This is a genomic window from Halodesulfurarchaeum sp. HSR-GB, assembly GCF_031432215.1.
Lineage (GTDB): Archaea > Halobacteriota > Halobacteria > Halobacteriales > Halobacteriaceae > Halodesulfurarchaeum.
Window position 1 is genome coordinate 107,533 of the sequence record NZ_JAVKGN010000001.1, and the last position, 112,672, is coordinate 220,204.

At 64.9% G+C, this 112,672-nt stretch carries 114 protein-coding genes and 3 tRNA genes (2 of these 117 running past the window's edge); 56 read left to right on the forward strand and 61 right to left on the reverse strand.

Annotated features, from left to right (window positions below):
• Positions 1-723, forward strand: partial view of an NADP-dependent malic enzyme gene (locus tag RH831_RS00640; protein WP_310552367.1) — the final stretch only. It extends 1,554 nt beyond the left edge of the window; 723 of the gene's 2,277 nt are visible here — the last part of the coding sequence; the start codon falls outside the window, past its left edge; the stop codon is at positions 721-723.
• Positions 724-742: 19 nt separating this feature from the next.
• On the opposite strand, the gene RH831_RS00645 is transcribed toward RH831_RS00640, so the two are convergent.
• The gene (locus tag RH831_RS00645) at positions 743-1,357 is read right to left on the reverse strand and encodes a ribonuclease H (RefSeq protein WP_310552368.1); all 615 of its coding nucleotides are present in this window, start codon (positions 1,355-1,357) and stop codon (positions 743-745) included.
• Positions 1,358-1,429: 72 nt separating this feature from the next.
• Here RH831_RS00645 and RH831_RS00650 point away from each other — a divergent pair, with 72 nt between their 5' ends.
• The 3 genes from RH831_RS00650 to RH831_RS00660 are packed head-to-tail and all read left to right on the forward strand — an operon-like array spanning position 1,430 to position 3,404.
• Complete coding sequence (locus tag RH831_RS00650; RefSeq protein ID WP_310552369.1) at positions 1,430-1,939, forward strand: CBS domain-containing protein; 510 nt, start codon at positions 1,430-1,432, stop codon at positions 1,937-1,939.
• Positions 1,940-1,964: 25 nt separating this feature from the next.
• Positions 1,965-2,894, forward strand: coding sequence for a DMT family transporter (locus RH831_RS00655; protein WP_310552370.1), 930 nt, complete (start codon positions 1,965-1,967; stop codon positions 2,892-2,894).
• 24 nt (positions 2,895-2,918) lie between these two features.
• Positions 2,919-3,404 carry a GNAT family N-acetyltransferase gene (locus tag RH831_RS00660; protein WP_310552371.1) on the forward strand — a complete coding sequence of 162 codons (486 nt, stop codon included), beginning with the start codon at positions 2,919-2,921 and terminating at the stop codon, positions 3,402-3,404.
• Here the strand turns inward: RH831_RS00660 and RH831_RS00665 are convergent, their stop codons facing one another.
• A complete protein-coding gene (locus RH831_RS00665) occupies positions 3,405-4,376 on the reverse strand; it encodes an aldo/keto reductase (protein WP_310552372.1) in 972 nt (323 codons plus the stop codon). It abuts the gene before it with no gap.
• 41 nt (positions 4,377-4,417) lie between these two features.
• The gene (locus tag RH831_RS00670) at positions 4,418-4,651 is read right to left on the reverse strand and encodes a hypothetical protein (RefSeq protein ID WP_310552373.1); all 234 of its coding nucleotides are present in this window, start codon (positions 4,649-4,651) and stop codon (positions 4,418-4,420) included.
• Between the two features lie 218 nt (positions 4,652-4,869).
• Between RH831_RS00670 and RH831_RS00675 the strand changes: the two genes are divergently transcribed.
• Positions 4,870-5,298, forward strand: coding sequence for an RDD family protein (locus RH831_RS00675; RefSeq protein WP_310552374.1), 429 nt, complete (start codon positions 4,870-4,872; stop codon positions 5,296-5,298).
• Positions 5,299-5,303: 5 nt separating this feature from the next.
• On the opposite strand, the gene RH831_RS00680 is transcribed toward RH831_RS00675, so the two are convergent.
• Together RH831_RS00680 and RH831_RS00685 are read right to left on the reverse strand one after the other, a co-directional pair.
• Entirely contained in the window at positions 5,304-6,386 is a 1,083-nt protein-coding gene (locus tag RH831_RS00680; RefSeq protein ID WP_310552375.1) for a HAMP domain-containing sensor histidine kinase, read from the reverse strand.
• 144 nt (positions 6,387-6,530) lie between these two features.
• A tRNA-Met gene (locus tag RH831_RS00685) sits at positions 6,531-6,671 on the reverse strand.
• Between the two features lie 93 nt (positions 6,672-6,764).
• Between RH831_RS00685 and RH831_RS00690 the strand changes: the two genes are divergently transcribed.
• Positions 6,765-7,637 carry a hypothetical protein gene (locus RH831_RS00690; RefSeq protein WP_310552376.1) on the forward strand — a complete coding sequence of 291 codons (873 nt, stop codon included), beginning with the start codon at positions 6,765-6,767 and terminating at the stop codon, positions 7,635-7,637.
• Here RH831_RS00690 and RH831_RS00695 read toward each other — a convergent pair whose 3' ends face one another.
• The 6 genes from RH831_RS00695 to trpD all read right to left on the reverse strand — a co-directional run bounded on the left by RH831_RS00695 (position 7,638) and on the right by trpD (position 16,301).
• Complete coding sequence (locus RH831_RS00695) at positions 7,638-7,991, reverse strand: DUF5830 family protein (RefSeq protein WP_310552377.1); 354 nt, start codon at positions 7,989-7,991, stop codon at positions 7,638-7,640.
• Between the two features lie 37 nt (positions 7,992-8,028).
• Entirely contained in the window at positions 8,029-12,222 is a 4,194-nt protein-coding gene (locus RH831_RS00700; RefSeq protein ID WP_310552378.1) for an LAGLIDADG family homing endonuclease, read from the reverse strand.
• Positions 12,223-12,515: 293 nt separating this feature from the next.
• Complete coding sequence (gene trpG / locus RH831_RS00705) at positions 12,516-13,112, reverse strand: anthranilate synthase component II (RefSeq protein WP_310552379.1); 597 nt, start codon at positions 13,110-13,112, stop codon at positions 12,516-12,518.
• Positions 13,109-14,668 carry an anthranilate synthase component I gene (gene trpE / locus RH831_RS00710; protein WP_396275451.1) on the reverse strand — a complete coding sequence of 520 codons (1,560 nt, stop codon included), beginning with the start codon at positions 14,666-14,668 and terminating at the stop codon, positions 13,109-13,111. The genes trpG and trpE overlap by 4 nt, the downstream gene beginning before the upstream one ends.
• Positions 14,669-14,673: 5 nt before the next feature.
• Complete coding sequence (locus RH831_RS00715; protein WP_310552381.1) at positions 14,674-15,297, reverse strand: phosphoribosylanthranilate isomerase; 624 nt, start codon at positions 15,295-15,297, stop codon at positions 14,674-14,676.
• Positions 15,297-16,301, reverse strand: coding sequence for an anthranilate phosphoribosyltransferase (gene trpD / locus RH831_RS00720; RefSeq protein WP_310552382.1), 1,005 nt, complete (start codon positions 16,299-16,301; stop codon positions 15,297-15,299). Before trpD ends, RH831_RS00715 begins: the two co-directional genes overlap by 1 nt.
• Positions 16,302-16,438: 137 nt before the next feature.
• Here trpD and RH831_RS00725 point away from each other — a divergent pair.
• Positions 16,439-16,513 (forward strand) — tRNA-Val (locus RH831_RS00725).
• A gap of 438 nt (positions 16,514-16,951) precedes the next feature.
• Here RH831_RS00725 and RH831_RS00730 read toward each other — a convergent pair.
• The 3 genes from RH831_RS00730 to RH831_RS00740 form a co-directional block, all read right to left on the reverse strand.
• Complete coding sequence (locus RH831_RS00730; protein WP_310552383.1) at positions 16,952-17,395, reverse strand: chemotaxis protein CheW; 444 nt, start codon at positions 17,393-17,395, stop codon at positions 16,952-16,954.
• A complete protein-coding gene (locus RH831_RS00735) occupies positions 17,396-18,769 on the reverse strand; it encodes a methyl-accepting chemotaxis protein (RefSeq protein WP_310552384.1) in 1,374 nt (457 codons plus the stop codon).
• Between the two features lie 87 nt (positions 18,770-18,856).
• A complete protein-coding gene (locus tag RH831_RS00740; protein ID WP_310552385.1) occupies positions 18,857-21,451 on the reverse strand; it encodes a bacterio-opsin activator domain-containing protein in 2,595 nt (864 codons plus the stop codon).
• Between the two features lie 227 nt (positions 21,452-21,678).
• Here RH831_RS00740 and RH831_RS00745 point away from each other — a divergent pair, with 227 nt between their 5' ends.
• Positions 21,679-23,577, forward strand: coding sequence for a PAS domain S-box protein (locus RH831_RS00745; protein ID WP_310552386.1), 1,899 nt, complete (start codon positions 21,679-21,681; stop codon positions 23,575-23,577).
• Here the strand turns inward: RH831_RS00745 and RH831_RS00750 are convergent, their stop codons facing one another.
• The 3 genes from RH831_RS00750 to RH831_RS00760 all read right to left on the reverse strand — a co-directional run bounded on the left by RH831_RS00750 (position 23,578) and on the right by RH831_RS00760 (position 24,881).
• Positions 23,578-24,018, reverse strand: a complete 441-nt coding sequence (locus RH831_RS00750) for a hypothetical protein (protein WP_310552387.1) — start codon at positions 24,016-24,018, stop codon at positions 23,578-23,580.
• Positions 24,011-24,304 carry a winged helix-turn-helix domain-containing protein gene (locus RH831_RS00755; protein WP_310552388.1) on the reverse strand — a complete coding sequence of 98 codons (294 nt, stop codon included), beginning with the start codon at positions 24,302-24,304 and terminating at the stop codon, positions 24,011-24,013. The genes RH831_RS00750 and RH831_RS00755 overlap by 8 nt, the downstream gene beginning before the upstream one ends.
• A gap of 73 nt (positions 24,305-24,377) precedes the next feature.
• Positions 24,378-24,881: a hypothetical protein gene (locus tag RH831_RS00760; protein WP_310552389.1), complete on the reverse strand. Its 504-nt coding sequence runs from the start codon at positions 24,879-24,881 to the stop codon at positions 24,378-24,380.
• Positions 24,882-25,097: 216 nt separating this feature from the next.
• Here RH831_RS00760 and RH831_RS00765 point away from each other — a divergent pair, with 216 nt between their 5' ends.
• Complete coding sequence (locus RH831_RS00765; protein WP_310552390.1) at positions 25,098-25,394, forward strand: zinc ribbon domain-containing protein; 297 nt, start codon at positions 25,098-25,100, stop codon at positions 25,392-25,394.
• A gap of 53 nt (positions 25,395-25,447) precedes the next feature.
• Here the strand turns inward: RH831_RS00765 and RH831_RS00770 are convergent, their stop codons facing one another.
• Positions 25,448-25,909: a hypothetical protein gene (locus RH831_RS00770; protein WP_310552391.1), complete on the reverse strand. Its 462-nt coding sequence runs from the start codon at positions 25,907-25,909 to the stop codon at positions 25,448-25,450.
• 195 nt (positions 25,910-26,104) lie between these two features.
• On the opposite strand from RH831_RS00770, the gene trkA reads away from it, so the two are divergent.
• Positions 26,105-27,439, forward strand: a complete 1,335-nt coding sequence (gene trkA / locus RH831_RS00775; protein WP_310552392.1) for a Trk system potassium transporter TrkA — start codon at positions 26,105-26,107, stop codon at positions 27,437-27,439.
• A gap of 124 nt (positions 27,440-27,563) precedes the next feature.
• Positions 27,564-29,084: a TrkH family potassium uptake protein gene (locus RH831_RS00780; protein WP_396275452.1), complete on the forward strand. Its 1,521-nt coding sequence runs from the start codon at positions 27,564-27,566 to the stop codon at positions 29,082-29,084.
• On the opposite strand, the gene RH831_RS00785 is transcribed toward RH831_RS00780, so the two are convergent.
• Positions 29,085-29,480, reverse strand: coding sequence for a hypothetical protein (locus RH831_RS00785; RefSeq protein ID WP_310552394.1), 396 nt, complete (start codon positions 29,478-29,480; stop codon positions 29,085-29,087).
• An 89-nt stretch (positions 29,481-29,569) separates the two neighbouring features.
• Between RH831_RS00785 and RH831_RS00790 the strand changes: the two genes are divergently transcribed.
• From RH831_RS00790 to RH831_RS00815, 6 genes are all read left to right on the forward strand, one after another.
• Positions 29,570-30,211, forward strand: coding sequence for an adenylate kinase (locus RH831_RS00790; protein WP_310552395.1), 642 nt, complete (start codon positions 29,570-29,572; stop codon positions 30,209-30,211).
• A 35-nt stretch (positions 30,212-30,246) separates the two neighbouring features.
• Positions 30,247-31,137: a DUF106 domain-containing protein gene (locus RH831_RS00795; protein ID WP_310552396.1), complete on the forward strand. Its 891-nt coding sequence runs from the start codon at positions 30,247-30,249 to the stop codon at positions 31,135-31,137.
• A gap of 52 nt (positions 31,138-31,189) precedes the next feature.
• On the forward strand, positions 31,190-31,768 hold the full coding sequence (gene cmk, locus RH831_RS00800) for a (d)CMP kinase (protein WP_310552397.1): 579 nt from the start codon (positions 31,190-31,192) through the stop codon (positions 31,766-31,768).
• On the forward strand, positions 31,758-32,645 hold the full coding sequence (locus RH831_RS00805; RefSeq protein ID WP_310552398.1) for an RNA-guided pseudouridylation complex pseudouridine synthase subunit Cbf5: 888 nt from the start codon (positions 31,758-31,760) through the stop codon (positions 32,643-32,645). Before cmk ends, RH831_RS00805 begins: the two co-directional genes overlap by 11 nt.
• Before the next feature lie 47 nt (positions 32,646-32,692).
• Positions 32,693-32,765, forward strand: a tRNA-Pro gene (locus RH831_RS00810).
• A 287-nt stretch (positions 32,766-33,052) separates the two neighbouring features.
• A complete protein-coding gene (locus RH831_RS00815) occupies positions 33,053-34,261 on the forward strand; it encodes an anion permease (protein WP_310552399.1) in 1,209 nt (402 codons plus the stop codon).
• Here the strand turns inward: RH831_RS00815 and RH831_RS00820 are convergent, their stop codons facing one another.
• Entirely contained in the window at positions 34,262-34,591 is a 330-nt protein-coding gene (locus RH831_RS00820) for a hypothetical protein (RefSeq protein WP_310552400.1), read from the reverse strand. It lies immediately after the preceding gene.
• Positions 34,592-34,873: 282 nt separating this feature from the next.
• Between RH831_RS00820 and RH831_RS00825 the strand changes: the two genes are divergently transcribed.
• The 3 genes from RH831_RS00825 to cobT all read left to right on the forward strand — a co-directional run bounded on the left by RH831_RS00825 (position 34,874) and on the right by cobT (position 39,031).
• A complete protein-coding gene (locus RH831_RS00825) occupies positions 34,874-36,295 on the forward strand; it encodes a PAS domain-containing protein (RefSeq protein WP_310552401.1) in 1,422 nt (473 codons plus the stop codon).
• 115 nt (positions 36,296-36,410) lie between these two features.
• Complete coding sequence (locus RH831_RS00830; protein WP_310552402.1) at positions 36,411-37,940, forward strand: globin-coupled sensor protein; 1,530 nt, start codon at positions 36,411-36,413, stop codon at positions 37,938-37,940.
• Positions 37,941-37,999: 59 nt separating this feature from the next.
• Positions 38,000-39,031 (forward strand): nicotinate-nucleotide--dimethylbenzimidazole phosphoribosyltransferase, encoded by a 1,032-nt coding sequence (gene cobT, locus RH831_RS00835; RefSeq protein WP_310552403.1) that lies wholly within the window; start codon positions 38,000-38,002, stop codon positions 39,029-39,031.
• 2 nt (positions 39,032-39,033) lie between these two features.
• Here the strand turns inward: cobT and RH831_RS00840 are convergent, their stop codons facing one another.
• From RH831_RS00840 to RH831_RS00855, 4 genes are all read right to left on the reverse strand, one after another.
• Complete coding sequence (locus RH831_RS00840; protein WP_071932668.1) at positions 39,034-39,792, reverse strand: SDR family NAD(P)-dependent oxidoreductase; 759 nt, start codon at positions 39,790-39,792, stop codon at positions 39,034-39,036.
• An 86-nt stretch (positions 39,793-39,878) separates the two neighbouring features.
• Positions 39,879-41,708, reverse strand: coding sequence for a formate/nitrite transporter family protein (locus tag RH831_RS00845; protein WP_071932667.1), 1,830 nt, complete (start codon positions 41,706-41,708; stop codon positions 39,879-39,881).
• 50 nt (positions 41,709-41,758) lie between these two features.
• On the reverse strand, positions 41,759-42,049 hold the full coding sequence (locus tag RH831_RS00850; protein ID WP_070364398.1) for a phage repressor protein: 291 nt from the start codon (positions 42,047-42,049) through the stop codon (positions 41,759-41,761).
• A gap of 200 nt (positions 42,050-42,249) precedes the next feature.
• Positions 42,250-42,540, reverse strand: a complete 291-nt coding sequence (locus tag RH831_RS00855) for a GYD domain-containing protein (RefSeq protein WP_070364397.1) — start codon at positions 42,538-42,540, stop codon at positions 42,250-42,252.
• Between the two features lie 127 nt (positions 42,541-42,667).
• Here RH831_RS00855 and RH831_RS00860 point away from each other — a divergent pair, with 127 nt between their 5' ends.
• The 5 genes from RH831_RS00860 to RH831_RS00880 all read left to right on the forward strand — a co-directional run bounded on the left by RH831_RS00860 (position 42,668) and on the right by RH831_RS00880 (position 45,865).
• Positions 42,668-43,504, forward strand: a complete 837-nt coding sequence (locus RH831_RS00860) for an HTR-like protein (RefSeq protein WP_310552404.1) — start codon at positions 42,668-42,670, stop codon at positions 43,502-43,504.
• Between the two features lie 121 nt (positions 43,505-43,625).
• On the forward strand, positions 43,626-44,318 hold the full coding sequence (locus tag RH831_RS00865) for a hypothetical protein (RefSeq protein WP_310552405.1): 693 nt from the start codon (positions 43,626-43,628) through the stop codon (positions 44,316-44,318).
• On the forward strand, positions 44,315-44,800 hold the full coding sequence (locus tag RH831_RS00870; protein ID WP_310552406.1) for a hypothetical protein: 486 nt from the start codon (positions 44,315-44,317) through the stop codon (positions 44,798-44,800). The genes RH831_RS00865 and RH831_RS00870 overlap by 4 nt, the downstream gene beginning before the upstream one ends.
• A 35-nt stretch (positions 44,801-44,835) precedes the next feature.
• Positions 44,836-45,156 carry a transcription factor S gene (locus RH831_RS00875; protein ID WP_310552407.1) on the forward strand — a complete coding sequence of 107 codons (321 nt, stop codon included), beginning with the start codon at positions 44,836-44,838 and terminating at the stop codon, positions 45,154-45,156.
• A 43-nt stretch (positions 45,157-45,199) separates the two neighbouring features.
• Positions 45,200-45,865: an HAD family hydrolase gene (locus tag RH831_RS00880; protein WP_310552408.1), complete on the forward strand. Its 666-nt coding sequence runs from the start codon at positions 45,200-45,202 to the stop codon at positions 45,863-45,865.
• Here RH831_RS00880 and RH831_RS00885 read toward each other — a convergent pair whose 3' ends face one another.
• Positions 45,866-46,969 (reverse strand): FAD-dependent oxidoreductase, encoded by a 1,104-nt coding sequence (locus tag RH831_RS00885; protein ID WP_310552409.1) that lies wholly within the window; start codon positions 46,967-46,969, stop codon positions 45,866-45,868. It abuts the gene before it with no gap.
• A gap of 96 nt (positions 46,970-47,065) precedes the next feature.
• On the opposite strand from RH831_RS00885, the gene RH831_RS00890 reads away from it, so the two are divergent.
• Complete coding sequence (locus RH831_RS00890; RefSeq protein WP_070364391.1) at positions 47,066-47,350, forward strand: translation initiation factor eIF-1A; 285 nt, start codon at positions 47,066-47,068, stop codon at positions 47,348-47,350.
• 66 nt (positions 47,351-47,416) lie between these two features.
• Complete coding sequence (locus tag RH831_RS00895) at positions 47,417-47,806, forward strand: pyridoxamine 5'-phosphate oxidase family protein (RefSeq protein WP_310552410.1); 390 nt, start codon at positions 47,417-47,419, stop codon at positions 47,804-47,806.
• On the opposite strand, the gene RH831_RS00900 is transcribed toward RH831_RS00895, so the two are convergent.
• From RH831_RS00900 to RH831_RS00915, 4 genes are all read right to left on the reverse strand, one after another.
• Positions 47,803-49,230 (reverse strand): MATE family efflux transporter, encoded by a 1,428-nt coding sequence (locus RH831_RS00900; RefSeq protein WP_310554124.1) that lies wholly within the window; start codon positions 49,228-49,230, stop codon positions 47,803-47,805. The two genes, RH831_RS00895 and RH831_RS00900, sit on opposite strands and share 4 nt — an antisense overlap.
• A gap of 87 nt (positions 49,231-49,317) precedes the next feature.
• Positions 49,318-50,658 carry an FAD-dependent oxidoreductase gene (locus RH831_RS00905; protein ID WP_310552411.1) on the reverse strand — a complete coding sequence of 447 codons (1,341 nt, stop codon included), beginning with the start codon at positions 50,656-50,658 and terminating at the stop codon, positions 49,318-49,320.
• Between the two features lie 51 nt (positions 50,659-50,709).
• Positions 50,710-51,453 (reverse strand): universal stress protein, encoded by a 744-nt coding sequence (locus tag RH831_RS00910; RefSeq protein WP_310552412.1) that lies wholly within the window; start codon positions 51,451-51,453, stop codon positions 50,710-50,712.
• Positions 51,453-52,862 carry an APC family permease gene (locus RH831_RS00915; RefSeq protein WP_310552413.1) on the reverse strand — a complete coding sequence of 470 codons (1,410 nt, stop codon included), beginning with the start codon at positions 52,860-52,862 and terminating at the stop codon, positions 51,453-51,455. Before RH831_RS00915 ends, RH831_RS00910 begins: the two co-directional genes overlap by 1 nt.
• 98 nt (positions 52,863-52,960) lie before the next feature.
• On the opposite strand from RH831_RS00915, the gene RH831_RS00920 reads away from it, so the two are divergent.
• Together RH831_RS00920 and RH831_RS00925 are read left to right on the forward strand one after the other, a co-directional pair.
• Positions 52,961-53,134, forward strand: coding sequence for a hypothetical protein (locus RH831_RS00920; RefSeq protein ID WP_158514128.1), 174 nt, complete (start codon positions 52,961-52,963; stop codon positions 53,132-53,134).
• A gap of 41 nt (positions 53,135-53,175) precedes the next feature.
• Complete coding sequence (locus tag RH831_RS00925) at positions 53,176-53,790, forward strand: bifunctional 2-polyprenyl-6-hydroxyphenol methylase/3-demethylubiquinol 3-O-methyltransferase UbiG (protein WP_071932661.1); 615 nt, start codon at positions 53,176-53,178, stop codon at positions 53,788-53,790.
• Positions 53,791-53,794: 4 nt separating this feature from the next.
• On the opposite strand, the gene RH831_RS00930 is transcribed toward RH831_RS00925, so the two are convergent.
• From RH831_RS00930 to RH831_RS00970, 9 genes are all read right to left on the reverse strand, one after another.
• Positions 53,795-55,135: a hemolysin family protein gene (locus RH831_RS00930; protein ID WP_310552414.1), complete on the reverse strand. Its 1,341-nt coding sequence runs from the start codon at positions 55,133-55,135 to the stop codon at positions 53,795-53,797.
• Positions 55,136-55,219: 84 nt separating this feature from the next.
• A complete protein-coding gene (locus RH831_RS00935; RefSeq protein ID WP_310552415.1) occupies positions 55,220-55,945 on the reverse strand; it encodes a ZIP family metal transporter in 726 nt (241 codons plus the stop codon).
• 74 nt (positions 55,946-56,019) lie between these two features.
• A complete protein-coding gene (locus tag RH831_RS00940) occupies positions 56,020-56,859 on the reverse strand; it encodes an ion transporter (protein ID WP_310552416.1) in 840 nt (279 codons plus the stop codon).
• 118 nt (positions 56,860-56,977) lie between these two features.
• Positions 56,978-57,505, reverse strand: a complete 528-nt coding sequence (locus RH831_RS00945; protein ID WP_310552417.1) for a molecular chaperone TorD family protein — start codon at positions 57,503-57,505, stop codon at positions 56,978-56,980.
• The gene (nrfD, locus tag RH831_RS00950; RefSeq protein WP_310552418.1) at positions 57,505-58,854 is read right to left on the reverse strand and encodes an NrfD/PsrC family molybdoenzyme membrane anchor subunit; all 1,350 of its coding nucleotides are present in this window, start codon (positions 58,852-58,854) and stop codon (positions 57,505-57,507) included. Before nrfD ends, RH831_RS00945 begins: the two co-directional genes overlap by 1 nt.
• Positions 58,854-59,609 carry a sulfate reduction electron transfer complex DsrMKJOP subunit DsrO gene (gene dsrO, locus RH831_RS00955; RefSeq protein ID WP_310552419.1) on the reverse strand — a complete coding sequence of 252 codons (756 nt, stop codon included), beginning with the start codon at positions 59,607-59,609 and terminating at the stop codon, positions 58,854-58,856. Before dsrO ends, nrfD begins: the two co-directional genes overlap by 1 nt.
• A complete protein-coding gene (locus RH831_RS00960) occupies positions 59,609-62,107 on the reverse strand; it encodes a molybdopterin-dependent oxidoreductase (protein ID WP_310552420.1) in 2,499 nt (832 codons plus the stop codon). Before RH831_RS00960 ends, dsrO begins: the two co-directional genes overlap by 1 nt.
• A complete protein-coding gene (locus RH831_RS00965; protein ID WP_310552421.1) occupies positions 62,100-62,351 on the reverse strand; it encodes a 4Fe-4S ferredoxin N-terminal domain-containing protein in 252 nt (83 codons plus the stop codon). Before RH831_RS00965 ends, RH831_RS00960 begins: the two co-directional genes overlap by 8 nt.
• A 141-nt stretch (positions 62,352-62,492) precedes the next feature.
• Complete coding sequence (locus RH831_RS00970) at positions 62,493-63,107, reverse strand: helix-turn-helix domain-containing protein (RefSeq protein WP_310552422.1); 615 nt, start codon at positions 63,105-63,107, stop codon at positions 62,493-62,495.
• Positions 63,108-63,290: 183 nt separating this feature from the next.
• Here RH831_RS00970 and RH831_RS00975 point away from each other — a divergent pair, with 183 nt between their 5' ends.
• On the forward strand, positions 63,291-64,019 hold the full coding sequence (locus RH831_RS00975) for a hypothetical protein (RefSeq protein ID WP_310552423.1): 729 nt from the start codon (positions 63,291-63,293) through the stop codon (positions 64,017-64,019).
• A gap of 79 nt (positions 64,020-64,098) precedes the next feature.
• Here RH831_RS00975 and RH831_RS00980 read toward each other — a convergent pair whose 3' ends face one another.
• On the reverse strand, positions 64,099-64,338 hold the full coding sequence (locus RH831_RS00980; RefSeq protein WP_310552424.1) for a hypothetical protein: 240 nt from the start codon (positions 64,336-64,338) through the stop codon (positions 64,099-64,101).
• A gap of 349 nt (positions 64,339-64,687) precedes the next feature.
• Between RH831_RS00980 and RH831_RS00985 the strand changes: the two genes are divergently transcribed.
• Positions 64,688-65,662 (forward strand): deoxyhypusine synthase, encoded by a 975-nt coding sequence (locus tag RH831_RS00985; protein WP_310552425.1) that lies wholly within the window; start codon positions 64,688-64,690, stop codon positions 65,660-65,662.
• 5 nt (positions 65,663-65,667) lie between these two features.
• Here RH831_RS00985 and RH831_RS00990 read toward each other — a convergent pair whose 3' ends face one another.
• The 8 genes from RH831_RS00990 to RH831_RS01025 form a co-directional block, all read right to left on the reverse strand.
• Positions 65,668-65,793, reverse strand: coding sequence for an HVO_2523 family zinc finger protein (locus RH831_RS00990; RefSeq protein ID WP_310552426.1), 126 nt, complete (start codon positions 65,791-65,793; stop codon positions 65,668-65,670).
• A 52-nt stretch (positions 65,794-65,845) separates the two neighbouring features.
• Positions 65,846-66,172: a carboxymuconolactone decarboxylase family protein gene (locus RH831_RS00995; RefSeq protein WP_310552427.1), complete on the reverse strand. Its 327-nt coding sequence runs from the start codon at positions 66,170-66,172 to the stop codon at positions 65,846-65,848.
• 98 nt (positions 66,173-66,270) lie between these two features.
• Complete coding sequence (locus RH831_RS01000; RefSeq protein ID WP_310552428.1) at positions 66,271-67,038, reverse strand: Nif3-like dinuclear metal center hexameric protein; 768 nt, start codon at positions 67,036-67,038, stop codon at positions 66,271-66,273.
• A 20-nt stretch (positions 67,039-67,058) separates the two neighbouring features.
• The gene (gene speB, locus RH831_RS01005) at positions 67,059-67,877 is read right to left on the reverse strand and encodes an agmatinase (protein ID WP_310552429.1); all 819 of its coding nucleotides are present in this window, start codon (positions 67,875-67,877) and stop codon (positions 67,059-67,061) included.
• Positions 67,878-68,255 (reverse strand): translation initiation factor IF-5A, encoded by a 378-nt coding sequence (locus tag RH831_RS01010; protein WP_310552430.1) that lies wholly within the window; start codon positions 68,253-68,255, stop codon positions 67,878-67,880.
• A gap of 45 nt (positions 68,256-68,300) precedes the next feature.
• A complete protein-coding gene (locus tag RH831_RS01015) occupies positions 68,301-69,368 on the reverse strand; it encodes an aminotransferase class I/II-fold pyridoxal phosphate-dependent enzyme (protein ID WP_310552431.1) in 1,068 nt (355 codons plus the stop codon).
• A 24-nt stretch (positions 69,369-69,392) separates the two neighbouring features.
• A complete protein-coding gene (locus RH831_RS01020) occupies positions 69,393-71,030 on the reverse strand; it encodes an ABC1 kinase family protein (protein WP_396275453.1) in 1,638 nt (545 codons plus the stop codon).
• A gap of 53 nt (positions 71,031-71,083) precedes the next feature.
• Positions 71,084-71,434, reverse strand: a complete 351-nt coding sequence (locus RH831_RS01025) for an Hsp20/alpha crystallin family protein (protein ID WP_310552432.1) — start codon at positions 71,432-71,434, stop codon at positions 71,084-71,086.
• 100 nt (positions 71,435-71,534) lie between these two features.
• Here RH831_RS01025 and RH831_RS01030 point away from each other — a divergent pair, with 100 nt between their 5' ends.
• Positions 71,535-72,764, forward strand: coding sequence for a molybdopterin molybdotransferase MoeA (locus RH831_RS01030; RefSeq protein WP_310552433.1), 1,230 nt, complete (start codon positions 71,535-71,537; stop codon positions 72,762-72,764).
• Here RH831_RS01030 and RH831_RS01035 read toward each other — a convergent pair.
• From RH831_RS01035 to RH831_RS01045, 3 genes are all read right to left on the reverse strand, one after another.
• Positions 72,713-73,363, reverse strand: coding sequence for an HAD family hydrolase (locus RH831_RS01035; protein ID WP_310552434.1), 651 nt, complete (start codon positions 73,361-73,363; stop codon positions 72,713-72,715). The genes RH831_RS01030 and RH831_RS01035 overlap by 52 nt on opposite strands.
• 43 nt (positions 73,364-73,406) lie before the next feature.
• Entirely contained in the window at positions 73,407-73,682 is a 276-nt protein-coding gene (locus tag RH831_RS01040) for a 4a-hydroxytetrahydrobiopterin dehydratase (protein WP_310552435.1), read from the reverse strand.
• A 67-nt stretch (positions 73,683-73,749) separates the two neighbouring features.
• Positions 73,750-74,163, reverse strand: coding sequence for a DUF5778 family protein (locus RH831_RS01045; protein ID WP_310552436.1), 414 nt, complete (start codon positions 74,161-74,163; stop codon positions 73,750-73,752).
• Between the two features lie 85 nt (positions 74,164-74,248).
• On the opposite strand from RH831_RS01045, the gene uppS reads away from it, so the two are divergent.
• From uppS to RH831_RS01065, 4 genes are all read left to right on the forward strand, one after another.
• Positions 74,249-75,151 carry a polyprenyl diphosphate synthase gene (uppS, locus tag RH831_RS01050; RefSeq protein WP_310552437.1) on the forward strand — a complete coding sequence of 301 codons (903 nt, stop codon included), beginning with the start codon at positions 74,249-74,251 and terminating at the stop codon, positions 75,149-75,151.
• Positions 75,152-75,189: 38 nt separating this feature from the next.
• A complete protein-coding gene (locus RH831_RS01055) occupies positions 75,190-75,822 on the forward strand; it encodes a DUF6517 family protein (RefSeq protein WP_310552438.1) in 633 nt (210 codons plus the stop codon).
• A gap of 46 nt (positions 75,823-75,868) precedes the next feature.
• Entirely contained in the window at positions 75,869-76,819 is a 951-nt protein-coding gene (locus RH831_RS01060; RefSeq protein WP_310552439.1) for a glutathione S-transferase family protein, read from the forward strand.
• 78 nt (positions 76,820-76,897) lie between these two features.
• Positions 76,898-77,941 carry an orc1/cdc6 family replication initiation protein gene (locus RH831_RS01065; protein ID WP_310552440.1) on the forward strand — a complete coding sequence of 348 codons (1,044 nt, stop codon included), beginning with the start codon at positions 76,898-76,900 and terminating at the stop codon, positions 77,939-77,941.
• On the opposite strand, the gene RH831_RS01070 is transcribed toward RH831_RS01065, so the two are convergent.
• The gene (locus RH831_RS01070) at positions 77,938-78,810 is read right to left on the reverse strand and encodes a type II CAAX endopeptidase family protein (protein WP_310552441.1); all 873 of its coding nucleotides are present in this window, start codon (positions 78,808-78,810) and stop codon (positions 77,938-77,940) included. The two genes, RH831_RS01065 and RH831_RS01070, sit on opposite strands and share 4 nt — an antisense overlap.
• A gap of 192 nt (positions 78,811-79,002) precedes the next feature.
• Between RH831_RS01070 and RH831_RS01075 the strand changes: the two genes are divergently transcribed.
• The 4 genes from RH831_RS01075 to RH831_RS01090 are packed head-to-tail and all read left to right on the forward strand — an operon-like array spanning position 79,003 to position 83,185.
• Positions 79,003-79,680, forward strand: coding sequence for a hypothetical protein (locus RH831_RS01075; protein WP_310552442.1), 678 nt, complete (start codon positions 79,003-79,005; stop codon positions 79,678-79,680).
• Positions 79,680-79,937, forward strand: a complete 258-nt coding sequence (locus RH831_RS01080) for a hypothetical protein (RefSeq protein ID WP_310552443.1) — start codon at positions 79,680-79,682, stop codon at positions 79,935-79,937. Before RH831_RS01075 ends, RH831_RS01080 begins: the two co-directional genes overlap by 1 nt.
• Positions 79,938-82,067, forward strand: a complete 2,130-nt coding sequence (locus tag RH831_RS01085; RefSeq protein WP_310552444.1) for a type B DNA-directed DNA polymerase — start codon at positions 79,938-79,940, stop codon at positions 82,065-82,067.
• A 41-nt stretch (positions 82,068-82,108) separates the two neighbouring features.
• Complete coding sequence (locus tag RH831_RS01090) at positions 82,109-83,185, forward strand: tubulin/FtsZ family protein (RefSeq protein WP_310552445.1); 1,077 nt, start codon at positions 82,109-82,111, stop codon at positions 83,183-83,185.
• Between the two features lies 1 nt (position 83,186).
• Here the strand turns inward: RH831_RS01090 and RH831_RS01095 are convergent, their stop codons facing one another.
• The gene (locus RH831_RS01095; protein ID WP_310552446.1) at positions 83,187-83,795 is read right to left on the reverse strand and encodes an undecaprenyl diphosphate synthase family protein; all 609 of its coding nucleotides are present in this window, start codon (positions 83,793-83,795) and stop codon (positions 83,187-83,189) included.
• 95 nt (positions 83,796-83,890) lie between these two features.
• On the opposite strand from RH831_RS01095, the gene RH831_RS01100 reads away from it, so the two are divergent.
• Positions 83,891-85,186, forward strand: a complete 1,296-nt coding sequence (locus RH831_RS01100) for a DUF92 domain-containing protein (RefSeq protein ID WP_310552447.1) — start codon at positions 83,891-83,893, stop codon at positions 85,184-85,186.
• Here the strand turns inward: RH831_RS01100 and dnaG are convergent.
• A complete protein-coding gene (gene dnaG, locus RH831_RS01105) occupies positions 85,183-86,421 on the reverse strand; it encodes a DNA primase DnaG (RefSeq protein ID WP_310552448.1) in 1,239 nt (412 codons plus the stop codon). The two genes, RH831_RS01100 and dnaG, sit on opposite strands and share 4 nt — an antisense overlap.
• Before the next feature lie 153 nt (positions 86,422-86,574).
• On the opposite strand from dnaG, the gene RH831_RS01110 reads away from it, so the two are divergent.
• The 4 genes from RH831_RS01110 to RH831_RS01125 all read left to right on the forward strand — a co-directional run bounded on the left by RH831_RS01110 (position 86,575) and on the right by RH831_RS01125 (position 91,141).
• Positions 86,575-86,802 carry a DUF3311 domain-containing protein gene (locus RH831_RS01110; protein WP_310552449.1) on the forward strand — a complete coding sequence of 76 codons (228 nt, stop codon included), beginning with the start codon at positions 86,575-86,577 and terminating at the stop codon, positions 86,800-86,802.
• Positions 86,799-88,307, forward strand: coding sequence for a sodium:solute symporter family protein (locus tag RH831_RS01115; protein ID WP_310552450.1), 1,509 nt, complete (start codon positions 86,799-86,801; stop codon positions 88,305-88,307). Before RH831_RS01110 ends, RH831_RS01115 begins: the two co-directional genes overlap by 4 nt.
• Complete coding sequence (locus tag RH831_RS01120) at positions 88,304-89,245, forward strand: DUF6293 family protein (protein WP_310552451.1); 942 nt, start codon at positions 88,304-88,306, stop codon at positions 89,243-89,245. Before RH831_RS01115 ends, RH831_RS01120 begins: the two co-directional genes overlap by 4 nt.
• 117 nt (positions 89,246-89,362) lie before the next feature.
• Complete coding sequence (locus RH831_RS01125) at positions 89,363-91,141, forward strand: PAS domain-containing sensor histidine kinase (RefSeq protein ID WP_310552452.1); 1,779 nt, start codon at positions 89,363-89,365, stop codon at positions 91,139-91,141.
• A 3-nt stretch (positions 91,142-91,144) separates the two neighbouring features.
• Here the strand turns inward: RH831_RS01125 and RH831_RS01130 are convergent, their stop codons facing one another.
• The 5 genes from RH831_RS01130 to RH831_RS01150 all read right to left on the reverse strand — a co-directional run bounded on the left by RH831_RS01130 (position 91,145) and on the right by RH831_RS01150 (position 97,116).
• Complete coding sequence (locus RH831_RS01130; RefSeq protein ID WP_310552453.1) at positions 91,145-92,785, reverse strand: ATP-binding protein; 1,641 nt, start codon at positions 92,783-92,785, stop codon at positions 91,145-91,147.
• Between the two features lie 141 nt (positions 92,786-92,926).
• Positions 92,927-94,831, reverse strand: coding sequence for a hypothetical protein (locus tag RH831_RS01135; RefSeq protein WP_310552454.1), 1,905 nt, complete (start codon positions 94,829-94,831; stop codon positions 92,927-92,929).
• 6 nt (positions 94,832-94,837) lie between these two features.
• A complete protein-coding gene (locus RH831_RS01140) occupies positions 94,838-95,884 on the reverse strand; it encodes a MoxR family ATPase (protein ID WP_310552455.1) in 1,047 nt (348 codons plus the stop codon).
• Entirely contained in the window at positions 95,884-96,330 is a 447-nt protein-coding gene (locus RH831_RS01145; protein ID WP_310552456.1) for a hypothetical protein, read from the reverse strand. The genes RH831_RS01140 and RH831_RS01145 overlap by 1 nt, the downstream gene beginning before the upstream one ends.
• A 120-nt stretch (positions 96,331-96,450) precedes the next feature.
• Positions 96,451-97,116, reverse strand: a complete 666-nt coding sequence (locus RH831_RS01150) for a DUF1405 domain-containing protein (RefSeq protein ID WP_310552457.1) — start codon at positions 97,114-97,116, stop codon at positions 96,451-96,453.
• A 132-nt stretch (positions 97,117-97,248) separates the two neighbouring features.
• On the opposite strand from RH831_RS01150, the gene RH831_RS01155 reads away from it, so the two are divergent.
• From RH831_RS01155 to RH831_RS01185, 7 genes are all read left to right on the forward strand, one after another.
• The gene (locus tag RH831_RS01155) at positions 97,249-98,466 is read left to right on the forward strand and encodes a 2-isopropylmalate synthase (protein WP_310554126.1); all 1,218 of its coding nucleotides are present in this window, start codon (positions 97,249-97,251) and stop codon (positions 98,464-98,466) included.
• Between the two features lie 223 nt (positions 98,467-98,689).
• On the forward strand, positions 98,690-100,465 hold the full coding sequence (ilvB, locus tag RH831_RS01160) for a biosynthetic-type acetolactate synthase large subunit (RefSeq protein WP_310552458.1): 1,776 nt from the start codon (positions 98,690-98,692) through the stop codon (positions 100,463-100,465).
• Between the two features lie 11 nt (positions 100,466-100,476).
• The gene (gene ilvN, locus RH831_RS01165; protein WP_396275454.1) at positions 100,477-101,052 is read left to right on the forward strand and encodes an acetolactate synthase small subunit; all 576 of its coding nucleotides are present in this window, start codon (positions 100,477-100,479) and stop codon (positions 101,050-101,052) included.
• The gene (ilvC, locus tag RH831_RS01170) at positions 101,049-102,056 is read left to right on the forward strand and encodes a ketol-acid reductoisomerase (RefSeq protein WP_310552460.1); all 1,008 of its coding nucleotides are present in this window, start codon (positions 101,049-101,051) and stop codon (positions 102,054-102,056) included. The genes ilvN and ilvC overlap by 4 nt, the downstream gene beginning before the upstream one ends.
• A complete protein-coding gene (gene leuC / locus RH831_RS01175; protein WP_310552461.1) occupies positions 102,049-103,455 on the forward strand; it encodes a 3-isopropylmalate dehydratase large subunit in 1,407 nt (468 codons plus the stop codon). Before ilvC ends, leuC begins: the two co-directional genes overlap by 8 nt.
• On the forward strand, positions 103,452-104,078 hold the full coding sequence (locus RH831_RS01180) for a 3-isopropylmalate dehydratase small subunit (protein WP_310552462.1): 627 nt from the start codon (positions 103,452-103,454) through the stop codon (positions 104,076-104,078). Before leuC ends, RH831_RS01180 begins: the two co-directional genes overlap by 4 nt.
• Positions 104,075-105,043, forward strand: coding sequence for an isocitrate/isopropylmalate family dehydrogenase (locus RH831_RS01185; RefSeq protein WP_310552463.1), 969 nt, complete (start codon positions 104,075-104,077; stop codon positions 105,041-105,043). Before RH831_RS01180 ends, RH831_RS01185 begins: the two co-directional genes overlap by 4 nt.
• 1 nt (position 105,044) lies before the next feature.
• Here the strand turns inward: RH831_RS01185 and RH831_RS01190 are convergent, their stop codons facing one another.
• Complete coding sequence (locus tag RH831_RS01190) at positions 105,045-105,920, reverse strand: homoserine kinase (protein ID WP_310552464.1); 876 nt, start codon at positions 105,918-105,920, stop codon at positions 105,045-105,047.
• Positions 105,921-105,967: 47 nt separating this feature from the next.
• Complete coding sequence (locus tag RH831_RS01195) at positions 105,968-106,357, reverse strand: IS1 family transposase (RefSeq protein WP_310552465.1); 390 nt, start codon at positions 106,355-106,357, stop codon at positions 105,968-105,970.
• A gap of 133 nt (positions 106,358-106,490) precedes the next feature.
• Here RH831_RS01195 and RH831_RS01200 point away from each other — a divergent pair, with 133 nt between their 5' ends.
• On the forward strand, positions 106,491-108,374 hold the full coding sequence (locus tag RH831_RS01200; RefSeq protein ID WP_310552466.1) for a C69 family dipeptidase: 1,884 nt from the start codon (positions 106,491-106,493) through the stop codon (positions 108,372-108,374).
• A gap of 21 nt (positions 108,375-108,395) precedes the next feature.
• Here RH831_RS01200 and RH831_RS01205 read toward each other — a convergent pair whose 3' ends face one another.
• A complete protein-coding gene (locus tag RH831_RS01205) occupies positions 108,396-108,989 on the reverse strand; it encodes a metal-dependent hydrolase (protein ID WP_310552467.1) in 594 nt (197 codons plus the stop codon).
• Positions 108,990-109,181: 192 nt separating this feature from the next.
• On the opposite strand from RH831_RS01205, the gene RH831_RS01210 reads away from it, so the two are divergent.
• The 3 genes in view from RH831_RS01210 to RH831_RS01220 are tightly spaced (at most 5 nt apart) and all read left to right on the forward strand, a layout consistent with a single transcriptional unit that may run on beyond the window.
• On the forward strand, positions 109,182-111,041 hold the full coding sequence (locus tag RH831_RS01210; RefSeq protein WP_310552468.1) for an NEW3 domain-containing protein: 1,860 nt from the start codon (positions 109,182-109,184) through the stop codon (positions 111,039-111,041).
• 5 nt (positions 111,042-111,046) lie between these two features.
• A complete protein-coding gene (locus RH831_RS01215; RefSeq protein ID WP_396275455.1) occupies positions 111,047-111,937 on the forward strand; it encodes an ATP-binding cassette domain-containing protein in 891 nt (296 codons plus the stop codon).
• On the forward strand, positions 111,934-112,672 hold the 5' portion of the coding sequence (locus RH831_RS01220; protein WP_310552471.1) for an ABC transporter permease subunit. 50 nt of this gene lie beyond the right edge of the window; 739 of the gene's 789 nt are visible here — the first part of the coding sequence; its start codon is at positions 111,934-111,936; the stop codon falls past the right edge of the window. Before RH831_RS01215 ends, RH831_RS01220 begins: the two co-directional genes overlap by 4 nt.

Below are 112,672 nucleotides of genomic sequence, written 5' to 3' on the forward strand. Positions count from 1 at the left end.
ACCCGCAACGAGGCCCAGGAACTCGTCAGACGGGACCCGAACTACCTGGCGAGCGTGCTCGTCGAGCGTGGCGAGGTCGATGCCATGCTCACCGGGCTGACCTACCACTATCCCTCCGCGCTCCGGCCGCCTCTCCAGGTGATCGGGACGGCCCCGGAGGCGGATTTCGCGGCCGGGGTCTACATGCTCACCTTCCAGAACCGGGTGGTGTTCGTGGCCGACGCCACGGTCAACCGCGACCCCTCGGCCGCGTGTCTGGAGGAGGTGGCCGAACACACCGCCGCCCTGGCCCGGGAGTTTAACGTCGAACCACGGGTGGCGCTGCTCTCCTATTCCGACTTCGGCAGCGTGGACGACGCGGCCACCCAGGTGCCCCGCGACGCCGCGACGCGACTGCGCGAGCGGGCCGATATCGACTTCCCGGTCGACGGTGAGATGCAGGCCGACACGGCCCTCGTCGAGGACATGCTGTCGGGAACCTACGACTTTTCGGACCTCGAAAAACCGGCGAACGTCCTGGTCTTTCCGACCCTCGAAGCGGGAAACATCGGCTACAAACTCCTCCAGCGACTGGGCGAGGCCGAGGCCATTGGTCCGATGCTCGTCGGGATGGACAAGCCGGTGCACGTCCTCCAGCGCGGGGACTCAGTCGATGACATCGTGAACCTCGCGGCCGTGGCGGTGGTCGACGCCCAGAACGGCCCCTCGACGAAGGGACGCTGACTCCCTACCGAATCGCTGACTAGTCCCCGGCGTGTCGATCCGCTCGCGAGGGAGGGGGAACCTGGTCGGTCGACTGCCGTGTGGGCCGACCGCTGGCAGTATTCCGGTTGACGTGTGCATACTCTTCTGGCGCGTTCGCCAGCGGGTGGGCCGGGTTCTGCCCGCTCGCGACGGCGGCGGCCCGGACCGTCTCGAAGCCGGCGATTCGGGCCCGAATCCCCCGCCAGTGGTGGGCCGTTCCCGGCGGGTGACTCAGGCCGGCCACGGTTCGAAATTCGCGGTCCCGGCCGGCCAACACGGCGGCGTTGACGTTGCTCGCCAGGTCGTCGTGATCGACGAGGACGCCGACGGCAGCCGATTCCGGGGCCCGGGCTGCAAGCGCGTCGAGCCCGAGGTGGAGCGCCCGATACTCAGCGACGTTGTTGTCGGGAGCCCCGTCGGGGATGGCGAGCCTGGCGACCCGCTTGCCGCTCGCGGTCTCGATGATCACGCCCAGTCCGGCACCGGTCGACTCGAAGGAGCCGTCGGTCGCCACGTAGTAATCGCGGCGGTGGGTGTGTGGCGGGTGGGCGATGTGCGGCGTGGGTGACTCGTCGAAAAGGTCACGCAGTCGTGGCCGGCCCATGGAGGCCATATGCCCGCTTGTGGGCCCGATTACATAAACCGCTCGCCAAAACTGATAGTCCCCGGCCACGATGACAGGTATATGCAGGCTCGCGAGTTGATGACGGCCGACGTCGAGACCGTCCAGCACGATGACTCCGTCGGCGAAGTACTCAAGAAGATGTCCCAGCGACCGTTCAACGGCTTCCCCGTCGTGGACGACGACGGTCGGCTGGTCGGAATCGTGACCCAGCGGGACCTCGTGGACATCTTCGAGCCAAGCGATCGCACGTTCTGGATTCCGGTGGGGCTGCCGCCCTTCCTGGAGCCAGTTGATTACGCCATCGAGGCTTCCTTCGGCGATCTGGACCTGGAGATCGATCTGGCCCGTCACGCCGGGGACCCGATCAGCACGGTGATGACCGAGGACGTCGTCACCGTCGGCCCGGCGGAGGACATCGAGACGGTCATCGAGATCCTGGCCCGGCCGGAGCCGAACGTCAATCGGGTCCCCGTGGTACAGGACGGCTTCGTCGAGGGCATCATCACCCGACAGGACGTGCTCTCGTACCTCCACCGGACGGGCGGGCTCGGCGGGGAGTCGGAACCCTGAAAGTATCGAGTGTGTAGTACCGAACGTGTCGAAAACGAGGCAGGCCCTCGCGTGGCTTCTCCTGTCGGCCATCTGGGGCACGGCGTTCATGGCGATCAAGGCCGGACTCGGCCCCTTTGGGGACACGCCGGTCCTCTTTGCCGCGTTTCGCTATGACCTCGCGGGCATCCTCATGCTGGGCTACGCGATCGTGGCCACCGACCAGTGGCGGCCCGAATCGCGGGCCGGCTGGATCGTGGTACTGGTCGGCGGGGCCTTCATGATCGCCGGGTACCACGCCTTCCTCTTCGTCGGCGAGTTGAACACCACGAGTGCGGTGGCCGCCGTCGTCGTGAGCCTGAGCCCGATCTTGACCACCGGGTTCGCTCGCGTGTTGCTCCCCGGACGAGCGCTCTCGCGGCTGGGCACGGTCGGCCTGTTCCTCGGGCTCCTGGGTGTCGTCGTCATCGCCCAGCCCGATCCAGCCGCACTGCTGGGGAGTGGCATCGGCGAGTTCCTGGTGTTTCTGGCTGCCGTGAGTTTCGCGCTGGGGAGTGTCCTCGCGACGGCCGTGGACGCTGCCCTCCCGATCGAGACGATGGAGGCCTGGTCGATGGTTCTGGGGGCGATCATGCTCCACGGGATCAGCGCCGGTCTGGGCGAACGCCTCGACGCAGTCGTCTGGTCCGGCGAGGCCTTGCTCGCGCTCGGTTATCTCTCCGTGGTCGCCAGTGCGATCGGGTTTCTCATCTACTTCGACCTGCTGGATCGGCTGGGGCCCGTCGAGATCAACCTCGTCTCGTATCTGGCCCCGATCTGGGCGGCCCTCACCGGGTGGCTGGTTCTCGACGAGTCGGTGTCTGCCGCCACCGCGGTCGGGTTTGCGATCATCGTGGCGGGGTTCTGGCTGATCAAACGGGAGGCGATCGGCCGTGCGCTGGGCGATCGACTGCCGGCGCTCGGACGCGACCGCTAAGGGGCTCCCCGTTCAACGACCGCTATGGACATTCGAGACGCCACGACGTCGGACATCGAATCGATCCGCGCGGTGGCCGAGGCCGCCTGGCGAGCCGACTACCCGGACACGCTTTCCGAGGACACCATCGAGTCGGGCGTCGCCCACTGGTACGGCGATCCAGTCGTCGAGATGGAACTCTCGAATCCCGGCACCGAGTTGCTGGTCGCCCTGCAGGACGGTGAGGCCGTCGGATTCGTTCACGGCCACCGGGCCGGCGAGACGGGGACGATTCTCCGATTACACGTCGATCCCGCCCACCGCGAGGCGGGCGTGGAAACGGCACTCTTCGACGCGATCGAGGAGGCGTTTGCGGCGGACGGAGCGAAAACGCTTCGAGGAACAGCCCTGAAGGCGAACGATCACGTGACCGAGTTGTACCGATCCCGGGGCTTCGAGCAGGTCGATACCGAGCGGACCACGATCGACTCGAATCAGTACCCGGAAGCGGTCTTCGAGCGACCGGCGTAGCTACTTGGCGTTCGCGATCCGTTCGACCTGCCGGGCGGACAGGCTGATCTCGGTCGCTGCGAGGTCCTCTTCGAGTTGATCGATGGAGGTCGCGCCGGCGATTGGCGCGACTACCTGTTCGTGGGCCAGCAGCCAGGCGAGGCTCACCTGAGCCGGGGAGGCCTCGACCTCGGCCGCGACTGCCTCGACTTCCTCCAGGACGTCGAAGTTCTCCGAAGTGAGATAGGAGTCGACGAACTGCTCGTCAGTTGCCCCCCGAGAGCCGGGCGGTGGTGTTTCGCCACGGGTGTACTTCCCGCTGAGGAAGCCCCCGGCCAGCGGGGACCAGGGGATGATTCCGAGGTCGTAATCCCGGCACATGTCCAGATAGGTCCCTTCGATCTCCCGGTTGACCGCGTTGTACCGCGGCTGGACCACTTTGAAGGGCTCGTAGCCCTCCCGCCGGGCGATCTCGTTTGCCTTGACGACCTTCCAGGCGTTTGGCTCCAGTGTGGAGGCTCCAAGGTAGTTCACGGCCCCTCGCCGGACGAAATCGTTCAGCGTTCGCATGAACTCCGGGGCGGGCGTGGTGTCGTCCCAGCGGTGGATGTAGAGCACGTCGACGTAGTCGGTGCCAAGCCGGTCTCGGATCCGGTCGATCTGTCGCCGGAGGTGCTTGCGACCCAGCCCCCGACCGTTCGGATCGTTGCCACGAGTGGGCCAGTAGATCTTCGAGGCCACGACGAAGTCTTCGCGATCGCGTTCCGCGAGCCAGTCCCCGATATAGGCCTCGGCCCGGCCGTCGCCGTACATGTCAGCGGTGTCGATGAACCGACCGCCGGCCGCCTCGTAGGCGTCAAGCAGTCGGTGGGCCTGATCGCGATCGATCTCGATCGCCCCCGTGTCGTCCTCGCGGCCGAACCGCCAGGTTCCAAACGCGATCTCGGAGACCCGCGTACCGGTCCGTCCGAGCGGGACTGTCCCCAGTTCCATGCACTCGAAGACGGCCCCGACCGAGATAAAAAGTCCCGTTCTCAGTCGGCGTTGTACCGGTGGCCGGCGATCAGTGCCAGCAGATGAACCGCAATCAACACGGCGACGGTCAACTGCATACTCGACGTGTCGAGACCCCGCAGAATGAGCGGCACGTAGATGAAGGGAAGCGCAACGGCGGCCCAGAATCCCACGGCCTCGAGTGGACGCAGGAGCGGGCCGTGCCCGGGTGGCGATGCACCGGTCGGATCGTGGGTGTGGGAGGGACTGGACATGGGGACCACCGCTACCAAATTGTAGCGGCCAGAGGCCCATATAGCCGCCAGAACGTTTCCCCCAGTTCAGTTCTCTTCACCCCGGATCGCGGCCTTTTAGATCGTTTAATCGATCCATTTCCAGCCCCGAGACGATTTATCGAGGGCGCTCGGAGCCGAACGGGAGACCGGAAACCCGGCCCAGATGTTTAAGTACGAAAGCAGGGCCAACCAGGCCCATGGTGCGATCGAACCCACGACTCGAAACGAGAAACGACACCCTAATTGCCCGGCTGCTCGCCTTCGCCGTCGACGCTGTGCTCCTCACTATCGCTCTGGCGGTCCTGGGTGGGCTTACCGTCACCGTCGCTCCCAGGTTCGTAGGGGTGCTCGGACTCCTGGTCTGGCCGCTTGCGTTGGCTTACTTCGTCGTCTTCGAGGGGATCAGCGGACAGACACCCGGCAAGCGACTGTTCGGGATCACCGTCGTCCAGCGGGACGGGCGGCCCGCTGGCGTATCAGCGGCCGTCCTCAGAAACCTGTTGCGGGTCGTCGACGCGCTGCCGACCGCGTATCTACTGGGTGGGGTTCTCATCTATCGCTCGGATGACGGGCAGCGACTCGGGGACGTGATCGGGAACACCGTAGTGGTGAAAACAGGGAGTTAAGCGGCTCAATCGGGGAACTCGACGCCTTCGAACTCAAAGCGGGCCCCACCCGCCCGGCTGTCGGTGACGGCCACGTCCCAGTCGTGTGCCACACAGATCTCCTGGACGATGTTGAGTCCCAGACCGGTCCCGCTCTCGGCGGTCGTGTAGCCGGGCTCGAAGGCCGTTTCCCGGTCCGACTCGGGAATTCCGGGGCCGTCGTCCGCGACGTAGAACCCACCCGCGAAGTCCCCGACCCTCACGGTAACTGCCGTGCCGCCGTGTTCGATTGCGTTTCGAAAGAGGTTCTCGAAGAGGTGTCGGAGCTGATCCGGTTCGGCCAGAACCTCGGTCTCGGCCGCGATCTCCAGATCGGCAGCTTCGGTTTCGACTACGCCCCAGGACTCCCGGGCGATGGCCGCCACCGCAACCGGTTCCAGTGCCGCCGTGGACTGGGTGCTGTGTGCGAGCGCGAGCAATTCCTGGACCATCGTCTCGATGCGTTCGAGGGCCACGACGAGCGGGGCGGCGTGTTCCCCGGCCATGTCGGCATACCCCTTGGCGACGGTCAGCGGATTGCGGATATCGTGTGAGACGAGTGAGATGACACCGACGAGTCGATCCCGGCGGACCGCCAGCCGGTCGGCCCGGTCCCGGACTTTGAGATACTGGTAGGCATACACGAAGTTGAGTACCGCGCCGATCGCCATCGCGTTCAACAGGAGATACAGCGGCTCGGCCGGCAGGGGCTGTTCCAGACTGAGGAGGAGCCGCATGTAGGTCGCGATGACGACGAACACGCCCATCCCGAGGAGGACGGACAACCCGAGGACGGCGATCTGCCAGGAGGAAAACGCGTGCTGGCGGGACTGAAATCCGAACCAGATGAGCCCAACACCGACGGCCATGGGGAGCAACAACTCGAGAACCCGGATACTCGGATAGGCGTTCCCGTAGACGAAAAAGACAAGCTCCGAGAGAGCCGTCAGGCCGATGCCGGAGCCGACGAGCAGCCAGCCACCCACCGGGGAGGCCGTGTCGACGAGGTGGCCGACCGCTGTCCGAATCGACGAAAGCGACGAGCCCAGCAGATCGGTTTGCAAAGACACGCCACCCGGTTATTTTCAACCGTGTATAAATCCTCGTCCCGAGCTATCAATCGAGAAAACAGCGACCGGTGCAGGGTGAATCGGTGTGGGGAGATCTGGTCGGTCGGACGGGTACCTGACAGGACAGTAACTTCGAGTCGAAAGTGCCCGGGGAGGGGTTCGAACCCTCGACCTCCGCATGTCCCAGGTCCAAGGCTCGGTCGACCTGAGATGCGAGCCACCGATGGCCGCACCGAATCTCGAAACCCTATGAGTGCGGCGCTATGACCACTAAGCCACCCGGGCTCACGCCCGGCTTAGTCACTGGTCCCCTAAAACCTTTGTATCTCCGATGGGGCGACCCGCCGAGTTTATCACGGCGGGGGAAGACCTGCCAACATGAACGTACCGTCGGCCGTCGCGGAGGCCCTGGGGGACGAGACGGTGTCGGCGACCGTCTCGCTCAAGGGCGAAGACGCGTTGTACGTCACCCCGACCCGGACGATTCACTACGGGGCAGAGGGCTTTCTCAGCGACGAATCGATCGAATCCTATCCACACGATGCAGAACGGGTGACCGCCGAGGAAGGGCGGCGAAAGTCCACGATCACGTTCGATTATGGGACCGACGGGACACGGTCGCTCACCGTCCCGGAGAAGTACGTCTCCGATTCGCTTCACCCGATTCTCGCGGGCGTGTTCCGTGCCAGGGGCGTCATCGAACCCGGGGAGACAGTCAGTGCGACCTACCGTTTCGGCGAACTGACACTCGTGGTGACGAGCCGTCGGCTGGTCAAACACGTGGGCGCGGCGGTCTGGGACGAGGAGTACGTGGCAGTCACCTACGAGTCGGTCCAGGGCCTCGAAACCGAGAAGGGCAGTGTGGCTTCCCAACTCGTGATCTCGACACCGGACCGAACCGAGCGAATCAAAACCCCGAACGAGGGGTTCCGACGAGTGGACGAGACGGTCCGGGACGCCATCTACCAGTTCTACGAGGTGGAAGACCAGGCGGCCTTCGAGGCGGCTGTTCGGCCGGCGGAGGAAGACGAGGAGCCAGACACGAACGAGGAATCGACGACTGCTGGCAAACCGGAGCCAGCGGAGTCGGCCGCGTTCGTTTCGGCGGTCGATACCGAGTCGATCCGCGAGGAACTCGACGAACTGGAAGCGGCCCTCGACGACCAGGAGACACTCCTCGAAGAACAACTCGCGGCGATCGAGGACCAACGTTCGCGGCTCGAAACGCTGCGATCACAGATCGAGGACTGATCACTCCCGCCCGGTGACTTTTCGGATACAGGAGGAGCCGAAGGGGCCATGTTCGCCCGCCTCCAGATTCAGAAAGTATCCGGTAGCGATCGAAGCGCCACAGCGACGGCAGGTGAACTCCCCCTCTTTCGTGACTACCTCGGCCTCGAAGCTGACGTAGTTCGATCCGGCGGGGTAGACGACCCCCGAGTCCCGTTCGATGATCCCCTCGTTTTCGGCTCGTTCCAGGATCTCGCGAGTCGTTCGCGGGTCGGTCGTGATGGTCTCCAGGCGATCGATGACCTCGGCGACGGAGAGTTCGACGTCCTCGAAGCGGTCGAGAAGTTCGACACCGAGTTCGACGCGGTCGGTCACAGCGAAACTCCACACGAATCGGGATTAAACCTTGTCCCTAGCTGCACTCACTCCAGCCACACGCCTGGCAGGTCTTACAGCCCTCGGAGTAGTACAGGTCCATCGAGCCACACTCGGGACATTCGGGGCTCTCCCCGGCGTCGATGAGCGACTGCGTGGATCCCTCCGGCTCGGTATTTGTGGCGACCGCGCCGCCACCGTCAGTTTCGGTGCCGCTGTCTTCAATGCCGTCGAGGGTCTCCTGCTGGGGATAGGGTTTGTCGACCTCGTCCTCCAGATATCGGTACATCGCCGTGCCGATGGCATCGGGGATCGAGTTGATCTGTTCGCCCTTGTCCCAGGCGACCTTGGGGCTGCGGGTTCCCTTGAGTTCGTCGACGATCTCGTAGGGGTCCACGCCGGAGCGCAGCGCCGTCGAGATGACCTTCGCGAGGGCCTCGGTGAACGAGTTCGTGAAGCCGCCGGAGTGGCCGATGTTCGCGAACAGCTCGAAGGGGCGCCCGTCGCCGTCCTCGTTGATCGTCACGTAGAGCTTGCCGTAGCCCGTGTCGATCCGCTGGCTCACGCCCTGCAACGCGGCGGGCCGGGCCCGTTTCTCCGCGTAGTCCGGGCCCTCGATGGAGTCGAGTTCGCTTCCCAGGAGCTCGGCGACGTCCTCGCGGCCGAGGAAGGACTCGAACCCGCCGAAGACGTCCTCGATCTGCTCGATGATGGTCTCGGCGACCTCGGCCTCGTCCATGTCCGCGAACTCGGTGTTGTCCGCGCGGGTCGTGAGTACCTGCTTCGAGCGAGTGCCGTCTCGATAGACGGTCACCCCCTTTCCACCGTGGTCGTAGATGTACCGGAGGACTTCGTCCATATCCTCGACGGTCGCCTCCCGCGGGAAGTTCACGGTCTTCGAGATCGAGGAGTCCACGCCCTCCTGAAGGGCGGTCTGGATCGAGGCGTGTTCCTTGCCGGTGAGATCACTGGAGGTGACAAAGAGTTCCGCGATGGCATCAGGCACCGTCGAGAGTCCCTCGACGCCGTCGAACTCGTTTGCGGCCATCTGCTCGGTGGCCTCAGCTTTCACGTCCTCGACGTCGATGTCGTTTGCCTCCAGGGTCCGGAGGAAGTAGTCGTCGAACTCGACGAGCATCTCCTCGCCCTGCACGTCATCAGAGACGTTCTTGTAGTAGGCGACGTTGAAGATGGGCTCGCAGCCGCCGGTGGTGTTGCCCACCATCGAGGTCGTCCCGGTCGGCGCGATCGTCGTCGTGTTGTGGTTGCGGATCGGATAGCCCTCGGCCCACTCCTCGGGATCCTCGCCGGTGTGGTGTTCGAACCACTCGGCATAGCGGGTCGGATCGGCGTATTTGGAGTTGTCCCACTCCGCGAAGCTGCCCCGTTCGAGGGCCAGCTCGTGGGAGACCTGCTTGGACTCGTGGTTGATGTGGGTCATGAGCTGGCGGGCGACCTCGTTTGCCGGTTCGGAGCCATAGCGCATGCCGAGCTGGACGAACAGCTGGGCGATACCCATGATCCCCAGCCCGATCTTGCGCATCGCGCGCACCTTCTCGGTGATCTCCTCGACCGGGAAATCGGACATCGTGACCACGTCCTCGAGGAACCGGGTCCCGATTCGGATGCGGCGGTCGAACTCCGCCCAGTCGATGGCCCCCTCGAGGAAGGCTTCGATGGCCGCCTCCCGGCTGTCGTAGGCGTCCTCGTTGGCGGCCGACCAGGCCCGCCAGTCAGAACTGTCAGTTGCAGCGATAGTCGAGAGGTTCACGTGACCGAGGTTACAGGCCTCGTACTCCTCCAACGGCTGCTCGCCACAGTTGTGGCAGACGAGGCCGTTCGCGACGAAGGAGTGGGTGTCCGGCTCGGTCAGGTCGTACACCGGTTCGTGGCCGTCCGCTTCGACCGCCGACACCGTCGCCTCGAAGGCGTCGCTGTACGGGCTGGTCGTGTATTCGGCCAACCGATCGTCGAGCGCGTCATTTTTGTCCTCCCGGAGGAAGCCGATTTCCTCACGGAAGGTGACCAGCGAATCTTTCGAGATGACGAGGTCGTGGTCCGCCTGGCGTTCGTAGGTCTTCGTACCACCCTTCCCGTCGGGCATCTCCTGCCTGCCTGCCTCGTGGCGGTCCTCGTATATCTTGCTGAAGATCCCGAAGTTCAACAGGAGTTGCTGGACCTCCTGGAGAAGGTCAGTGTCGGTGCTGGTGAGACGGACCGAGACGCCTTTCTCCACGTTCCCCTGAACGCTCCCATCCGCGGTGAACAGGGCTCTGAGGAATCCCCGGGCCATCACTTCACTGCCTCGCATGACCGCCTCGGGAACCTGGAGCTTTTCGTCGGTGAGTCCAGCCTGTTCGGCGTACTCGTAGAGGCGTGCCGAACGGACCCGTTGTTCGATGGCCTGGGCGCCGCGATACCCGTCTCCCCGGGAAATCTCGCTGACGCCGATCTCGTAATCCGCGTTGCCGCGCGGATCACGGACCACGTCGTTGACGTCTGCGGCGAACTGCTCGGAGATTTCGGCGTCCTCGTCGTAGAAGTTGAGAACGGCACGTTCCTCGCCGTTCTTGAGGTGCCCGTCTCCGACGAGCCAGCCCAGCACTCGGCCCTCCTCGGCGGAGCCGTGGTTCCCGAACTGGCCTTTTCGGTCCTGCACGTGGACCGTGTCGCCTGGCTCAAGGTTCTTTGCCTCTACCCACCCCTCGTCGGTCATCATCCGATGGTCAGCAGTGAGGCGGAGTTCGTACCCTTCCTCGGTGGAGAGTTCGTAGACGTCCTTTACGCCAGTCTTGAACACGCTGCTGGCTTCCTTGGTCGCATCGTCGTCGCTGAGCCGACTGTCGACGACGACGTCGCGTGCGACTCCCTGCTCGTAGAGTTCTTCGGCCGGGACGAGGCCGTCCTCGGTGCTGATCAGCGTCTCACCGGTCACACAAGGGTTGGTCGCGAGCATCCGGTGATCGGGATGCTCGTCGACGTCGAAGGAGTGCTCCTTGTTCGCTCGCTCAAGATAGATGACTCCCGGCTCGCCGTTTTCGTGAGCCCCCTCGACGATCCGCTCCCAGAGGACTGCTGCGGGCAGGGAAAGCTCCTCGCCGACCTCGACGTACTCCCCGAGATCGTAGCGGGAGTACATCTCCTTTGTCTCCGCCGTCGCGATGTGGGGTTCTTCCGTGCGTGGGTTCGTGAGCGTGTACTCCTCGTCGTTAGCCAGCGCCTCCATGAAGCCGTCCGTGACGCCCACGGAGATGTTGAAATTCGAGAGATGGCCCTCGACGGCGTTCCGGAGGTGCTCGGGGACCCGTCCCTCCTCGTCGATCAGGTCCCGGGCTTCCTCCAGGGCCTCGGAGAAGTCGGTGTAAGTCGGGTCGTCCGGATCGTTGAGCTTCAGCGTGTGGGCCAGCGAGACGTCCTTGTTCTTCGAGTGGATGAACTCGATGACGTCCGGGTGGGAGATGCGCATGACCGCCATCTGAGCCCCGCGACGGGTGCCCCCCTGGGCGATGGTCTCGGTCATCTGGTCGAAGGTCCGCATGAACGTGATCGGCCCGGAGGCGATGCCGCCGGTCGAGCCGACCGCGTCGCCATACGGCCGTAATTGCCAGAATGCATACCCCATGCCGCCCCCGCTCTGGAACGTTAAAGCGGCCTCTTTGGCCGTTTCGTGGATATCTGCGAGGTCGTCGTCTGGCGAGTTGACAAAACAAGCCGAGAGCTGCTGGAGTTCGTTGCCCGCGTTCATCAGCGTGGGCGAGTTGGGCATGAAGGAGAGTGTGCCCATCAGCTCCTCGTACTGGGCGGCCAAATCCTCGACGTGGGCCCGAATCTCGTCGGGGACCTCGGGCACGACGGTCTCGTAGGCGAACTTGTTGACGTTCTCGGGAGTCAACTCGATCTCGACGTCGTCCTCGACGGTGGTCCCCTCGCCAAAGACCTCAGCGGCGAGTTCGTCCCGACGCGGGTGGTCCGGCTTGACCTGGTCCGGCCGCACCGTTACCGTCAGGTCGCGGTTCGCTGCCTCGTAGGGTACCTCCGCGAGCGCGATGTTCCGCGCGACCCGAGTGAAGAGGTCCTCCTGGGTCTCGACGAGGTCCCCGTCGGCGTTCTTCTTCAGGTAGCGTGCCGGGAGGATGTTGTGATAGGCGTTGGCCGTGAGTCGTGTTTCGAGCGTGTCGCCGGTGACCCGTTTGACGGGGAGTTCGTACTCCCCTGTCCCCTCCGTACTCATCTCGATACCTCCACAGTCAGTCGTGTGCGTGAATGTCCAATGTACATGTGTGCCGGGAGATGCGGGTAGCGAACGAAGCCGCTCGTCCGGTAAACCCGCGTCGGTTCGACCCGCCAGCGGGTGTGTCTTCCCATGCCACACCTGGCGGGTACGGAGCCACTACTTCGGTAACGGGGGCACCAGTATAAGCCTACTCCCGCCGGACCGAAAGTGAAACCAGCGGCGAAATCGACCGAGATCGAAACGGCCCCACACTCCCGATTTCTGGGGCGTGAGCGAAAATTCGTGGGTTTCTATGCGGCAAGCAGGAAGTGCTCGATCAGGTCGTGACCGACCGGCGTCAGCACGCTCTCGGGGTGAAATTGCACGGCGACGATGGGATGTTCCCGGTGTCGAATCGCCATCGGAATCGACTCGCCGTCCTGTTCGGTCCGGGCCGAAACCTCGAAGACCGCAGGCACGTCCAGTGCGATCAGCGAGTGGTAGCGACCGCCCTGGAACTCGGGTTCGATTCCCTCGAAGATGCCCCGACCGTCGTGGGCGACCGGATCTGCCTTGCCGTGGACCGGTTCGGGGGCAGTGCCGACCTCGCCCCCGTACACCGAGACCGCCGCCTCCATCCCGAGACAGACACCGAGTGTGGGCACCTGCGGAGCGACCTCGCGGAGGACCGGGGCCGAGACACCCACGTCGCGGTCGTTTGCCGGGTGACCAGGCCCGGGACTGATCAGGATCGCGTCCGGATCGACCGCCCGCACGGCCGCGAGATCGACGGTGTTTTTCAGGACCGTGATCTCGGGGGTTGTTCCGTCCGGCAGCGTGACCTTCGAGACGTACTCCACCAGGTTGTAGGTAAACGAATCGTAGTTGTCGATCACGAGCACCTTCATCGGGGCACCTCCAGCCCGTTCTCGATGTCCCGGACCGCCGTCAGCGCCCCGTCCATCTTCGCCTCGGTCTCTTCGTACTCGCTCGTGGGATCCGAATCGGCCACGACGCCCGCACCGGCCCGAACCCGGAGGCGGTCAGGATCCCCCGACTCGATGGTCGCCGTCCTGATCACGATCGCCATGTCCATGTCCCCCTGCCAGGAGACATAGCCCACGCCGCCACCGTACACCCCCCGTGGCGAGGCTTCGAGGTCGTGGATGAGCTCCATCGCCCGGCTCTTGGGGGCCCCCGAGAGCGTGCCGGCTGGAAAGCAGGCCCGAATCGCGTCGAAAGCGTCCTGGTCCTCCCGGAGACGGCCGGTTACCGTCGATTCGATGTGCTGGACGTGGCTGTACTTCAGCACGCGCATGAACTCCGTCACGTCCACGCTCCCGGGTCGGGAGACTCGTCTGACGTCGTTTCTGGCCAGGTCGACGAGCATCGTGTGTTCGGCCCGCTCCTTGTCGTCGGCCAGCATCTCGCCGGCGAGTCGACGATCCTCCGCGGGACTGGACCCCCGGGGACAGGTCCCGGCGATCGGGTTGTTCCGGACCGTCTCGCCGTCGACAGCAACGAGCGTCTCGGGACTCGCACCCACGATCGAGCGGTCCCCGTATGACAGCAGGTACATGTACGGCGAGGGGTTGACCGCCCGCATCGAGTCGTACAGGGCCACCGGATCGATGTCACCTTCGAGTTCACGCGTGCGCGAGACGACTGCCTGATACACCTCTCCCTCGGTGACCGCCTGCTTCGCAGTTGCCACCGCGTCCTCGTAGGCGGACTGTGAGCCCGCCCGTTCGGCTGTCCGACGGAAGTCCCCACCGGCGGGCGATTCGGCCTGTTCTAGCCGTTCTTTGACCGAGCGTGCTTCTGCGAGCAACTGGTCGTAGAGCTGGTCCGGATCCGTCTCCGGGGCCACCACCGGCGTGAACAGGATCGAGACGGTGTCTGCCACGTGATCGAAGACGAGTGTCCGTGTCGTCAGCGCGAACTGGGCGTCGGGTACCGGGCTCTCCGGACGCTCGACCCCGAGCTCCGAGAGCCAGAGATCGTACACGGCGTCGTAAGCCAAAAAGCCGACCAGCCCCCCGGAGAGGTGTTGGCGAGCGGCGTCAGGGAATCCACGTCGCTCGATGTCGGGCAGCCCCCGCCGCAAGCGGTCGAGCACGTCACCCGTCCCAGTAGCCACGAGGTCTGCCGCCGGCGAATCCCGCAGTCGCGTGATGCTGTCGCCGGCCGCATCCAGCGTGAGTACCGCGTCGGGGTCATAGCCGACGAAGGAGAACCGGGCGTGACGCTCCGTCGAGTCGCTGGCGGAAAAGGCATCGGCCGGGTCGCTCGCGGCCGTTTTCTCTCCGCTCTCCAGGAGGAAGCTGTACTCGCTTTCGCCGTCCAGGGCCGTCGCCGCCGAGAGCGGCGAGACGGAGACCGGGAGTTCGGCGGCGACCCGGACGACCACCGGTTCCGCGGCGTCCAGGAGGGCGGCGAATTCCCCTCGCGAGCGGTCGAGCAGACTCATCAGTCTCGCCCCCTCGCTGCAGCCACGAACTGGTCCATCGCCGCCCCGTCTTTCTGCCCGGGTTCCGCCTCGACCCCGGAAGCCGCGTCGACGGCGTACGGGTCGACAGTCGAGACCGCCGAGCGGACGTTCTCGGGCGTGAGTCCGCCGGCGAGCACGACCGGTGTGTCGAGCTGGGTGAGCTCCCGGGTCGCCGTCCAGTCGTGTGTCTGGCCCGTCCCGCCGGCCCCGGACTCGTCCGTCGAGTCGATCAGGAGGGCATCAGCGGCGTCGGCATACGCCGCCACCGCCGGTTCGTCGTGGCCAACGGCTGCAATGACTGGCGTTTCGTCGGCGAGGGCCTCGACCTCCGCCGGAGCGAGACCGGCATGGACCTGGATCGCGTCGGGATCGACCCGGTCGATCAGTTCACGCGCTCGATCGACCGATTCGGGCATCGTCACGAGGACGGTGCTGACGAAAGGCGGAACGGCCGCAAAGAGCCGTGCAGCATGCTCGCCGTCGACAGCTCGTGGTGTCTCGACTGGAACGTCAACGATCGCGCCGACGGCGTCCACCCCAGCCTCGACTGCTCGGGTTACGTCCACCTGCCGGGTGAACCCACAGAGCTTCACGCGGACCATCAGACCGCCGGGACGGCTTTCAGGGCCGTGAGTTTCTCCATTGCAGCGCCGGAGTCGATGGCCTGTGCAGCGACCTCGGCACCCTCCTGGATCGAGTCTGCTTCCCCGGCCACGTAGATCGCTGCCCCGGCGTTTGCGAGGATAATGTCACGCATCGGGCCCTGAACAGTCCCGTTGAGGATCCCCGTCAGGTGGTCGGCGTTCTCCTCGGGGCTCCCACCAGCCACGGCCTCGATTCGTGCCCGTTCCAGCCCCATGTCGGCGGGCTGGAGGGTGTACTCCTCGATCGAGTCACCGGTCACCTCGGCGACGACCGTCTCGTCGTGGATCGCGATCTCGTCGAGGCCCGAACCGTGAACGACGAGGGCGTGCTCGACGGGCATGTGTGCGAGCGCGCGGGCGACCAGCGGCACGAGTTCGGGATCGTACACGCCCAGGACCTGTGCATCCGCCCCGGCCGGGTTCGTCAGCGGGCCGAGAACGTTGAACACGGTCCGAATGCCCAGTTCCTGGCGGGGACCGATGACGGCCTTCATCGCGGGGTGGAACACCGGGGCGAGCATGAACCCGATCCCGGACTCCTCGATGGCCCGTTCGACGGCCGGGGGTTCGGCCCCGACCGGAACACCGACCGTCTCGAGGACGTCGGCGCTCCCGGACGAGGAGGAGACCGAGTAGTTACCGTGTTTCGCGATCGGGACGCCGGCCCCGCTGGCCACGACCGCACTGGTCGTCGAGACGTTGATGGTGTCGTAGTCGTCCCCGCCGGTCCCACAGGTGTCGACCAACCGGTCCCGTTCGGGCTCGATGGTCCTCGCAGCCGCTCGCATCCCCTGTGCAAACCCGGCGATTTCGGCTTCTGTCTCGCCCTTCGAGCGCATGGCCGTCAGCAGGGCCCCGATCTGGGCGTCCGTCGCATCCTCGAAGACGGCTGTCGCCGCGGCTCTGGCCTCCGAAACGGAGAGGTCTTCGCCGTCAGCGACGCGTTCGATGTACCCTTGCATTGGAATCACCGATGTACTGTTTCGGTATCTAATGGACAGGTTTGTACATCACTTAACGTTTTCGTAATTCCCATTCGTCGTCGACCGTTTCGAAACCTTCAACTGTTCCGACCGGATACGATTGGATGGAAGCACGAGGGTCGGTGGTCTAGTCTGGCTATGACACCTCCTTGACATGGAGGAGACCGGCGGTTCGAATCCGCCCCGACCCATTTTCAGCGACTCTCACTTCGCAGCGACCAGCGTGCAGTGTCGCTGCGATGAGATCGCGGTCGTAAACGGGTCAGCGGATTCGAGCCCTATCACGAGCGAGGAACGAGTGAGTCTTCCTCGCCGGGATTTCCAATACTACCCGAGTTTCGATACGACCGCTCGAACCGGCACAGCGGCGGCAAAGATGGTTCGAGAGCATATACGGGGCGGGTGACCGATTCGGGGCCTGTCACCGGTGGAGTCACGCCGTATTTCCCCGTGACGGTGGGTCCTGGCACTCGACATTGCGCTCCCGCGCTGCCTTCGAAGGATATCGCAGTCATCGACCCACCGAACGGGCTTCGAAAGCGATGGGCCGGTCTCCGCTTTGTCTCGTACAAACACGTATCGATCACTCCGAGGGGAGTCTGGATCGACTCGAACGAGTCGCCAGCTGATCAGGTCCGGCCAGCAGTATCGTCCACCACAGTTGGGTCCACGAGAATGATAAAACTGCCCTCCCGCCTGAGTACACCTTCGACGGCCCCACTCTTGACCTGGGTCTCGATGTTTTCGCTGGCGTAGGTGATGACGCGATCGACACCGTCGACGACCCAGCCGACGTTCGAGTCGGCCTGATCAAGAATCAGGATGCGATCGCCCCCGTCGTGGGTACCCGCGACGTCGAAGTAGGTCCGGGGGTTGAAGATGGTCGTCGTTTCGCCCCGAAGGTCCATCACGCCCTCGAAGTGCGGGGCGGAGTTTGGAAGCTGTGTCAGCTCGCCACGTTCGACGATTTCATCGACATGTCCGATGTCGATGCAGTATTCGGTCTCGCCCAGCCGAAAGACCACACCTTCACCGTCCTCGATTGCCGTCTGGTCGTCAGTCGTGGCGGCCATTCACTTCCCCTGGTTGAGCCGCTCGACGGCGTTTTTGATGTCCTCGACTTTGGCCGTCTGCTCTTCGTTTGCCGCTGCGATGTTCTGGATCTCGGCGGAGACATCTTCGGCCTGGGCCCGGGACTCGTCGATCATCGCGGCGACCTCTTCGGTACTAGCGGCCTGGTCGTCGGTCGCGTCAGCGACCTCGTCCACCCCGTCGGCGGCCTCCTGAACCGCATCAACGATTTCAGCGAGGTTCTGCATCGTATCGTCGACCATCTCGATCCCGTCCTCGATCTGCTCGTTGGTCTCGTCGAGGCTCTCGACCGTGTCCCGAGTGTCCGCCTGAATCGCCTCGATAACGTCCTCGATGGTCTCGGCGTGTTCCTGGGCCTCCTCGGCCAGGTTCTTGACCTCGTTTGCAACGACCGCGAAGCCGTCGCCCTCCTCACCAGCCCGTGCGGCCTCGATGTTGGCATTGAGCGCGAGCAGGTTGGTCTGGTCCGCGACATCGTTGATCAAATCCACGATCTCGTCGATCTCGTCCATGCGACCCTGCAGGTCATCGACGTCCGCGGAGACATCTGCGGACGCCTCGTCGATGTCCTCCATCGTATCGATGGCTTTCTCGGCCGTATCGTACCCGTGTTCGGCGAGATCTCGAGCCTGCCCCGTGGTCGCGGCGACCTCCTCGGCGCTGGAGGCTACCTCCTCGATCGTCGCGCTCACGTTCGAGACCTCCCCGGAGACCTCGTCCATGCTGTCGGCCAGCGTCTCCGCGGTACTGGTGATCGCTTCCGAACTCTCCGCCACCCCCTGTGAGGCCTCCTGCAGTTCAGCAACCGAGGCGTTGACGTCCCGCTGGGCTTCCTTGATATCCGAGATGTCCTTGAAGGACTCGCTGATTCCGACTTTGTTGCCGTGTTCGTCGTAGATCGGTTCGGAAACGAGGAGGGTCTTTTTCGTCTCGCCGTTGGCGAGGTCCTTCTCGATTTCGACCTCGATGTGGTCCTTGCCCTGCCCCAGAAGCTGTTTTTTCGTGCAGTCCTCGGTGCCACAGACCGAACTGTTGGCCTGATTCATACACTTGACCTGGCCGGCCTCGTCTGGGTCGACGCCAGTCCACTCGGTCATCACCCGGTTCTGTTTGACCACATTGAACTCGTCGTCGATAATCCGCTGGGCGCTCCCGGAGGTGTCGTACAGCTGGTCCGGATCCTGCTCCACAGCGATCAGCGCGCTGGGTTTCTGCGTTTCCTGTGCTGCGTCGGCCGATTCAGGGGGATCCCGTCCCACCGTACCGCCATCGCTGCGGGTCCGCGTTGCAGGCTCGGCCTGGGTGGTCGGTGAATGATTGCTGCCCGACCCGGTGGACCGGTCGTTCGGAGACATCAGCAAATACTACCGGTTCCACCCCAATCAGCCATGAGGCTGCCTGACCAACCGACCGGCAGTCACGACAGGTTCGGTATGCAACCCCTAATTATCAGGCGCTGAAACGAGGAGTTCTTCGAGTAACGTTCGAAGCGACGAACGGATGTGTTTGTGAACCGCCGAGTCCGAGATATCGAAGCTCTCGCCCAGCTCCTGCCCCGTGATCGTTCGTGGACTGGCGAAATACCCGCCGTAATACGCCGCCGTGAGAATCTCGAGCTGACGGTCGGTGAGGACGTTTTCGAGGTGCCGACCTGCAGGATCGTGGGTTACATCGGTCTCACGACGCGCCAGCAGTTCGATGTCCGGATAGGTCTGTTGGAGCCACTCGATCAGCGGGCGTGCCGGTCGGTCACCCGAGAGTGAAACGACGATCACGCTCCGATCCGGCTCCGTGATCGCGGAGACAAGGCGGCCACCGTGCTTCCGGACCCCCGTCGCCAGCATCGGCCCTTCGATCTCCAGAACCAGCTGTTCGTGGGCCGGGCCGCCGAACCAGGCTGCATCCGTGATGGCCGTGACTTCGAGGGCCTCCTCGGGCAACCCGTCGGACCCGGAATCGACGCTAACGAGGATTCGCGCTCCCGTATTGGTCGTCTCGAGCACAGTATCGAACTGGAGCAGCACCCCCGTTCGTGCTGCCAGGGCCGTCACAGGGTCCGTCGAGTCCCCGATAGAGAACTCGAGTTCGACTCCCCTGGTCCCGACGTCCGAGGAGCGGGCGTTCTGGATCGCGTAGACGGTGGTCAGAAGTGATCCCACGTCCGAAATGAGTTCTCGACAATCCGATCCGAATCCCTCCGGTTCGGCGGTATAAACAGTCAGGACCCCATAGAGGACCTCGTCGGTCAAAAGCGGCTCGGCCAGTACCGAACCGTAACCCAGTGAGAGCGCCTCTTTGGCCCAACTGCCGGAGCCAACTTGCTCGGGGATCCGGTCGATGACGGTCTGGGATCGACGCCGACCAGCCAGCTGAGCGGGACTCGGATTAGTTCCATCGGTCGGGTCTATCGCGTCCAGATAGCCTGCGCCCATCCCGGCCCAGGCCGCCGGATCGAGTTCGCCGTCAGTCCTCACCGGGTGTCCGATCCACGCGAAATCCACCGTGTCGGTCGTGACGAGTTCGGAGACGACACGGTCCTCCATGTCACCCCGGGTCGACTCCGGGACGTCCTGGAGGATCGATTGTGTCGCTTCCAGCAGGCCACGAACCTTCTCGACGTGGGTCTGCTGCCCGGTGAGATCGTCCGCCAGGGCGTCCCGCTCCGCCTCGCGTCGGATGCGTGTTAGCACCGCGTCAGCGGTCGAGACACAGAGTTCGATCATCTCGATGTCGACCGGTTCGAGTGTGGTACTTCGCGCGAGAAGCACTCCAAAGTCACCGATCGGCACGCCGACGGCCTTCGTCTCGTCCGTCTCAGCCCACTCGAGGTGTCGTGTTTCGCCGGTTCGGAAGATCTCCCAGACAGGCCCCTCGCCCGGCGAGACAGATCGGCGCTGCCGGGAGACCCGGCCGGCACGTGCCGTCGCTTCCAGCCGACCCGAGACATCGTCGAACGCGAAGATCGAAACTTCGAGCAACGAGAGGGAGGCGAGCGTGCTCTCCACGACGTGATCGAAAACCTCGGTCTCGGAGTTCGCTGACAGACAGCGCTGGGAACTGCGATAGAGATCCCGAAAGAGCCGTTCGCGTTTCTCGAGACGGCGTTCCCGGGACTCACGCTCACTGATATCGATCGTGGACACGCGAACCCGTTCGTAGGCATCGTCCCCCGAAGTGACCGACCAGTGGAGGATGATCGAGACCGGTTCGCCGTCGAGACGCCGGTCGGTCTTCTCGGTCCGAAAGCTCCGCTCGCCCGCCGCGATGGCCCCGGCGACCTCCCGGAACGGCGCCATCGACTCGGGGCCGAAAATCTCAGCGAGGCCCTGCTCGAAGTCCGCCACTGACTCGGCCCCGTACATCTCGAGAACGGTCTCGTTTACCGAAACGACCTCGACGGATCGGGCCAGGGCAGCCGTTTTTTCGGGGTGGGACTCCAGATATGCCCCGATGTCCTCGACCCCCTGGGCCTGAAGCTGTTCCACCGCCCGTCGAACGGCCGAGAAGTCCTCGATCCAGCGTCCAACCGGGGACCGCTCGAATCGCTCCCGATTGTCCCGACGGGCCGCTTCGAGATCCCGCTCGGCACGGATCCGAGCGACCGCGTTCTGGAGGCGGGTTGCCAGTCGGGCGATGGGCTTTGGCCCCGTTTTGTACAGGTAATCAGTCACCCCAGCCGACAATGCCTCGCTGGCAACTTCCTCGTCGGCTCGGTCAGTAAAGATGACGAACGGAAGGTCGGGCTGTTCCGCCCTGACCTGGCGAAAGAACTCGAGGGCCTCCGTCTCGGGCATCCGGTCGCCCGAGACGACGGCGTCGACCCGAGTAGCTTCGAGAACCGATAGCGCGGCCTGGGCCCCCGTGGCCGTCGTTACCTCGACGGCAGCCGCCTCATCGGTGAGCCCGGCCGCCACGGTAGTCACGAACTCTGTCTCACCATCGACCACGAGAACGTGGACCGGACCGTCCCGACTTGCACTCCACTGGCCGCGAGATGGGTCCTCCTCCATTTCAATCTCGTCTGCAATAGAGACCACGTGGTATAAACCCCAATCGGACCCCTCGCTTCGGTCCGAGAGTTCGGAGAAACGGCCTGCGCTTCGTCCCGGGGAGAATATCTGCCAGGTTCGACTCACCAACCGGGTGTCCAGTTGGGGCCGCCCGAAGCCACGGTTTGGCTGCGTCGGTGCCCACACTCGGAACCAACGGCTCCCGGGAAACACGAGGGTTCTTATCACGGCCCGACATACAGGATACTGATAGAGTGATAGACGACAGTGGCGAGGAGGGGGACCGAGCCACGAATCGCAAGCCGAGCGGGACCGATTTGGCGTCGATTCCGCTCCCCTACCAGATACTTTCAAAAACCGGCACCATCCAGCAGGTGAACCGTGCCTGGCTGGATAGACTGGGGTACGAGCGCGAGGCGGTGCTCGGTCGGCCGTTCGTGGAGTTTCTGACCTCGGAGTCGGTCGATACGTTTCGGGACACCGCCTCGACGTTCGCCGATCGGAACCGGGTCTCAGACGTGGAGTTGACGCTCAGACACGCGGGCGGGAAGGGACTCACCGTCAGATTCGAGGGGCAAGCCAAATTCGAAAATGGCGACCACACCAGCACGCACTGCCAGTTTCACGAGATCGAAGCCGAACGCGAGCGGCGACTCCAAAACCACCAATCGAAAATCGAGGTGCTCCACGAGGTGGCAATGGACATGCAGGCCGCAGCTTCCGAGGCGGAGGTCTTTCGGGCGCTGGTCGAGGCGGCCGAGGATATCCTCCAATTCGACATCGCGATCGCCGACGTTGCCGAGGACGGATACCTGCTCACCCAGGCCGTCTCGTCTGACGTGCCGGTCGACGCCTACTTCGACCGGGTCCCGATCGACGACGAGTCGAAACTCGGGACACGGACCTACCGGTCCGGCGAGTCCTCGTTGGTCCGGGACCTCGATCGCAGCGACGCGACAGAGGTCGAAAACGAGTTCCGCTCGGCACTGACCGTCCCGATCGGCGAGTACGGCGTCTTTCAGGCCGTCGACAGGGATCCCGGCGCCTTCGACGAGACCGACCTGGACCTGGCCGAACTCCTTGTTTCACACGTCCGAAACGCACTCGCACGTCTGGAGCACGTCGAGACGCTCCGCCACCGGACTGCCTCCCTGAGCCGCGAACGAAACCGCCTGGCCGCAGTCTTCGAGGCCATCCCCGAACCGGTCGCACACGTCGAGTACGAGGCGGAGACCCCCACCGTCGTCGCCGTCAACTCGGCGTTCGAACGGACCTTCGGCTACGAGTCGGCCGCGATCGAGGGGCGCTCGCTCAACGAGTTGATCGTTCCACCAGACCACCGAGAATCCGCCCGGAAAATCGACGGGACCGCCGCGACGGAGCGAACGGTCGAACGGGAGGTGGTCCGACGAACCACGGAGGGGGACCGGACGTTCAGACTCCGTTCGTCGCTGCTGGATGCCGGCGTGCGCACGGAGGCGCTGGCCATCTACGTCGACCTCACGGACCAGAAAGAGCGCGAACAGAAGCTAAAGCGGGAGAACGAACGGCTCGAACGGTTCGCCAGCATCGTCTCCCACGATCTCAGGTCCCCGCTCACGGTGGCCAGCGGACGACTCGATCTGGCGGCCGAAACGTGTGCGAGCGACCACCTCGCGGCCGTCGACGAGGCGATCGATCGGATGGATGCCATCATCGACGACGTGCTCACGCTCACCCGCGAGGGACGGACAGTCGAACCCGAAGAACGGGAAGCGATCGAGCTAGCCGAACTGGTTCCGATGTGCTGGGAGACCGTCGACGCCCCTGCTGCCAGCCTCGCCGTGAAGACGACGGCCACCGTCGCGGCCGACCGGGGTCGGCTCCGACGGGCCCTCGAGAACCTCTTCTGGAACGCAGTCGAACACGCCGGCGACGGGGTTACCGTGACCGTCGGGGACCTCGAAGACGGCTTTTACGTCGAAGACGACGGGCCCGGAATTCCCGAAGAGGACCGGGAGACGGTCTTCGAGTCCGGTTATACGACCTCCCGAGATGGGACGGGCCTGGGGCTGGATATCGTCGCCGACATCGTGGAAGCCCACGGCTGGACCGTCGAACTCGGGACGGGAACGAACGGCGGGGCCCGGTTCGAGATCCGGACCGGCGACTAACTACTGGAAACTCTGGTAAAGAAGGACCGTCACCGCGAAAGCAGCAAAGAGGTCCGGCAGGAAGGCAAACGGCCCCAGTTCGGGGCCGCCGCGGAACCCGAAGAGAACGTGGATCGCCGGGTTGGAGGCCATCGCGTAGAGCAACAATGCGACTGCAAAGAGGAGCAAACTTCCCGTGAACCGGTTGGGCAGGTCGCGATAGACCACGAGGTACGACCACGTCAGTGCCAGCAGAAGGATGACGTTGTACGTCGAGAGGAACATCCGGATGTCCGTCTCCACACCCATGTCCTGGGGCGGGCGCATCATCCCGGGACCCATCATCCCGCCGACGTGCTGTGGTTCGACCAGGAGAGCAACGAGAGCACTGATGATGACAGCCCCGACAACGATGAGGCCGACACGGCCGCGAAGCCCATTTGGGCCGGCCCGCTCAGACATCGACATCACCCAGGTCGGCCTGTTCGGCGATCGTATCGAGGACATCCATGTTCGATTCCATCCGCTCGGTCAGGAAGTACACGTCACCGTACCCGTCCCCCACCGGTTCGAGAACGTCGTTCTCGGTCAACAGATCGAGGTGGTGGCGGATAGTCTTGTAGTCCAGGTCGAGTTCGGCGGCGAGTTGATTCGCGTTCATCGGTTCACGCTCCAGAGTTCTGATGATTCGAAACCGGTTGCTGCCACCGCGGGCTCCACCGATCAACCACCAGAGTACCTTCCGCATCGAGTCACGTCTCGGATTCGGGTAAGACGGCTAAATAACTGCCCTTCTCTACGGCGCACGTTTAAATTCGATCTCAGGCCAGACAGTGGCCGTTACCGTAGCCACCCTGGTTCCCGAAACTACCGTGGCCACCGAATCCGGATCCGTCCTGCGCGGCGTCAGTCCCGAATCCGTGCCCCTGGCCATACTGGCCGTCACCCTGGAAGCCGTCCGCAGCCGGGCCAAGCGTAGCGTCCTCGACGCCGTAGTCCGTCAACATCGTCCGTACGGTGTCACGGATTTCGGTGGGCGAGGCGTCGTTCTCGATCATCGACTGCACCTCGCTCTGGATCGTCGCCACCTGCTCGTCAGTCAGGTCAAAGCGCTCCTGGAACAATTCCAGACGCTCGTCGCCGGTGACCCAGGGACTGTTCGAGCCATCCTGGGCCTGCTCAACTGTCACAGTCGCATCGGGCGATTCGACGGGCGTTTGATCGGCGGTGCCTGCAGCGAAGCCACCGGCGCCAGCCGCGGCAAAGCCCGTGAACGCCACGAGGGCCACGAGTGCCACGCCCAGCAGTTTGGTTGTCGTCTTCATTGTGTTTCGACCACGAATCATCCAAGGTGCAGGTAGTTCATATACGTATTCCGAACTATCTCCTGAGTCCGACCCACCTCTCACCCAAATTCATCCCCAGACCAGCCCAAAAACACCCAACAATGGCGTTGATTTGGCCGCAACGATTGCGTCGGCGCGGCGAACCATCCGGGGTGTTTGACGGCCGCAAGCGTTAAACTATCTGAATAATTAGGTATGGATTGGGTGAGACGTGTGCTCGACCAGCACTGGCAGATCGGGCTCCTGCTCGTCATCGGGGTGCTCCATCTGCTGGTGTATCTCCAGTTCCGTCGGCTGTCCCGGGAGACATCCACGGAGACTGCGGAGCCAACGAGTGAACGACGGGCCGAGGGACAGGAAACCGTGGTCTGTCCCGAGTGCGGGGCCGCGAACGAGCCGGGCTTCCGGTACTGCCGTGTTTGCGCCACCGAATTGCCAAAAACGGGTGAGAACGGGCGTGAAAAGGGCCATCCGTTCGGCATGGAGCGGTAACCGGGACCGAGATCCCGATCGAATCCTAACACAACCGCGTTTTTTCGCGTCGGCTACCCGGATTCGTCGTCCAGACGTTCGGTTACTTCAGATTCGACCTGGTCCTTGACTTCGTCGCTGACCTGCTGTTCGACTGCCGATTCGAGGTGGGTCTCGACCTCGTCAGCCACCCGATCCTCGACGGCCTCGACACGATCTTCCACCTCCTTTTCCACCCGGTCGTCCATTTCGGATTCGACCTGTTCTTCAATTTCCGACTCCACCTGGGCTTCGACCTCGCTTTCGACCTGTTGCTCGGCCTCTCGGGAGACCGCCTCCTCGATGATACGCTCGTAAATCGACATCTTCTCCCAGATACGCAGGAGGTAGCCGACCACCAGGCCGGCCTCGAAGGCAGCCACGCGCGGGTCGAACCGGAAGATCAGAAAGCCGATGCCGACGATGAATAGTGCGCCATAGGCCAGTTCGATGTAAAATTGTGTCTGTCGGCCACGAAGTCGACTCCCCACGGACATCGATCCGAAATTGTGTATCCGCGGCCAAAAGTGTGACTCGAACGAGCGACAAGCGACGGCTGCAGTGGTCCCGTTGCAGGTAGAAGGCGGCCCGGTCGAGGACCCACTCTCGGTGCCCCCACGATGTTCGTGTGCGTGGATTTTTATAGGCCGGCCGGCCAATCCCGCAACTATGATCGCAGGGAGGGGTCGCTCATGCGCATTTTGATCGTCGGGGCCGGGGAAGTCGGCTCCTCGATCGCGGCCAACCTCGCGAGTACACACGAGGTCGTGGTCGTCGAGCAGGATCCCGTGCTCGTCGAGGAGTTGAACTACTCGCTGGACGTGTTGGCCGTCCAGGGGGACGGGACGGATCTCGAAGTCCTCCGGGACGCGGACATCGATCGCGCCGACATGGTGATCGCGGCGACGGACAGCGACGAGACGAACATCGTCATCAGTGGAACGGCCAAGACGGTGACGGACACGTTCACGATTGCCAGGGTCAAGCGCCGCCAACTGCTCACGACCTGGGAGCAATCACACGGGGCCTTCGGGGTCGACTTCATGGTGTGTTCGGACCTCGTGACCGCGGAGGCGATCTATCGGATTTCGGCGGTGCCACATGCCCACGACGTCGACGAGTTCTCGAACGGGCTGGTCCAGATGGTCGAGCTCAAGGTCGATGCAGGGAGCCCGGTCGTGGGCAAATCAGTCCGTGAAGCCGACCAGTACGATTCGATGACCTTCGCGGCGATCTTCCGCGACGGGGAGTTGATCGTGGTGACCGGCAAGACGACGATTCAGGCGGGGGACAGCATCGTGGTCATCGGCAGTCCGTCGTCGGTTCGATCGTTCGCCAACGAGAGTGCGACCGAGGTCGACGAGGAGATCGAGGACGTGGTGGTCATCGGCGGCAGCAAAACCGGCCATCAGACGGCCCGGGTCTTCGAGGAGCACGGCTATCGGCCACGCCTGATCGAGAAGGACCAGGATCGGGCCCGGTACCTCGCCGAGGAGTTGAAACAGACGACGGTCCTGGAGAGTGATGCCACGGACGTCGAGTTCCTCGCCAGAGAGCACGTCGGGGAGGCCGACGTGGTGGTCGTCTGTCTGGAGAGCGACGAAAAGAACCTCCTCGTCTCCTTGCTGGCCCGAAAACTGGGGGCCAAGCGGACCGTCGCCATCGTCGAGACCGCGGACTACGCGGATCTCTTCGAGGCGGTGGGAGTCAATATCGCCGTCGACCCGCGGATGGAGACCGCCGAGGAGATCGTTCGGTTCACCTGGGAGGGACAGACCGAGAAGGTCGCGATGCTCCAGCACGACCGGGCCGAGGTCCTGGAAGTCGAACTCGACGAAACGAGTCCGGTCATCGGCCGGCGGTTGGTCGAGGTGGTGGGGGACCTCCCGGATGGGGTCGTGATCGGCGCGATCTCCCGTGATGGGACGCTGGTGGCGCCGCGGGGCGAGACAATCTTCCAGACCGGCGACCACGTCGTCGTCTTCGTCGACGCCAAGGTGCTAAACGACGTCGTGCCACAGTTCTAATGGCGGCGGATCGATTCGGACCTTTCTTTAGCGACCGGGAATCACTCCCGGTCATGAACGGGCCGAGGGGGTCGCCGTGAGCTTCACCATCCAGTGGCGGGCGAGTCTCGCCAGCCTCGGCACCATGGTGAAGTTCCTCTCGATCTCGATGCTGGTGCCGATCTTCGTGGGTGTGGTTTATGGGGAGGACATCTGGGTGTTTCTCGTCTCGATGGCGCTGACCGCCGCCGCCGGCTTCGCCCTCGAACGGCTCGATCCCGAACCGGACCTCGGGCCACGGGAGGCCCTGTTGTTGGTCTCGCTGGCCTGGACCACCGCGTCGATCTTCGGTGCGGTTCCGTTTCTCCTCGCGGGGATCGGCACCGAGTCGACGATCGGCCTCTCGCTCTCGTCTCCGGGTGCGGCCTTCAGTTCGGTCGTCAACGCGCTGTTCGAATCGACGAGCGGATTCACCACCACTGGCGCGACCGTGCTCGGAGAGATTAGTCTGGAGCGTCACTCCCATGCGGTACTGATCTGGCGACAGCTCATCCAGTGGCTCGGCGGCATGGGAATCATCGTGTTGATGATCGCCATCCTGCCGGAACTCGCGGTCAACGGGGCCCAGTTGATGCAGTCGGAAGCACCGGGCCCGGACCTCCAGAAGCTCACCCCACGGATCGCCGAGACGGCCCGCGCACTCTGGATCCTCTACTTCGGGTTCACCGTCGTCCTCGTCGCCCTGCTTTTCGGCCTCCATCTGGCCGGGTACGCGCCGAACATGAACCTCTTCAACGCCGTCGCCCACGGGTTCACCACGCTCCCGACCGGCGGATTCTCCCCGCAAGCCGACAGCATCGCCGCGTTCTCGGCGGCCGTCCAGTGGGCCATCATTCCCTTCATGGTCGTGGCCGGGACCAACTTCGCCCTGTTCTGGCACGTGCTGAAAGGGGAGGCCGAACAGCTGTACCGGAACTCGGAGTTCCGGGCCTACACGGGGATGATCGCGGTAGTCACTGCGATCCTGGCCGTCGTGTTGTTCCGTGGGGCCGCCCCCGTGCTCGAAATCGGCGGGGCGACCGAGGGCCTCACGGAGCCCTCACTTCGACACGCCGCGTTCCAGATCGGCTCGCTTTTGAACTCGACTGGCTACGCGAACGCGAACTTCGCGGAGTGGAGTTCGGCCGGCCAGATGATCCTCTTCTTCGCGATGTTCATCGGGGGCTCAGCCGGCTCGACCGGCGGTGGGGTCAAGGTGGTTCGCTGGCTCGTCGTGCTCAAGACCATCCGCCGGGAGCTTTACACGACGGGCCACCCCGAGGTCATCGAGCCGGTTCGACTGGCCGGGAACGTCGTCGACGAGGACGCGATCCGCGGCATCATGACCTTCACTATCCTCTATCTGGTGCTGTTTGCGGTCGCGGCGGTCTTCTTCAGTCTGGACACCGCTCGAATCGGCATCGACCTGACCGTTCTCGAAGCGCTCAGCGCCTCGCTCGCGACACTCGGGAACATCGGGCCGGGATTCGGTCGACTCGGACCCTTCGGGAGTTACCTCTTCTTCCCGGATACCTCGAAGCTCCTCATGACCGGGCTGATGTGGCTGGGCCGGCTCGAAATCGTCCCGGTGCTCGCGATCTTCGTGACCGGACTCCGCGACCGGTGATCAGACCGCCGCGGCCCAGAGCCGAACGTCCTCGGAACACTCGAAGCCGTCGAGGAGAAGTGTCTCGATCACCTGGGCGACCCGCTCGTCGTCGCCCGGAACCTCGATTCGCAGGTTCGTTCCCGCCTCCGTGTCATGCTGGTCGGTAATTCGCACGCCGCCGATCCCGTCGATTGCGGCCCGAATCGAGTCCAGTTCCGCGTCGGTGCAGTCAAGGTTGAGCGTCTGCTCCTGGTCGCGGTACTGGACCCACGGCGGAGGGCCAGCACTCGAATCCTCGGATTCTGGGTCGGTCTCAAGCGTGAGAAAGGTACTGTCCCGCGCGCGGTGGGCACGGATCGCCGCGACGACCAGGTCGGTTCGCTCGGCCGGCGAGGTGGCGTCGAATCTGCTCATACGAGTACTGAGCGGGGCGGGCGGAAAAGCGCCGGGTTCGGGCTCAACCGGTTCGACAAGCCCTTAAACTGACCGTGGGAAATGCAGTTATGTCCGATCCACGCGTGCTGATTTTGGGCGCACCGGGTGCCGGCAAAGGGACACAGGCCGATCGACTCACGGCGGCCTTCGACCTCGAGCACATCACGACCGGTGACGCCCTCCGGGCGAACAAGGACATGGAGACCGAGTATGGCACCCCGCGGGAGTTCATGGACGCCGGGGAGCTCGTTCCGGATCCGGTGGTCAACGAGATCGTCGAGGCCGCGATCGACGAGGCCGACGGCTTCGTGCTCGACGGCTACCCCCGGAACGAGTCACAGGTCGAGTACCTGGAGGACATTACCGAACTGGACGTGGTCCTCTACCTCGACGTCGCCGAATCCGAACTCATCGACCGGCTGACGGGCCGACGAGTGTGTTCGGAGTGTGGCCGATCCTACCACGTGAAGTACGATCCGCCCACAGAGGAAGGGGTCTGTGATGAGTGTGGCGGCGAACTCTACCAGCGGGACGACGACACCGAGGAGACAGCCCGCGAGCGGATCCGGGTCTACGAGGAGAACACCGCAGCCGTCGTCGAGCACTTCCGGGAGACCGGGGACCTGGTCGAAATCGACGGCGAGCAGGACCCAGAGGGCGTCTTCGAGGACATCGAGGCGGCCGTCGAGGCCCACACGGACGCGGAGTAAAAGGTTCATTACGCCCCCTCTCGTTGCCTGGGATAATGAACCGAACCGCGGAGAAGGTAGCGGACCTCGTCCGTGAAAATCCGGAGTTCGAGTCAGTCCTCTCCGAGTTGCTGGATCGGGAGGACGAACTCCGCTGGCGGGACGTGAAAGACGACATGACGAGCGGCCAGTGGGGCCGCCTGCTCCAGAAGGACATCCTCGTCGAGGGCGAGGACGGGTTCCAGTTCGCGGACCGGGAGGCCGTCGAGGAAGCCCTGGGCCGGACCGACGAGATGGAGTTCGAAACCGACGTGGACGTCGATGATTCGGAATCCTCCTGGAGCACCTACGACAAGGCCGCGGCGGTCGGTGCGCTTGGCATGTTCGCCGGCTACTCGGTCGGTTCCGTCCGGTCGGCCGTCGGCAACGTACTTGACGTGTTCCTCGGCCCGCTCGACAGTGCGCTGCCGTTTTTCGCGGTCATCATGGTCCTGGCGGTCGTCACCGGACTGTACTCCTCGATCCTCCAGAACGCCCTGATGGACACCGAGAAGATGGGGGCCTATCAGGAGAAGATGAAGGAGATCCAGGAGCGCCAGAAGGCCGCCAAGGAGCGTGGTGACGACGAGGCAGTCGAGCGCATCCGTGAGGAGCAGATGGACGCGATGGGCGATCAGCTGGGTATGTTCAAGGAACAGTTGCGGCCGATGGTGTGGATCATGGTCATCACCATCCCCGTGTTCCTCTGGATGTACTGGAAGATCCGCCCGCCGGCCCACATCAATCCCGCCGAGGCGTCGATGGTCATGCCCATGGTCGGGGAGGTGGAACTGGCCGCCGGTGTGGTGGGACCGCTCCAGGCGTGGATCCTCTGGTATATCCTCAACTCGATTGGCTTCTCCCAGATCATCCGGAAGGCCCTGAACATCCAGACCTCCCCGTCGTAGGTGGCCCAGGGCGGTTCACAAGGGATATGAGCGCCCCGCGTGGACTACTTGTATGTTGATCACCATCTCCGGCCCGATCGGGAGCGGCAAGTCGACCGTGGCGACTGCCCTCGCCGAAGCACGGGATTTCGATCACGTCTCCGGTGGTGACATCTTTCGCGAGTTGGCCGCCGAGCGTGGGTACACGCCCCTGGAGTTCAACAAACTCGCCGAGGAGGACGACCAGATCGACCGCGATCTGGACCGCCGGCTCCGCGAGATCGCCGCCGAGCGGGACGACCTGGTTCTCGAATCGCGACTGGCCGGCTGGATGGCCGGCGAGCACGCCGATCTGAAGTTCTGGTTCGACGCCCCCGAGAAGATCCGGGCCGCCCGGGTCGCCGACCGCGAGGACCGGGACTTCGAGACCGCTCTCTCGGAGTTGCGGGCCAGAGGCGAGAGCGAGGCAAAACGCTACCAGGCCTATTACGGAATCGATTTCACCGACCACTCGATCTACGACCTGTCGATGAACACCGCCCGCTGGGACCCCGAGGCCGTCCTCGCGATCCTCGAGACGGCCATCGACGCCTACGACGAGGCCACGGACGAGGGGGCGGTCCCGGTCACGGACGTCGACTATGAGTTCTGACCGGCCCGGCCTTCGCGGGCCGCCCGCGGAGCGGGACCCTCAGTCACTCCTGGAGTTCGGCGTCATCAACCTCGACAAGCCACCCGGCCCCTCGGCCCATCAGGTCTCGGCCTGGATCAAGGACCTCACCGACCTGGACCGGGCCGCCCACGCCGGGACCCTCGATCCCAAGGTCACGGGCGTCCTGCCGGTCCTCCTGGGGAACGCGACTCGCCTGGTGCCGGCGCTTCTCGAAGGAACGAAAGAGTACGTCGCGGTTCTGGAACTCCACGCGAGCCCACCCGCGGACCTCGCGGCGACGATCGCCAAATTCGAGGGCGAGATCTACCAGAAGCCGCCCCGGAAGAGCGCTGTCGCCCGACGGCTTCGGACCCGCCGGGTCCACGACCTCGAAGTTCTGGAGGTCGAGGACCGCCAGGCCCTCATTCGCATGGACGTCGAGAGCGGGACCTACGTCCGAAAGCTCTGTCACGACATCGGGTTGGCACTGGGGACCGGTGCACACATGGGCGATCTGCGTCGGACGGCGACCACGCCCTTCGACGACACTACCCTCGTCACGCTGCACGATCTGGCCGATGCCCTGGCCCGGTACGAGGAGTCGGGCCAGGAGGACTGGCTCCGGGAGGTAGTTCACCCGGCCGAGCGGGCGCTGACCCACATTCCGGAGGTCGTCATCGCCCCGAGTGCGGCCGCAGAAGTGGCCCACGGCGCGCCGGTGTACGCGCCGGGAGTGATCGAGGGGCCGGCCGAACCGCCCTCGGGATTGGTCGTCTGCAAAACCCCGAACGGCGCGGCCGTCTGTCTGGGCCGGCAGGTCGGTGATCCCGAGGCGGAGTCGGGGGTCGTCGTCGAGCTCGAAGCGGTCCTGGTCTGAGCGACAAGCGAAGGCCTTAATGCTCGCTCACTCATCTCCCCGAGTGCGGGACCGTGGGGTAGCTTGGTATCCTCGGCGCCTGGGGGGCGTCGGACTTGAGTTCGAATCTCAACGGTCCCACTTTTGGAAGAACGAAGTGACGGCAAAAGTGGGAGCCAGAGAGACCACGGAGTCGTCTCTCGTTGGTCCCATCGCACCTTTTTCGACGTCAGGTTCGCTACGCGAACCACTCTCCACTCACGGCGGCGAAGCCGCCGTTCGTGTGGTTCGAGGCTCGGTTTTGACTTGCGACGTTGTCGATCCTTGATACAAAAGAACGCTATCGACAGTGTCATACGTTTCTGTTCGGGAAAGTGGCCTATCGGGACCCGACTCCGAATTACAAGACAGCCGTAAACCGGTTATCCATGTCCTCAGTAATCGGGATCGTCTCTGTCGCGCTCGTTGCATCGCTTTTTATGTCCTTCACCGTCGGGGCAAACAGCAACTCTGCTCCGATCGCGCCAGCCGTCGGGGCAAATGCGTTGTCGACGCTTCGAGGAGCACTATTGGTCGGCCTCGTCGCCGGTCTCGGTGCCATTGCACAGGGTGGCAGTATCTCGGAGACAATCGGCCACGGGCTGGTGACCGGCGTGACGATTACCCCACTGGCCGCCACAGCGACGCTGCTCACGGCAGCCACACTCATCACCATCGGGAACTCACGGGGCTACCCTATCCCCTCCGCGTTCACGGTGACGGGAGCGGCAATTGGTGCGGGTGTCGCGCTGGGCGGGGGTTTTGCAGCTGGGACGTACGCCAAAATTCTGGGTTTCTGGTTTGCGATTCCGGTCGTCGAGGGCATCCTCGCGTACGGTCTCGCGTGGCTGTTGCTAGACGATCGGGTCTCAGATGAGTTGAGTATTCCGCTGCTCGCCGGCGGCGTCGGCTACGCACTTGCCAACATCCAATTGTCGTTTCTCCCGGCTCCCCAGAGCGAGCAAGGGTCGCTCGCGGGCGTCATCACCCGCCAGTTCGACGTCACATTGACAGCAGTTGGCGAAGCCGGGGTCGTCATTGTCGGGACCGTGATCGGTCTTCTCACGGTCGCAGTGGTCTACTGGCAACTCCGGCGTGATGTCACGACCGGCATCAACCGGATGCTGGTCGCACTTGCCCTCGTCGTTGTGTTCACCAGCGGCGGATCGCAGGTCGGTCTCGCCACCGGACCGCTGGAATCCGTCTTCGAATCCTCGCTCGGTCTCCCCTCATTATACTTGCTGGGACTTGGGGGCCTCGGAATTCTCCTCGGTGGCTGGTTCCGGTCACCGCGTCTTATTCAGGCCGTGGCCCGGGAGTACGCCGCACTCGGCCCAAAACGCTCGATCGCCGCGTTCATTCCCGCGTTTCTCATCGCTCAGGCTGCGATCGCGCTGGGCTATCCCATCTCGTTCAACAAGGTGATGATTTCCAGTATCGTCGGGGCTGGACTGGTCAGTGGGTCCTCGAAATCTGCGGGGGTGTCCGCCACGAAGACAGGGTACACGGTCGGGGCGTGGATCGCCTCGATGATCGGTGGTGGCGCGCTCAGTTACGCGCTCTATCACGCGCTCGCTGCACTGCCAGGACTGGGATAGTCAGACGTTCTGGAGCACGACGAGGTCCTGGATTGCCGCGCTTTGCTTCATCTCCGCCCACGTCTCAAAATCGGTCGTTCGCGCCACGAACGCGTCCCGTTCGTCGGTCGAGAGCCGTTGGACGCCCGAAATCGTATCCTCGTTACACGGACAGGCCGCACAGAAACCAGCCACCGAGTCGAACTCCGTGTGCCGACGGATGAACGCATCCGAGGCGACCCGCACGCGGGAATTTGAAACCCAGACCTCCAGCGAGAGTGCCCGTTTGATTGCAGTCGTGAGGCTTGGAAGCAATGAATTGGGGTTCTTGACTCCAGTGTCAAGGACCATAGGTTTGGGCTGGGCCTCAAGGCATGTAAATCCGGTGAAGAGAGCTCCATTACAATCGGGCAGATAGCCATGAGGTCCGGATCGGCTCCAATGTTGCTCGTGTCCAAAACAATAGACAAAATCGAACAGTTTTCGAACCGGTTCGACCCGGTCGGTTGATACCCCAGGACGAGTTCTCGGGGATTAACGTCCTAATCTGAAAAGCAAGCGAAACGCTTCTGAAGTCCGAAAGTTCCCTTTACGTGCCTTTAAACGGCTGCCGCGCGAAGGGTTAGCAACCCAATGCAAACTTTCTCGGTCGCCCGAGAACTACTCGGCGCAGCACTGGACACGCTGCCGTCGAACGTCGCAATTCTCGACGCCGAGGGAGAGATCCTGTGGACGAACGCCTCGTGGCAGGAGTTCGGCGTCGAAAACGACATCGAACTCGCACCCGATACCGTCGGGGTCAACTACCTCGATGCGACGGCGGCGGGCGAGGACGAGTACGCGCTAGCGGCCCACGCCGGGCTCGACGAACTCCTCCAGGGCCAGCGAACCGAATTCGAACTGGAGTACCCGTGTCACTCGCCGGACGAGAAGCGGTGGTTCCTGCTCCGGGCCTCGGCGTTCACCATCGGCGGGGATCGCTATGCCATCGTAGCCCACGTCGACATCACGGACCGGGTGCTCGAAGAACAAACTACGGCCCAGTACAAACTCGCCATCGAGGGGGCTGGCGAGGCCATCGCCGCCGTCGACGAGGACTACAGATTGCTCTTTGCCAACGAGGCCTACCGGAACACCCACTACCTCGGCCCGTCGGTGACCGGGATGCACCTTTCGGACGTTCTCGGCCCGCAGGACTTCGAGACCATCGAGCCCTACGTCGAACTCGCCATGGCGGGCCAGGAGGTGGCCTACCGGATGACCAGAACCCGCTCGGGCAAGCCGGACCGCGTCTTCGACATCAGGTACTACCCGCTCGGGGGCGAGGGATTCGGTCCCGAGGGGGTCGTCGCGACCATGCGGGACGTCTCGAAGCAAGTCGAGCGCGAACAGCACCTCCTCTCGCTCGATCGGCTCCTCCGGCACAACCTGCGAAACGACCTCACCGTCATCCGGGGATACGCGGCGATGATCGCCGATCGTGGCGACGCCGAAATCGCCTCGCTGACCGGGCCGATCACCGACGCCGCCGACCGGTTGCTTGCCGAGGCCGAGAAAGAACGGCAGATCCTCGCGGTGCTCTCCGGGCCACCCGAACAGACGACAGTGGACCTTCAGGAGATGGTTGAGCGCGTTATCGAGGACTGCAACGAGGACCAGCCGAACGTGACGATCATCGTCGCGATCCCCGAAGATCTGGAAGTCACGACGATTCGGTCGGTCGAACAGGCGATCCGGGAGTTGATCGAGAACGCCATCGTCCACAACCCGGCCGACGAGCCGATGGTCCGGATCACCGCGGAACGAGCGGACGACCGGGCAACGGTCATGATCGGCGACGATGGGCCCGGCATCCCGACAGAGGAGCGGATCGTCGTCACCGAATGCCGAGAGATCGACCCGCTCGTTCACAGCAGCGGGATGGGACTCTGGATGGTCAAGCGAATCGTCACGCGGGCTGGCGGAACCCTGCAATTCGGCGATTCGGACCTGGGCGGGAGTTGTGTAACGATGACGATCGAGCCGAAAGAGACAGTCGATTCTGGTTCGCCATAGCCTGGAAGCGACTCTAGAAGGGGCCAAATCAAGGCGACGTGATCCGGGACCCAAAATATCATCACTGAGATTTACCCGGTACTTTCACAACCCCCCTTCCCCTTTCCTGGCGATAATGGTCGATCATTCGGCGCAGTTCGGGCAGGGTGGATTGAACGCCCACGTCGACCCGGACGCGTTGCTCGAGGATATCGGACTGGATCGCGAGGAAATCGCCTGGCGAAAGGACTTCGTGGACTTCGACGAGGCCGACGTACAGCGACTAAAGCGCTATCAGTCGGTCTTCGAGGAACACAAAGAAGACATCGCGGAGATGTTCTACGAGAACATCACCGCCCACGAAGAGACCACCGAGGTCATCGGTCGCTCGCCGAAGGGGATCGAACAGCTCAAGAAGACCCAGGAGGCCTACCTGGTCTCCCTCGCGAGCGGCGAGTACGGCGAGGACTACTTCCGGAACCGGGCCCGGATCGGGAAGCTCCATGACCTCCTGGAGATGCCGATGAAACAGTACATCGGTCAGTACGGGGTCTACTACAACCTCCTGGTGCCACTCGTCACAGACCGCATCCAGGATCGGGTCGAAACGGCAGTCCAGGAGGAACTCCCGGACGAAGTCGACGACGAGGCCGTCAACGCGGCCATCGAGGCCGCAAATGGAGCCGTCGAGGAGGGCGTGAACGAACTTCACTCGATCCTGAAGCTCATCGATCTGGACATGCAGGTCGTCGCGGACACCTACATTCACTCCTACACCGAAACGCTCGACGAGACGATCGAGCGCCAGCGATCCGTCGCCACCGAGGTCCAGAGTGCCATCGACGAACTCGCGGCGGCCGCGGACACCGTCGCGGGCAGTACCAACGAGATCAGCGGGCTGGCCGACGACCAGCGGGACAACATGGACCAGATCGCCGGCGAGGTGTCGAACCTCTCGGCCACGATCGAGGAGGTCGCCTCCAGCGCGAACACCGTCGCATCCCAGAGCCAGGACGCAAAGGAGATGGCCGAAACGGGCCAGGAGACCGGCGAACACGCCCGGGAGGTCATGGAGGCGGTCAACGAGGCCAGCGAACAGGTCCAGCGGGACGTGTCCGAACTCCAGCGGACCGTCGAGGAGATCGACGAGATCGTCACGGTCATCAACGACATTGCGGACCAGACGAACCTCCTTGCACTCAACGCGAACATCGAAGCGGCCCGGGCCGGCGAGGCTGGGTCGGGCTTTGCGGTCGTGGCTGACGAGGTCAAGTCCCTGGCCGAGGAATCCCAGCAACAGGCCGGCGAAATCGAATCGATGATCGAGGACATCCGGGCGAACACGAACGAGACCGTCGACAGCCTCGAATCGACCCGGGAACAGATCCAGCAGGGGGTCGCGGAAGTGGACGAGTCCATCGACATGCTCGATGAGATCGCGACGCTGGTTTCCGATACTGTCGCGGGCATCGAAGAGGTCTCGGCGGCGACCGACGAGCAGGCCGCGAGTGCCGAGGAGATCGCCGCGATGGTCGATCAGGCCCGGGAGAAAGCCGACGACGTGGCGACCGAAACTGAGGACGTGGCCGCCAGCACCGAGGAACAGGCCGCGAGCGTCCAGGAGATCCAAGATTCGGTCTCGCGACTTGAAGCTGAGGGGGAGTAGTAATACAGTTCTGATAGACAAAGAGCAAATTTGATTGTGTCCGGGTCCGGTTTTCGGGCATGGAGATCGACATCCCACCGCTTTCAGAGACCGCGATGGATCAGGCCCGAAAGCGACAGCAGAACCTGACGAAGCCGCCGGGAAGCCTCGGTCGACTGGAGACATTCTCCGTCGAGATCGCCGGTATCACGGACGAGCCGACCCCCAAACTGGAGGAGGCGGTGATCGCCACAGTTGCCGGAGATCACGGGGTCGTGGCGGAGGGCGTCAGCGCCTTCCCGCAGGACGTGACCGCCCAGATGGTCGCGAACTTCGCTCACGGCGGGGCCGGCGTGAACGCCCTCGCGAACACCGTCGACGCGAGAAACCTCATCGTCGACGCGGGCGTGGCCGCGGCGGAGTACCCGGGAATGGACTCCGTCGTCGTCGACAAAGTCGGAAACGGCACGGACAATATCGCGACGGGAGCGGCGATGTCACGGGCGGACGCCGAAGCCGCGATCGAGGTCGGCCGCTCGGTCGTCGCCGAACACGCCCCTGAGGCCGACATTATCGGCCTGGGCGACATGGGTATCGCGAACACGACCCCCAGCGCGGCGGTCACGGCCGCCATCACCGGCCACCCCCCGGAAGCGGTGACCGACCACGGCTCCGGGATCGACGAGGAGACCTTCGAGCGGAAGGTGGCAGTGGTCGAGCGGGCCCTGGAGAACGATGCCCCGGATCCGGACGACGGCATCGACGTGCTTCGCTCCGTCGGCGGGTTCGAGATCGGCGCGCTGGCCGGGATCGCCCTCGAAGGGGCGAGCCGCCGGACCCCGATCGTGGTCGACGGATTCATCACGGGGGCTGGCGCGCTCGTGGCCGCCCAGATCGAGCCCGCGGTGACCGACTACCTCCTGCCCTCCCACAGTTCAGTCGAGTCCGGGCACGCGATTCAACACGAGGCCCTGGGGCTCGATCCGCTTTTCGACCTCGACCTGCGGCTGGGAGAGGGAACGGGCGCCGCCCTCGGGATTGCGGTCTACAAGGGCGCGTGTGCCACGCTTCGAGAGATGGCGACCTTCGAAGAGGCCGGCGTCTCGAACTGAGCCTACTGGACGGAGAAGCCGCCGTCGACGACGAGTGATTCGCCGGTGACAAACGAGGCGTCCTCGGAAGCCAGCCAGACGGCCGCGGCCGCGATCTCTTCGGGTTGGCCCAGTCGATCGATCGGGGTGGCGGCGATCGTTCCCTCGATCTGTTCCGGGTCCTCCTCTTTGGTACGGGCGACCATCGGCGTCTCGATGACACCCGGCAGTACCGCGTTTATCCGGACCCCGTCGGCACTGAACTCGACGGCGGCGGTCTTTGTCAGGCCAACCACGCCGTGCTTGCTCGCGACGTACGGTGCGAGGTTGGGGAAGCCCAGGATGCCGGCGATCGACGCGGTGTTGACGATAGCCCCACCACCGCTTTCCATCATCGCGGGGATCTCGGCACGCATGCCGAGGAAGACTCCCCGGAGGTTGATGTCGACGACCCGGTCCCAGCCTTCCAGGGTCTGGTCAGTCGTTGCCTCGTTCGGCCCCTCGATGCCGGCGTTGTTGTATGCGATGTCGAGGCCACCGTAGGTGTCGACGGCGGTGTCTACCACCGCCTGGATGTCCCCCTCGTTGGTGACATCAGCCTGGACGAACACGGCCTCCCCGCCCGCCTCGGTGATCTGTTCGACTGTCTCGTTCCCCCCATCCACGTCCACGTCGGCCGCGACGACCGAGGCGCCCTCTTCGGCGAACCGCTTGGCTGCGGCCCGGCCGATTCCTGAACTCGCTCCGGTGACGATCGCGACGCTGTCTTGAATTCCCCTCATAGTGGTACCCGACAGTTGTGACTGTCGTATGTGTAATTCGGTACCATACCAAATACATCTACCGGCAGGGGGGCTTCCCGCCCGGACTAAAACCAGTCCCGAAGTCGGTCGAGGGCCGACCGTTCGGTGGGCCGTTCGGCCAGCACGACGGATCGCTCGGTCTCGGTGATATTGTCGACGTAAAGCGAGTCGGAGACGAGACGGGAGAGGAGCCCACTCTCGGTCGCGCCGACCAGAATCATCGTGTGCTCTCTGGCCCCGTGCTCGATCGCCGTCTCGATGTCGCCGGTCTCGATTACCTGTGGCTGGTCTTCGAGGTCGTGGTCGATGGCCCAGTTGCGGAGGAACTCCTCGGCCCGTTCACGCTCCTCCTCAGTGTCGACGACAGAGAGCAACGTGATCGACGCGTCGTAGACATCGCGGAGTGACCGGGCCACCTGGGCGTTGAGATCCGCGTGGGGGTTATCGAGAACCCGGAGGAGGATCTTCTCGGGGTCAAAGCCGCGATCCTCGAGGATGAGGAGGTCACAGGGCAAGTGGCTGCCGAGTTCCTGGATCACGTCCTCAGGCCGGCCCGCCCCCCAGGGCGAGTCCTCGTCCCGTTCCATGAGCAGCAAGTCGACGTCCTGGCGCTCAGCGATGTCGAAGATCTCCGCGAATGAGCGATGGGAGATGACCGTCGAGGTCCGGCAGTCCAGTTCCTCGGACTCGATCGAGTCACAGAGACGCTCCAGGTCGGCAGTCGATTCTGCGACCAGTCGTTGCCGGTTGCTGGTCGAGGAGTACCGCGAGTGAGCCTCGTACTCGGGTAGAATGTGGACGAAACTCACGATCGCCTCGTCCTTTGCCGACGCGACGGCCTCGGCGAGCGAGACGAGTGTCGCAGACTCGGTCGGGTTTGCGACCGGAACGAGGACGTGATATGGACCCTTCGTCCCCGCCTCACTGCCCGTCGTGTCGACGAGTGGGACATACGAGCGACCGGCAAAGCCGAACGGACGACCGGGAATCCCACCGAAGAGCATTTCGCGGCGTGACAGCTGGCGACGGGCGCCCTCGAATCGGGCCCCGACCAGTCGCTCTTCGCTGGTCTGGAACCAGTTAACAAGCGTCACGAGCACCACGCCGCCGACGGTGTTCCCCAGGAGTACAGGGATGACAAAGTCGGTGAGACCCACGAGGAGACTCACGTCGCCCATGAATGCGAGGTACATCGTTTCGGTGAACGAGACGACCACGTGGAACAGGCCCCCGAGGGGAATCGCGAGAAAGGCCAGATAGATGACGACCAGCCGCGAGATCGTATCCCGGGCGGCATACTCGACCCAGACGACCCCGGCGACGATCAGCCCCGCGAAGACCGCCTTGAAGAACAGCGGCCAGACTGGGGTTTCGATGCCCTTGTGAGCCACGTCGATCGCGACGGCTGCCGCCTCGGGGGAGAGGACACCGCCCCAGGCGAGGGCGGCCGCGCCAGCCATTCCACCCAGGAAGTTCCCGGCGAGTACCACAACCCAGTTGCGGAGCAAGGCCGGGATGCTTGCCAGTCGTTCGAGTGTCAACGCCACCGGGGGGAGCGTATTCTCGGTGTACAGTTGATAGCCCCCGAGAATGATGTAGATGAATCCGAGCGGATAGAGAAGTACACTCAAAACGGGGTGGCCATCCGTCGAGGCGGTCAGCGAGACGTAAAGCAGGACGGTAATCGTAATCGAGAAGCCCGCAGCGAGGCCACTGAAGAAGAGTTCGCGATTGCTCGCCGTGATCTCCTCGTCCGCCGCGGCGACGATGCGCTGGAAGACCTCGTCCGTCGAAAACCGGTCTCTGACGACCCGACCGACCGCTGGTGCACCACTTCGGGACCGCTCGACCGCTTCCCGTACGGAGTCCTCGGCGTCTGATCCCTCATCGGCCATTGGAGACTCCTTTTCGGCCCGCCCCGATATGAATTGCCCTCTTCGACTGCTCAGGCACCGAGCCGTTCTTCGAGGCGAGCGTCGAAGTCGATGTCCGCCCCTTCGGTGGCCGACTCACGGATGTCGATCACGGCGATGCCGCGCTCGGTGATCTCGTACAGGCCGCTGTTTGGAGCAGGGCCAACGCGATCAACCAGCCCGTAGTCAGCCAGAATTGGCAGCCGGGTGTTGATGTACGATCGATCCTTGTCGAGGATGTATGAGAGATTCGCCGCCGTGTTTCGTTTCCCGTCGGACAGGGCCTCCAGAATTTCGAAGTCAGTGGGTTCGGCAAGCCTCATTGAATATCAAATATTGAAATTGGATGGCCATTTATTACATTCCCATGCCGGTGGTATATGCAAACAGTGTTACGGGTGTTTCGAGGCATCTGAAAGGATCCTTTGGTTACCTTCGAGTAAGGCCTAACCCGCCATAAGTACCCCGATCCAGGCGATACCGCCGTGTTTTCAGCGGCCGTTGGTTCAAAAACCGGGCCGTACTACAGGTTCTGGACGAGATCCAGATACTCCGGTTCGTCGATTGCCTTGAGCGTCTCGGTGTCCGCGACCCCCTTCTCGGCGAAGCGCAGGGCGAACTGCGTGTACATCTGGTCGTTGGGGAACTCCGCGATGGTGACGAAGTCGAAATCCCCCATGGTCAGGAAGACGTCCTTGATCTCCCCGCCCATCTCTTCGGCCATCGCCTTCATCTGCTCGGTCCGGGAGGCGCTTTGTTCGATCTCTGCGAAGCCGTCGGCGGTCAGGTTGGTGAGGCGGATGTAGGTTGGCATGGATAAGTGTGGCAGCTGTTATCTTGGCACTCTGTAACATGGTAAAGATGGTCGTGGTACTTATGGCTTTCCCCGAGTCGCGCCACGTGGCCGAAACGCGTAAGCGCCCGGCACGAGACGGACCGGCATGGCCCGGATCCCCTTCGGAATTGCAGGCCTCGACTCGCGGATCGGGGGCGGCCCGCCGGCGGGAAGTGTCGTCCTCCTGGCAGGCGAGAGCGGCGCAGGGGCCCGGGAGTTCCTCTACACGAGTGCCGTGATGAACGGCCTGGCGGAGACCGACCCGGAGCTCTTCTCGCTGCATTACGGTGATCGCCCCGGGGCCGCCGACGCCCCGGATTCGATTCACTACCTCTCTTTCACCGCCGACGCCGAGACGCTCTCGACGGAAATCAGTTACACCATGGACGATGGGCTCGTCGAGGCGGGACTGGAACCGATCGCCTTCGAGGACCTTTCCGCGGAGTACTTCCAGCTCAGCCCCGTCCCCCGGGAGTGGTACGGCCCGGCCCACCGGGATATCACCGACCTGGGCCAGGACGCCGACCGCCAGGGCGTGCTCACGGCCACGGCGAACTACCTCGACGAACACGCAAGCGGGAGCCTGGTCCTGATCGACTCGCTTTCTGACCTTATCGCGGCCCGGGGTCGCCATCACACCATCCGGGATCTCGTGTTGACCCTCAAGGGGCTCAGACGGATCGCCAGGGAGTGGAACAGCCTGATCATCCTGCTTTTGGCCAAAGACGCCGTCACCGACGAGGAACTCGGCAGCCTGATGACGGCCGTCGACGGGACGCTGCAGTTCGAGTGGGAGACCGGCGGCAACGAACGCGTTCGCACCATGTACGTCCCCGAGTTCCGGGGCGTGCTCTCCCAGCTCGAAGCCGAGGACATCATCCGCTTCGAGACGGAGATCCACGACGCCGGCTTCGACGTCTCGAATGTCAGGAAGATCAGGTAATGCCGCGTGGGGCATCTTTATGGCCCCAAGCCACAAATTCCGTGACGAGAATGAGTCAGCGCCGTCTCCTGGAAGGACCACGACGGGTAGACGGACAGCCATTTGTCGGCCGGAGTGAGCGATGACCGCGGAGCAAGATCTCGATGGGCTCCACGAACGAATAGAGGCCCTGGAATCGGACACGGCGGAGAAGATCGAGGACGTTCGCGACCGAATCGTCCAGGTCAAACGCGAGACGGACCGGAAGGCCGCGGCCGAGCACGACCACGAGGAGCTCGCGGCCCGGCTCACCGCCCTGGAGTCGGATCTGGAGTCCGTTCGATCGGCCGTAGAGCAAACCGAGTCGAAACTCGACGGCGGGTTCGAGAACTTCGAGGAGATCCTGGAGACGCTGTTCGACCGAACCGAGAACCTGGAGGCGGACGTGCAAACTCTGGGACAGGCGGTCCGTTCCATGAAGCAGACCCTCGAGACCGTCGCCGAGCGCGAACAGCGCCGCGCCAGGGCCGACCACCTCAAGCAGACCGCGGCGGCCCGGGGGGTTCGAACCGCCAAGTGCCAGGACTGCAACACGAAAGTGGACATCGCCCTCCTGAGCGACGGGACCTGCCCGAGTTGCGGGGCGAACTTCCACACACTCGATGCGAACCCGGGCTTTTTCGGCACCTCCGTCCTCGAAACGGGCGACCGGCCGGCCCTGGAGGGCGGCACCGACGCCGCAGCGCCCGACCTCGACACGTTGACCGCGGATGCGGAGGAATCCGAGGAACCCCACTCGGCACTCGACTGGACCGAAGACGGTGAGGACCGATGACGGACTCACAGGAGGAGACAGAGCGGGACTCCCAAGCGGAGACCGAACCGGACTCGATCCCACTCTCGGAGTTGCGATCCGAACTCGACGAGACACAGACGGAGTCGACCAGCCCGGACGACGACACCCCCCTGTCGGGCCTCCGGGACACGGTTCGCCAGCAGCAGGACACCGAGACAGACGTGTCGGGCGCGTTCATCGAGGAGGACGTCGAACCCATCGACTCGGCGGGCGTCTGGGCCGACCTGTTGATGGACGCCGGGGCTGGCGAAGGACAGTTCGGGGCCGAATCAAGCGAGGACTCGACGCTGGTCATCTCGAAGCGGATCTGCGAGCGCTGTGAGTACCTCGCCGACCCGCCGGCCCTCCGGTGTACACACGAGGGGACGACCATCCACGAACTCGTCGACGTGGGCCACGTCCGGGTCTCGGCCTGTCCGATGGTCGGGCCGGACGGCGAGACGAAGCGAGGCGAGGAGTAATCGGACTTTTGGGACCCGGGGTGCTACGGGTGGGTATGCAGTTCTGTCCCGAGTGCGGGTCGATGATGCACGCCGAGGACGGCGTGATGGTCTGTTCGAGTTGCGGGCACGAGGAGCCCCGGGACGAAAAAATGGCCGAGCAGTACGTCTCGACCGAGGAGCAGGACGAGAGCGACGTCATCGAGACCGAGGCGGGCATGAACTTCGAGGGCAAGCCCACCGCGGAAATCGTTTGTCCCGAGTGCGGCCACGGGGAGGCCTGGTACACCATCAAGCAGACCGGTTCCGCGGACGAGCCGCCGACGCGATTCTTCAAGTGCAAGGAGTGTGGGCACCGCTGGCGCGAGTACGCCTGACACCGCGAAACGGTTTTCCGCGGGCACGCTGTACGAACGGCAAATGACCTACGACGCGGTCGTCCTCGACAACGACGGCGTGCTCACCACCATGACCGATCGATCGGTCATGGTCCGGGCCGTCAGGGGGGCGTTCCAGGACATGGGCGTCGCCGATCCCGACCCCGAGGACGTGGAACGGCTGATCTACGGGGTCACCCCCGAGATCCTCCAGGCCGTCTCCGACCGATACGGCCTGGCTCCACGGCCGCTCTGGTACCGTCGGGACATGCGCTCCTCCCTAGTCCAGGAACGGGAAGTGAGAGCGGGCCGGAAGGCCCTCTACCGGGACTTCGAGGCCCTCGACGCCATCGATCGTCCGCTTGGCATCGTCAGCTCGAACCAGGATCGCACTGTCGCGGCGATCCTGGACCAACACGACATCGGCCACTACTTCGAGACGGTCTACGGGCGGGAGATGGATCCGGAGAGCCTGGCACGAAAGAAGCCCGACCCGTACTACCTCGATCTGGCGATCGCCGATTTAGGTGCGAAAAACCCGCTTTTCGTCGGTGACAGCGAGTCGGACGTACAGGCCGCCCGGGCGGCCGGAGTCGATTCGGTGTTCATCCGTCGTGATCACCGGGCCGAGACCGAACTCGCTGTCACGCCGACCTACGAGATCGAGTCACTCGCCGAACTCCCCGATATCGTCCACCGATCGGCCTGATTACACTCGATCGGGGGCGACCCAGTCGGCGAGTTCCGAGTCGACGGGCTCGCCGGCGATCTGATCGGCGAGCAACTCGCCCACGAACGGCGCTCGGGTGACGCCGTACCCGGACATGCCGACCGCCGTGTAGAAGCCCTCGACAGCCGTCTCGCCCACGAAGGGCCGGCCGTCCGGGGTGATCGTCCGGAAGCCGACCCAGTCGTTGACGATCTCGGCGTCCGCCAGCCGAGGAACGGACTGTTCGATCTCCCCCGCGATGTCGAGGTAGAACGACTGGTCGACCGTGTGGTTCGCGTCCGGGTCGAACTGCTCGGCCGTCTCGTAACTCGTATCGAATCGGCCACCGAAGGCCTGATTCCGGCCGTCCTCGCGGAAGTAGTGTTCGTTCCGGAGAATCATGAAGGGCAGGGAGAACTCCGCCTCGCGGGAGAGAACGACGATCGGGCCGCGAGTGTGTCTGAGTGGCAGGTCCACACCCACGAGGTCGTTGATCTGGGGGGCCCACGGCCCCGCCGCGTTCACCACGCCGCTGACGGACTCGGTTCCGTCGGGGGTCTCGATGGCCGTCACGCGCCCGTCCTCGGTGTGAATGTCGGTGATTTCGACACCCGTCTCGATGGTCGCCGGGCCCTCGGTGGCGCGGTCGGTGAAGTGCTGGATGATCTCGGAGGGATCGAGAAAGCCGTCCGCCGGGACGTAAAGCGCCCCTTCGAAGGCCTCGGGATCGAGTCCCTTCGCCGCCAGGGCTTCGGGTTCGAGCCACTCGGTCTCGACCCCAAGCTCCTGCATTCCTTTCCAGACCGCACGGACCCCGGGCACGTCTGTCAGTTCCGGGGCGGTCTCCAGGGTCCCGACCTGCGTGAACTCCAGGGTACCAGCCTCGATCAGCGGGCCGTAGGTCTCCCAGGCCCGTTCCCGAAACCGGTGCTCGGTCGCGTTCGGGTCGTCTTGGTGCCAGAAGAAGATGGCCATGGACTTCGAGGTCGTCCCCGCACCCAGGGAGTCTTTCTCGTACAGTCGAACCGGCAGGTCCTGCTCGGCCAGTGCCGCCGCGATACTCGTCCCGACGACGCCGCCACCAACCACGACAATGGGGTCCATATCTCCCGATTTTTCTGCGGGCGTAAAAATGACTCTGGGCGTTGGTAGCACGCCCCCTCAGATGGCTTTATCCCGCTCGGGCCCCGAATTACTGACGTGACTGAACAACGAGAGGAAAAGGACCTCCGAATGCCCTCGGGGTCCGAGCAGTTCGGCGTCGTAACACAACACCTCGGTGGGAACCACGTCCGGGTCCGCTGTGCGGACGGTGAGACCCGTCTCGGCCGGATTCCCGGCCGGATGAAGTATCGGACCTGGATCGAAAAGGACGACGTGGTCCTCATCGATCCGTGGGACTGGCAGGACGAGAAGGGCGACATCGAGTGGCGGTACAGCGATGCCGACGCCGAGCAGCTCCAGCGCGAAGGGCACATCGACTGAGCACGGACCGGCGGCCGGGATTGCCAGGGGCGGAGTGATTTTGAGGCTGTGTGACAAATCCACAGTATGAGCGATCAGGTTCCCGACGAAGCCGAACGCTTGCTCGAATCCGAGCCACTGGCTGGGTTTCTGGCGACCAGTGTCGAGGACAAACCCCACGTCGCCCCGCTCTGGTACCAGTATGCCGATGGGGTGATCGAGTTGACGACCACCGGCCGAAAACTCGCGAACATCCGGGAGAATCCCCGGGTCTCACTCGCCGTCCAGAAGGCCGACGCCGGCACCCCGGAGTGGATGGTGACCCTCCTCGGGACGGCCGAAATAGTCGAGGATGCGGCCGAAGAGCGACGCGTTCGCCGGGAGATCAACGCCAAGTACGGGGCCGAGCCCGACGCCTTCAGCGAGAACACGCTGGTCAAAATCGACGTGGGCACCGCCAGTTACACCGTGTACTAGTCGTCGACGGGGCCCGCCGCGTCGGGCCGATACCCCCGGCTGATCGCCTTCCACTTGCCCGTCCTGAAGCGGTAGTAGTTGATTACCCCCGAGACGGTCGTCTCGCCGAAGAAGGAGAGGTAGATACCCCAGATGCCAAGCGGAGTCGTCGCGCCGAGATAGACCAGCGGAATCGAGAACCCGAACATACCGAGGGCCCGGCTATAGAAGGGCCAGCGGGTGTCGCCAGTCGCGTCGAGGGCTCCAGCGATGGTGCTCGTCACGCCCTGGGGGACGATCGCGAGGGCGGCCACGTAGACCATCGGCACCGCGATGGCGATCGACGGGTCGGATCCCGAACCCATGAAGAGCATGACGATCGGTTCGGCAAAGAGGGCGATCGCCCCACCCGCCACGGCGTAGGTCGCGACCGAGAACCGGGTGATCTCGAACCCGAAAGATTCGGCCGTCGATTCGTTGCCCTGACCGAGTTCCTGGCCGACGAGACTGCTCGCGGCGAGGCCAAAGCCCCACCCCGGCGTGTTCATCACGCCCCAGATCCGGCGGGTGATGATGTAGGCCGCCGTGACCTGGGTGCCGAACATGCTGACGAAGGCCAGGGTCGGGAACCGAGCGACCGTCCAGACCGAATTGCGGCCGATCACCGGTAACCCGATCGAGATCAGGTCCCGGAAGGTGTCCAGATGGACGTACCGGCCGACGGGATTGACCTGGACGGGGAAGGCCCCGACGCCGGGTAACCCACCTCTGGCGAGTCCGATCGCCAGGGAGGCCGCGACGAACACGTTCGCGAGCACACTCCCCCAGGCCGCCCCTTCGACGCCCATCCCGAGTCCGAAGATGAACACGGCGTTGAGCAGGACGTTCGCGATGGCCCCGGATCCGCGCAACAGCATCGGGATCCAGGCGTCGTCGGCCCCGATGAGCGCCCGGCTCCCGATGAGGTTCAGCGAGGCGAAGGGCACGCCGAGGGCGAGAATACGGAGGTAGCGGGCGCCGTAATCGATTTCGGCGGGTGAGTCCGTGAGTACGGAGACCAGGGCTTCGGGAACGAGCGCGAAGGTGACCGCCACCGGAATGGTGATCGCGATCAGCAGGGCCGCACTCGATCTGATCGCCTGGCCGAGCTGGTCGAAGCGTTCAGCGCCGTAGCGCTGGGAGACGAGCGCGATCGTCCCCGCGGCCAGCCCGCCGCCCAGGCTGAACGCGATCCCCCAGTAGGGCGTCGCGAACCCCACGCCGTTGATCGCGGCCGCGTCGAGGGCGATCCCAACCATCGCCACGTCGGCGGCGTTTTTCGACATCCGGGCGATGCCGGTGAGAATGCGCGGCCAGGCCAACTCGACGGTCTTTTCGGCCCGCTCTTTCGTGATGAGGCCGAGCCTGGCGAGTACCGACCCGATGAGAACGAGCAGGGCCCGCATCGGGTTACGGAGGGCTCCCCGGATGGTGTTGCTGAACGATCCCACAGCCGGGAGTTACTCGGGTACCGCCAAAGGAATTCTGTTTGCCTATGCCCCGCGGGGGAAGTTCTCGATGGTCGCCTGATCGAAGGCCTCGGCGTCGAAGGTGTAGTCCCCATCGAGGAACGACACGACCGACTGGGCGTCCCGGCGGGCGTTCTTCAGGCAGGTCGAGGCCCCGGGTGAGGGCGTGATGTTGAAGATGATGTCCTCGCCCTCGATCGTCGCCTCGCCCATGTCCAGGCTGCGAGCCGAAGTATCGACGATCTGTGGCCGGATGCCACCATAACCCCGGGCGGGCTCGATGTCATCGAGAGTCGCACCTGGAACGACCTTCTGTACGTGTGGCAGGAAGGCCCGTTCGCCGATCTCCGGGAGGTCATAGACCAGGTTTCGGAGCACGTAGGGCAACAGGACCCTGTCGGCGAGGATGTTGGCGTAGCTCAGGAAGGAGTCCAGGTCGAGGCCGAACACGTCGAAGAAGTCCCCCACCGTGGAGAGTTCCCCGCGTTCGAGGGCGGGAACCGGCTTCGCGGTCGGGCCAAACCGGGTGACCGAGGCGTCGTGCACGTCGGCGTCGCCGTGGACCGCCGCGAAGGGCAACTTCGCCATCTGGAGCGTGTAGACCTTCCCGTTGAGGAAGTCCTCGGCCAGGAAGAAACTCCCCGCGATGGGCAACAGCGCCATGTCCTCGCCGTACCCGAGTTGCTTGGCGAACTGGAGGCTGTGTGAGCCCGCACTCACCACGATGCCCTCCGCCATTGCCGTACCGGCACTCGTCCGGACCGCATAGCCATCCGCGGTCTCGACGATCCCCTCGACCGGCGTGTCGGTGTACACGTCGACGCCGGTCGACTCCGTGGCCTCGGCGACGAGCGATTGGGCTGTCTCCCCGTAATCGACGACGTAGCCGTCCGGGGTGTAGAGCGCCCGAATTTCGACCGACGGATCGCGGCCCTCGACGACGGCCGGTTCGAGTTCCGCGATGCGCTCTCGCCCGATCAGTTCGAGTTTCGGGTAGAGGTCGCCAAATCCCTTCTCGTGATAGCGGCGTTCCAGCCGCTCGACTTCTTCCTCGCCGACCGCGATGACCATCTTGGAGCGCCGGTCGTACATGGTCCGCTCGGGGTCGGTCGCCTCGAGATAGCCCGCCAGGGTTTCGGCCCCCTCCTTGACGGACTCGGCCTTCTCCAGGGTGTAGTTCGTCTCGATGTCCCCGAAGTGAAGGGTCTGTGAGTTGTTCGTGTGGTAGGTGTTGATCGCGCCGATCTCGGACTCCTTCTCGAACAGCGCCACGTGCTCGATATCGGAGAACTTCGAGACGGCGTACAGTAGCGATGCCCCGCTGATGCCCCCGCCGACGATGATAAGGTCGTATTCCTCCGCCATGTTCGAATCGACACCAGTGGTGTCTTATCGGAACTCCTCCGGCAGGTCGTATTAACGCTGTGTCTTGTCGCTGTCGGGCTCCGGTGGCGACCGCTGGACGACCAGCACCGGGCCGAGGAACTGCGAGGCGACCTGATCGTGGGGCATCCCGAAGACGAACGTCGCGACCGAGGGGTCTGTCTCGCCCATGACGACCACGTCGTAATCCTCGGCCGCCGACTCGATCGCAGCGAGTGGCCGATCGCGCTGTTCGACGAGGGTCTGGATCTGATGGGGGCCGACACCAGCCTCGACGAGTTGGTCTTCGAGCGCATCCAGGAGTTCGGAAACCGACCGATTCGACTCCTCGGCCCCGGTCGCGTGATAGAGGGTGATCCGAGCCGAACTGTCCCCGAAAAGCCCGCCGACGACTTCGGCGATCCGATCGAGACTGACGGTGCCGCCGACCGCGACCAGGACATCCTCGACTTCCGAGACGGAACCCGGCACCAGGACGGCCCGACTGTCCGTCTCCACGATCACACGATTGATCGTCTGCTGATGCTCGTGGGTGAACACGAGTCGTGTCTCGACGGTCGCGCCCGCGGCCTCGAACATCTTCGCGAACTCCTCGAGCCGCTCGGTCGCCCGGCCTTCGTACTGTTCGCTCGCCTGTTCGGTGGCGGTCTGCTCGGGCACCTCGTGATAGCCAAGCACCAGCACGTGAGCCGCCGCCAGCAGCGCCGGAACGCCTTCGGGGATCGATTCACCTTCGAGTACTTCGATTGGCACCAGGACGGTGGGTCTCTCTGTCATCAGTTGAACACTCCTTTCAGGTCGACCGTGTTCGCGTAGTAGCGATACCAGCCATACGAGACGGCCATGACGACCACTCCGATCACGATCGCGGCGGGCTGCATCGCCAACGCCAGGCCGAAGCTGGCGACCGCGGCGATCCCGGGCAGAATCGGGACGCCGGGCATCTCGTAACTCGGGTCGTACCACGCAGGCTGGTCCCGCCGCAGCACGAGCACCGCGATGGCGATGAGCCCGTACATGATCAGGTGGAGGAAGGAAGCGACCTCCGCCAAAATCGCCACCTGGCCGGTCGCCGCAAGCAGGAGAATCGGGCCCCCAGCGGCCAGCAACGCAATGTGGGGCGTGCCATAGCGAAGGTTGATCCGGCTCGCCCGATCCGGGAGCAAAGCGTCCCGGCTCAGCGCGTAGACGGTCCGGGAGGCGCTCAGAATCGAGGCGTTCGCACTCGAGATCGTCGCGAAGATCCCGGCGATGAGGATAGCGATCGCCCCCGGCGTCCCGAGGAACTCACGGGCAACCTCCACGATGGCGGTCTCGCCCAGCGTCCCGAGGTGATCGGCACCGAACGCGCTGGTCGCGACGAAGATCGTCACCACGTAGAGGATCGTCACGACGATCACCGACCCCACCATCGCGATGGGAAGCGACCGCGAAGGGTTCTTGATGTCCCCCGCCACCGTGGCGACCTGCGCGAAGCCCAGATACGAGGTGAAAACGAGCCCGGCCGTGGAGAGCACGGGCAGGTAGCCCCGAGAGAAGAAGACCCCGGGAACCGATTCCCGACCGAAGACACCCAGCGCGTCGAGGCCACCGTAGGAGAGGAAGACAACGAGGATGACGAGCAGCCCGGCGACGATGTAGTTCTGGAGTTTCGCGGTGTTCTCGGTCCCGAACAGGCTCGCCACAGTCAGCCCGGCCGCGAAGACCACCGCCAGGGGAATCACTGGGTTCAGCGGCAGCTCCAGCCCCAGTTCGGCGAGGGCCGCACTCGCGTAGTGGCCCAGGCCGACGAGGTAAAACGCCGAGGCAAAGACCAGGCCGAGCCAGAGACCGAGTCCGACAATCGCCCCCGCGGCGGTTCCCAGACTGCGTGAAACGAAGAAATATCCACCCCCGCTCCGGGGCATAGCCGTCGCCAGTTCAGAGGCCGGCAACGCCACGAGCAGCGCGATGACACCCCCGATGACAAAGGAGAGTGCGGCGGCCGGCCCGGCCCGGTTGGCCGCGAGGCCGGGGAAGACGAAGATGCCGGCCCCGATCATCGTCCCGATGCCGATTGTCAATCCACCCGCCAGGCCGATGGTTCGCTCCAGTTCGGCGTTTTCCGACGTGTCATCGAACAGTCCCGAGGCTGCATCCGGCTCGGGCTCACCGGTCTCGGGTGCAGTGTTCTCCGTGGGAGCCACGCGTGTCAGGGCAATTCGCCCGCCGGCCGCATAAACCCACACCCTGCGGCGGAGACCGAGTACCAGATTCATATAGCCAGGGGTCCAAGCGATGGCTGATGACAGACACGGACGAGACGCCCGAGGACGCGGTACCAGTGGCCGAGCTCGAGACGCTCGTCGACCAGTTCCGGGAGCGGGCCGACGACCGCATGAGCCTGGGCCTGATCGAGGCCTCTGACGGGATCAACCGGTGTGCCGACGAACTCGAAGCGCTCATCGAGGAGGAGTGATCCGTCGACGGGCCTTTAGGGCGTCAGCCCGGTGACTGCATGTGGATTCTCAAGAGGTCCGTCGCGAGTGGCGAGCCCGCTCCGGCGAGTACTCGCCCGCGTATTACGCCTACTACGGACCGGACGACAAGACCGACGCGGTGCGCGCGGCCCTCGATGAGCACCTCGCGCGCCCCGATCCGGCAATCCTGGAGGTCGGGAGTAGCGCTGGGCGACACCTCGCCGGCCTCCTCGAAGCCGGGTACACGGACCTGGCCGGGGTCGAACTCAACCCCGAGGCGAAGCCGGTGATGGAGGAGAATTACCCAGAACTCGCATCGCAGGGGACCTTTCACTTCGACGCCATTGAATCGGTCGTCTCCGAGTTCGCGGACGACGCCTTCGACGTGGTCTACTCGGTCGAGACCCTCCAGCACGTCCATCCGGACGACGACTGGGTCTTCGAGGCCCTGGCGCGGATCGCCGGTGAGCTCATCGTCACCGTCGAGAACGAGGGATCGGCCGAGGAAGAGGAGTCAGTGAACTACATCAACGACGAGTTCCCGCTCTACTACCGGGACTGGGGGGCTATCTTCACGGCGTTTGGTTTCGAGCAGGTGGCAGTCGAGGAGCGAGATCGGGACACGATCCGGGTCTTTCGGGCTCGGTCGGACTGACCGGTCAGGCTTCTTCCGTCTCGTCGGTTGGGGCTGTCTCGACCTCCCTAACCTGGAGTGTCGAGATGCGATTCCCGTCGACGGATTGTACCTCGAAGCGGTATCCATCCATCTCGACCTGATCGCCGGGTTCGGGAGCCTGTCCCAATCGGCCGAGGACGACCCCGCCGATCGTCTCGAAACTCCCGCTCTCGAAGGCCACCCCAAGCGTCTCGTTCACCACGTCGAGCACGACACTCCCGTCGATCTCGTACCCGCCGCCCTCCAGTCGTCGGATCGAGGGCTCGTGGGTGCTGTCGAACTCGTCCCGGAGATCGCCCACGACGGCCTCGACCACGTCCTCGACGGTCGCCAGGCCCTCGAAGGCCCCCCACTCGTCGATGACCGCGGCCATCTGCTGGTTCTCGTCCCGGAACTGGAGCAATAGCTCGTTGATCGGGGTCGTCTCCGGGACGATCAAAATGTCCCGGGCCAGATCCGCGACCGTGCGATCGTCCGTTTTGCCCGCCTCTACCGCCCGGAGCAGGTCCTTGCTGTCCAGCAGTCCGACGATCTGATCCTCGTCCTCGGATGCCACCACCGGATACCGGGTGTGTCCCGACCCGACGGCAAGCGAGCGGGCGGTCTCGATCGAGGTGTCCTTCGGAATCGTCGTCACGTCCGGTCGGGGAACCATCACCTCACGCACGATGGTGTCGTTGAGGTCGAAGACACGCTCGATCATCTCCACCTCGGCCATGTCGACGTGCCCGGCCTCCCCGGATCGGGAGAGGACCCGCAAGATCTCCCGTTCCTCTAATGTCTCCTCGGTCTCGGAAGCCGGGGGAACGCCCAGTAGCGTGGTGAAGGCGTTGGCCGTGCCGTTGAAGACGACGATCCCGGGGTAAAACAGGTAGTAGAAGGCCCGCATCGGCGGCGCGACGAAGAGCGAGAGTCGTTCTGCCTGGGCGATCGCGATCGTCTTCGGTGCGAGTTCCCCGAAGACGACGTGGAGGAACGTGATGATGGAAAAGCCGACGGCAAATGCCACGAGATGGACCAGATTACCGGGCAGCATCGGGCCGATCACGGGCTCGATGAGCGACGCGATGGCCGGTTCGCCGACCCACCCCAGTCCCAGTGAGGCGATCGTGATACCCAGTTGGGTCACCGCCAGATAGTCATCGAGCTTTTCGACGACCCCCTGGAGTGACTTCGAGCCGGTTCGGCCTTCCGCCGCCAGCTGTTCGACCGAGGTCGCCCGGACGCGAACGAAGGCGAACTCCGCCGCGACGAAAAAGCCGTTCAGTATCACGAGTCCCAGCGCGAGCAATAGCTGGCCGACCGACAGGGCGACGTTTACCATTCACGCCCTCCGGGCAGGCGACCGGCGCCGAATGAACTGTGCATACGGGCCTTTCGCCGGCCTGCAGTAAAGACCTTGACCCACTCACGCCGTCCGGGCGAAGACGATGAAAAGCGCCAGGAGGATGCCAGCCCCAAAGGCGACCATCGAGTGTTCGGACTCGTGTTTGCGGGCCTCCGGCAGCAGGTGTGCGGCCGACACGTAGAGCAACACGCCAGCGACAAAGCCCAGCAGGAGTCCGAGATCCCGCCCGCCGAGGCGGCTAACAAGCGGATACGCCACGAACGCCCCGATCGGGGTCGTCAACGCGGCGACGAAGAAGGCGGACACGGCGGCCGTGCGCTCCGCCACGTCGCCTTTCAGGAGCACCAGGTAGGTGATGACACCCTCGGCGAACTCGTGGACGACGAGGCCGGTCCCGGCCAGGATACCGGTGAGCACCGAGATACTGAACGTGACGGTGTAGACGACGCCGTCAACCAGAGAGTGGATGCCGATGCCCTCCGCGGCCGTCACCCCGAAGGCCAGGGTCTCCTCGTGGGTCCGATATTTGATGAGCTGGTTCGAGCCGTACATAAAGAGAAAGCCACCCAGCGCGCTGAGCCCCGCGTTCGGGGTTCGGCCCAGGGCGTTCGGGAGGGCCAGCACCAGCGGCGTCGTGAGCAACACCCCGGCGGCAAAACACATGAAGTAGGTGATCGATCGCTCGGCCCACTCCCGGTGGGCGAACACCGCGAAGATCCCGGCCCCGTTCACCACCGCCGCAACGATGGCGAAGGCCGCAATCCAGTACAGTTCCGGGGCGGGCACTACTGATGACACCCCTGCCCCAGTTTCATGTGTTGAGCTACCGCTTGGCGGACGGTAAATCCTTCGTCGGATTCTCACTCCCGGGAGTCGTGCTCGTGATAGATCACGTGCCCGCAGGCCTTGCAGTGTGAGGCGTCCTGATCGTGGTACTGCAGGCCGCAGTTCGGGCAAGTCACTTCGACTTCTCCCTTGTGCGTCCAGGTACGGATGATGGCCCCGGCCTGGCGGGGCACCAGGATGATCGCGGTGAGCACGGCCCCCACCGTCACCCAGCGGCCCGCCACGGTGGTCGGGACGATGTCCCCGAATCCAACCGTCGCGAGCGCGATGACGATATAGTAGAAGGCGTCGCCGAAATGGGAAATGCCTGGATTAGCCTGAAGTTCGACGCTGTAGAACAACCCCGCGCTCGTGAAGAAGATAACAAACACCGTCAGCCCGAGTTTGAGAACGCGCAGCGCCGAGACGCCGATCGTGCCGAAGAAAAACTCCGCGTCCTGGGTGAACCGATAGAACCGAAGGACCCGGATCACCCGGAGCGCCCGGAGAAAGCCGAGTTGCACGATCACCGATCCCGGCACCAGGAGCAGCGCGAAGGTCGGGAGAATCGACAGGAGGTCGACGACCGTGTAGGGGTCGGTTGCTTCCCCATAGCGGCTCTTTGCACCATAGAGCCGGAGGATGTACTCCACCCCGAAGATCACGGCGAGCAGGACTTCGAACCCCCAGAGCACCGAACGGACCTGGGTCGAGACCGGGTAGGTCTGGGCAACGAAGACGGCGATGAAGGCGATGTTGAGGACCAAAAGCGCGATATCGATGGCCTTCCCGATCGGGGTCTCGTGGTCCAGCAGGTAGAAGCGGACCCGTTCCCGGCGGCCCGTGGGTACCGGCGGCGACTGCTGGACGGACATGTATCGAGATGACACGCGAGAGCCTAATCAAAGGTCGCCCATAGTGGGCCGATCAGCCGCAGCCGCCGTCGTGGTTGAAGAAACCGACCGTCCCGGTCACCCGGACAGACGACCGAGGTCAGAACAGCGCGTCTTCGGTGGCGTCTGCAAGCCCGGCGTAGAACGATTCGTGGGTCTCGGCACGCACTCCGTCGAGAAACGGTCGCATCCACTGGCGCGGGTGTTCATCGAGGAATTGCTCTCGAATATCATCGGCGCCTTCGGCAGCGAGGTGGGCAACGAACTCGAGTTCGGTGGCGACATGGTCAGGGAGGTCCGACCAGCCCGGATCCAGCCCCAGACCGTGGGCCTGATAGTACTGTACGACGGACCCAGTCGACGGCCCCAGAACGTTTCCGTGGGCGCCGCCTTCCCCATCACGGTAGACACTTTCATATGGTGGACACGGCGGTCCGCCCGGCCCGACGAACAGGCGGGTGTGCTCGATTCGCAAGTCCTCGACCGTCACTGGCTCCAGGTCAGGAACCACTGCCGAGAGGGTTCCGGTGTTGATCGCCTCGACCAGCGCCTCGTCCGGCTGGCGCCAGCAGCGCCCGAGCACTGCATACCCTTGGGCAAGTCGTTCGGATTTTTCGGCGACCGTCATCACGCCTCCCCACGCTCGTTGTCGAGGCGTTCACAGCCGCCGTCGGCGACTGCCGTATCTGTCACGGGCGTCTCGCTTTCGTGGAACTCGACGCCGTTGCCGGGCTGAATCGGGATGAACCGCAGTCCGACGGTCACGATCAACGCGCCAAGCGCGATGATACCCACCGAGATGAGGAGCTCGACGGCCGTCGGCGTGTAGACACCGATGGTCGTCCAGACGTCCGCGCCAAGTCCGGTGTAGCCACGACCCGTGGTCACGCCCGGAGCGGCCGTGATGTTCAAATCGGTGTATCCGGTGAACACGAGGTAGATACCCTCGAAGAGGATGCCGACGATTGCCAGGACGCTCGCGGTGACAACCGCCCAGACCTGCTGGCGTATCGACGGCACGACGAGCAGCGCGAGTGGAATCGCACCGCCGACGATCGTCCAGATCCAGAAGTAGGTCGAATCCCCGACCAGAAACGAACTCGTGATGGCCCAGAACTCGAAGTTCGAGGCCCACGCGTGGGGGAGCCGCTCGGCTGCCACGAGATAGACGATGTGCACCGCGATGAACACGCCGAGTATCTTTCCGAGGTCCGGCACCAGCTTCTGGGGCAACTGATAGCGGGTGAATTTATCCACCAGCACGGCAGTCACCAGCAGGAGACCGAGACCGGAGACGAGTGCCTTCATGATGAACATCGGCGCGACAAGCGGGCTGAACCAGTCGCCGCGGCCGACCTGGAGGCCAAAGATCCACCCCGTCACGGAGTGAAGCATGATGGCAAGCGGGATGGCGATCGCAGCCGCCCAGAAGGCCTTTTTGCGGTCGGCTTTCCGTCCGTCTTCGGTGTCACGGACACCGAAAGCGAGCGGTGAGCCCATCTTTGCGAGGTCACGGCGGGTCAAAAGCCAGAGGTACCCGGCGCTGAAGAGGCCATAGACCACGACGATCCCGAAGTCCCAGACCATCGGCGAGCGGAAGTCCGGCGAGGTGATGAAGCCGGTAATTTGGGATGGACGACCCAGGTCCGGAATGATCATCAGGCCGGCGACGACGATACAGGCGAAGCTGAGCAACACGCCCAGCTGCGCGAGACTGTCGTAGCGTTTCGAATGGAAGAACTTGGGCACACTCGAAATGATGAGCCCGCCCGCTGAGAGCCCCACGAAGAAGACAAAGAGCATGATGTAAAGCGCCCACGAGAAGACGTTGTCCATGCCGGTCGCGACCAGGCCCTGGCTGAGTTGATACAGCCAGGCAACGAAGCCAGCGGCGACGAGAACGCCAAGTGCGAGGAGCCAGATGCGACCTTTGGTGCCGAACTGTGGGATGGCGAGCCCGGAGTGTCTAGTGCTCATCAGTTCTCACCACCATTGGTCGAGGCAAATCCCAACGGGGGCGTGTCGTCCCCGTCAGCCAGCGACTCCTTTTTTGGAGTGCCCTCCAGTTCGTTGCCGGTTTGCGGACGGCCGGGGGACATGTCCCCACGAACGTAGTAGGTGTTGGGCTCGGTATCCAGGCCTTCGAGCAGTCGATCGGTTTCGTACTTTTTCACGTAGCGCGAGACCGTGCTGTCCGGATCGTCGAGGTCGCCGAAGATCCGAGCACCCGACGGGCAGCCGACCACACACGCGGGGTCGATACCCTTCTCCAGGCGGTGGGTGCAGAAGGTGCACTTTTCGACGACACCCTGGGGTCGCTCTTCGACGTGACCAGTCCCGGCTGCAGGGATGGTCTTCGATTCGCCGAAGTTGAACACGCGAGCGTTGTACGGACAGGCGGCCATGCAGTAGCGACAGCCCATACACTTGTCGTAGTCGATTTCGACGATGCCGTCCTCACGGGTGTAGGTCGCATTGACCGGACAGACCTTGACACACGGGGCATTCTGGCAGTGCTGACACGCCGTCGGCTGATGGTTCATCTCCAGGGTGCCATCGCGGCCGGACTCCGGATACGTCCCTGCAGGCGTGTCCATATGGTTTCCTCCCTCTGTCAGTACCCGGTTCCACTGCTGATCCAGGGAGACGTTGTTCTCCTGGCTGCAGGATATCGCACAGGCCTGACAGCCGATACACCGCTCGAGGTCGATTACCATTCCATAACTTGTCATCAGTCCTCACCTCCAATTGTCCCCGTTTCGAGCCAGTCGGCTGGCTCGGGGTCCTCGTACATGCTCGTATCAATGTCCTCGGGAGCGGGTTCGACCTCCACGCGCACGTCGTAGTACACGAACGTCGGTGCCAGCTTGTTCACCTCGTCGTGAGTGAGATCCTGCAAGTCTCCCTGAATGAAGTCCTCATGCCACCAGCCCTGATCGATGTTTACCAACCCGGGCTGATGTCCCTCGTTGTAATTGGCTTTGACGACCGCCTCACCCCGGTCGTTGAACACACGAACGTACTCGCCATCACCGATACCCCGGCTCGCTGCATCCGACGGATTGATGTCGAGTGTCGGTTCCGGTTCGAACTTGCGGACCACGGCATTATCCGCCCACTGAGAGTGGATTCGCCACTTCGGGTGTTTCTGCATAAACATGAGCGGATACCGATCGGCCAGCTCGTGATCGTCGGCGCTCCGATCCTCGATCGGACGCGGCAGATCGAGGACGGTCCCCTCGTCTTCGACCGGTTTGTTCTCGTCGTATAGCTCTATTCGTCCAGTCTCCGTCGGGAACGGTTCGGTGTATTTGATGACCTCATCTTCGACCCGGATGTTGCCCTTGCTGCGCAGTTCATCGAAGGAAAAGCGGTCATCGTATGAGGCGATCTTTCGCAGTTCAGCCCGCTTGTCACCGATAAAGAGGTTCTCATAGCCGAGTTTTTCGGCTAGCTCCGCGAGGATGTAGTAGTCATCGCGTGCCTCCCACAGCGGTTCGTGAGCCTTCTCCCGGTATGAGATGTGCGGGTGAGAGCCCCAGGCGTCGGTAATGTCCTCTTTTTCGAACCAGTGGGCCGCTGGCAAGATGATGTCCGCCCACTCGACCGTCGAGGATTTGACGAAATCGGCCCAGACGACCATGTCGAGGCCTTTCAGCATCTCTATTCGGCTCTTCCTATCAGGAACCTGATTGATGAGCCGGTTCGACTGCATCCCGTAGACGGCTTTGATCGGATGGGGGTCACCGGTCTTGATGACCTCCTGGATGTCTTCCATCTTCACAGTCGCGGCGCCCTCGACACCCTCGATTCCCTCGACGCCCTCTGGGGTCCCATAATCGCCAGTCTGGAGTGATGCGCCACTCGGATGGTGAGAATGGATGGTTCCAGACTTCCCGTAATCGCCAGTGAGAGCCAGGATGATGGCGTAAGTCTGACCAAATACGTGGCCATACTTGTACCGTCCCACCGCGTAGCTCGGTGCAATCCCACCAGGTCCCCGGGTTGCCAGCCACCTCGTCGCCGTCCGAATGTCCTCGACGTTCAATCCGGTCACCTCCGCAATGGCCTCCGGTCTGTACTCCTCGACGTGTGCTTCAAGCAGCGTGAGGCCCGTCGTCGCCGCGATGCCATCGACGGTGTACGACCCGAACAATTCGACGTTGGCATACGTATCGGCTTCGAGCGGAACTGGCGCTCCCGATTCGGCGTCGATACCAACGACGCGGTCGTCATCGTCGGAATTGCCGTCGAGATCACGCATCCGCACCAGCTCTTGTGTGTCATCCCGGACTAGTGCCCCTGCGGTCGTCCGCTCTCGAAGGAATCGGGTGTCGTACAGCTCCTCCGCGAGGATCTCCTGGATCATGGCGAGGCCGAGGTAGACGTCCTTGCCCGGCCGGATTGGAAGCCACAGATCCGCCTTGGCGGCGGTCGTCGTGTAAACCGGGTCGACGACGACTAATTTCGCCCCGTTTTCGGTCGCCTTGTGAAGCTTTGAGGCATCGTTTTGGAACTGGCTCTTGAAAATATCAGATCCCCAGACGATGATGGTCTGGGCGTTCTCCCAATCTTCGGAGAGGTTTGTCGGCGGGAGGTAGAAGCCATAGCCGGTGATCCTGTTGAATCCCCGGCCGACGTTCGTGTCGATCGCCGTCCGCCACTGGGTTGCACCCCACACCTGCGCGAATCGCCCGATGAGGTTTCCGCCGACCCCATTGTCCCCGGAGGCCGTATGCATCCACATACTTTCGGGGCCATACTCATCCCTGAGGCGTGTCATCTCCTCCGCGACGTACGTGAGTGCGGTGTCCCAGGAGACACGCTCGTACTCCGCATCAGGGCCACGGCCCTCCGGATTGGGGTTGCCGGGCTCCCAGTCGGAACGGACCATCGGATACTTCAGCCGCTTCGGGCTGTACACCCGTTGAATCTGGGACTGCCCCAGAAGGCACGCCCGACGATACTGCTCGTCGTCGGTCATCTGGGGTTCGACGAACTTGATCTCGCCATCGCGCACATAGACGTTAAGTGGGCATTTGCCCCGACAGTTCGGCGCACACGCCGTCCTGACGACCTCGGATTTGTCGAGGAGTCCGCCTGTCTGTGCCGGATTCGTCGCCGAGAGCGAGAAATTGTAATCCGTGCCACCGAGCCCGAGAACCCCCGCTGCGGCCCCTGCGCCCAGCAGTACGGACCGTCGACTGACGCCGTTGTCCTCGTCACTCATCGGTGTGCTCCGGCTTTATCGGCCTGTCATCGACGCCGAACTCTTCGACGACGTCCTCGTGATATTTCTCGTGGAATTCGTCCTCGGACATCTCGCCGATGCTGAGCCGGATCGCGTCTCGGCCCATGCGCTTTCCCAGTTCCGTGTCGTGGGCACTCGATTCGAGTGCGTCATCGACTGTCTCTTGCCAGTCCTCGTCGTTCAACAGATCCGCCACCGTTCGCGGACCTCGATCGGTATGCATTGTGATTTCCCCTGAATAGAAGTATGGGTCCCGGCACCATCCGTCCGCACGGCCATAGTTTCCTCCTTTAAGTACTACTACATATGGAGGACTGTCCTTGCGAGAAGGATCCCTGCCGACAAGAACTGTCTGCGGGACGGACTACTCGTTACGGTACAAATTCCGCATTATCTTTGCTTCTGCCGAACTCAGCCGTTTCGATAGTGCGGATTTCGTTATCGCTAATTCGCGAGCGAGATCACCGAATCGTGCGCCACCGGACCGGTCGTAGTAGCCTGCCAGGATCGCCGCCTCGACTGTTTCACGCTCCAGAACCGTTAGTTCCTGCAGGTTCACGAGTGCCGAATCCGAGTTCGACTGCGCGCCATTGACGACGAGACTGCGGAGTGAAACACTGTCGGCGATGTCGTCGAGATCTGCCATCAGTTCGCGAAGCACGCGCCTGTTCTGTGGGTTCGTTCGCAACACCATCCGCTCGCTGTCGATCGATTGTAACGACGGGATACAGCCATGGCCAGCCAGGACCCGACAGGCACACACCATCTCGACAGCCACCGTGTCATGCGTGAGTGTCGTTTCGGAGTCCGGGCTCCGGCAGGTGACATAGCACGTGTCGTCGATGAGGTGGTGCTCGATCGGCGTCCCGAGACCCTTGGCTGCACAGCACCTCGTTCCGGTGCCGAATTCGAGGGCGAGCTCGACTACCAGCGTTCCCCTTGCATTCCCCGTCGGGACACTCTGTGACTCTTCTTGCATGATGGAGGCGGATCGGTCTCTCTTGTTTTCGGCCTCATGTTAGGACGCCTATGGGTTTTGGCTTTACGCCCCTATTCACCTCGTGAGAAAGCTGATTTGCCAGGGCCCGTCCACGGCTTCTCCTCGAAGTCGTCCCACCAAGTGGTGAAACTCTTTGTGCGTGGATGTGAGGGTCCTGTACGAATGGCTCGTCATGGCGACCTCGACCGCTTCTATGGCTTACTCGATGGCCTTTCACAACGGGTCGGCGGGCCACGGAAACTCAAGGACTGCACCGGGTACATGGACTGGCCGGACCGTGGCGTCTACTTCTTCCTCGAACCGGGCGAAACACGCGACTCGACTGACCAGTTGCGCGTTACCCGCGTTGGGACACACGCGGTGTCTGTGGGGAGCAGCACGTCGCTCTGGGATAGGCTGAAACAACACTACGGAACGGGCAGCGGGAGTTCCAACCATCCTCACGGGGGCGCTCACCGGGGTTCCGTGTATCGCAAGCGCGTCGGTGAGGCCATCATTGAGAAGCACGACCTGCACGACGACTATCCCGACTGGGACAAACGCTGGTCGAGCATCGAACGTGAGCGGTCAGTGGTCCGTGACGAGGAATATATCCTCGAACGGCGCGTGAGTGCCTACATCCGGGAGCAACCGTTCCTCTGGGTGGATCTGGACGACGAACCGGGGCCGGACAGCGACCGGGCAACTCTGGAACAGAACGCTATCGCTCTTCTCAGCAACTTCGACGGGCAACCCATTGATCCACGGCGAGCAAGCTGGCTCGGCCAGTACAGTCCCGCGCCTGCGATTCGAGGCGCTGGGCTCTGGAACGTGAACCACGTGGACGAATCGTCCGACCCGCAATTTCTGGACCGTCTAGAAAACGCCATCACTGAGACGGATCCACTGTAGGAACGCTGGCCTCGAGACGCGGCTCACAACCGGTTCATCGGAACCGAGTTCAACGACTATCGAGAGGCACTCGGTCGGTTCAGATGGTGATTCGGACGGTCGTGTCGGTGATGTCCGAGACGTACTGGTCGGGCAAGCGGTGAACCTCCGTGTTCACCGTTCCGTCCCAGTGCAGTTCCGAGAGTGTCTCCGAATCGGCGTCCGGGCCGACTTTTACATAGAGGTCGCCGTTCCGGACGTCCTCTACGGTCCCGACCTCGACGCCGTTGTGGTCGACCACCCGCTTTCCCAGGTGTCTGTCGGTAAACTGCGCAACCATGCCTAGACATACTCGCGCGACCGTCGAATAGGTTTGGGAGACACTTGCTAGCAAGATGTACATCCGGCAGGCTTCTCGTTCCACACGAATACGCGGATTCAGACGACCGTGACCTCACAGCGATTGCGTGGTGGCTGCTGCAGATCAGCAACGGACTCCGATGTTGCTGTTTTGTCGTCGAAAGCTGGCCTCGGTACTCATAGGGTTCGTCATTGCCGGGTGCCTACGCCGGCTCGGCCCGGTGAATCGTCATCGGCCAGCCCACACTACACGCGGCGGGCAAAAACCACCTGCGGTCCGCCACGTCGAAAGTGATGCACTCTTTACGCCGCGTCCCGGCCCATAGAGTATGACCGAGGACACGAAGGATAACGTCATCCCGGGCTCGGAGACGGAACTTGACAGCCCGGACGTCCGCGGCTATGACTTCCGCGGGGAGTTCGACGTCGGCGAGCTCCTGGAGAGCTACGCGACCACCGGCTTCCAGGCCACCGCGGTGGCGGAGGCCATCGACCTGATCGAGCAGATGCGCGAGGCGGATGCCACGATCTACCTCACCCTGACCTCGAACATCGTCTCCTCCGGCCTGCGAGAGGTCGTCGCGGCGATGGTTCGCGAGGGGCTGGTCGACGTGCTCATCACCACCTCCGGCTCGATCACCGAGGACATCATCAAATCGGAGAAACCCTTCAAGATGGGCGAGTGGGAGGTCGACGAGAGTGAGATGCGCGAGGAAGGGATCAATCGGCTGGGCAATATCTTCGTCCCCTCGGACCGGTACGTCTGGCTCGAATCCTATCTCAACGACTTCTTCCCCGACTTCTTCGCCGAAGAGAAGGTCCGGACCCCGACAGCCTTCTCCCGTGAAATCGGCGAGCGGCTGGACGATCCGGACTCGGTGCTGTCCCAGGCCGCGGCAAACGACGTGCCGGTGTACTGCCCCGCGCTGGTCGACGCCGAGGTCGGGAACTTCCTCTTCTATTACCGGCAGAACGAGGAGCCCGAGGTCGGCATCGAGATCCTGGAGGATTATGACTCGCTGATCGACGAGGGGCTGCTCGCCGAGGAGACCGGGCTGATCGTCCTCGGCGGTGGCGTTCCGAAACACCAGGCGATCATGACCAACCTCTTCCGCGGCGGCGCGGACTACGCGGTGTACGTCTCGACCGGGATGGAGGGCGACGGCTCGCTCTCCGGCGCACCGCCCAAGGAGGCCGTCTCCTGGGGCAAGATCAAGGACGGCGACCGAAATCACACCCTCGTCGAGGCCGAGGCGACCCTGGTGCTCCCGCTGATCGTCGCCGGCGTTCTCGAAGACCTCTGATTCGGTCACCAGAACGGGTCCGAACAGTCGAAAACCACACCGTGGCTCGGGCAGACGTACTTGCAGTGCCGGCTGTACAGGGGGCGCTCACAGGCCGGACAGGTCGGTTGCGCTGTGGGGACCGTTGTCACGGTAAACGCACTATGGCGCGATTCTAAAATTGTTCGGGAAGCGGTGCTGAGCTTAAACCAGGTCGTTGATCCAACTCAGCCCCGCCATCGCCTCAGGGAAGCCGATCGTCGGAATCGAGAGGATGGCCACGTGCCGCATCACAGCGGGGTCGAGCCCCTCGTCGAGGCCTCGCCTGACGTGGGAGTGGACGGCTCCCTCCGACTGGGCACCGATGGCGAGAGCGAGTTTCGCGAGCCGTTTTCGCTCACCGTCGAGCGGGCCGGCATCGGCCGCGGCCGCTCCCAGTTCCGCGTAGGCCTCCCAGACCGCGGGATGGTCGCGGGCGAGTTGGCTTGGCGTCGACGGCATCTCCTCGATTGGGTCGTCATCGTGTGACATGACAGCATGTAATTTCGTACCTAGGCTACATATAATCGATCCCGGTCCGACCGAACGAGGTGGTGACTGACCCGGCGAACGCGAGTTGGAGCCGACCCTCAAAGCCCGGTCGGTTCGTCGATGAAGAACGTCTCCGGGCCCCACGTTTCGATTCGATCCGCGAGCGTCCGCACGCCGAAGGTCTCGGTCGCGTAGTGCCCACCCAGGAACACCGTCACCTCGGATTCCCGGGCCATGTGGTAGAGTTTGCCCTCGCCCTCGCCAGTGACGAAGGCATCGACGCCGGCTGCGACCGCCTCGTCGAGCCAGTCCGTCCCGCTGCCCGTGACGATGGCGACCGACTCGATCTGCTCGGGGCCGAAATCGAGTGTCTGGACGCCCTGCCCGCCGTGATCGAGTGACTCTTCGAGGGTGGCGGCGATCGAATCCGCCGATTCGGGGCTCGGGAGGGTCCCACGCTGGCCGATCGTCACGGGGCCGAGTTCGCCGAAGGGGGCTCGATCTTCGAGCCCCAGACAGTCAGCGACTCCGGCGGCGTTGCCGAGTTCCTGGTGCCCGTCGAGGGGCAGGTGGGCGGCATAGAGATCGAGGTCGTTCTCGATCAGACCGGCGATCCGATCGTAGGTCCGACCCGTGACCCGCTCGATGCCGCCCCAGGAGAGTCCATGGTGGACCACCAAGAGATCCGCGTCCCGGTCGGCCGCGGCCGCGACGGTCGCACTTACCCCGTCGACTGCGAGGGCGACGCGTTCGATTTCACCCGTTCCGTCACCGATCTGAAGGCCGTTGGCGCTGGCGTCCACCTCGGCGTACTCGTCGATCGACAGCGTCTCGTCGAGCCGCGAGAGGAGCGTGGCTTCCCGCATACCGGGCCTTGGCGAGCCGTCTACAAAGAGCCGGGGGTCTCGCCCGCGGCCCGGGCGAAGACAGCCGTTCGGAGGAGTTTGGCCGCGAGCGTGGCCGACTGGCCGTCGTCCTGGTCGTTCACCTCGACGACGTCGAAGCCGTCCATCGCGGGAGCCACCTGACGGACGACGGCCCGCAACTCCCGCGAAGAGAGTCCGAAGGGTTCCATCGTCCCGGTTCCAGGCGCATAGGCGGGATCGGCGGCGTCGATGTCCACGCTGAGATAGACCGATTCCTCGTCGAAGTCAGGGTTCCAGTCCCCGACCGCCGCCGGCGGGACGACGGTGACGTCCCCAGCCGTGGCCCGCTCCCATTCGGCCTCGCTCCCGGCTCTGGCCCCCAGGATGACCGCCCGATCGGCCACGTCGAGTGCGTGCCGGGTGACGGTGGCGTGGCTCCACTCGTTGCCCGCATAGGACTCCCGGAGATCGAGATGCGCATCCAGCGTGACGAACACGTCCGGATCGACGGCCTCGACGCCGGCGACGGTGACGGTATGCTCGCCGCCGAGCAAAAGCGGAACGGCGTCCTCACGGCAAGCGTCGGCGAGCACCCCCGAGAGGTAATCGAGGTAGTCCCGGGCGTCGTCCCAGGCCTCGACGTCGCCGTGGTCGTGGACCGCGAGGTCGGTAAATCGACTGCCGGTGTGGTGATCGTAGTCCTCGAAGCTCCGGGCGAAGCGGCGGATCCGGTCGGGACCGAAACGGGTCCCCGGCTGGAAACTGGTCGAGACGTCCAGTGGCGCGCCAGCGATCACGAAGTCGGCGTCCTCGCGGGCCGCGTTCGCCCCCGGAAACATTTACTCGAGGATCTTGCGCTGGCCCTCGTACTCGAGGTACTCGATCTCGTCGTCGGGAGACAGAGACTCGTCCTCGGGGATCCGCATCGTGAACGTCTCGTAGGTCTCCAGGTCCATGATCTGGGCGTCGTTGCCCTCGACGGAGACGACCTGTCCCTGTTTGCGGTCGATAATGGGGACCCATACCTTCTGGTCGACCGGCTGGGACAGCGAGCGTTTTCGCTCGTCGAAGACCCCACGGCCCTCGATACGGGCCTTGGCGCTGCCGTGTTTGCCCGGCTTGGCTGTACTGTAGGCCGTGATCTTGCACGGGGTCTCCTCCATCATCACGTAGTTACCCTCCTGAAGGTCTCGCACTTCCTTCTGTTGTCTGGGCATATCGCGGGTTTTTCGCCTGCGGTGTATAAACAGTTTGGAACCGCCTTAGCGTCCGTCGAGAAACGTCTCCAGCCGAGCGAGCCCCTCGCGAAGTTCGGCGGTCGGCAGCCCAAAGCCGATTCGAACGTACTCCTCGAAACCAAACGCGGCTCCTGGAGCGAGCACGACCGACTCCTGCTCGACGAATTCACGGCAGAACGACTCTGAACCCTCGAAGCCTGGTGGCACCTCGACGAACCCGTTGACGCCAACCGGATCGAACCAGTCGAGGTCGTGGGCGTCGAGGAAGTCCCGGACGATGTCTCGATTGCGTGCTGCGAGCGCACGGTTCGCCGCGAGAATGTCGGCCTCCTGTTCGCCCAGCGCCTGGCCCGCGACGTGCTGGCCGATCTTCGAGGGCGAGATCGTCGTGTAATCCTTCCAGCGCCAGGCCGCGTCGATCACGGCCTCGTCAGCGACCAGCCAGCCGAATCGCAGCCCGGCCAGGCCGTAGGCCTTCGTGAGCCCGGCCGTGCTGATGCCGTGTGGGCCAAGCGAGGCGACGGGTGGGTTTGGATCCGGGGCGAGCAACCGATACACCTCGTCTGCGTGCAGGTAGGCGTCGTTGTCGACTGCGAGGTCATACAGGGCCTGGATCGTCTCGGGGTCGTGATACCGGCCGGTCGGGTTGTTCGGGTTGTTGATGACGATCAACTCGGTTTCGGGCCGGATCGCCGCAGCCACCTGCTCGATGTCGAGTGTCCATTCCGGGGGCTCCAGGTCGACCCGGGTCACGTCCGCGATGGTCGCGGGCAGGGAGTGCAAGGCCTGGTAGGTCGGGGTCACCACGACGGCGTGGTCGTCGGGCGAGAGAAGCGACTGGAAGAGCACGAAGTTCGCCTCCTGGGTCCCGACCGTGAGCAACACCTCCTCGGGGTTGCGCCCGTATCGCTCCCCGATCTCGGCTCGAAGCTCCGGATCGCCGTTCGTCGGGATCACGTAGCCCAGGGGCCCGGGATCGAGGTCGAAGCGATCCGCGGGGAGGCTCCGAATGCCCGACTCGGCGAGCATGATGTCGGCCTCGTGCTCGTACTCGGCGAAGAAGCGTTCGAGTTCGAACGGTGGCACGTCCATGCTCGGCCCCTCGTGGCCGGGGGTTTAGTCCTCTCCGGATTCCTGGCTCTCGCGATGTCGCTGGCGCTCGTCGAAGTACTGATCAGCCACGCCGGGAGCGGTTCGTATCCCCTTCCGGCGGGTGAAACTCCGGACCAACCAGAGCCCGGCGACGGCCGTGAGGCCAACAGCCCCCCAGACCGCCGGGAAGGCCGATTCCACGTAGAGCAGGGCCGTCGTCGGGATCCCGGCCGCCACGAGGAGGCCGAGGACGATCCGGCCGGCCAACTGATCGATCACGCCCTCGTCGTCCCGCACCTCGGCCTGGACGACCAGGGACTCCCGCTCGACGCGATTGAGCGCCCGGTCGAGTTTCGGCGGGATCTTGAGCGAGGACCGGGCGGCCGCCGCCAGGTCGTCCCCGGTGTCCGATAGCACTTTCTGGATCGACTCCTCCCGGTAGCCCCGCTCGGTGAGGAAATCCGAGGCCACGTCGATGAAGTCGAAATCCGGGTCCAGGGTCACACAGACCCCCTCGACGACGGTCGCGACCCGCATCACGAGCGCCAGGTTCTCCGGGAGTCGGAACGGGAACTCGTAGATCGTCCCCTCCACCCGGTTGAGGATCTCCTGAACCCGCCAGGTCTCGATCTCCTCGCCCCGGGCGTCCTGGATCGCGAGTTCCATCACCTCGGCCATCGTCTGTCGGTCGGCGTCGGGCGAGAGGGTCCCCATCTCGACCAGCACGTCCAGGATTTCGTCCACCTCGCGGTTCGCGACGGCGATGTAGAACTCGATGATCTTCTCCTGGAGGAACTGATCGACCCGGCCGCTCATCCCGAAGTCATAGAAGACGATGGTGCCATCGGACTGGACCGCCAGGTTTCCCGGGTGTGGGTCGGCGTGATAGACCCCATGCTCGGTGATCATCTCCAGGTAGGTCCGGGTGAGCCGCTCGGCGATTTCGGTCCGGTCGATGCCCTGGGCGTCGAGTTCCGAGATGTCGGTGATCTTCGTCCCCGGGATGTACTCCATCGTGAGCACGCGATCACTGGAGTGTGTGTCCACGACCGGCGGCATGCGGATCTTCGGATCGTCCTCGTAGTACTGGCGGATCTCCACGAGCATGTCCCGCTCCCGGCCGTAGTCCATCTCCTCGCGGATCGTGACCGCGAACTCGTCGGCGAAGTTCTCCAGGGAGAAGGCCCGGGCGTCGTCCACGAAGTAGAGCAACAGCGGGAGGGCCCACTTGATCGCCGTGAGGTCGGCCTCGACCAGTTCCTCGATGCCGGGCCGCCTGACCTTCACGGCCACCTCCTCGCCGTCGACGGTGGCCCGGTAGACCTGACCCAGGCTCGCGCCGCTGATCGGGTCCGTGTCGAAGTCGTCGAACGCCTCCTCGATGGGCCCAATATCGGCCTCGATGACGGCCTTCGCCTCCGGCCACGGGGCCGGTGGCACCTTGTCCTGAAGCTGCGTGAGGACCTCGATGTACTCGGGTGGCAACACGTCCGGCCGGGTCGAGAGGATCTGGCCGAACTTGATGAACGTGGGCCCCAGAGTCAAAAGCGAGTCCAACAGTTGCTGGGCCCGGTCGCGCCGCTCCTCGCTCGTGATCGACCGCGAGGGGCCAAAGAGGACATAGCGACGGCGGTCCCGAAGCCACCGCAACAGGAGCGGCATGAAGTTCCAGGCGACCAGCACGAACCGCCAGTACGAACGAAGGGCCACCACGGCTATCCCTCGATGGGGATCGATCGACCCGACTCCTCGTGTCGCGGGATGTCGATCGTGAGAACCCCGTTCTCCAGCGTGGCGCTTGCCGCCTCCGGGTCGGCATCAGTCGGCATCGGGATGGTCGCCGAGAGGGTCATCGAGCGGGCATCGGTGTGATACTCGAAGCCCTCGGGGACCTGCTTTGTCCGGGTGGCACGAAGTTCGAGGTGGTGTTCGGTCGCTTCGAGGTCCAAGCCCGTGCTGTCGACGCCGGGAAGGTCCAGGATCAGTCGATAGGACGTCGGCGATTCGAGGAGGTCGGCAAAGACTGCATCCGGAAGGGTCGCCAGGGCCTCGCGTATCATATCCATAGTGGAACGTAGGCCGGGGAGGGCGTAAAAGGCAGTGGTACCGGACACCGACACGGACGGGTCCAGGGGTGTTTTGGCTCGCGGGCACCAATTCGAAGTCATGACCGAGACAGGGCCAGTCCGACTCGCGAATGCCATCTCGACGCTGGCCGAGCACCTGGAGACGATCGACCGGACCGAATCGGTCCCGCTCCAGTCGGCCGACGGACGTGTCCTGGCTGCGGGCGTCCCGGCCGAACGGCCCCAGCCCCATTACCGACGGGCGACCCGGGACGGGTACGCCGTGAGAGCTGTGGACACGGAAGCCGCGACCGCAGTGAGCCCGACCATGCTCGACCCCACCGAGGGTGCTATCGGGCCTGGCGAGGCCGCCTGGGTGCACACCGGGTCGGCGGTCCCCGAGGGCGCAGACGCCGTCGTCATGGTCGAGTGGACGGCCGAGACCGAGGCGGGCATCGAAGTCACGGAGTCGGTCGAAGCCGGCACCCACGTCGTCCCGGTCGGGGCAGACCTCGAAGCCGGGACGACCCTCTTCGAAGCGGGCCACCGGCTCCGGCCGGGCGATCTGGGGGCACTGAAAGTCGCCGGCGTCCGAACCGTGTCGGTGATCGAACCGCCGACGGTCGCCGTGATTCCGACCGGCGAGGAACTCGTCCAGGCCGACCCGGGCCCCGGGCAGGTCGTCGAATCGAACGGGCTGGTCAGTGCACAACTCCTCGATCGCTGGGGGATGGCACCCCGCTACCGCGAGGTCGTGACCGACGAGCGAGGGGCCCTTCGAGAGGCGATCGAGCGGGACCTGGACGCCGATCTCGTTCTCACCAGCGGCGGTTCGTCGGTGGGCGAGCGGGATCTCCTGCCAGGGGTCGTCGAAGACCTGGGCGAGGTGCTTCTCACCGAACTGGCAGTCCGGCCCGGACACAGCGCCGGAATCGGGGTCGTGGACGGAACACCGATCGCGATGCTCCCCGGGACGCCGATGGCCAACCTCACACTCGACTGGGTGCTCGTCCGGCCGGCCCTCGTCAGGGCACTCGACACGCCGCTCGTGGGCCCACCCTCGGTGACGGCCCCGCTCAAATCCGAACTGAAGAGTCAGCCGGGTCGGCGGACGATTCACGGCGTGTCCCTCGACGGCGGTGTGAGCGAGGCGTCGGGTCACGGGCTCACCTCGCTCTCACAAATCGACGGCTGGGTGCAGGTCGAGGAAACTCGTTCGGCGGTCCCGGCGGGCGAATCGGTCACGGTCGAGCAGTGGGGTGGCTGCCCCCGACCGGTTCAGTCCGAGGCGGATCGGGAGAACAACTCCGAGAAGTCAGAAACGCGGTAGTCACCGAGGACACACTTCCCGCGTTCACAGGCCCCGTGGCGTTCGACGTGGATCGCGTCGAGGCCCGCGTTCCAGGCCGCACCGACGTCGGTGTCCGCGTCGCCGGCCATCACACCCCGGGCCGACTGGGGATCGACCCCCAGGTCGTCCATCGCGACCTGAACCGGCGTTGGGTCGGGCTTCCAGCCCAGTTCCGACGAGCAGGTGACGACGGTGTCGAACCAGTCGGCGATGTCCAGGTTCGCCATGACCGGATCAGCGAGGAACGGCTGGGAGTGGGTCACCACGCCGACCGGCACGTCGAGGTCGGCGACGAACGCGGCGTCCTCGTGGAGGTAGGTGGCTTCGGCCCGCTCCTGGGGGTCCTCGACGGCGTGGAACGTCTCCCAGAACTCGACCGGCTCGAATCCCAGATCCTCGAGGTAGGCATCACGGGAGCCGAGCAAACCGTGCCAGAGCGCCCGGGCCTCGCGGTCGGAGAACGCATAGCCCAGTTGCTCGCCGACGGCGTCGAAGACCTCGCGGGTGTAGGCCCACTCGGTGTCGACGATCGTGCCGTCGAGATCGAGTAACCAGAAGTCGTAGGCCTCGGGCTGCATACGTACTCCGTTGTCAGTACCCAGATAAGTGCCTTGCGCTGGCTCAGTCCAGATCGTTCACGCGGGACGCGAGTTCGAGGTCCTGTTCGGTCACGCCACCGGCCTCGTGGCTGGTGAACGCCACCGTCACGGCGCGAAACTCGATGACGATCCGCGGGTGGTGAAACGCCTCGTCGGCGAGTTCGGCCACCTCGCGAGCGAACGCCACCCCGTCGAGATACCCGTCGAATTCGACGGTTCGGACGATCTCCCCGTCGGCGTACTCCCAACCCGATGGCAGTGATTCGCGAATGTCGGCCTCCGTGAGTGTGTCACTCATACACTACCCAACGCGCTCCTGGCCCAAACACCCTTCCCCTCCCGATCGTCAGCGCCCGTTTTGCGGGTCAGCGTGACACGAAGCCGTCCTCGGTGATCGGGACGACGCTGTCCGTGACTTCGGTGACAGTGTCGACGACGGCGTCGTGGGCCCCGGCCCGCTCCCAGTAGAAGACCAGATCGAAGGTATCCGCCCGGAGGAGTTGCTGGCACTCCCAGATGAACTCGTCGTCCCCCAGTCGGCGACCGTGGAACTGTCCGGCCCCGAAGCGGTGGTCGTCGTCCCCGGCGTAGACATACATCTCGTCGTCCTGGATCGCTTCGGCGATCCGCTCGCCGACCTCCAGCATCAACTCGTTCATGGCCGGTTCCTCGGTCCGGTCGAAGTCCGTGTGGACGACGATGCCCACGAGTTCGGCCTCGCCCGGTTGCAAAAGCGAGACGGCCTGCTGGTAGAGTTCGACGTCGCCTTGCTCGGACATGGGCCGCGATAGGACCAGGGCCGGTTTAGCCCCTCCGGTCCACCGAGCGGAAAACTGATAGCAGCCAGGCGTGTTGACCAGCACGATGAGAGACTGGATCGCTCGCGGCGTCCGGGCCGTCTACGAGCGGGTCCTCCGGCGGGAGATCTCCGGAGTGCCCACTCACGTCGCGATCATCCAGGACGGAAACCGGCGCTACGCCCGCGAACAGGGCACCGCGGCAAAGCAGGGCCACGAGGCGGGGGCCGAAACCACCGAACAGGTACTCGAGTGGTGTGCGGACCTGGGCATCGAGGAGTTGACGATCTATGCCTTCTCCACGGAGAACTTCGATCGACCCGCCACGGAGCGGGAGCACCTCTTCGATCTGTTGACCGAGAAACTCTACGAGTTCGCGGACAGCGACCGGATCCACGAGGAGGGCGTCCGGATTCGAGCCCTCGGCCAGACCCACCGGGTCCCCGAACGGGTGCAGGACGCGATCGCCTACGCAAGACAGCAGACCGCAGCGTACGACACCCTGACGCTCAACGTCGCCATCGCGTACGGGGGGCGGGCGGCCCTGCTCGATGTCGCCCAGGACGTCGCCGACGGCGTGGCCGCAGGCGATCTCGAACCGGGGGACGTGGACGTCGAGGCCATCGAATCCCGGCTCTACGACGGCGAACTGCGGGACGTCGATCTGATCGTCCGTACCGGCGGGGACGAGCGCACGAGCAACTTCCTGCCCTGGCACGCGAACGGCAACGAGGCGGCGGCCTTCTTCTGTACGCCCTACTGGCCGGAGTTCTCGAAGGTCGATTTCCTCCGGGCGATCCGGACCTACGAGGCGCGGGAAGCCTCCTGGCGGCAGACCCGAACCCAGCGGGCCCTCGCCCTGGTCCGGGCGCTGGGCGAAGGACGGGGTCGCCGGGTGCTCGACCGTCTGGGCGAGTCGCTCCCGGACGGAACGGAGCCGATCGAGGAGACCGAGTCGAGCGCCGACTGACACGAAGGTTCAGGAGCGTGGAGTTACTTATGGACTCCATGGACAGACGTGCACTCCTCGCCGTGGCACTCGCCGGGCTCGTCGCACTCAGCGGCTGTGCGTTGCTCACGGGCGGGACCCTCGAATTCTCGGCCGGCCCCGCGACCGTCACAGAGGACGCCCAGAGCGCCGCCCAGTACGACCTGGTGGGCGTGGACACCCAGTCGATCAACCGGACCGTCTCGGTCGCCGGCCAGGAGCGAACCGTCGAGGCGACGAACCACATCGCCACCTACGAGCGGGACCTGGTGGTGACGACCAGTGAGGCCACCGGGACCGTGGTCGTGGTTTCGACCCCACAGATGGCCGTAGTGGATCGGCCGCTCAACCCGGTCGGATCGATGAGCCCGCGACAGCTCCTCGAAGCGGTCGCCGCGAACCGGGCCGACCTCTCGGATGTCGCCGTCCGTGACAACCGCACGACGACGATCCTCGGGGAGAACGCCACGGTCACCGCCTTCGACGCGACGACCGAGTTCGGCGGGCAGTCCGTCGACGTGACCGTCCACCTGGTCCGCGTGGCTCACGACGGTGACTTCGTGATCGGCGTCGCCGTCCACCCCTCGGTCATGACGGCCGAACAGGCCGGCGTCGATCAGATGTTCGAGGGGATCGAGCACACGGGCTCGTAGCTGCCGCTGGCCCGGAGTATTTCCACCCTGAGCGCGTACGGGTTCCATGTTCGAGTCTGACGAGATCGGACGGTTTCAGCGTCAGGACGCGGCGTTCCGCGATCGCATCCAGGCGGATCCCGACGCCCGCTTCCCGGCGGAACCAGATCGGTATCACCTCTACATCTCGCGAGCCTGTCCCTGGGCTCACGGCGCCGTGTTAGTTCGGACGCTCCTCGGACTCGAAGACGTGCTCTCGATGGACGTGCTCGACCCGTACCGCGAGGCGGCGGGCTGGCAGTTCACCCCCGAGAAACCGGGCTGCACCCCGGACACCGTAAACGGCACCGACTACCTGGCTGAGATCTACGAACTGGCCGATCCGGACTACGAAAAGCGACCGACCGTGCCGGTCCTCTGGGATCGCAAGCGGGAGACGATCGTCAACAACGAGTCGATCGAGATCATGGCCATGCTGGCCGACGCTTTCGAGCCCCAGCAGGACGGCGCGGTCGACCTCTACCCCGCCGACCGGCGCGCGGAGATCGATCAGGTCGTCGCGGAACTTTACGACCCGATCAACAACGGGGTCTACCGGGCCGGCTTCGCGGACTCCCAGCAGGCCTACGACGAGGCGATCGATGCCCTCTTTGCCGCCCTCGATCGCTGGGACGGCGTGCTCGCCGAGCAGCGCTATCTCCTCGGCGAGCAGGTGACCCTCGCGGACCTCCGGCTCTTTGCCACGCTCGTTCGCTTCGATTCGGTCTATCACACCCACTTCAAGTGCAACAGGAAGCAAATCGTGGACTACCCGAACCTCTGGGGACACACCCGCGAGATCTATCAGCTTCCCGGGGTCGCCGAGACGGTCAACCTCGATCACATCAAGGAACACTACTACCGCACGCACCCCCAGCTCAACCCCAAGCGAATCGTCGCTCGCGGGCCGACACTCGACTTTTCGGCCCCCCACGACCGGGATCGGCTCCCGGGAGGGCCGCCGGCCGGCCTGCGTTGAGCGGCCTTCGACGGCGGTCAGTTTCACTTTCACTCCGGTAGGCTCGGGGTTTAGCCGCCGGCGAACAGACTTCGAGTTATGCTGCACCGGTCCCACCGGAACGAGATCGTCGCGAACGCGGCGGTGTTCGACGCCGGCTGGGTCCCCGCGGACTTTCGCTCCCGGGACGCGGAACTGAACACGATGGCGACGGCCCTCGAACCGATCCTCGACGGCGAGCCAGCCTCGGGGCTGTTCCTTCATGGCCCCTCGGGGACGGGGAAGACGAGCAGCAGCCAGTACCTCCTCGGAAAGCTCAGCGAGCACGCCGAGCACCTGGAGACGGCGACCGTCAACTGCTGGTCGAATCACTCCCGGTACCGGGTGCTCCGGCGGATCGTGGAAGCGGTCGACGGGCTCCGGGCGCGGACCCGGGATCACGCCGCAGCCGCGCTCCAGGAGCGGCTGGCCGAACTCGAGACGCCCACGGTCGTCGTCCTGGACGAGGCCGATCAACTCGACGAACCGGACGTGCTCTACACGCTCTACGAACTGCCGGCGCTCCACGTCGTCGCCACGGCCAACACGAAAGCGGACGTGCTGCTCGGTCTCGACGAGCGAATCCAGTCCCGACTCCGGACCTTCCACGACGTGCATTTCGCGCCCTACACGGCCGCCGAACTCGACGTAATCCTCCAGCAACGGGTCGACCACGGCCTCCAGCCCGACGTGATCGAGGCCGCACAGGTGAGACAGATCGCCCGGGCCGCAAACGGGAACGCCAGGGACGCGATCGCCACACTCGACGGGGCGGCCCAGCGGGCAGTCGAGGACGGCGCCGAACGGATCCGGGACACACACGTCGAGACCGCCATCGAGACCGCGAGCCGGGCGGTCCGGTCCGAGACACTCGACCGGCTCAACGACCACCAGCACGCGATCTACGAGATCGTCGCGGCCACGGAACCGGCCAGTCCAGGAACGATCTACGAGCGCTATCGCGACCGAATGGCCGACCCGCGCTCGCGACGGACGGTCCGGAAGTACCTCCGGAAGCTCGAACAGTACGATCTCCTCGTCGCCTCGGGCCACGCACAATCACGCGAGTACCGGCTGGGGCCGGACGCCCCACGTCCGAGCTAGTCGAGGCCGAGGCGTTCGAGTCCGGGGCGTTCACGGGGTGCGAGGTGCTCGGCCCCGTAGATCACGACCAGGAGGGCCGCGAGGGCGACAAGCGGGACCGCGCCCGTGACCTCGGCCAGGAAGTTCAGCCAGGGATCGGGGACACCGCCGGGGGCGAGCACCGCCATGTCGGCCGGGTGGAAGATCCCCATCGCGTTGATGCCGGCGTGGAAGACGGCCACGGCGAGGACGCTCCCGCCGGTACTGTTGTACATCCAGGTCCAGAGGATCGATCCCGCGATGATGGTGAAAACCCAGATGAGCTGCTGGGAGCGCGACCAGCCGCCGTGGATCGTCGTGGCGTTGAGCAGGAGCGGCAGGTGCCACAGGGCCCAGGCCACCCCGACCGCCAGGCTGGAAACGAGCGCGCTGTACCGCTCCTGAAGCACCGGAAGCATGAACCCACGCCAGCCGAGTTCCTCCTGGCCGCCACCCCAGACAGTCCCCCAGACCAGGGCAAAGAGGTAGATACCCGGGAAGGGGAAGGAGTCGAGATCGACCGGCCCGCCGAGGGCGACGAACAGGACACTCCCGAGTGCGAGGATGAGAAGCGGGAGAGCGAGCGCGAGCAGCCACCATTTCGCGCCGATCCGCCACTTAAATAGTTGGCCGACCCACTGCCGGAGACTTCCCTCGCTCGCCCAGACCACGACGGCCGCCCCGACCGGCGGGCCGAAACCCCCCAGGCCGATCAGGATGGAGTGTGTCCAGGAGGCCTCCATCCCGCTGGCCGCGAGCGCCCCCTGGATCGTCCACGTAAACGCGTACGTGACGAGGAGGAAACTCGCCAGTCGGTGGGCGTCGATCGTCGACCGAACGGTTCCGCGCATATCGTGTTGCATGGATTACCAGACGGATAACGATAATGGCGACTTCGGTCCGGAAGCCGTTCGGAAGCGGAGAGTAGTCGGCACATCGGGTGTCCGTATCGATTTCACCGCTCTCGATCCACCCACAGCCGGTCCGGAACGCCCGGAAGGGCCCGTGTTCGAGTTTTCCCGTCGGCACAACTCGGTTGGAACATGCATCACACAGGTTCCGTGCCGGAGCTCCCCCAGCTCTCGCCCGGGGTCCGGCTCCTCGACGCCCCGCGACGCTCGATCGGCCCGCTGCACGCCCTCGTGCTCGATCATCTGCTCGTGACGGGTGGCACCGCCGTCTGGATCGACGCCCACGGGCACGCGACCACGACCTATTTGGCCGAGGTCGCGCCCAGCCCGCGTGTCCTCGACCGGATTCGCGTCGCCCGTGGGTTCACTCCCTACCAGCACCAGTCGCTGCTCCAGGACGCGGCAGGCGAGATCGACGACGACACGAGCCTCGTCGTCGCGCCGGCAGTGGACGGGCTCTACCGCGACGAGGACGTTCGCGGGGCCGAACCCCAGTCGATGCTCCTCCGGGGTGTGGCCCGACTCGCCCGCTACGCCCGCGAGGCCGAAATTCCCGTCCTCACGACCCGGGCCGCGGCCGACGAGTTCAGCGCGCCGGTCGCAGCGGTCGCCGACAGCACCATCACGGTCGAGCGAACCCGATTCGGCCCCCGCTTTCGGAGCCCGAACTTCGAGACCCAGATCTACGCCGCATCCGGCCCGACCATGCAGACCACACTCACCTACTGGGCACGGATCCTCCGGGCCCGCCGCCCGGCCCACGAGACACAGCCGAGCCAGAAGCGGGCGATTGCGGAGGTGAGTCCCTGATGGGCCGGACCAACCCCACCTATCGCGACCGGCTCGATGCCCTCGAAACCGACTGGGGCCCATACCGGCGCAGCCTCCGCCGTCACGAGCAGGGCCCCTTCGATCGGCTCTGGGAGCACGCCCGGGCCCACGCCGACGCGAGCGGGATGTACAACCCCGCCGACCCGATGCAGACAGTCCTCCTCTCGATCTGTCTGGAACAGGAGCGGGCGATCCAGGAACTCACCGAACGAGTGACCAGCCTCGAAGCGGACTAGATGTTCAAAATCGACTACCGGGAGGACGGGGCCGTCCGCCGCTGGACGACGACCGAAGACGGGGCAACAGTCACGGTGGACACGGACTACCGACCGACGATCTACCTCTGGGCCACGGAGTGGGAAATCGTCCAGGGCCACCGCGAGCACGTCGCGGCCCACCCGAAAGTGGCGTCGGTGACCGTCGCCTCGAAACGACCGGGCTGGCGACACGACCCCCAGGCCGTGCTCGAAGTGACCCTGACCGACATCGAGGCGGTCGACGCGCTCGCGCCGCAGTTGGCGAACATGGGCCGGCCCGGGGACCTCCGGCTCTTCAACGTTGATTTCTCACGGGGGTTTCGATACTGTCTCGAAACGGGTCAGTCGCCGGTGCCGACAGGCTCGCTCCACACGCTCTCGATCGACGTGCCGGCAGTCGAGGTACACCGGGAGGGACACCTTCGCGAGGCCACCGTCGAGGGCGAGTCGATCACGGGCGACCCGCCCCAGGTGCTCGACGGCGTTCTCGATCGAATTCACGACGCCGATCCCGACGTGCTGGTGCTTTCGAGTGCCGAGGTCGTCCCCGAACTGTTCGCGATCGCCGACACACGGGAGCGAGACCCCATCGCCATCGGCCGACTGCCCGGCTACCGAAAACTCGCCGGGCAATCGACCTACGAGAGCTACGGCCAGGTCGGGCACTCCCCGGCCCGCTATTCGGTACCGGGGCGAGCGATCATCGACCGTTCGAACACGTTCTTCTACGCCCAGACGAACCTCGCCGGCGTCCTCGATCTGGTCGCACGCTCGCACAAACCCCTCCAGGAGCTGGCCTGGGCGTCGATCGGGAACGTCCTCACGGCGATCCAGATCCGGGCGGCCACACGGCGGGACGTGCTGGTCCCCTGGCGGTCCTTCCGCCACGAGCAGTTCAAGACGATGGGCCAGCTTCGGGCGGCCGACCGCGGCGGGTTCACGTTCTCGCCCGACGTGGGGTTCCACGAGGACGTTCACGAACTCGATTTCGCCTCGATGTACCCGAACATCATCGTCACCCGAAACATCTCCCCGGAGACGATCCGGGGGGACTGTGACGCCTCGACGACGGTGCCCGAACTGGACTACGAGATCTGTGAGAAGCCGGGCTATCTCCCCGACGTGCTCGAACCGCTGGTCGCGGACCGCGAGGAGATCAAGGCCGAGCGGGCGGCGACGGACGATCCGGAGCAACGAGAGGCACTCGCCGGCCGCGCCGAGGCGATCAAGTGGATCCTCGTCTCCTGTTTTGGCTATCAGGGCTTCTCGAACGCGAAGTTCGGCCGGATCGAGGCCCACGAGGCCATCAACGCCTACGCCCGCGAGATCCTCCTCACCGCAAAAGAACGCCTGGAGGCCGGCGGCTGGCGCGTGGTCCACGGGATCGTCGACTCCATCTGGGTGACCCCAATGGCGGATACCGACCAGCGACCACTCGACGAGATCACGGCGACGATCACCGAGGCGACCGGGATCGAACTGGAGTACGAGGCCGCCTACGACTGGGTGGCCTTCGTCCCGAAAAAAGACACCGAAGCGGGCGCGTTGACCAGATACTTCGGTCGACGGGCCGATCCCGCGCCGGACGAGGACCCTTTCAAGATTCGCGGGATCGAGGCCAGACAGCGCTCGACCTGTGACTGGGTCGCCGACCTGCAGCGGACGCTGATCGAGGTCCTCGACGAGCATCGGGCGCCCGAACCAGTCCTCGATGTGCTCAGGGAGCGACTCGACCGACTGGCCCGGGGGGCTGTCGACCCGGAGCGACTGTTGCTCACGAACCGGGTGGGAAAACCCTTGGCGGAGTACACCCAGTCGACGCGGAACGTGGCCGCTCTGAAACGAACGCGAGCCACCGGGATCGACCTCGCGCCCGGCCAAGACGTCTCCTACGTGGTCGTCGACGACTCGAAGACCACCCGGGAGCGGGTGCGACTACAGGGAGAGTCACTTACGGACTACGACGCCGACTTCTATCGAAAACGGGCCGTTCGCGCGGCGGCATCGGTGCTGTCGCCCCTGGGTGTTCGCAAACGCGATATCGAGTCCCGCCTGGCCGATTTCGAATCCACGAGCGTGACCGGCTGGACCGAACCCCGAGAAATGTGAGACACCCAATATTAATATGTCAGCCCCACAATGAGAGTGGCATGAAAGCCGCCCTGGTCGGACTCGGACAGGCAGGGGGACGGATCGCCGAGGCGATCCAGGACGCCGATCGGCAAGCCGGATACGGGGCTGTCGGGGGCGTGCTGGCGGTCAACACCGCACGGACGGACCTCGCCGGCCTCGACGTGGACACGATGTTGATCGGCCAGGATCGTGTTGCCGGGCATGGCGTGGGCGCCGACAACGAACTCGGTGCCGAGATCATGACCGACGATCGGGGCGAAGTCCTGGCCGGGCTCGACGGGATCATCACCGCAGAAACCGACGCGGTGGTGCTCGTCGCCGGACTGGGCGGTGGCACCGGCAGCGGGGCCGGCCCGGTTCTCGCCCGGGAACTCAAGCGCATCTACGACCAGCCGATCTACGGGCTCGGGATCCTTCCGGGGCGTGACGAGGGGGCGCTCTACCAGAAAAACGCCGGCCAGTCGCTCAAGACCTTCGCTCGGGAGGCCGACTCGTTGCTCCTGGTCGAGAACGACGCCTGGCGACAGGCCGATGAGAGTGTCGCAGCGTCCTTCCGGGCCATCAACGAGAAGATCGCCCGACGGCTCGATCTCCTCTTTGCCGCCGGCGAGGGGGTCGAGGGAGTCGGCGAGTCGGTCGTCGACGCGAGCGAGGTGATCAACACGCTCCGGCCGGGGGACATGGCGGCCGTGGGCTATGCCGCCGCGGACGCCGCACCCGATCCCGGCGAGAACGTGAACGTCATCACGAGCACGGCCCGGCGAGCCCTGCTGACCGGCATGAGCGTCCCGGAAACCACACGCGGGGAGGCTGCACTCGTGCTCGTGGCCGGCGATCCGGACCGGCTCTCGCGAAAGGGCATCGAGCGGGCCCGGCAGTGGATCGAGTCCGAGACGGGCACTATGGTCGTCCGGGGCGGCGATCTGCCGATCCGGGGCGACCGCATCGCCGTGGTCGTCATCCTCTCGGGTATCGCCGGGTCGCCGCGACTCCAGTCGTTCCTGGAACGGGCCACCTCGGCCAGTCAGGCGGTCGAGGAACAGACTGATCGGAGCAAGCGCTTCCAGAACGACGAGTTGGAGGACCTGTTCTAGATTACTGCCCGAACCGGCGAGTGCGCTGTTTGTACTCCAGGACGGCCCGGAAGAACTCCCGGTCACGGAAGTCCCGCCAGTTGACGTCGGTGAAGTACAACTCGGAGTACACCGACTGCCAGATCATGAAATCCGAGAGTCGCTCCTCCCCGGTCTTGATGACCAGGTCGGGTTCGTCCGCGAAGACCAGTCGGTCCTCGATGTCCGCCGCCTCGATCGAATCCGGGTCCAGGTCACCGCTGTCGACGGCCTCGGCGATCGATCGCACGGCGGTGGCGAACTCCTCTTTGCCCCCCAGCCCGAGGTTGATCTGGATCGGGGCCGAACCGGGTTCGGGAGTTCGCGGGTCACGGACCGCGACCTCGCGTGGGAACTCGAGGGCTTCGACCGACCGCTCGACGGTGTCCAGGACGGCCTCGTCGAGCACGCTCACGTACACCGTCACTCGCTCGGCCCCGACGTCGAAGGCGAGTTCCACGAACCGCTCCAGGCTGCCGTAGGCCCCCTGTTCGAGGAGGTCACGCTCGGTGATGACCAGCGCGACGTGGGCCGGTGGCTCGCCGGCCGCGAGTCGAACGCGAAGGCCCAGATACCGGTCGTAAAGCGCCACAGGCCCAGTTCGACCGGGTGTTACTAAACGGGCCGGGATCGACCCGGCGGCGGTTCGAGATACTTAAGTGAGCGCCGTCGAAAACCCGAGGACGTGTGAATCGTCCACTCTCCCGAACGGCGACGTTCGCGATGCTGTCCGCGGTTTCCCTGGCCGTGGCGGCTTCGGTGTGGGGGACGATAACAGCCTTTCTCGCGATCGCGACCGTCGGGGCCCTGGTGACCACGGGACCGGTCTTCGAGGCGCTCTCGACGGCCGCCGACGAAAAAGACGGTCGCCTGCGGACCCTCGTCTCGTTTGCACTCACTGGGGCGGCACTGGCAGCCCTGATCGTGGCCGTCGAGCTCCCGAAACCCGTCTACGTCACGGCGATGGTGACACTCGGCTTCGGTGATCTGGGCCGACGCGCCCTTGAAGCGGTCCGGCCGGTCCCGATCTTCGCGACGGCGGGGTTCGTGTTCGCCGGCGGGGCCGCCGGCGTCGGTGGCCAACTCCTCCTGAGCGCGGTTTCGGGTGCGGTCGGCCACGGACCGACGGTCCTCTTTCTCGCCGCGAGCGCCGCGTTCCTCGGGGCGCTCCTCCGCTCGGTGCTCGTCGCCCGGAACGATCCCCTGGTGCTCGGGTTTCTGACCGTGCTCCTCTGGCTGCTCGCCGCGCTGGCCGGCGACATTACCTGGACCGCGGTACTCGTGGGCCTGGGCGTGTCCTTTCTGTTCGGTTCGCTCTCGATCGCCCTCGAAACCGCCTCGATTCCCGGGATGCTCACCGGTGTCTTCCTCTCGCTTTTGGCGGTCGTCCTCGGTGGGTACGGCTGGTTCGTCCTGCTGATCGCCTTCTTCGGGATCGGCGGGCTCTCCACGAAGTTCCGCTACGACGAGAAAGTGAGTCGGGGAGTCGCGGAACCGAACGAGGGCGCTCGCGGGACCGGCAACGTCCTCGGGAACTCCCTGGCAGCGCTCTTTGCCCTGCTGCTCTATGCGGCCCACGCGGAGCTTCCCGTTCCGGAGGTCGTCTTCGTCTTCGCCTTCGCGGGGAGCGTGGCGACCGCGCTTGCGGACACGCTCTCCAGCGAGATCGGTGGCCTGTACGACCGGCCGCGCCTGGTCACGACCCTCTCGCGGGTCGAACCGGGCACCGACGGCGCGGTGACCTGGCAGGGTGAACTGGCCGGGGCTACCGGAGCGCTGCTCATCGGCCTGCTCGCGTGGCTGGTCCTCCCGATCACGGGAGTCGGTGTCGTGCTCGTGATGGTCGCTGGGCTCGTGGGCATGACAGTCGACAGCCTGGCCGGGGCCACGATCGAAGGGGACCACGTCGGGAATCAGGCCGTGAACTTCCTCGCCACGAGTGCCGGTGGTTGTGCGGGCGCGCTCCTCGCCCTGCTTCTCTAGGTGGCTTCGAGCGAGCGGATCCGCACCGAGGCGGGTTGCTTGACGATATCGCCCTCCCCGGTTCCATAAATAGCGGTCACACCGTGTTTCGCCGCGACATCGAGCAGGGGCTGGGCGACCGGCCCGTCGACGAGGACCGTTCGCGCGCCGTCGCCGGCCGCCCGGACGAGCGAGCGGGCCGTATCCAGGTCGCCGCTCTCGAGCAGGCGGAACTCCGCGTCGAGCACGCGAGCGGACTCACTCCCGCTGACGGCCTCGATCTGTCCGGCCAGGGTGGCCGCCGCAGACTCGGAATCGGGTTCCGAGTCCGTCGTCTCAGCGGGCTGGGGGCTCGCCGTCTCGGTAGTGACCGCGACGGCACCGCCACCGCCGTCGGTTGCCGAGGACCCGGGTTGTGAGGCCGTGGCCGAGTCCGACTCGGTCGATCGCTCGCGTTCCAGGGCCTCGACGGGGACTTTCTCCTGAAGGGCGGTGTGGACCTCGTGTCGCGAGAGGTCCTCGACGGACCGGCCCGGGGGCGAGAGCGCCACGTAATCGAGGTCTCCGACCTGCATGAGTTCCTCGCGGATGAGATCGCCGCCCCGGTCGCCGTCGAGGAAGGCGGTAGCTGTCTTCTCCCGGGTGAGTGCCGCAACCGCCTCCGGGACGTCGGTCCCCTCGACGGCGATCGCGTTTTTGATGCCATAGCGAAGCAGCGTGCGAACGTCCGCCCGCCCCTCGACGACGATGACGGCGTCGCTCTCCGCGACGTTCGGGCCGGCCGGCAGCCCCTCGTACTCGATGATGTCCCCGACCCGGATGCTCTCCCGGACCTCCTCCAGGATCGCCCGGCTGTCCATCACCTGTTCGTCGAAGGCCGTGGCGAGCAGTTCCTTCGCGCGCTCGACGACCTCGCGGCGCTTTGCCGCCCGGACGTCCTCGATCCGGTCGATTTCGACGGTCGCCTGGCTCGGGCCGATCCGGTCGATCGCCTCCAGGGCGGCCGCGAGGGTCGCGGTTTCGACCCGATCGAGGCTGCTCGCGATCGTGATGGTTCCCCGGGACTTCCCGCCCTCGCTCTGTACCTCGACGTCGATCCGCCCCAGCTTCGAGGACTCCTGGAGGTCACGGAGTTCGAGTTCGTCCCCGAGCAGGCCCTCGGTCTGGCCGAAGACGGCCCCGACAACGTCGCTGCGCTCGATGACGCCATCGGCGACAAAGCCCGCGTGGATGAGATACTTCGCCGTGTCCTCCATCTTTCTGTCGGGTGGATGAACGGCTGGGCGGCTTTAAAAGCTGTCGTCGGTTCGAGATCGATTCCGACGATTGAAGAAAAATTCTATTCGATACGGCCATTTGGACACCAATAGTAATTTATTAACCCGTTCAGAACGAGGTCGGCGCTAAGAATGGATCCGCGCTCGATCGGCTGGGCGATCGTCTTCTTCCTGCTCGCCGCCCTCGCCATCCCCTGGTTTCTCTGGGGCTCGACCGGCGTGATCGCTGGCCTCCCGGTCTGGCTGTGGTACCACATCGCCTGGCTGTTACTGGCCGCACTCGTGTTCCGACACTTTACCCGACGGGCGTGGGGACTCTGGATCGACGACCGAACTGACAGCCACGGGGGCAAGCGATGAGCGTGGCACTGCAACTCGGCATCATCGTGGGGTACCTCCTCGTCGCGCTCGGCGTGGGCCTGATCGCCTACCGGGTAACCGAGCGGACGGCCGAGGACTTCTACCTCGCGAGTCGGTCCTTTGGCACCGTCGTCCTGCTCTTTACGGTCTTTGCCACGCTGCTCTCGGCGTTCACCTTCTTCGGCGGGCCGGACAACGCCTACTCGCTGGGCCCGGAGTGGATCCTCGTCATGGGGCTGATGGACGGGATCATCTTCGCGATCCTCTGGTACGTGATCGGCTACCGGCAGTGGCTGCTCGGCCAGCGTGAGGGGTACATGACACTGGGCGAACTGCTGGGCGACCGCTTTGGCTCGCGAGCCCTCCGCGGCCTGGTCGCGGTCGTCTCGCTTTTCTGGCTGTTCCCCTACGTGATGCTCCAGCAGATCGGCGCGGGGGCGGCCATCACCGGACTCACCGAGGGCGCCGTCCCGTTCTGGGTCGGGGCGACACTCATCACGGCGTTCATGATCGCGTACGTCGCGCTGGCGGGAATGCGGGGAATCGCCTGGACGGACACGCTCCAGGGTGTGTTCATGCTCGCGATGATCTGGCTCGCCCTGGCCTGGGTCCTCCTGGCCGTCGATGGCGGCCTCACCACGATCAACGCCGGCATCCAGGCGAACGCGCCCGACTTCTTCGCGCTGGGTGGTGGGGCCTACACCCCGCAGTTCATGCTCACCTTCGCGATCTCGATCGCCTTCGGGGTCACCATGTTCCCCCAGATCAACCAGCGCTTTTTCGCCGCGGCCTCCGAGACGGTGCTCAAGCGCTCGTTCACGCTCTGGCCCGTGCTCGTCCTCTTGCTCTTCGTCCCGGCCTTCCTGCTTGGCACCTGGGCCGCCGGGCTGGGCATCGAGGCCGACGTGGCCGCCGGCGAGAGTGTCCTCCCCCAGCTCCTCGCGGCCTACACCCCGACGTGGTTCGCCGCCCTGGTCATCGCGGGCGCCATCGCGGCGATGATGTCCTCCTCGGACTCGATGCTCCTCTCGGGGTCGTCGTACTTCACCCGGGACCTCTATCGGCCCTTCGTGGACCGGGAGCTCTCCGAGCGCCGCGAGGACCGGCTGGGACGACTCGGCGTGGTGGGCTTTGCCGTCGCCGCCCTGCTCGCGAGTATCTGGGCCGAGGGCGGGGGCATCGGGGCCGCAAGCGTCGGCTCGCTTTTGATCGAGATCGGTGACCTGGCCTTCGGCGGGTTCGCCCAGCTCGCCGGCCCGGTGCTGCTTGCACTCTACTGGCGCGGGACGACCCGAAGCGGGTTGCTCGCGGGCATCCTGGCCCCCCAGGTCGTCTACGTAACCTTCAACTTCCTCCCCGCGACGACCGTCGCCGGCCTCCCGCTTTTCGCCACCAGCTATTTCGGCTGGGGGCTCTCCCTTTACGCGATGGTGTTCGGGGTGGGGGTGACCGCACTCGGGTCGGTCGCCGACCGCAAGCGCCGTTCCGGGGGTGTCAGGCCGTGAGCGAACCAGAGTCCGTCCCACAGACCCACATCGTCCCCGTCGGGTTCGAGTACGACCGGCTGATCGCCCCCCTGATCCGTGATCAGTTCACTGTCGATCGGGCACTGCTGCTGCAGGGCGCGGTCGGCAGCGAGGGCAACATCGAGTACTCAAAGCAGCTGGCCCGCAAACTCGAAGCGGACTTCCAGAACCTGCTCGGGGCCCGAACCGAGCGGATGACCGTCGAGAACGTCTATGACTACGACGCGGCCTTCGAGCAGGCCTTTGCGTGTATCACCGCCGAACTGGCGGCCGGTCGCGAGATCTGGGTGAACGTCTCCTCGATGCCACGCCCGGTGAGTTTCGCCTTCGCGACCGCGGCCCACTCGGTGATGGTCGAACGCGAGACCGACCGGGATCGCATCCACACCTACTACACGGCCCCCGAGAAGTATCTGGAGACGGAACTCGCCGAACAGCTCCGGGCGGGAATCGAGTTGCTCGAAACACTTGCGGCCGACATGGCCGAGGACGGCACCGTGACTGTCGACCCGGAACGGATCCGCGAGCGGCTGGCCGCCGCGACGTCGCTGCTCGCGGAGTTCGACGAGCGGGGAGCCACCGTCGGGACGGCGGAGATCGACGGCAGCCACGTCCAGGAACTCCCGGTCGCCCCGTTCTCGAACGTCAAGCCCTTCGAAGAGCTCATCCTCCACACCCTGGGTGAACACGGGGAGTTCGAGTCCATCAGTGAGTTCGCCGAAACCCTGGCTGCGGACCTCGGCGAGGAGTACACCGACAGTTTCCGCTCGAAAGTCATCTACAACGTAGATCGCCTGGGGCCGGGTGGCGTGGGCTACATCGAACGGGAGACCGAGGGCAAGTCCTACCGGATCAGGCTCTCCCGGATCGGCGAACTGTGGGTTCGTTCACACGCCACCGAGGGAGCAACAGCGTGAGAATCGGCACATCATTGATAAGTAGGGGCGCCGAGAACCGAGTGACGGGAAGCCCACAGATCCACTGGGGAGGGGTCTGTGCGGCCGTGCCGGCTCGGGGACCGGCAAGGGAAGGACATGGAGGGACACACCGAGGATCGATCACGGTCGACCGCGGGCGAGTCCGGGGCTATCGAGAGGTTTTCGGCCTCGGCACATCGCCGATACGTCGCGTTCACGACTGGTTTCGGCCTGCTCGTGCTCGTCGGGCTCTCGGTCGTCCAGAAGTGGATCATCGGCGCGCCAACCGGCAACCTGGCCGGGTACGTGGTGCCGGCACTGTTCGGCGGCGGAACCGGGTTCGTGTATGGGTACTTCAACGTCGGGCGAAAGCGGCGGATCCGGCAACTGGAACGCGAGACCGAGATTCGGCGGCTCATCTCCGCGGTCAACCACGCCCTCGTCGAGACCGACGACGTCGAGGCGATGGGTCCCGAGATCGCCGACATCGTGGGGTCGAGTTCGCTGTTCGAGTGTACCTACGTCCACCTCTTTGCCCCGCCGGAGTTCGAGACCGTCTGTGTCCGCAACTCGGGCGAGACAGCCGCCACGATCAGGGAGTTCCACACCGAGGCATACGTCGATCAGGTCTTCGAGTCCGGGGCATACCGGATCGGAGACGTGACGACACCGCCCTTTGACCACCACGAGACCGGCGAGACGCCCCACGCCGGCGTCGGAATCGCGATCGGCCACGAGGCACAGCGATATGGCGTTCTGACAGTCCACTTCCCGCCGTCGGTCACGCCGACGCCGGCGGAGATCGAGTTACTCGAGACCATCGGGGACGATTTCGGCTACTTCGTGCACACCCAGATCCTCGAGGCCGAACGACAATCCTTCGCCGAGATCGTCGAGCGGATCGACGATCCGGTCATGGTTCAGGACCGTGAGGGGACGTTTCAGGTACTCAATGAAGCCGTCACGAACGTTGCGGGGAAATCACGATCGGCGTTGCTCGGAGAGGACGAGACCCCGTTCATGGACGAGCCCACGGCAGAGACGATTACCGCGATGAAAGACCGGGTCCTCGAAACCGAAGCGCCGGTCTCCTATCAGGTCACGCCAACCTTCACCGACGGCCAGGAGCGAACGTTCTCGACGACGCGGTACCCCTATTACGACGAGCGGGGCATCCTCGCGGGAACGGTCGCGATCTGTCGGGACGTCACCGACCTCCAGGCCCACCAGCGACAGCTCAGGGTGCTCGATCGGGTGCTCCGGCACAACGTGAACAACAATATGAACGTGGTCCAGGGGTACGCGGAGATGATCCGCGAAGAGGCAAGCGGCGCGCCCGCCAGCTACGCCGCGAAGATCGCGTCCAATAGCCAGCGATTGCTGGATATCGCTCACAAGCAGCGCAAGATCACGAATTTCCTCTCCGAGACCCAGCCGAAAGAGCGCATCGAGCTCGAAGCGCTGTTGGACCAGATCGTCGGGCGGATCGAATCGGAGTTCCCGCACGCGTCAGTCTCACTCACGTGTCCCGGAGCGGTCCACGTGTGGGCAAGCCGATCGGTCGGCGACGCCATCGAAGAGCTCCTCACGAACAGTGTGGTCCACGCGGAGAGTACCGAGCCGAACCCCCGCGTGACAGTCGAGACAAGTGCCCAGCGGGTTCGTGTTCGAATCGTCGACGAGAACCCGCCCATCCCCGAGATGGACCGGGATGTCATCTCGGGCGCGGACGAACTCGGGGCGCTGCGCCACGGCAGCGGCCTCGGCCTGTGGCTGGTCAAACTCATCGTCGATCACGCCGGGGGAGCAGTAGCACACCGGGAGCGAGGTCCCCGGGGTAACGTCGTGACGGTCGAGCTTCCGGCCAGCAGACAGGCGGACACGGGACCGAACTGACCCTCAGTCCACGACGGGTATTTCGACGACGAACACCGCCCCAGTCGGCTCGTTGTCCTCGACGGACACCGTGCCGTCGTACCGGTCGACCAGCGTCTGAACCAGATAGAGACCGAGGCCGGTCCCTTCACTGTCGAAGCCGATGCCCTCCTGGAAAATGGCTCGTTTGTGTTCGGCCCGAACGCCCGGCCCGTTATCGGCGACTCGAACGACGACCGTGTCTTCGCCCCGTTCGGCCGCGACCGTGACCGCTGGAACGGTCTTGTCGTTGTGATTGATCGCGTTTTTCAGCAGGTTCCGAAACACCGAGCCGAGCATGTCATCCGCGAGAACGTCGACATCCGGGAGCGGGCCATCGACTGTCACCACGGCGTTCTCGTTGCTCGACTGGGCCGCGTTGATGACCTCGGTGAGAACGGCCCGAAGGTTCTTGGGATGGAGGTCGACCGTGGATTGCAACATGACGTCGGTCACGTCCCTGGCGACTTCGGTGATCTCGACGGCCTCCCGGGCCGCTTCGAGTACCTGTTCGATGTAGCTCTCGCCCTCGGGTTCGACGTATGGCTGGACCGTCTCGGCGTAGGCCAGTACGAGCTGGAGGTCGTTTCTGATGTCGTGACGGACGACCTTGTTGATGAGGTCCAGATTGTCCCGCTGAGTTTCGAGTTGGGCTTCGTACTCCTTGAGCTCGGTGACGTCGCGGGCATAGCCGAGGACCGCATCCTCGCCACTCCCGGGGACGGTGTAGGGAATCTTTCGCGTCTGGAGGATGCGTGTCTCGCCGTCGGCCGTGGTCAGTGTCTCCTCGGGAATGAACTTCGGCTCCCCCGACTCGATCACCGCGAGATCGTCCTCCCTGAAGGAATCGGACTGACTCGATTCCGGGATCAACTCGGGCTCCGTTCGTCCTTCGACCGCCTCGGGGACGTGGCCATACGCCGCTGCGGTCGCCTCGTTTGCCAGCAGATACTCGCCATCCCGGTTCTTCGCGAAGATCAGGTCCGGGACGAGGTCGATGATTCGGCGAAGCTGTTCCTGGGCCTGCTTGCGGTCGTCCCGCTGGGATTCGAGTTCTCGCCGGGTGCGTTCCTGTGTGAGTTCGTATCCCGCCCACTTCGAGAGGACCTGGACCAGCGTCCGCTCGTCACGAGTGAAGGAGCTCGCCTTTGGATCGTCGGACGCAAAACAGAACGTGCCGTAGAGTTCGTCGTCGATCTCGACTCGGCCGCCGATGTAGCTCTCCAGTTCGAAGGTTTCGTAGGCCGGATCATCGCCCCACCCGGCCTCGAGTGCGTTCTGTATGGTCAGGACGTCCTCGGATTGGATCGTCTTTCGACAGTACGCTTGCGAGAGTGGGGCCTCCGCTCCGGGCTGGAGTAACTCGTGGTCGCCGACCGCCTGCTCGATCGTCTGGGTGCCCCTCTCCGCGTCGAGGTCCGCGACGTCGATCTGTGAGAGGAACCCGTATGGGAGCCCCAAGGTCTCGACGCCGATGGTGAGCAACCGATCGATCTTCTCCGAGAAGGGGAGCTCCGTGTCCATCGTCACGTCGTACACCGACTGAAAGGCGGCTATCGTGTCATCTGGCTGCGCCCGCTCCTCGACGTGAGGCCCATCGGGGCTGTCGTTTGTGGATGAGTCCATCTCCGGATGGTTCGATTTCCCAGCCTGTGTCCTTCTAAATATCGGTGGGTGCACTCGTTGATCGATTGCCAAATTCAGGTGGGCGAGCAGAAGCGTTCCAGTGGGCATCGGGCACCCGGAGCAAAAATCGGGGGAGAAGTGCTACACGAGGATTTCGGTCCCTAGCTGTCTGAGTTTCGCCTGCAGATCGCTGCCCGGTTCGGCCGCGACCGAGCGCGTGTAGGTCCCGGTGGCCGGGGCGTCGGCGAGGTTCACGCCTATCACCGGGAAGGTCGTCCCCGCGATGGTCTCGGAAAACGACCCCGGGTTGGCCGGTTTGTCGTCTGTCAGGACGAACATGACCCGCCTGGTCTCGCGGGCCGATTCGCGGTTCAGCCGAGGCCGGACGACCTGAAGCACGGTCGTCAACGGCGTTCCGCCACCAGTTCGGCCGTGAAAGAGGCGGTCACGGTTCGAGTCCGAGGAGACCCCGAAGGGCTTGGCGATCCGAACGGTGGAATCGAACAGTTCGAAAACCGCCGTCTCGACCCCCACGTCTTCGAGCGCGTAGAGCAACAGTCCCAGCGCGAGTTCGGCCTGCCGGATCTTCCGACCCATCGAGGCGGATCGGTCGAGCACGAACGCCATGTAGTAGTCCTTCCGGTCGGGTTCCTCGCGACGCCGCTTGAGGGTCCCCGGATTGGATTCGATGCCGGTCCGGTAGAGACGCTTCGAGTCCAGCCGCCCCCGGCGGGTGCCCCGTCGTATCTTCGTCCGGCGCTCGTGCTGCAGCCGATTCCGGAAGAGTCGGGCCAGTGGGCGATAGTCGGAGCGAACGCGGTCCAGCACCGTCGGGTCGGCCGTCCAGGATTCGGTTGGGACCACGAGATCCAGCGAGCGCAAGCCGTCCCTGGCCCGGTCGCCGTCCCCGGCGAGTACCGCGTCGAGTTCCTCGTACTCCTCCAGGGCGGCTTCCGTCACGTCGGCCTCCGCCCGGGCGTCGTCCGCCGCCGCCTCGGCGGCCTCGGCCTGGATCTCCGGGTCCACCTCGACGCTCGCCGGCGAGTCCATGGCCGAGTCGCCCGGACCCCGTTCGTCCGGGTCGAAATCCGCAGCGTCCGGCGCGTCGAGTGCGTCGGCTGGAGCGGTGCTCGCCCCGGAGTCGTTGTCCCGGGAATCGTCCGGCATCCCCTCGCCGGTGGCGCCCTCGCCCGCGCGACCGTTCTGTTGGGTCCGGCCGTCGGCGTCAGCCACATCGAGAACCGCGAGGACGGCCTGGACGAATTCGAAGATCGCCGCGTTTCGATCGGTCGCTTCCGGGGTCGTGCGGACGGTCTCGACGATGCTCGGGAGTCGGGGCCACAGTTCAGTTTCGAAGCGCCGTCTGTCCGCCTCGGTGGTGAAGTGATGAGCGGGATCGCTCGGATCGAGCAGGGACCCGATTACTTCGAGGTCCAGCCCGTAGTCCGCCGCGAGCCAGCGGTCGAGAATCGAGGCGTGGACGGCATGTACGAGCGGGTACACGAAGCCGCCTCGTTCGGGGTCCGGGATGCCGACAGAGGCATCTTCGAGGAGGTTCGCGCGCAGCGCCCGGAGCGGTTCGTCGTAGTTGGGCCAGCGCCGGACGATCTGGGTCTCGATCGCCGCGTCTTCGAGGACGTTGTGCAGGGTGTGGGCGACGCCCGCCTCGCCGGTGTCCAGTTCCGCCAGCCGGGCCTCCCAGTCGGCGTAGTCGGTGTACCGGATGTGTCCGGCCTCGTGCACCGCGAGGGCCCGCTGGACGAGCCAGTCCCAGGCCCACGGGTCGTAGTCGGTCACCGGCTGGTGGACCCGTCGCCCGGTGATCGCGACCTCGTATTCGGCGGTCGCCGTGGATTCCAGTTCCGTCGTCCGGATCGATTCGTCGATTCGGACGGTCGTCTCCCAGGCCCGGGAGAGTCGCCGGAGGTTCCGCTGGAGTCGCCGTCGGCGCGACTCCCCCGTCCGGACTGCCTGCCGGTCGACGGCCTGGCCGAGGGCGCTCACCAGCGCATCTCGGTCCAGATCGGGATCGAGGGTGACGGGCATCTCGAATCAGAGTTCGTCGGCGATCGCGTCCCGAATGAACTGCTTGTCCGATTTCATCGCGGCCTGGCCGACGAACTTCACCCGGGCGGCCGCCGCAAAGTCCATGAACTCCTCGTTCGGGCCGGCCATCTCGACGGTGTCCCGGAGTTCCCGGTGGCCGATCGGGGTCGCGATGGCGTTTGCTTCCCGGCGGGCCTCCCGGAGGACCGCCGCAAAGCGGACGAGATCCCGGAGTTTCTCGGTGTCCGGCGCGCCGGTCTCGGCTTCGAGCAACTCGACTTCGGTCTCGATCCCCGCCCGGTCGTCCTCGCTTGCGGCCAGATACGGGTGTTCGATGACGACACACCGCGAGCGCAGGGCGTCGTTGAGTTCGGCGGTATCAGCATAGTGCAGGGGATTGATCGTCGCCGTGGCGTGGAAGTCCGGGTGAATGTAGCGGCCCAGGTGTTCGTCCGGGTTCCAGATTTCCCCACGAGGGAGGTCCCGGAGTGTGCGCCCGACCCCCCGCAGGTGCAGTTCGCGCTTGCCCCGATCCTCGAACAGCGGGTGCAGCGCGGCGGTGACCGACCCGGTCGCCATGTTGAGTTCGTCGGCGACGTAGAGACCGCCGAAGATCGCTGCCTTCGCTGCCTCACCGAGGATGTAGTAGGTGCCGCCCTGACCGTCGAGGTCCTTCTCGCCCACCACGTCGAAGACCGAGGTCTCCGCGCCGAACTCCTGGCGGTAGACCGGATGGTTCACCGTGGCGGCCACCGTGCGGATCAGGTGGTTCTTTCCCGTGCCGGCCTCGCCTTCCAGGATGACCGGTTTGTCGAGCGAGAGCGCCCGGTAGAAGGTCTCCTCGGTGTCACGGGGGACGTCCGGGAGTTCGGCCGGGAAATAGGGTACCGCAGTCTCCGGGATCGCCGGATGACCCGGATCGAGTTTTCTGATCCCGTTGACCTGTTCGCCCGTCGGTTCGCCGGCGAGCAGCCGGTCTGGATCGACGTCCACGCGAATCCCGTTGATGGTACCGTCCGTCTGCTCGCTCGACTGCTGATCGGGTTGTGTCATCACTGATCGGCCTCCCGGTAGTGGAATTTCCGACCCACGACCCGGTGGATGTGGACCGTCCCCGTTCCGTTGTCGCTCGCTTCCCGACTGGCTCGCCACAGCGGGCCGAAGTAGTCGGAAAGTGTTGCCTGCATCTCCGCGACGTGGGTCGCGTGCACGTGTGGATCCCAGTCGTCGCGGTTGCTCTCTCGGTGCTCGGCGTGGAGGGCGACCGTGTACTCGTCCTCGCGCTCGATCGCGGCGATCTGCCGGTAGGGGGTGTGGGCATAGAAGCCGCGGAACAGTTCGGTGACCGCCTCGACGGCCGTGTCGGGCAGCGGTGCAAATATCGGCTCGTCGTACGTGAGGGCCATCGACTCGACCTGGGCCGCCTCCGCCGCGGGCAGATCGCGGCCGGGATCCTGGCCATCGAACAACCAGACACTCGGTTCGGCTACCTGGGACATCGTCGATCAGGTGGGGCCCGGCGACCGAGCAAAGGTGGTCGACCGGCACGATGCAACCGTGAGAGCGCGGGCGGAGGCGGGCATATCGATAGTTGGTCCCACGACCCCTCAAAATTGTTTCTATGACTCGGTCCCACGCCGGAGTTCGTCGATCCGGGTCGCAAGCGCGAGGAAGGTCGCGAGGAGCGTCAACGTCACGGCCGCCCCGGCCGCCAGGTCGTGAGCCGGGAGGTCATGAGTGAAGCCGCCGGCGACCTGTTCGGCCCGGAGCCAGGTGTGATGGAGCCGACCGGCGACGGGAATGAAGTAGTCAACGAGGTCGTTGAGCCCGTACCAGAACGCGGCCACGGCCACCGCCGGGATCGAGAACGTGGCGTACCGGTGGATGACGAAGGCCTCGACGGCCATCGCGAGGTGGCTCGTGACGAGAAAGACGTACAGCCAGGGTGCGACTCCGGCCGGGCCGTTGAGCACGAGCTGGACGAAGGGCGTCCAGAGCCCGAGCTTGAGCGCACCGAAAAAGCCCAGCGCGTGGAGCCAATCGGCGTCGAAATCAAAGCGGTAGGCCAGCAGGGAGAGCCCGACGAACAGCGTGGCAACGGGGCTGTCGGGGACGAGCGGCCAGGCCACGATCGGGGTCGCCGCGAACTGAATCCGGTAGTACCAGAAGCCAAAGGCGGTTCCGATGAAGTTGATCAGGGCGATCGGGACCGCAAATCGCAGGGCCAGATCCTCGATGAGCCGGGGTAGCGGGGCGAGATACCACGGCGGACGCTCCGCGGACATGTTTCAGACCTGGGCGGCCGGTGTCAAAGCCGTACTGATCCCGACGCGATGGACGTGCCGTGGTAGCACGTTCCCCGTCGAAGGGAAGACTTAACTGCGGGAGGGAACTTCCCACTGGTACGATGACCCAGACTGAGGAGTCGCTCGGCGCAAGCTCGGGCGATCGAGTTCTTCCAGGGCACGTTAGCTACACGTAGCGAGTTCGAATCGGTCCGGATCTTCGATACGACACTACGTGACGGCGAACAGACCCCGCGCACATCCTTTTCCGAGGCTGACAAGCGAGAGATAGCCCAGATACTCGACCAGATGGGGACCCACGTCATCGAGGCGGGGTTCCCGGCGAACAGCGACGCCGAACTCGAGGCGGTCCGTGACATCGCCCGCTCGACGGAGACGACCGTCGCTGGCCTGGCTCGCGTGGTCGAATCGGACGTCGAGGCGGCCATCGAGGCCGAAGTCGACATGATTCACGTCTTCGCGAGCACCAGCGACGTCCAGATCGAGGACTCCATGCACTCCAACCGTGAGGAGGTCAAGGAGCGCTCGGTCGCCGCCATCGAGCAGGCAAAACAGAGCGACGCCGAGGTGATGTTCTCGCCGATGGACGCCACCCGCACGGATCGGGATTACCTTGCCGACGTGCTTTCGGCCATCGACGACGTCGATGTGGACTGGGTAAACATCCCGGACACGACCGGGGTCGCCAGTCCCTCCCGATTCGCCGACCTGATCGGCTTCGTGGGCGAGCACACCGACGCGCGAATCGACGTCCACACCCACGACGACTTCGGGATGGCGACGGCCAACGCCATCGCGGGCATCGAGGCCGGGGCCGATCAGGCCCAGGTCTCGATCAACGGCATCGGCGAGCGGGCCGGCAACGCCGCCTACGAGGAGGTCGTGATGGCCGCCGAGTCGATCTACGGCGCGGACACCGGGATCGACACGACCCGGATCTCCGAAATCGCGGCCATCATCGAGGAGAAATCCGGGGTTCCGATCCCACCCAACAAACCGATCGTCGGGGAGAACGCCTTCTCCCACGAGAGCGGCATCCACGCCGCGGGCGTGATCGAGAACGCCGACACCTTCGAACCCGGGATCATGACCCCCGAGATGGTCGGCGCTCAGCGCGCCATCGTCCTGGGGAAACACACCGGAAGCCACGCGGTCCGGGACCACCTCGAGGAGGCGGGCTATGCCCCCACCGATGAAGAGGTCCGGGAGGTGACCGAGCGGGTGAAAAATCGGGCCGCGGAGAAACACACGATCACCGTCGAAGACCTCCACCGGATCGCCGCCAAGGTCGGGGTGGACCGTGCCGGGTCCACGGAGGTGCATGCGTGATGGGGACCGCAAGCCCTATATCGGGCCGTCGCCCACACTCGGGACAAGATGGCCCACACACGCATGCCCCGTCTCGCGTGTCCGGCCAGTATCGCGATCGTAGGGGCCTAGGGCCCCCAGTACACCACTTTCCTGACCCGACTGTAGCCCATCGCGGAGACAGTTCCCGCCACCTGGCGGCGATCGGTATCGACACGGAACCCACCGGACACGCACACGGACCATGAGTAAATCCCACCCGACAAACGAATCAGAAGCCTCGGCAGACACAGAAGAGCTGTCGGAGGAAGCGAGCGACGAGCAGACAGCAAAAAAGACCAAAGGGGCCCATTCGGTCGTCACAGCCCTGGAGAAGGCCGAGGTAGAGATCACCTTCGGCGTCCAGGGCGGGGCCATCATGCCAGTTTATGACGCCCTGGCGGACTCGGATATCCACCACGTCTCGATGGCCCACGAGCAGGGGGCCTCGCATGCGGCCGACGCCTACGGGATCGTCTCCGGGAAACCGGGCGTCACGATCACGACGTCCGGGCCCGGCGCGACGAACCTGGTGACCGGCATCGCGGACGCCAACCTGGACTCGGATCCGATCGTCTCCCTGACCGGCCAGGTCCCCCAGGACATGGTCGGCAACGACGCCTTCCAGGAGACGAACACCATGGGCATCACCTCGCCCATCACCAAGGCCAACATCTTCGCCACCAGCCCGGACACGGTCGGTGACGACGTCGGAACGGCCCTGGCGCTGGCGGCGGAGGGGCGACAGGGGCCGACCCTGGTCGACCTGCCGAAGAACGTCACCACGAGCGAGACCGAAGTCGAGCCGTCCGAACCGACAGTCCCGGAGGCCTACCAGGTGCCACCCGACGAGGCCGACCCCCACAGCGTCGAGGCGGCCGCCGAAACCCTGGCCGCGGCCGACCGGCCGCTGATCCTCTCGGGCGGCGGCGTGATCAAAAGCGAGGCCAGCGACCAACTGCGGGAGTTCGCGATCGAGTACGGTATCCCCGTGGTCACGACCATGCCCGGCCTGGGTTCGTTCCCCGAGGACAACGCTCTCGCGCTGGAGATGGGCGGCATGCACGGCACGGGCTATGCCAACATGGCACTGAGCCACTGTGACGTGCTGCTGGGGATCGGGACCCGCTTCGACGACCGGCTGACCGGCGGCATCGAGACCTTCGCCCCGGAGGCCGAGGTCATCCACGTCGACATCGACCCCGCGGAGATCTCGAAGAACATCCACGCGGACTACCCGCTGATCGGCGACGCGGGAGCCGTGATCGAACAGCTCCACGCGGCCATGCCCGGCGAACCAGACGCGGAAGCCTGGCGCGACCGGACCATGGAGTGGAAGGCGACCTACCCGATGGGCTATGAAACCCCACAGGACGAGGCCGTCAAACCCCAGTTCGTCGTCGAGGCGATGGACGAGGCCGCCGCGGACGACGCGATCGTCACCACCGGCGTCGGCCAGCACCAGATGTGGGCCGCCCAGTACTGGACCTACACCGAACCCCGGACCTGGGTCTCCTCGAACGGCCTGGGCACGATGGGGTACGGTGCACCGGCAGCGGTCGGCGCGAAGCTGGCCGCCCCGGACACCCAGGTCATCGCCTTCGAGGGCGACGGGTCCTTCCTGATGACCAGCCAGGCCATCGCGCCGGCCGTGCGCGAGAACCTGGACATCACCGTGGCGATCCTCAACAACAGCTACGTCGGGATGATCCGGCAGTGGCAGGACGCCTTCTACGACGAGCGTCGCTACGAGAGCGAGTGGGACTGGGGCCCGGATTTCGCGACCCTGGCGGAGGCCTACGGCGCACAGGGCCTGCGGGCGATGGGCTACGACGAGATTCCCGAGGTGATCGAGGAGGCCTTTGCCTACGACGGCCCCTCGGTGATCGACTTCCACGTCGATCCCGTCGCGGACGTGTACCCGATGGTGCCAAGCGGTGGCAACAACGCGGAGTTCGCCCTGGAGGCCGATCACCTATGACTGGTGAGAAGATGGCCGGCCCGGCCCCCGAGGACCGGGAGAAGCCGACAGGCCGCCGCAACTCACAGGGCATCCGCATCGACCCCAGAGCGGAAGCCGAGGCCAAACCGCGACGGACCGTGATCTCGGCCCTGGTCGATCACAAACCCGGGGTCCTCGCGAAGGTCTCCGGACTCTTCGCCCGTCGGCAGTTCAACATCGAGAGTTTGACTGTTGGGCCCACGGTCGATGAAACGATGGCCCGGATGACCATCGTCGTCGAGGAGCCCGAACCGGGCATCGAGCAGGCCAAACGTCAGCTCCGCAAGCAGGTCCACACCTGGTCGGTCCGAGAGGTCGAGGGCGCGATCGAGCGCGAACTCGCGCTGATCAAAGTCGACGGGCACGACCCCTCGGGGGTCGCCGCCCTCGCGGAGATGCACGGCGGGCAGGCCGTGCGGGCCGACGACGAGGTCGTCACGGTCGAGTTGACGGGGACAGAGGCAGAGATCGACGCCGCCATCGCGGCGTTCGAACAGTTCGGCGTCCACGAAGTCGCCCGCACGGGCACCGCCGCCCTCGCCAGCGGCACGCGATCCACAGCATGACTGAAGAATTCACCCGACCGGTATACTACGACGAAGACGCGGACAGCTCACAGATCGACACGAAGACCGTCGCCGTCCTCGGCTACGGCAGCCAGGGCCACGCCCACGCCCAGAACCTCGCGGACAGCGGGGTCGACGTGGTCGTCGGCCTCCGGGAGGATTCGTCCTCCCGGGACGCCGCCGAGGCCGACGGGCTCCGGGTCGCCACGCCCACAGCCGCGGCCGCCGAGGCCGATATCGTCTCGATGCTGGTCCCCGATACGGTCCAGCCCGCGGTTTACGAGGCCATCGAGCCCGAACTGGACGAGGGGGACACCCTCCAGTTCGCCCACGGGTTCAACATCCACTACAACCAGATCGAGCCGCCCGAAGGCGTCGACGTAACCATGGTCGCCCCGAAGAGTCCCGGGCACCTGGTACGACGTAACTACGAGGCCGGTGAGGGCACGCCCGCGCTGGTCGCGATCTACCAGGACGAGACGGGCCAGGCCCTCGAAGAGGCCCTGGCCTACGCCCAGGGCATCGGCTGTGCCCGGGCCGGCGTCATCGAGACGAGCTTCCAGGAGGAGACCGAATCGGACCTCTTCGGCGAGCAGGCCGTCCTCTGTGGCGGGGTCACGAGCCTGGTGAAAACCGGCTACGAGACCCTGACCGAGAACGGCTACAGCCCCGAGATGGCCTACTTCGAGGTCCTCAACGAGCTCAAACTCATCGTGGATCTGATGTACGAGGGCGGGCTCTCCGAGATGTGGGACTCGGTTTCGGATACCGCCGAGTACGGCGGCCTGACCCGCGGCGACGTCGTCGTCGACGAGGAGGTCAAGGCGAACATGGAGGAGATCCTGGCGGAGATCCAGGACGGCGAGTTCGCCCGCGAGTGGATCGCGGAGAACCAGGCCGGGCGACCGTCCTACACGCAACTCCGCAACGCCGAGAGCGAGCGGGAGATCGAAGAGGTAGGGGACCGCCTGCGGTCGATGTTCGCGTGGGCCGACGATGAGTGAGGGCACCCTGTACGACCACGTCTGGAACGAGCACCTGGTCGAGACCCTGCCGACGGGCCAGGACCAGTTGTTCGTCGGGCTGCACCTGATCCACGAGGTCACGAGCCCCCAGGCGTTCGGGATGCTCCGGGAGCGAGACCTGGAGGTCGCGTTCCCCGAGCGGACTCACGCGACCGTCGATCACGTCATCCCGACGAAGGACCGGTCGCGACCGCTCGAAGACGACGCCGCAGAGGAGATGCTCGCGGCCCTGGAGACGAACACCAGTGAGACCGGCATCACCTACTCCGGACCCGAAACGGGCGATCAGGGCATCGCCCACGTGGTCGGCCCGGAGCAGGGGCTCACCCAGCCGGGCATGACCATCGTCTGTGGCGACAGTCACACCGCCACCCACGGGGCCTTCGGCGCGCTGGCCTTCGGGATCGGCACGAGCCAGATCCGGGACGTCCTCGCGACTGGCTCGGTCGCCGCGGAGAAACACGACGTCCGGCGCATCGAGATCACGGGCGAGTTGAGCGAGGCCGCGACGGTCAAGGACCTCGTGCTCGGGCTTATCCGCGAACTCGGCACGGACGGCGGCGTGGGCTATGTCTACGAGTACGGCGGCCCCGTCGTCGAGGCCATGTCGATGGAGGAGCGGATGACCCTCGCGAACATGTCCATCGAGGGCGGTGCGACTGCGGGGTACATCAACCCCGACGAGACCACCTACGAGTACCTGCAGGGCCGCGACGCGGTCCCGGAGGGTGAGGCCTTCGAGGAGCGAAAGGCCTACTGGGAGTCGATCCGGTCGAACCCCGACGCGATCTACGACGACGTAGTCGAGTTCGACGCCTCCCAGATCGAGCCGTCGGTCACCTGGGGGATCACCCCGGGGCAGGTCGTCGGCGTCACCGAGCCGATTCCGGCCCCGGCGGATCTCCCGGCCGGCCAGCGCGACGCCGCCGAGCGAGCCTACGAACACATGGACGTCTCGCCGGGCGAGACCATGGACGGCTACGGCGTCGACGTGGTCTTCCTCGGTTCCTGTACGAACGGCCGGTTGCCCGACCTGCGGGCCGCCGCCGAGGTACTCGAGGGCCACGAGGTCGACCCGGACGTAGAAGCCCTGGCCGTGCCAGGGAGCCAGCGGGTCAAGGCTGCCGCCGAGGCGGAGGGCCTCGATTCGGTCTTCCGCGAGGCCGGCTTCGAGTGGCGTGACGCGGGCTGTTCGATGTGTCTGGGGATGAACGGCGACCGCCTGGAGGACGGCCAGGTTTCGGCCTCCTCGACGAATCGCAACTTCGTCGGCCGCCAGGGCAGCAAGGACGGCCGGACGATCCTGATGAGTCCCGAGATGGTCGCCGCCGCGGCGATCGAAGGCGAAGTGACCGACGTGCGAACCCTCGACCAATGAGCGACGAACCACCCGCCCCGCGTGTCACGTCCGTCAGCGGCACCGGGGTCCCGATCAGGGGCAACGACATCGACACCGACCAGATCCTGCCGGCCCGGTTTATGAAGGTCGTGACCTTCGAGGGCCTGGGACAGTATGCCTTCTACGACCAGCGGGTCGAATCCGAGGACCCACACCCCCTCGAAGACGACCGGTTCCGCGAGGGCTCGATCATGGCGGTCAACGCGAACTTCGGGTCGGGCTCCTCCCGCGAGCACGCCCCACAGGCGCTGATGCGCTGGGGCGTCGAGGGCCTGATCGGCGAATCCTTCGCCGAGATCTTCCGCGGGAACTGCCTCTCGCTTGGCCTGCCGACGGTCACCGCCGACAGCGAGACGGTGACCGAGATCCAGGACTGGATCGAGGCCAACCCGGACGGCGACATCGAGATCGACGTGGCCGAGGCCACGGTGACCTACGGCGACCAGGAGATCGACGTGGGGATCGACGACGCCCAGCAGCGGGCCCTGACCGAGGGCACCTGGGACACCACGGCCGTCATGCGAGCGAACTTCGAGCAGGTCCGTGAACGGGCCGCGGCCCTGCCCTACATCGAGGACGAGGAGATCCCGGAGGCACGATGACCCACGAGATCGCCGTGATCCCCGGGGATGGCATCGGCAGCGAGGTCATTCCGGCCGCGATCGAAGTACTCGAGACCCTCGACGTGGACTTCGAGTTCACCGAGGCGGAGGCCGGCGACCACCTCCTCGAAGACGGGCGCGAGCCCCTTCCCGAAGCGACCGAAGCGCTGGCCGCCGAGGCCGACGCGACGCTCTTCGGGGCGGCCGGCGAGACCGCCGCCGACGTGATCATCCCGCTCCGGGCCGCCGTCGACTCCTTCGTGAACGTCCGCCCCGCGCGAACGTACCCGGGGGTCGACGCGGTCAAGGGCGAGACCGACCTGGTTTTCCTCCGGGAGAACACCGAAGGCGTGTACGCGGGCCACGAGGACGACCTGAGCGAGAATCTCAGCACGCTGACCCGGGTCGTCACCGACGAGGCCGCCGAGCGACTGGGCGAGTACGCCTGTGAGTACGCCCCCGAGGGCTTCACCATCGCGCACAAGGCAAACGTCATGCGGAAGACCGACGGCCGATTCCGCGACGCCGTCTCCCGCGTGGCCGAGGAGCACGGCGTCGAGACCGACGAGGTGCTCATCGACGCGCTGGCGATGCACCTGGTCTTGCGCCCGGAGGAGTACGACGTGATCGTCACGCCGAACCTGGCCGGAGACGTGCTCTCGGATTTGGCGGCGGGGCTGGTCGGCGGCCTCGGCCTGCTCCCGAGTGCGAACGTCGGGCCGGAGCGGGCGCTGTTCGAGCCAGTTCACGGGTCGGCCCCGGACATCGCCGGCGAGGGTATCGCCAACCCCAGCGCGACGATCCTGAGTGCGGCGATGCTGCTTGACTACCTGGATGAACCGGAAGCGGCCGAACGCGTCCGCACGGCCGTCGAGGCGACCCTCGAAGCCGGCCCGCGGACGCCGGACCTGGGTGGCGACGGGACGACCGAGGACGTGACCCAGGCGATTCTCTCGCGACTGTAAGTCAGTGGACCGTCGCGCCGGACCCGATCATCGTGGAGAAGGTTCGGGCGTCGATGTCGATCGACTCGAAGGCATCCACCATCGCACCGGCGACGGCTCGTTGATCGCCCTGATGAGTCACAGCCAGGAGGGCCGGCCCCGCCCCGCTGACGGTGACGCCAGTCGCGCCGGCCGCGGTGGCGGCTTCGACTGCTCGCTCGTAGCCGTCGATGAGCGCGGCCCGGGCGGGCGTGACCGTCGACTCGGCCATGCCCTGGCCGATCAGTTCGGGGTCGTTTCGGTGCATGCCGATCGTGAGCGTCGCAGCGTTGCCCACCGTCTCGGTCATGGTCGATAGCTCGACCGTCGACGGGAGGACCCCGCGAGCCTCACGGGTCGAGACGACGGTTTCCGGGAGGCAGGCCACCAGTGGCACCTTCGCGTCCACGGATTCGACGCCGTCCTCTCGGACGACCGTGAACCCACCCAAGATGGCCGGAGCCACGTTGTCGGCGTGCGCAGAGCCCGAGACCGCCGCCTCGCCCTCGGCGGCGACCCAGACCAGGTCCTCGCGAGTGTGATCGGTGTCGTACAGCTCGGAGAGTGCCACGGCCGCGGCGGCGGCGCTCGCGGCGGACGAACCCAGACCGGAGGACGGCCGGACGCCCTTGTCGATGACGATCCGGGCCGGGGTTCCCAGTTCCTGGGCCACGACCCCGGCGGTGTTCTTCGCGGGGTCTGTCGGGATGTACTGGCTCCCGACGCCGCTCACTTCGATCGTGGTTTCGGGGGCCCGCTCGACCCGCACCACGTCCAGCGGGCGGTCGAAGGCCACGCCGAACACGTCGAAACCGCTCCCGAGGTTCGCACTCGTCGCCGGAGCCGTGACCGTCAGCATGCACCTGCGTAGCACGGGATTGGGGTATAAGTGTGGCGACCCGCCGGTCAGAGCAGATCCGAAACGTCGGGTCGCTCACCCTCGGTCCGGTTTTGCACGTCATGCACGACGTTTAATACCGTCTTGTAGGTCCGGTCGAGTGGCCGGGCGATTTCCGTGGTGGTTGCCGTCCCCACCCGATCGACGATGTAGCACAGTTCCGCGATAGACAGTTGCCGGCCGGCGAAAAAGGTCCCCGTGATGTCGGTGAAAACCCGCTCACAGTCCTGGCACTGATACCGCTGGGCTCCTTTCCGGGACCGGCCCTTCTTGATCAAATCGACACCGTTACAGTTCGGACACCGAACCGTCTCGGGCCACCGGGTGGTCCGGATCTCGTGCAAACACTCGCGTTTTGCAGGCAACACGACCGTCCGGGATGTCCCCGCCCGCGACATTGGTTGGCATTAGCACATCGAGTTGCAAAAACGTACTGTCAGACAGACGTCTTCGTTGCAGACAGATCACGGGGAAAGTACTCAGAATTACAGACACGTACAAGTGAAACCATGTCGACCGCTGACATAGGTCATGAAAGGACCACCACTGACCCGACGCAATTTCGGGTCACTCGTCGCCGCAGGCATCACGCTGCCGTCGATTGCTGGGGCTGCATCCGGCCAATCGGCCGACACAACTGACCAGGAAGCCGAAATCGACGACCGGGCAGGTGGAACGGAGATCCACACGCCGGAGAAGAGCATGGGGATCTACGTGGGGAGTGATCTGACCGACGACGGTTCGACGATCTTGGCCGGGTTCGGCCACGAACCGTCGAGTCACTGGCTGGAGATCGTCCCCCACCAGGAACACGATTCCGATGCGACCTGGACCGTGGGCGTGACCGAGAACGCCGACATCCCGGGGGAACTCACCGAGATCCCACAGACCGAGGAGACCTACAAGTACATCTCCTCGATGTACTCCTTTTACGCGGGCTTTCCGCCGCCCCTGACCAACGGCGGACTCAACGAACACGGGGTCGCCGCCCGGGACATCTGGTCGCCGTCCCGACCCGAACTCGTCGACATGGCCGAAGCCGAAGCACCACAGACCGGACCGCAGTACTCCGACCTGGCGAAGGCTGCGATGGAGCGAGCGAGTACTGCGAAAGAGGCAGTCGAAATCGTCGGCGGGCTGATGGACGAACACGGCTATTCAACCTACGGCGGGAACTCACACCTGTTCGCCGACGAAGACGAGGGCTGGGTGTTCATCAACTTCGCCCATCCCGACGGCGACCTGTGGGCCGCCGAGCGTCTCGGCTCGGACGAGGTCCGGGTCTCGTACCCGGGCTATATCCAGGAGTTCCCAGTCGAACACGAGGACGACCCGGATTACATGGGCTCGGAGAAGCTAGTGAGCTTCGCGAGAGGCCAGGGCTGGTGGGATGGTGAGGGTGACACGCTCAATCTGCTCGAGGTCTACGGGGCGGGGCAGTTCCCGGCCGAGGCAGACGAGTACTTCTACCCCGAGTTCTACCAGGGAGCCCGGAGCCCGCCGGATCGAGAGCAGGACCTCCGGGATATGAGTCCGGTGAGCCTGGAGGACGTGCTCGTCTGGATCCGTGATCCACGCTGGTCGACCGACTTCCAGGGCTACGGACAGGTCGCCCACATTCGTCCCGACGTGAGAGAGGAACTGCAAACGCTGTGGACCGCAGTCACCTCCGCAGCGGGAACGCCATACGTCCCGATACCGATCGCGACCGAAGAGGTTCCCCTCGAGTTCCAACAGCATCGCTACATGACGGCGGATGCAGCAAGTAATTTCCTCGATAAGAACTGGCAGCACCAGGAGGCGACCCGATATGCGACCCGCGAGTTCAAGCGGTTGCTCTACCTGACTGCCGAGCATCCCGAGGAGTTCTACACGGACGTGACGGGCGCGATCGAGGGCTTCGAGCAAGATCTGCTCGCGGAGCGAGACGAGATCGAGTCCGAGGCGATCAGCCACTACGAATCAGGCGAGGACCAAAAAGCGCGTGACCTGATCACGGAGAACGTCAGGACTCGCCTGCTCGAAAGCCTCTCCCTCGGGATGGAACTCGCCGACGAAGTGCAGAGGACCACTCGGGAAGAGTTCGGGTTCAGACGGCCGGAACGACAGGAGGCTCCCGGTGAGACGGCTCCTGGGACGAGCCAGCCGATGGCCGAAGGTGGCTGGGGTGACATGGTGTACGTCTACGACGATGCCACCCACGAGTTCCCCCGAGAACACGGCAGTTTCACCGAGTCCGAGTCGACCGAGACGCCGACGACCACGGAACAGGAGGCAACGACCACCGAAACACCCACGGAAACGGACACGGCAACCACAGAAACCGAAGCCCCAGGCTTCACGGCCCTCACAGCGGGTGCCGGCGCGGGTGCCGCCGGATATCTGCTGAAGCGGCACGTCGACAGCGACGACTGAGCGGCCACCCAGGCACGCTTTTCAGACGATCTCGCCGTCCTGAACGAGATGCACGGAGACGCCAAAGAGAAACAGTGCCGGCAGCACGATGGCCGAATACAGCGTGGCCGTCGGCGAGAGGCCAACGACGGGACCGAGAACGTACAGCCCGGAGCCACACGCGGCTCCAACCCCGACCCAGAAGGCCAGTTCGTGTAACAGGCCACGATGGGCAGGTATCAGCGCTTGGAGCCCGTCGTCAGTTTTCGCCAGCACGATCGTCACCGCTGCAGCCACCAGCAGGACGACCAGCAGTTCCGGCGGCACCGTCGGCAGGCGGTCGCTCGCGGAGCCCTCGACGACCGCGACGAGCAACTCCCAGTAACGGCCGACGAAGACACCGATCACGAGCACCAGCAGGCTGCTAACCGCACCCACCAGCCGTCGACGGGGAATCGAACTGTTCGAGTCCAGATCCGGGGCCATCCCACCCAGAACGACCAGTCCGGAGCCGCACAGGCCCACTGCCGCGAGCCACGGGTCCTCGGTCAAGACGTAGGTGAGCCCAGTTATCAACGGGGCGACAAGCATGGCGACCATCTTGGCCGCGCCAACGTGTTCGTCGTATCCAGGCATGTCGACAGGAAATGGATGGGGCGGCAAAAATCCACGGCTATCCCGGCGACGGCAGCGGGGTGGGCCGAACCGGCTACCACCAGGGGCACATACTGTTATGAGTCAGGCAGGCGAACGGACGGGTATGATCAGCGAGGCGGCTAGCTGCCGCGTGCAGCGACGGTCCGGGGGGCGCCCAGGGAGGCGGTCGTAGTGAAACAGCTCCGGGCCGTCCTGCTGGCCGTGCTAGTGGCCGGCAGCGTGCTCGCCGTGCCAGTCGCGGCGATCGAGGACCCGCGCTTCGAGACGATGGTCTCCGAACCCCAGCTCCAGCCGGGAGCCGAACAGTCCCTCGCGGTGACGATCACGAACGACGACGAGGACCCCGATGATCGCGTGGAGACGGCCTCGAACGTCCTGGTGACCGCGACTGGCGGCTCGACCCCGATCGACGTGCGCTCCGGACAACGGCGGCTCGCTGACCTGCCGGATGGGGCCTCCGACACCGTCGAATTCAACGTCGAAGTGCCGGCCGACCTCCCGGGGGGCACCTACGAACTGCCGATCGAGATTACCTACGAGTACGAGGGCGACGAACGTGAGACCGACACCATTTACGCGACTGTCGAGGTCCCCGAGCGTCCGATCTTCGAGGTGACCGAACAGACGACAGATCTCTACGCGGGCGAGACTGGGGTCCTCAACCTCTCGGTGCGGAACAGCGGTTCGCTGCCCGCAACCGACGCGATTCTCGCAGTCTCCGCGCCGAATTCCGCACTGACCGTCGGCGAGGGTACTGCAAACGCCCACGTCGGCGAGTTGGCACCCGGGAGTACCACAGAAATCGCCGTCCCCGTCACGGCAGGCCAGTCCGCAGTCGCCAACGCGTATCCCGTGACCGTCACGCCGACCTACAACAACGAGAACGGCATCGAGCGAACGGCCCCGTCGCTCTCGGTCGGGGCGACACCGAAGCGAGGGGCCCGGATCGACGTTCGCGAGGTGGCCGGGACAGTTGTCGCGGGCGAGACGAACCGCGTCGAGGTGACCCTCGAAAATGCGGGCTCCACGACCCTCACCGAATCCGTCCTGCACCTGGAAGCCGTCTCGCCGGGGCTCACCTTCGACGGGGCGGCCACTACCGCACAGTTCCTGGGGACCTGGGCCCCCGGGGAGACTCGCGCCGTCTCGACGGACGTAACCATCGGCGAGGGGGCCGAACCCGGTGACGCCCCGATCGAGGCGACCGTCGCCTTCGTCCATCCGACTGGCGTCTCTGCGCGGACCGGGCCCACCACCGTCGGCGTGGGCCCGCCTGTGGGCGGCCCCATCGGGTTCGACGCCGTGGAAATCACCCACCAGGGACCGGGCGCCGTGCTCTCCGCCCAGGTGACAAACCAGGGTGAAGAGCCGCTCGAAAACGCCGTGGCCACCCTGGAATCGGTCGATCCGACGATCGACGTGGGCGGACCGGCGACGATCGGGACCCTCAACCCGGATGAGACGGCAACGATCGCCGTCGAGGTGCGCGGCGCGCCCGGAGTGAACCTCGCCACCGGGGCCTTCCAGGCACAGCTCCAGTACGACCGCGCCGGCCAGCCCTCCCGGAGCGATCGAACGACGCTTCGACCGTCGGTCACCGCGCCGGAACACCTCTTCGACGTGACGCCCAGAAACGCCACCTTCGAGATCGACGATACCAACGAACTCCGCGTGACCGTCGAAAACGAGGGCGAGACGAGATTGACCGACCTCAGAGCCAGGCTTTCCGCCCGGGAACCCTACACGAGCCAGTCCCCGACCACCTTCGTCGAATCCCTCGATCCCGGCGAATCGGCGATCCTGACCTTCGAGGTCACCACCCCGGAGGACGGGGTCGCGACCACGGATGTCCTGTCCCTGAACCTGACCGCCGAGACGCCGGCGGACCGGACCGTCGTCGACGGCCCCCATCGGGTGCCGGTGACCATCGACAGTCCCAGCGGCGGGACGAGTGGGTCCACCGCCGTCGCCATCGGGGCCGTCGTCGTGATCCTCGTCCTGGCCGGGGGCTGGTGGTGGCTCAACCGGTGACCGAGATGCCGGCGATCGAAGTTCAAGCGCTGACAAAGCGCTTCGGCGAGACCGTCGCGAACGACGCCCTCGAATTTCACGTCGAAAGCGGGGAGATATTCGGCTTCCTCGGTCCGAACGGGGCCGGCAAGACGACCACGTTGCGAACCCTGCTTGGCTTGCTCTCCCCGACGAGCGGGACCGCCACGGTCCTGGGGGCCGACGTTCGGGACGAGGAGGCACTCAGGCAGGCCCGAAAACGGATCGGCTACCTGCCCGCCGAGTTGAGCTTCACCGAGTCGGTCACCGGGGAGTCGTTTCTCGGCTATCAGGCCGCCCTGAAGGGCGATGAGCGACTGACGGAGATGACCGACCTCTTCGACCCGCCACTCGAGAAGCCAATCCGAACCTACTCATCGGGCAACCGCCAGATGCTGGGACTTATCCAGGCGTTCATGCACGACCCGGATCTGGTCATCATGGACGAACCCACGAGCGGGCTCGACCCGCTCAAACAGGAACGGCTCAACAGCTTCCTCCGGGCCGAACGAGAGGCTGGCACGACGATCTTCTTCTCCTCGCACGTGCTGGGCGAGGTGCGGCGGATCTGTGATCGGGTCGGGATCATCCGGGAGGGCGAACTCGTCGCCCTGGAGGACATCGAATCGCTTCTGGCGAAGGGTGGCAAGCGGGTCCGACTCCACACCGACGAGCCGCTTGCGGCGGACGCCCTGGATCTGTCCGGGATCGTCGACTTCGAGCAGGTCGGGACGGTGACCCGCTTTACCTTCACGGGGGATTACAACGACCTTCTGGCGGCACTCTCGACGCACTCACTGATCGACATGGAGATCGAGGAACCGCCCCTGGAGGAAGTCTTCATGCACTACTACGGGGACGACCGGAGGGAACGATGACCGAGATCATGAAGTACGAGGCTCAACAACGCCTCAAAGGGACGCTGACGCTTCTCGTGGTGGTGAGTTTCTACCTCGCACTTTTGGTGTGGCTGTTTCCCTCGATCGAGGCGGCGGGCACGTCCTTCGAGGAGTACGCCCAGGCGTTGCCCGAGTCCCTGCAGGCGGCCTTCGCCATCGAGTCCATCACGACCATCGAGGGGTTTCTCGCCGCCGAGATCTACCAGTTCATCTGGATTCTCATGCTCGGGCTGTATGTCACCTACCTCGGGGGCGGGCTGATTGCCGGGGACATCGAATCCGGGCGCATCGATCTGTTACTGGCTGCGCCGGTCTCCCGAATTCGCGTCGTCGTCGAGAAGTTCGGGTCGCTTCTGGTGCCGATCCTGGCGATCAACGTCCTCATGCCGGTCGTGGTGCTCGCCGCGGTCCTCAGCATCGGCGAATCCCTGCCGGCCTTCGACCTGGTCGTCCTGCATGCCTTCTCGGTCCCCTATCTGCTTCTGGCCGCGGCGATCGGACTCTTCCTCTCGGTGTTCTTCGACCGGGCCGACATCCCCCAGCGGGCCGGACTGGGGGTCCTCTTCGCGCTTTTCACCCTGGAGACGGTGACCTACGACACGGACATCGAGTGGGTCGGCGCGCTGAGCCCGACCCGGTACTACGACCCGGCCGCGATTCTCGTCGACGGGGAGTATGACGTCGCCGGTGCACTCATCCTGCTTGCGGCCACGC

Coding starts and splice junctions, on each gene's coding strand:
- RH831_RS00850 (WP_070364398.1), bottom strand. CDS start 42,049: ATGAGGCTTGCCGAACCCACTGACTTCGAAATTCTGGAGGCCCTGTCC.
- speB (WP_310552429.1), bottom strand. CDS start 67,877: ATGTTTCCGGGGGCGAACGCGGCCCGCGAGGACGCCGACTTCGTGATC.
- RH831_RS00795 (WP_310552396.1), top strand. CDS start 30,247: ATGAACCGAACCGCGGAGAAGGTAGCGGACCTCGTCCGTGAAAATCCG.
- RH831_RS01195 (WP_310552465.1), bottom strand. CDS start 106,357: ATGTCGCGGGCGGGGACATCCCGGACGGTCGTGTTGCCTGCAAAACGC.
- RH831_RS00650 (WP_310552369.1), top strand. CDS start 1,430: ATGCAGGCTCGCGAGTTGATGACGGCCGACGTCGAGACCGTCCAGCAC.
- RH831_RS00820 (WP_310552400.1), bottom strand. CDS start 34,591: ATGGTCCTTGACACTGGAGTCAAGAACCCCAATTCATTGCTTCCAAGC.
- RH831_RS01020 (WP_396275453.1), bottom strand. CDS start 71,030: ATGCCGCTCCTGTTGCGGTGGCTTCGGGACCGCCGTCGCTATGTCCTC.
- dnaG (WP_310552448.1), bottom strand. CDS start 86,421: ATGGAGGACACGGCGAAGTATCTCATCCACGCGGGCTTTGTCGCCGAT.
- ilvN (WP_396275454.1), top strand. CDS start 100,477: ATGGCCGGCCCGGCCCCCGAGGACCGGGAGAAGCCGACAGGCCGCCGC.
- RH831_RS01055 (WP_310552438.1), top strand. CDS start 75,190: ATGGACAGACGTGCACTCCTCGCCGTGGCACTCGCCGGGCTCGTCGCA.
- RH831_RS00860 (WP_310552404.1), top strand. CDS start 42,668: ATGGCCCGGATCCCCTTCGGAATTGCAGGCCTCGACTCGCGGATCGGG.
- RH831_RS01135 (WP_310552454.1), bottom strand. CDS start 94,831: ATGCCCGTCACCCTCGATCCCGATCTGGACCGAGATGCGCTGGTGAGC.
- RH831_RS00755 (WP_310552388.1), bottom strand. CDS start 24,304: ATGCGGAAGGTACTCTGGTGGTTGATCGGTGGAGCCCGCGGTGGCAGC.
- RH831_RS00715 (WP_310552381.1), bottom strand. CDS start 15,297: ATGGTCCGCGTGAAGCTCTGTGGGTTCACCCGGCAGGTGGACGTAACC.
- RH831_RS00845 (WP_071932667.1), bottom strand. CDS start 41,708: ATGGCCGATGAGGGATCAGACGCCGAGGACTCCGTACGGGAAGCGGTC.
- RH831_RS00730 (WP_310552383.1), bottom strand. CDS start 17,395: ATGGCCGCCACGACTGACGACCAGACGGCAATCGAGGACGGTGAAGGT.
- RH831_RS00970 (WP_310552422.1), bottom strand. CDS start 63,107: ATGCAAGAAGAGTCACAGAGTGTCCCGACGGGGAATGCAAGGGGAACG.
- uppS (WP_310552437.1), top strand. CDS start 74,249: ATGAGAGACTGGATCGCTCGCGGCGTCCGGGCCGTCTACGAGCGGGTC.
- trpG (WP_310552379.1), bottom strand. CDS start 13,112: ATGAAGGTGCTCGTGATCGACAACTACGATTCGTTTACCTACAACCTG.
- RH831_RS01035 (WP_310552434.1), bottom strand. CDS start 73,363: ATGCAGCCCGAGGCCTACGACTTCTGGTTACTCGATCTCGACGGCACG.
- RH831_RS00700 (WP_310552378.1), bottom strand. CDS start 12,222: ATGAGTACGGAGGGGACAGGGGAGTACGAACTCCCCGTCAAACGGGTC.
- RH831_RS01140 (WP_310552455.1), bottom strand. CDS start 95,884: ATGACACAACCCGATCAGCAGTCGAGCGAGCAGACGGACGGTACCATC.
- RH831_RS00865 (WP_310552405.1), top strand. CDS start 43,626: ATGACCGCGGAGCAAGATCTCGATGGGCTCCACGAACGAATAGAGGCC.
- RH831_RS00735 (WP_310552384.1), bottom strand. CDS start 18,769: ATGTCTCCGAACGACCGGTCCACCGGGTCGGGCAGCAATCATTCACCG.
- RH831_RS01065 (WP_310552440.1), top strand. CDS start 76,898: ATGCTGCACCGGTCCCACCGGAACGAGATCGTCGCGAACGCGGCGGTG.
- RH831_RS01150 (WP_310552457.1), bottom strand. CDS start 97,116: ATGTCCGCGGAGCGTCCGCCGTGGTATCTCGCCCCGCTACCCCGGCTC.
- RH831_RS00690 (WP_310552376.1), top strand. CDS start 6,765: ATGAACGTACCGTCGGCCGTCGCGGAGGCCCTGGGGGACGAGACGGTG.
- trpD (WP_310552382.1), bottom strand. CDS start 16,301: ATGCAAGGGTACATCGAACGCGTCGCTGACGGCGAAGACCTCTCCGTT.
- nrfD (WP_310552418.1), bottom strand. CDS start 58,854: ATGAGCACTAGACACTCCGGGCTCGCCATCCCACAGTTCGGCACCAAA.
- RH831_RS01010 (WP_310552430.1), bottom strand. CDS start 68,255: ATGCCCAGACAACAGAAGGAAGTGCGAGACCTTCAGGAGGGTAACTAC.
- RH831_RS00880 (WP_310552408.1), top strand. CDS start 45,200: ATGACCTACGACGCGGTCGTCCTCGACAACGACGGCGTGCTCACCACC.
- RH831_RS00750 (WP_310552387.1), bottom strand. CDS start 24,018: ATGTCTGAGCGGGCCGGCCCAAATGGGCTTCGCGGCCGTGTCGGCCTC.
- cobT (WP_310552403.1), top strand. CDS start 38,000: ATGGAGATCGACATCCCACCGCTTTCAGAGACCGCGATGGATCAGGCC.
- RH831_RS01085 (WP_310552444.1), top strand. CDS start 79,938: ATGTTCAAAATCGACTACCGGGAGGACGGGGCCGTCCGCCGCTGGACG.
- RH831_RS01025 (WP_310552432.1), bottom strand. CDS start 71,434: ATGGATATGATACGCGAGGCCCTGGCGACCCTTCCGGATGCAGTCTTT.
- RH831_RS01015 (WP_310552431.1), bottom strand. CDS start 69,368: ATGGACGTGCCACCGTTCGAACTCGAACGCTTCTTCGCCGAGTACGAG.
- RH831_RS00785 (WP_310552394.1), bottom strand. CDS start 29,480: ATGAGCAGATTCGACGCCACCTCGCCGGCCGAGCGAACCGACCTGGTC.
- RH831_RS00940 (WP_310552416.1), bottom strand. CDS start 56,859: ATGTCCGTCCAGCAGTCGCCGCCGGTACCCACGGGCCGCCGGGAACGG.
- RH831_RS01200 (WP_310552466.1), top strand. CDS start 106,491: ATGAAAGGACCACCACTGACCCGACGCAATTTCGGGTCACTCGTCGCC.
- RH831_RS01110 (WP_310552449.1), top strand. CDS start 86,575: ATGGATCCGCGCTCGATCGGCTGGGCGATCGTCTTCTTCCTGCTCGCC.
- RH831_RS01130 (WP_310552453.1), bottom strand. CDS start 92,785: ATGGACTCATCCACAAACGACAGCCCCGATGGGCCTCACGTCGAGGAG.
- RH831_RS00675 (WP_310552374.1), top strand. CDS start 4,870: ATGGTGCGATCGAACCCACGACTCGAAACGAGAAACGACACCCTAATT.
- RH831_RS01070 (WP_310552441.1), bottom strand. CDS start 78,810: ATGCGCGGAACCGTTCGGTCGACGATCGACGCCCACCGACTGGCGAGT.
- RH831_RS01145 (WP_310552456.1), bottom strand. CDS start 96,330: ATGTCCCAGGTAGCCGAACCGAGTGTCTGGTTGTTCGATGGCCAGGAT.
- RH831_RS00910 (WP_310552412.1), bottom strand. CDS start 51,453: ATGACAGAGAGACCCACCGTCCTGGTGCCAATCGAAGTACTCGAAGGT.
- RH831_RS00825 (WP_310552401.1), top strand. CDS start 34,874: ATGCAAACTTTCTCGGTCGCCCGAGAACTACTCGGCGCAGCACTGGAC.
- RH831_RS00900 (WP_310554124.1), bottom strand. CDS start 49,230: ATGCGGGCCCTGCTCGTTCTCATCGGGTCGGTACTCGCCAGGCTCGGC.
- ilvC (WP_310552460.1), top strand. CDS start 101,049: ATGACTGAAGAATTCACCCGACCGGTATACTACGACGAAGACGCGGAC.
- RH831_RS01205 (WP_310552467.1), bottom strand. CDS start 108,989: ATGCCTGGATACGACGAACACGTTGGCGCGGCCAAGATGGTCGCCATG.
- RH831_RS01125 (WP_310552452.1), top strand. CDS start 89,363: ATGGAGGGACACACCGAGGATCGATCACGGTCGACCGCGGGCGAGTCC.
- dsrO (WP_310552419.1), bottom strand. CDS start 59,609: ATGACAAGTTATGGAATGGTAATCGACCTCGAGCGGTGTATCGGCTGT.
- RH831_RS00760 (WP_310552389.1), bottom strand. CDS start 24,881: ATGAAGACGACAACCAAACTGCTGGGCGTGGCACTCGTGGCCCTCGTG.
- RH831_RS00885 (WP_310552409.1), bottom strand. CDS start 46,969: ATGGACCCCATTGTCGTGGTTGGTGGCGGCGTCGTCGGGACGAGTATC.
- RH831_RS00965 (WP_310552421.1), bottom strand. CDS start 62,351: ATGCATACCGATCGAGGTCCGCGAACGGTGGCGGATCTGTTGAACGAC.
- RH831_RS00855 (WP_070364397.1), bottom strand. CDS start 42,540: ATGCCAACCTACATCCGCCTCACCAACCTGACCGCCGACGGCTTCGCA.
- RH831_RS00960 (WP_310552420.1), bottom strand. CDS start 62,107: ATGAGTGACGAGGACAACGGCGTCAGTCGACGGTCCGTACTGCTGGGC.
- RH831_RS01180 (WP_310552462.1), top strand. CDS start 103,452: ATGAGCGACGAACCACCCGCCCCGCGTGTCACGTCCGTCAGCGGCACC.
- RH831_RS01080 (WP_310552443.1), top strand. CDS start 79,680: ATGGGCCGGACCAACCCCACCTATCGCGACCGGCTCGATGCCCTCGAA.
- leuC (WP_310552461.1), top strand. CDS start 102,049: ATGAGTGAGGGCACCCTGTACGACCACGTCTGGAACGAGCACCTGGTC.
- RH831_RS00645 (WP_310552368.1), bottom strand. CDS start 1,357: ATGGCCTCCATGGGCCGGCCACGACTGCGTGACCTTTTCGACGAGTCA.
- RH831_RS00920 (WP_158514128.1), top strand. CDS start 52,961: ATGACAGACACGGACGAGACGCCCGAGGACGCGGTACCAGTGGCCGAG.
- RH831_RS01060 (WP_310552439.1), top strand. CDS start 75,869: ATGTTCGAGTCTGACGAGATCGGACGGTTTCAGCGTCAGGACGCGGCG.
- trkA (WP_310552392.1), top strand. CDS start 26,105: ATGCGCATTTTGATCGTCGGGGCCGGGGAAGTCGGCTCCTCGATCGCG.
- RH831_RS00790 (WP_310552395.1), top strand. CDS start 29,570: ATGTCCGATCCACGCGTGCTGATTTTGGGCGCACCGGGTGCCGGCAAA.
- RH831_RS00875 (WP_310552407.1), top strand. CDS start 44,836: ATGCAGTTCTGTCCCGAGTGCGGGTCGATGATGCACGCCGAGGACGGC.
- RH831_RS01000 (WP_310552428.1), bottom strand. CDS start 67,038: ATGCGGGAAGCCACGCTCCTCTCGCGGCTCGACGAGACGCTGTCGATC.
- RH831_RS00665 (WP_310552372.1), bottom strand. CDS start 4,376: ATGGAACTGGGGACAGTCCCGCTCGGACGGACCGGTACGCGGGTCTCC.
- RH831_RS00945 (WP_310552417.1), bottom strand. CDS start 57,505: ATGACGGTCGCCGAAAAATCCGAACGACTTGCCCAAGGGTATGCAGTG.
- RH831_RS00770 (WP_310552391.1), bottom strand. CDS start 25,909: ATGTCCGTGGGGAGTCGACTTCGTGGCCGACAGACACAATTTTACATC.
- RH831_RS01030 (WP_310552433.1), top strand. CDS start 71,535: ATGACCGAGACAGGGCCAGTCCGACTCGCGAATGCCATCTCGACGCTG.
- RH831_RS00660 (WP_310552371.1), top strand. CDS start 2,919: ATGGACATTCGAGACGCCACGACGTCGGACATCGAATCGATCCGCGCG.
- RH831_RS00975 (WP_310552423.1), top strand. CDS start 63,291: ATGGCTCGTCATGGCGACCTCGACCGCTTCTATGGCTTACTCGATGGC.
- RH831_RS00995 (WP_310552427.1), bottom strand. CDS start 66,172: ATGTCACACGATGACGACCCAATCGAGGAGATGCCGTCGACGCCAAGC.
- cmk (WP_310552397.1), top strand. CDS start 31,190: ATGTTGATCACCATCTCCGGCCCGATCGGGAGCGGCAAGTCGACCGTG.
- RH831_RS00930 (WP_310552414.1), bottom strand. CDS start 55,135: ATGGTAAACGTCGCCCTGTCGGTCGGCCAGCTATTGCTCGCGCTGGGA.
- RH831_RS01040 (WP_310552435.1), bottom strand. CDS start 73,682: ATGAGTGACACACTCACGGAGGCCGACATTCGCGAATCACTGCCATCG.
- RH831_RS00895 (WP_310552410.1), top strand. CDS start 47,417: ATGAGCGATCAGGTTCCCGACGAAGCCGAACGCTTGCTCGAATCCGAG.
- RH831_RS00765 (WP_310552390.1), top strand. CDS start 25,098: ATGGATTGGGTGAGACGTGTGCTCGACCAGCACTGGCAGATCGGGCTC.
- RH831_RS00830 (WP_310552402.1), top strand. CDS start 36,411: ATGGTCGATCATTCGGCGCAGTTCGGGCAGGGTGGATTGAACGCCCAC.
- RH831_RS00985 (WP_310552425.1), top strand. CDS start 64,688: ATGACCGAGGACACGAAGGATAACGTCATCCCGGGCTCGGAGACGGAA.
- RH831_RS01215 (WP_396275455.1), top strand. CDS start 111,047: ATGCCGGCGATCGAAGTTCAAGCGCTGACAAAGCGCTTCGGCGAGACC.
- RH831_RS00815 (WP_310552399.1), top strand. CDS start 33,053: ATGTCCTCAGTAATCGGGATCGTCTCTGTCGCGCTCGTTGCATCGCTT.
- RH831_RS00805 (WP_310552398.1), top strand. CDS start 31,758: ATGAGTTCTGACCGGCCCGGCCTTCGCGGGCCGCCCGCGGAGCGGGAC.
- RH831_RS01190 (WP_310552464.1), bottom strand. CDS start 105,920: ATGCTGACGGTCACGGCTCCGGCGACGAGTGCGAACCTCGGGAGCGGT.
- RH831_RS00780 (WP_396275452.1), top strand. CDS start 27,564: ATGGTGAAGTTCCTCTCGATCTCGATGCTGGTGCCGATCTTCGTGGGT.
- RH831_RS00870 (WP_310552406.1), top strand. CDS start 44,315: ATGACGGACTCACAGGAGGAGACAGAGCGGGACTCCCAAGCGGAGACC.
- RH831_RS01185 (WP_310552463.1), top strand. CDS start 104,075: ATGACCCACGAGATCGCCGTGATCCCCGGGGATGGCATCGGCAGCGAG.
- ilvB (WP_310552458.1), top strand. CDS start 98,690: ATGAGTAAATCCCACCCGACAAACGAATCAGAAGCCTCGGCAGACACA.
- RH831_RS00840 (WP_071932668.1), bottom strand. CDS start 39,792: ATGAGGGGAATTCAAGACAGCGTCGCGATCGTCACCGGAGCGAGTTCA.
- RH831_RS00905 (WP_310552411.1), bottom strand. CDS start 50,658: ATGGCGGAGGAATACGACCTTATCATCGTCGGCGGGGGCATCAGCGGG.
- RH831_RS00670 (WP_310552373.1), bottom strand. CDS start 4,651: ATGTCCAGTCCCTCCCACACCCACGATCCGACCGGTGCATCGCCACCC.
- RH831_RS01075 (WP_310552442.1), top strand. CDS start 79,003: ATGCATCACACAGGTTCCGTGCCGGAGCTCCCCCAGCTCTCGCCCGGG.
- RH831_RS01115 (WP_310552450.1), top strand. CDS start 86,799: ATGAGCGTGGCACTGCAACTCGGCATCATCGTGGGGTACCTCCTCGTC.
- RH831_RS00980 (WP_310552424.1), bottom strand. CDS start 64,338: ATGGTTGCGCAGTTTACCGACAGACACCTGGGAAAGCGGGTGGTCGAC.
- RH831_RS01045 (WP_310552436.1), bottom strand. CDS start 74,163: ATGTCCGAGCAAGGCGACGTCGAACTCTACCAGCAGGCCGTCTCGCTT.
- RH831_RS01090 (WP_310552445.1), top strand. CDS start 82,109: ATGAAAGCCGCCCTGGTCGGACTCGGACAGGCAGGGGGACGGATCGCC.